At 38.5% G+C, this 115,343-nt stretch carries 105 protein-coding genes, 2 pseudogenes and 1 riboswitch (1 of these 108 cut by a window edge); of the genes and pseudogenes, 27 read left to right on the top strand and 80 right to left on the bottom strand.

Going from position 1 to position 115,343, the window contains the following annotated elements:
• A protein-coding gene (locus tag A5849_RS02305) for an AarF/ABC1/UbiB kinase family protein (protein WP_002313977.1) crosses the window boundary here: on the top strand, window positions 1–256 show its final stretch. 1,490 nt of this gene lie to the left of the window's left edge; only the last 256 of its 1,746 coding nucleotides appear in the window; the start codon falls outside the window, past its left edge; the stop codon is at window positions 254–256.
• Window positions 257–437: 181 nt separating this feature from the next.
• Here the strand turns inward: A5849_RS02305 and A5849_RS02300 are convergent, their stop codons facing one another.
• From A5849_RS02300 to A5849_RS02270, 7 genes are all read right to left on the bottom strand, one after another.
• Window positions 438–905: a YaiI/YqxD family protein gene (locus A5849_RS02300; RefSeq protein ID WP_002312437.1), complete on the bottom strand. Its 468-nt coding sequence runs from the start codon at window positions 903–905 to the stop codon at window positions 438–440.
• Window positions 889–2,262: a hypothetical protein gene (locus tag A5849_RS02295; RefSeq protein ID WP_002345469.1), complete on the bottom strand. Its 1,374-nt coding sequence runs from the start codon at window positions 2,260–2,262 to the stop codon at window positions 889–891. Before A5849_RS02295 ends, A5849_RS02300 begins: the two co-directional genes overlap by 17 nt.
• A gap of 325 nt (window positions 2,263–2,587) precedes the next feature.
• Window positions 2,588–3,076, bottom strand: a complete 489-nt coding sequence (locus tag A5849_RS02290; RefSeq protein ID WP_002293430.1) for an N-acetyltransferase — start codon at window positions 3,074–3,076, stop codon at window positions 2,588–2,590.
• Between the two features lie 21 nt (window positions 3,077–3,097).
• Window positions 3,098–3,700: a TVP38/TMEM64 family protein gene (locus tag A5849_RS02285; RefSeq protein ID WP_002335136.1), complete on the bottom strand. Its 603-nt coding sequence runs from the start codon at window positions 3,698–3,700 to the stop codon at window positions 3,098–3,100.
• Window positions 3,701–4,038: 338 nt separating this feature from the next.
• A complete protein-coding gene (gene udk, locus A5849_RS02280; protein WP_002289751.1) occupies window positions 4,039–4,668 on the bottom strand; it encodes a uridine kinase in 630 nt (209 codons plus the stop codon).
• A gap of 83 nt (window positions 4,669–4,751) precedes the next feature.
• On the bottom strand, window positions 4,752–5,447 hold the full coding sequence (locus A5849_RS02275; RefSeq protein WP_002309760.1) for a YjjG family noncanonical pyrimidine nucleotidase: 696 nt from the start codon (window positions 5,445–5,447) through the stop codon (window positions 4,752–4,754).
• Window positions 5,448–5,459: 12 nt separating this feature from the next.
• On the bottom strand, window positions 5,460–6,176 hold the full coding sequence (locus A5849_RS02270; protein ID WP_002312433.1) for a 16S rRNA pseudouridine(516) synthase: 717 nt from the start codon (window positions 6,174–6,176) through the stop codon (window positions 5,460–5,462).
• 328 nt (window positions 6,177–6,504) lie between these two features.
• Between A5849_RS02270 and A5849_RS02265 the strand changes: the two genes are divergently transcribed.
• The 3 genes from A5849_RS02265 (at window position 6,505) to A5849_RS02255 (ending at window position 9,314) form a co-directional block, all read left to right on the top strand.
• On the top strand, window positions 6,505–7,113 hold the full coding sequence (locus tag A5849_RS02265) for a 50S ribosomal protein L25/general stress protein Ctc (RefSeq protein ID WP_002345470.1): 609 nt from the start codon (window positions 6,505–6,507) through the stop codon (window positions 7,111–7,113).
• 325 nt (window positions 7,114–7,438) lie between these two features.
• Window positions 7,439–7,762: a DUF960 domain-containing protein gene (locus tag A5849_RS02260; protein ID WP_002289744.1), complete on the top strand. Its 324-nt coding sequence runs from the start codon at window positions 7,439–7,441 to the stop codon at window positions 7,760–7,762.
• 181 nt (window positions 7,763–7,943) lie between these two features.
• A complete protein-coding gene (locus A5849_RS02255; RefSeq protein ID WP_002293436.1) occupies window positions 7,944–9,314 on the top strand; it encodes an MATE family efflux transporter in 1,371 nt (456 codons plus the stop codon).
• Window positions 9,315–9,442: 128 nt separating this feature from the next.
• On the opposite strand, the gene A5849_RS02250 is transcribed toward A5849_RS02255, so the two are convergent.
• From A5849_RS02250 to rpsO, 5 genes are all read right to left on the bottom strand, one after another.
• On the bottom strand, window positions 9,443–10,744 hold the full coding sequence (locus A5849_RS02250) for a hemolysin family protein (protein WP_002309763.1): 1,302 nt from the start codon (window positions 10,742–10,744) through the stop codon (window positions 9,443–9,445).
• A 215-nt stretch (window positions 10,745–10,959) separates the two neighbouring features.
• Complete coding sequence (locus A5849_RS02245) at window positions 10,960–12,951, bottom strand: KUP/HAK/KT family potassium transporter (RefSeq protein ID WP_002309765.1); 1,992 nt, start codon at window positions 12,949–12,951, stop codon at window positions 10,960–10,962.
• Between the two features lie 143 nt (window positions 12,952–13,094).
• On the bottom strand, window positions 13,095–13,361 hold the full coding sequence (locus A5849_RS02240; protein ID WP_002293441.1) for a GlsB/YeaQ/YmgE family stress response membrane protein: 267 nt from the start codon (window positions 13,359–13,361) through the stop codon (window positions 13,095–13,097).
• Between the two features lie 193 nt (window positions 13,362–13,554).
• Window positions 13,555–15,681, bottom strand: a complete 2,127-nt coding sequence (pnp, locus tag A5849_RS02235) for a polyribonucleotide nucleotidyltransferase (RefSeq protein ID WP_025478893.1) — start codon at window positions 15,679–15,681, stop codon at window positions 13,555–13,557.
• 187 nt (window positions 15,682–15,868) lie between these two features.
• Entirely contained in the window at window positions 15,869–16,138 is a 270-nt protein-coding gene (gene rpsO, locus A5849_RS02230; protein WP_002289282.1) for a 30S ribosomal protein S15, read from the bottom strand.
• A 249-nt stretch (window positions 16,139–16,387) separates the two neighbouring features.
• On the opposite strand from rpsO, the gene def reads away from it, so the two are divergent.
• The gene (gene def, locus A5849_RS02225; protein ID WP_002309767.1) at window positions 16,388–16,951 is read left to right on the top strand and encodes a peptide deformylase; all 564 of its coding nucleotides are present in this window, start codon (window positions 16,388–16,390) and stop codon (window positions 16,949–16,951) included.
• 249 nt (window positions 16,952–17,200) lie between these two features.
• On the opposite strand, the gene A5849_RS02215 is transcribed toward def, so the two are convergent.
• From A5849_RS02215 to A5849_RS02195, 5 genes are all read right to left on the bottom strand, one after another.
• The gene (locus A5849_RS02215; RefSeq protein ID WP_086309925.1) at window positions 17,201–18,541 is read right to left on the bottom strand and encodes a hypothetical protein; all 1,341 of its coding nucleotides are present in this window, start codon (window positions 18,539–18,541) and stop codon (window positions 17,201–17,203) included.
• A gap of 216 nt (window positions 18,542–18,757) precedes the next feature.
• Window positions 18,758–21,448 carry a hypothetical protein gene (locus tag A5849_RS02210; RefSeq protein WP_002345473.1) on the bottom strand — a complete coding sequence of 897 codons (2,691 nt, stop codon included), beginning with the start codon at window positions 21,446–21,448 and terminating at the stop codon, window positions 18,758–18,760.
• 150 nt (window positions 21,449–21,598) lie between these two features.
• The gene (locus A5849_RS02205) at window positions 21,599–22,120 is read right to left on the bottom strand and encodes a transcription repressor NadR (RefSeq protein WP_002335133.1); all 522 of its coding nucleotides are present in this window, start codon (window positions 22,118–22,120) and stop codon (window positions 21,599–21,601) included.
• Between the two features lie 2 nt (window positions 22,121–22,122).
• Complete coding sequence (locus A5849_RS02200) at window positions 22,123–22,965, bottom strand: chorismate mutase (protein ID WP_002316586.1); 843 nt, start codon at window positions 22,963–22,965, stop codon at window positions 22,123–22,125.
• Entirely contained in the window at window positions 22,958–23,683 is a 726-nt protein-coding gene (locus A5849_RS02195; protein ID WP_002312419.1) for an NAD-dependent protein deacylase, read from the bottom strand. The genes A5849_RS02200 and A5849_RS02195 overlap by 8 nt, the downstream gene beginning before the upstream one ends.
• Before the next feature lie 175 nt (window positions 23,684–23,858).
• On the opposite strand from A5849_RS02195, the gene A5849_RS02190 reads away from it, so the two are divergent.
• The 4 genes from A5849_RS02190 (at window position 23,859) to A5849_RS02170 (ending at window position 28,585) form a co-directional block, all read left to right on the top strand.
• A complete protein-coding gene (locus A5849_RS02190; protein WP_002293448.1) occupies window positions 23,859–24,155 on the top strand; it encodes a hypothetical protein in 297 nt (98 codons plus the stop codon).
• Window positions 24,156–24,409: 254 nt separating this feature from the next.
• Window positions 24,410–24,584, top strand: a riboswitch (Lysine riboswitch).
• Between the two features lie 137 nt (window positions 24,585–24,721).
• Entirely contained in the window at window positions 24,722–26,314 is a 1,593-nt protein-coding gene (locus A5849_RS02180) for an ABC transporter permease subunit (protein ID WP_002293447.1), read from the top strand.
• Between the two features lie 12 nt (window positions 26,315–26,326).
• Window positions 26,327–27,067: an amino acid ABC transporter ATP-binding protein gene (locus A5849_RS02175; RefSeq protein WP_086309924.1), complete on the top strand. Its 741-nt coding sequence runs from the start codon at window positions 26,327–26,329 to the stop codon at window positions 27,065–27,067.
• Window positions 27,068–27,235: 168 nt separating this feature from the next.
• Window positions 27,236–28,585, top strand: a complete 1,350-nt coding sequence (locus A5849_RS02170) for an amino acid permease (protein ID WP_002293445.1) — start codon at window positions 27,236–27,238, stop codon at window positions 28,583–28,585.
• A gap of 165 nt (window positions 28,586–28,750) precedes the next feature.
• Here the strand turns inward: A5849_RS02170 and A5849_RS02165 are convergent, their stop codons facing one another.
• Window positions 28,751–29,341: a TMEM175 family protein gene (locus A5849_RS02165; RefSeq protein ID WP_002312417.1), complete on the bottom strand. Its 591-nt coding sequence runs from the start codon at window positions 29,339–29,341 to the stop codon at window positions 28,751–28,753.
• A 146-nt stretch (window positions 29,342–29,487) separates the two neighbouring features.
• Between A5849_RS02165 and brnQ the strand changes: the two genes are divergently transcribed.
• From brnQ to A5849_RS02110, 9 genes and pseudogenes are all read left to right on the top strand, one after another.
• Complete coding sequence (gene brnQ / locus A5849_RS02160) at window positions 29,488–30,840, top strand: branched-chain amino acid transport system II carrier protein (protein WP_002344727.1); 1,353 nt, start codon at window positions 29,488–29,490, stop codon at window positions 30,838–30,840.
• Between the two features lie 537 nt (window positions 30,841–31,377).
• Window positions 31,378–32,238, top strand: coding sequence for a hypothetical protein (locus tag A5849_RS02150; RefSeq protein ID WP_002345474.1), 861 nt, complete (start codon window positions 31,378–31,380; stop codon window positions 32,236–32,238).
• Window positions 32,239–32,342: 104 nt separating this feature from the next.
• Complete coding sequence (locus A5849_RS02145; RefSeq protein WP_002309778.1) at window positions 32,343–32,921, top strand: hypothetical protein; 579 nt, start codon at window positions 32,343–32,345, stop codon at window positions 32,919–32,921.
• Window positions 32,922–33,126: 205 nt separating this feature from the next.
• Window positions 33,127–34,392 carry a GHKL domain-containing protein gene (locus A5849_RS02140; protein WP_002309779.1) on the top strand — a complete coding sequence of 422 codons (1,266 nt, stop codon included), beginning with the start codon at window positions 33,127–33,129 and terminating at the stop codon, window positions 34,390–34,392.
• Between the two features lie 14 nt (window positions 34,393–34,406).
• Entirely contained in the window at window positions 34,407–35,159 is a 753-nt protein-coding gene (locus A5849_RS02135; RefSeq protein ID WP_002309780.1) for a LytTR family DNA-binding domain-containing protein, read from the top strand.
• Window positions 35,160–35,297: 138 nt separating this feature from the next.
• Window positions 35,298–35,849 carry an accessory gene regulator B family protein gene (locus A5849_RS02130; protein ID WP_229508151.1) on the top strand — a complete coding sequence of 184 codons (552 nt, stop codon included), beginning with the start codon at window positions 35,298–35,300 and terminating at the stop codon, window positions 35,847–35,849.
• On the top strand, window positions 35,821–35,973 hold the full coding sequence (locus A5849_RS02125) for a cyclic lactone autoinducer peptide (RefSeq protein ID WP_002335130.1): 153 nt from the start codon (window positions 35,821–35,823) through the stop codon (window positions 35,971–35,973). Before A5849_RS02130 ends, A5849_RS02125 begins: the two co-directional genes overlap by 29 nt.
• 205 nt (window positions 35,974–36,178) lie before the next feature.
• Window positions 36,179–36,745, top strand: coding sequence for a hypothetical protein (locus A5849_RS02120; RefSeq protein ID WP_002309782.1), 567 nt, complete (start codon window positions 36,179–36,181; stop codon window positions 36,743–36,745).
• 755 nt (window positions 36,746–37,500) lie between these two features.
• Window positions 37,501–37,956: pseudogene (locus A5849_RS02110) on the top strand (transposase); the annotation flags it as partial.
• A gap of 434 nt (window positions 37,957–38,390) precedes the next feature.
• Here the strand turns inward: A5849_RS02110 and A5849_RS02105 are convergent.
• The 8 genes from A5849_RS02105 to treR form a co-directional block, all read right to left on the bottom strand.
• Window positions 38,391–38,993, bottom strand: a complete 603-nt coding sequence (locus tag A5849_RS02105; RefSeq protein ID WP_002313962.1) for a hypothetical protein — start codon at window positions 38,991–38,993, stop codon at window positions 38,391–38,393.
• A gap of 697 nt (window positions 38,994–39,690) precedes the next feature.
• On the bottom strand, window positions 39,691–40,065 hold the full coding sequence (locus A5849_RS02100) for a hypothetical protein (RefSeq protein WP_002345475.1): 375 nt from the start codon (window positions 40,063–40,065) through the stop codon (window positions 39,691–39,693).
• A 116-nt stretch (window positions 40,066–40,181) separates the two neighbouring features.
• Window positions 40,182–40,664, bottom strand: a complete 483-nt coding sequence (locus A5849_RS02095) for a low molecular weight protein-tyrosine-phosphatase (RefSeq protein WP_002345476.1) — start codon at window positions 40,662–40,664, stop codon at window positions 40,182–40,184.
• Between the two features lie 52 nt (window positions 40,665–40,716).
• The gene (locus A5849_RS02090) at window positions 40,717–41,295 is read right to left on the bottom strand and encodes a TetR/AcrR family transcriptional regulator (RefSeq protein ID WP_002290530.1); all 579 of its coding nucleotides are present in this window, start codon (window positions 41,293–41,295) and stop codon (window positions 40,717–40,719) included.
• Between the two features lie 28 nt (window positions 41,296–41,323).
• The gene (gene ruvB / locus A5849_RS02085) at window positions 41,324–42,325 is read right to left on the bottom strand and encodes a Holliday junction branch migration DNA helicase RuvB (protein WP_002345477.1); all 1,002 of its coding nucleotides are present in this window, start codon (window positions 42,323–42,325) and stop codon (window positions 41,324–41,326) included.
• 12 nt (window positions 42,326–42,337) lie between these two features.
• A complete protein-coding gene (ruvA, locus tag A5849_RS02080) occupies window positions 42,338–42,940 on the bottom strand; it encodes a Holliday junction branch migration protein RuvA (RefSeq protein WP_002309787.1) in 603 nt (200 codons plus the stop codon).
• Between the two features lie 168 nt (window positions 42,941–43,108).
• A complete protein-coding gene (msrB, locus tag A5849_RS02075; protein WP_002309788.1) occupies window positions 43,109–43,555 on the bottom strand; it encodes a peptide-methionine (R)-S-oxide reductase MsrB in 447 nt (148 codons plus the stop codon).
• Between the two features lie 76 nt (window positions 43,556–43,631).
• Window positions 43,632–44,345 (bottom strand): trehalose operon repressor, encoded by a 714-nt coding sequence (gene treR, locus A5849_RS02070; protein WP_002309789.1) that lies wholly within the window; start codon window positions 44,343–44,345, stop codon window positions 43,632–43,634.
• 222 nt (window positions 44,346–44,567) lie between these two features.
• Between treR and treP the strand changes: the two genes are divergently transcribed.
• Window positions 44,568–46,556, top strand: coding sequence for a PTS system trehalose-specific EIIBC component (gene treP / locus A5849_RS02065; RefSeq protein ID WP_002329741.1), 1,989 nt, complete (start codon window positions 44,568–44,570; stop codon window positions 46,554–46,556).
• Window positions 46,557–46,640: 84 nt separating this feature from the next.
• On the opposite strand, the gene A5849_RS02060 is transcribed toward treP, so the two are convergent.
• From A5849_RS02060 to A5849_RS02020, 8 genes are all read right to left on the bottom strand, one after another.
• Entirely contained in the window at window positions 46,641–47,201 is a 561-nt protein-coding gene (locus tag A5849_RS02060; protein ID WP_002290524.1) for a nucleoside triphosphate pyrophosphatase, read from the bottom strand.
• A gap of 20 nt (window positions 47,202–47,221) precedes the next feature.
• Window positions 47,222–49,330, bottom strand: a complete 2,109-nt coding sequence (gene mutL, locus A5849_RS02055; protein WP_002309791.1) for a DNA mismatch repair endonuclease MutL — start codon at window positions 49,328–49,330, stop codon at window positions 47,222–47,224.
• A 17-nt stretch (window positions 49,331–49,347) separates the two neighbouring features.
• Window positions 49,348–51,993, bottom strand: coding sequence for a DNA mismatch repair protein MutS (gene mutS, locus A5849_RS02050; RefSeq protein ID WP_086309923.1), 2,646 nt, complete (start codon window positions 51,991–51,993; stop codon window positions 49,348–49,350).
• Window positions 51,977–52,393 carry a YlbF family regulator gene (locus A5849_RS02045; RefSeq protein WP_002348044.1) on the bottom strand — a complete coding sequence of 139 codons (417 nt, stop codon included), beginning with the start codon at window positions 52,391–52,393 and terminating at the stop codon, window positions 51,977–51,979. The genes mutS and A5849_RS02045 overlap by 17 nt, the downstream gene beginning before the upstream one ends.
• Window positions 52,368–53,165, bottom strand: a complete 798-nt coding sequence (locus A5849_RS02040) for a TIGR00282 family metallophosphoesterase (RefSeq protein WP_002290518.1) — start codon at window positions 53,163–53,165, stop codon at window positions 52,368–52,370. The genes A5849_RS02045 and A5849_RS02040 overlap by 26 nt, the downstream gene beginning before the upstream one ends.
• Before the next feature lie 413 nt (window positions 53,166–53,578).
• A complete protein-coding gene (locus A5849_RS02030; RefSeq protein ID WP_002345479.1) occupies window positions 53,579–54,352 on the bottom strand; it encodes a Cof-type HAD-IIB family hydrolase in 774 nt (257 codons plus the stop codon).
• Between the two features lie 19 nt (window positions 54,353–54,371).
• Complete coding sequence (locus A5849_RS02025; protein WP_002345480.1) at window positions 54,372–55,007, bottom strand: DNA alkylation repair protein; 636 nt, start codon at window positions 55,005–55,007, stop codon at window positions 54,372–54,374.
• A gap of 28 nt (window positions 55,008–55,035) precedes the next feature.
• The gene (locus tag A5849_RS02020; protein WP_172868007.1) at window positions 55,036–55,887 is read right to left on the bottom strand and encodes a formate/nitrite transporter family protein; all 852 of its coding nucleotides are present in this window, start codon (window positions 55,885–55,887) and stop codon (window positions 55,036–55,038) included.
• Window positions 55,888–56,148: 261 nt separating this feature from the next.
• Here A5849_RS02020 and rpsD point away from each other — a divergent pair, with 261 nt between their 5' ends.
• Complete coding sequence (rpsD, locus tag A5849_RS02015; RefSeq protein WP_002345482.1) at window positions 56,149–56,760, top strand: 30S ribosomal protein S4; 612 nt, start codon at window positions 56,149–56,151, stop codon at window positions 56,758–56,760.
• A 138-nt stretch (window positions 56,761–56,898) separates the two neighbouring features.
• The gene (locus A5849_RS02010) at window positions 56,899–57,438 is read left to right on the top strand and encodes a biotin transporter BioY (protein ID WP_002309798.1); all 540 of its coding nucleotides are present in this window, start codon (window positions 56,899–56,901) and stop codon (window positions 57,436–57,438) included.
• A gap of 74 nt (window positions 57,439–57,512) precedes the next feature.
• Here the strand turns inward: A5849_RS02010 and A5849_RS02005 are convergent, their stop codons facing one another.
• From A5849_RS02005 to A5849_RS01980, 6 genes and pseudogenes are all read right to left on the bottom strand, one after another.
• Window positions 57,513–58,022 carry a QueT transporter family protein gene (locus tag A5849_RS02005; RefSeq protein ID WP_002309800.1) on the bottom strand — a complete coding sequence of 170 codons (510 nt, stop codon included), beginning with the start codon at window positions 58,020–58,022 and terminating at the stop codon, window positions 57,513–57,515.
• A 333-nt stretch (window positions 58,023–58,355) separates the two neighbouring features.
• Complete coding sequence (locus A5849_RS02000; protein ID WP_002309801.1) at window positions 58,356–59,117, bottom strand: 3-oxoacyl-ACP reductase; 762 nt, start codon at window positions 59,115–59,117, stop codon at window positions 58,356–58,358.
• The gene (locus A5849_RS01995; protein ID WP_002290506.1) at window positions 59,114–59,335 is read right to left on the bottom strand and encodes a DUF2829 domain-containing protein; all 222 of its coding nucleotides are present in this window, start codon (window positions 59,333–59,335) and stop codon (window positions 59,114–59,116) included. The genes A5849_RS02000 and A5849_RS01995 overlap by 4 nt, the downstream gene beginning before the upstream one ends.
• A 19-nt stretch (window positions 59,336–59,354) precedes the next feature.
• Window positions 59,355–60,935, bottom strand: a pseudogene (locus A5849_RS01990) (helix-turn-helix domain-containing protein).
• Window positions 60,935–61,636, bottom strand: a complete 702-nt coding sequence (locus A5849_RS01985) for an LrgB family protein (RefSeq protein ID WP_002309803.1) — start codon at window positions 61,634–61,636, stop codon at window positions 60,935–60,937. The pseudogene A5849_RS01990 and the gene A5849_RS01985 overlap by 1 nt, the downstream one beginning before the upstream one ends.
• Window positions 61,629–62,039: a CidA/LrgA family protein gene (locus A5849_RS01980; protein WP_002309804.1), complete on the bottom strand. Its 411-nt coding sequence runs from the start codon at window positions 62,037–62,039 to the stop codon at window positions 61,629–61,631. The genes A5849_RS01985 and A5849_RS01980 overlap by 8 nt, the downstream gene beginning before the upstream one ends.
• Before the next feature lie 325 nt (window positions 62,040–62,364).
• Here A5849_RS01980 and A5849_RS01975 point away from each other — a divergent pair, with 325 nt between their 5' ends.
• Window positions 62,365–63,099 (top strand): MIP/aquaporin family protein, encoded by a 735-nt coding sequence (locus A5849_RS01975; protein WP_002290500.1) that lies wholly within the window; start codon window positions 62,365–62,367, stop codon window positions 63,097–63,099.
• Between the two features lie 92 nt (window positions 63,100–63,191).
• On the opposite strand, the gene A5849_RS01970 is transcribed toward A5849_RS01975, so the two are convergent.
• The 11 genes from A5849_RS01970 to A5849_RS01920 form a co-directional block, all read right to left on the bottom strand.
• Complete coding sequence (locus A5849_RS01970) at window positions 63,192–64,490, bottom strand: helix-turn-helix domain-containing protein (protein ID WP_256924052.1); 1,299 nt, start codon at window positions 64,488–64,490, stop codon at window positions 63,192–63,194.
• Window positions 64,491–64,920: 430 nt separating this feature from the next.
• Window positions 64,921–66,018, bottom strand: coding sequence for a DUF916 and DUF3324 domain-containing protein (locus A5849_RS01965; RefSeq protein WP_029680886.1), 1,098 nt, complete (start codon window positions 66,016–66,018; stop codon window positions 64,921–64,923).
• A gap of 120 nt (window positions 66,019–66,138) precedes the next feature.
• On the bottom strand, window positions 66,139–68,166 hold the full coding sequence (locus A5849_RS01960; RefSeq protein WP_086309922.1) for a MucBP domain-containing protein: 2,028 nt from the start codon (window positions 68,164–68,166) through the stop codon (window positions 66,139–66,141).
• Between the two features lie 146 nt (window positions 68,167–68,312).
• Complete coding sequence (locus tag A5849_RS01955; RefSeq protein ID WP_002320687.1) at window positions 68,313–69,041, bottom strand: WxL domain-containing protein; 729 nt, start codon at window positions 69,039–69,041, stop codon at window positions 68,313–68,315.
• Between the two features lie 536 nt (window positions 69,042–69,577).
• The gene (gene lacD, locus A5849_RS01950) at window positions 69,578–70,555 is read right to left on the bottom strand and encodes a tagatose-bisphosphate aldolase (RefSeq protein WP_002309810.1); all 978 of its coding nucleotides are present in this window, start codon (window positions 70,553–70,555) and stop codon (window positions 69,578–69,580) included.
• Between the two features lie 12 nt (window positions 70,556–70,567).
• On the bottom strand, window positions 70,568–71,494 hold the full coding sequence (gene lacC / locus A5849_RS01945; protein ID WP_002309811.1) for a tagatose-6-phosphate kinase: 927 nt from the start codon (window positions 71,492–71,494) through the stop codon (window positions 70,568–70,570).
• Window positions 71,491–72,021: a galactose-6-phosphate isomerase subunit LacB gene (gene lacB, locus A5849_RS01940; protein ID WP_002329748.1), complete on the bottom strand. Its 531-nt coding sequence runs from the start codon at window positions 72,019–72,021 to the stop codon at window positions 71,491–71,493. Before lacB ends, lacC begins: the two co-directional genes overlap by 4 nt.
• A gap of 13 nt (window positions 72,022–72,034) precedes the next feature.
• A complete protein-coding gene (gene lacA / locus A5849_RS01935; RefSeq protein ID WP_002312375.1) occupies window positions 72,035–72,463 on the bottom strand; it encodes a galactose-6-phosphate isomerase subunit LacA in 429 nt (142 codons plus the stop codon).
• 17 nt (window positions 72,464–72,480) lie between these two features.
• Window positions 72,481–73,884 (bottom strand): 6-phospho-beta-galactosidase, encoded by a 1,404-nt coding sequence (gene lacG, locus A5849_RS01930; protein ID WP_086309921.1) that lies wholly within the window; start codon window positions 73,882–73,884, stop codon window positions 72,481–72,483.
• A gap of 11 nt (window positions 73,885–73,895) precedes the next feature.
• Window positions 73,896–75,557, bottom strand: coding sequence for a PTS transporter subunit EIIC (locus A5849_RS01925; protein WP_002345488.1), 1,662 nt, complete (start codon window positions 75,555–75,557; stop codon window positions 73,896–73,898).
• Between the two features lie 15 nt (window positions 75,558–75,572).
• Window positions 75,573–75,884 carry a PTS lactose/cellobiose transporter subunit IIA gene (locus A5849_RS01920; RefSeq protein ID WP_002309816.1) on the bottom strand — a complete coding sequence of 104 codons (312 nt, stop codon included), beginning with the start codon at window positions 75,882–75,884 and terminating at the stop codon, window positions 75,573–75,575.
• Window positions 75,885–76,058: 174 nt separating this feature from the next.
• Here A5849_RS01920 and A5849_RS01915 point away from each other — a divergent pair, with 174 nt between their 5' ends.
• The gene (locus tag A5849_RS01915; protein ID WP_002329750.1) at window positions 76,059–76,844 is read left to right on the top strand and encodes a DeoR/GlpR family DNA-binding transcription regulator; all 786 of its coding nucleotides are present in this window, start codon (window positions 76,059–76,061) and stop codon (window positions 76,842–76,844) included.
• Between the two features lie 147 nt (window positions 76,845–76,991).
• Here the strand turns inward: A5849_RS01915 and A5849_RS01910 are convergent, their stop codons facing one another.
• From A5849_RS01910 to A5849_RS01900, 3 genes are all read right to left on the bottom strand, one after another.
• Window positions 76,992–77,891, bottom strand: coding sequence for a metallophosphoesterase (locus A5849_RS01910; protein ID WP_002313946.1), 900 nt, complete (start codon window positions 77,889–77,891; stop codon window positions 76,992–76,994).
• A gap of 9 nt (window positions 77,892–77,900) precedes the next feature.
• Window positions 77,901–78,257: an iron-sulfur cluster biosynthesis family protein gene (locus A5849_RS01905; protein WP_002287910.1), complete on the bottom strand. Its 357-nt coding sequence runs from the start codon at window positions 78,255–78,257 to the stop codon at window positions 77,901–77,903.
• A gap of 63 nt (window positions 78,258–78,320) precedes the next feature.
• Window positions 78,321–78,902, bottom strand: coding sequence for a GNAT family N-acetyltransferase (locus tag A5849_RS01900; protein WP_086309920.1), 582 nt, complete (start codon window positions 78,900–78,902; stop codon window positions 78,321–78,323).
• A 229-nt stretch (window positions 78,903–79,131) separates the two neighbouring features.
• Between A5849_RS01900 and A5849_RS01895 the strand changes: the two genes are divergently transcribed.
• The gene (locus tag A5849_RS01895; RefSeq protein ID WP_002290488.1) at window positions 79,132–79,428 is read left to right on the top strand and encodes a hypothetical protein; all 297 of its coding nucleotides are present in this window, start codon (window positions 79,132–79,134) and stop codon (window positions 79,426–79,428) included.
• Window positions 79,429–79,567: 139 nt separating this feature from the next.
• Here the strand turns inward: A5849_RS01895 and A5849_RS01890 are convergent, their stop codons facing one another.
• From A5849_RS01890 to A5849_RS01875, 4 genes are read right to left on the bottom strand one after another with little or no spacing between them, the layout of a single operon-like run.
• The gene (locus A5849_RS01890; protein ID WP_002309820.1) at window positions 79,568–80,521 is read right to left on the bottom strand and encodes a siderophore ABC transporter substrate-binding protein; all 954 of its coding nucleotides are present in this window, start codon (window positions 80,519–80,521) and stop codon (window positions 79,568–79,570) included.
• A 22-nt stretch (window positions 80,522–80,543) separates the two neighbouring features.
• Entirely contained in the window at window positions 80,544–81,299 is a 756-nt protein-coding gene (locus tag A5849_RS01885; RefSeq protein ID WP_002309821.1) for an ABC transporter ATP-binding protein, read from the bottom strand.
• Window positions 81,296–82,255, bottom strand: coding sequence for an iron chelate uptake ABC transporter family permease subunit (locus tag A5849_RS01880; protein WP_086309919.1), 960 nt, complete (start codon window positions 82,253–82,255; stop codon window positions 81,296–81,298). The genes A5849_RS01885 and A5849_RS01880 overlap by 4 nt, the downstream gene beginning before the upstream one ends.
• The gene (locus tag A5849_RS01875) at window positions 82,248–83,198 is read right to left on the bottom strand and encodes an ABC transporter permease (RefSeq protein WP_002309823.1); all 951 of its coding nucleotides are present in this window, start codon (window positions 83,196–83,198) and stop codon (window positions 82,248–82,250) included. Before A5849_RS01875 ends, A5849_RS01880 begins: the two co-directional genes overlap by 8 nt.
• A gap of 149 nt (window positions 83,199–83,347) precedes the next feature.
• On the opposite strand from A5849_RS01875, the gene A5849_RS01870 reads away from it, so the two are divergent.
• Window positions 83,348–83,800: a YueI family protein gene (locus A5849_RS01870; RefSeq protein WP_002316567.1), complete on the top strand. Its 453-nt coding sequence runs from the start codon at window positions 83,348–83,350 to the stop codon at window positions 83,798–83,800.
• Between the two features lie 87 nt (window positions 83,801–83,887).
• On the opposite strand, the gene gshAB is transcribed toward A5849_RS01870, so the two are convergent.
• From gshAB to A5849_RS01770, 18 genes are all read right to left on the bottom strand, one after another.
• Window positions 83,888–86,155, bottom strand: coding sequence for a bifunctional glutamate--cysteine ligase GshA/glutathione synthetase GshB (gene gshAB, locus A5849_RS01865; RefSeq protein WP_002313943.1), 2,268 nt, complete (start codon window positions 86,153–86,155; stop codon window positions 83,888–83,890).
• Window positions 86,156–86,341: 186 nt separating this feature from the next.
• Window positions 86,342–87,340, bottom strand: a complete 999-nt coding sequence (ftsY, locus tag A5849_RS01860) for a signal recognition particle-docking protein FtsY (RefSeq protein WP_002287900.1) — start codon at window positions 87,338–87,340, stop codon at window positions 86,342–86,344.
• Between the two features lie 11 nt (window positions 87,341–87,351).
• The gene (locus A5849_RS01855) at window positions 87,352–88,161 is read right to left on the bottom strand and encodes a Cof-type HAD-IIB family hydrolase (RefSeq protein WP_002313942.1); all 810 of its coding nucleotides are present in this window, start codon (window positions 88,159–88,161) and stop codon (window positions 87,352–87,354) included.
• A gap of 8 nt (window positions 88,162–88,169) precedes the next feature.
• Window positions 88,170–91,751, bottom strand: coding sequence for a chromosome segregation protein SMC (smc, locus tag A5849_RS01850; RefSeq protein ID WP_002312355.1), 3,582 nt, complete (start codon window positions 91,749–91,751; stop codon window positions 88,170–88,172).
• A 19-nt stretch (window positions 91,752–91,770) separates the two neighbouring features.
• A complete protein-coding gene (rnc, locus tag A5849_RS01845; protein ID WP_002287896.1) occupies window positions 91,771–92,457 on the bottom strand; it encodes a ribonuclease III in 687 nt (228 codons plus the stop codon).
• 534 nt (window positions 92,458–92,991) lie between these two features.
• Window positions 92,992–93,612 (bottom strand): ABC transporter ATP-binding protein, encoded by a 621-nt coding sequence (locus A5849_RS01830; protein ID WP_002309829.1) that lies wholly within the window; start codon window positions 93,610–93,612, stop codon window positions 92,992–92,994.
• Window positions 93,605–95,587, bottom strand: coding sequence for a DUF1430 domain-containing protein (locus tag A5849_RS01825; protein ID WP_002348063.1), 1,983 nt, complete (start codon window positions 95,585–95,587; stop codon window positions 93,605–93,607). Before A5849_RS01825 ends, A5849_RS01830 begins: the two co-directional genes overlap by 8 nt.
• Window positions 95,588–95,628: 41 nt before the next feature.
• Window positions 95,629–96,018 (bottom strand): hypothetical protein, encoded by a 390-nt coding sequence (locus A5849_RS01820; RefSeq protein ID WP_002313941.1) that lies wholly within the window; start codon window positions 96,016–96,018, stop codon window positions 95,629–95,631.
• Between the two features lie 389 nt (window positions 96,019–96,407).
• Window positions 96,408–98,189: an oligopeptide ABC transporter substrate-binding protein gene (locus A5849_RS01815; protein WP_002290476.1), complete on the bottom strand. Its 1,782-nt coding sequence runs from the start codon at window positions 98,187–98,189 to the stop codon at window positions 96,408–96,410.
• Between the two features lie 26 nt (window positions 98,190–98,215).
• Window positions 98,216–99,130, bottom strand: coding sequence for an ABC transporter permease (locus A5849_RS01810; protein ID WP_002290475.1), 915 nt, complete (start codon window positions 99,128–99,130; stop codon window positions 98,216–98,218).
• A gap of 26 nt (window positions 99,131–99,156) precedes the next feature.
• Window positions 99,157–100,119, bottom strand: a complete 963-nt coding sequence (gene opp4B / locus A5849_RS01805; RefSeq protein WP_002290474.1) for an oligopeptide ABC transporter permease — start codon at window positions 100,117–100,119, stop codon at window positions 99,157–99,159.
• Entirely contained in the window at window positions 100,119–101,063 is a 945-nt protein-coding gene (locus tag A5849_RS01800) for an ABC transporter ATP-binding protein (protein ID WP_002309831.1), read from the bottom strand. The genes opp4B and A5849_RS01800 overlap by 1 nt, the downstream gene beginning before the upstream one ends.
• Window positions 101,064–102,068 carry an ABC transporter ATP-binding protein gene (locus A5849_RS01795; protein WP_002309832.1) on the bottom strand — a complete coding sequence of 335 codons (1,005 nt, stop codon included), beginning with the start codon at window positions 102,066–102,068 and terminating at the stop codon, window positions 101,064–101,066. It abuts the gene before it with no gap.
• 267 nt (window positions 102,069–102,335) lie between these two features.
• Window positions 102,336–102,578 carry an acyl carrier protein gene (gene acpP / locus A5849_RS01790; protein WP_002290470.1) on the bottom strand — a complete coding sequence of 81 codons (243 nt, stop codon included), beginning with the start codon at window positions 102,576–102,578 and terminating at the stop codon, window positions 102,336–102,338.
• 120 nt (window positions 102,579–102,698) lie between these two features.
• Window positions 102,699–103,700, bottom strand: coding sequence for a phosphate acyltransferase PlsX (gene plsX, locus A5849_RS01785; protein WP_002290467.1), 1,002 nt, complete (start codon window positions 103,698–103,700; stop codon window positions 102,699–102,701).
• 48 nt (window positions 103,701–103,748) lie between these two features.
• A complete protein-coding gene (gene recG, locus A5849_RS01780; RefSeq protein WP_002336161.1) occupies window positions 103,749–105,785 on the bottom strand; it encodes an ATP-dependent DNA helicase RecG in 2,037 nt (678 codons plus the stop codon).
• A gap of 117 nt (window positions 105,786–105,902) precedes the next feature.
• On the bottom strand, window positions 105,903–107,585 hold the full coding sequence (locus A5849_RS01775; protein WP_002290465.1) for a DAK2 domain-containing protein: 1,683 nt from the start codon (window positions 107,583–107,585) through the stop codon (window positions 105,903–105,905).
• A 51-nt stretch (window positions 107,586–107,636) separates the two neighbouring features.
• Window positions 107,637–107,999 carry an Asp23/Gls24 family envelope stress response protein gene (locus tag A5849_RS01770; RefSeq protein ID WP_002290464.1) on the bottom strand — a complete coding sequence of 121 codons (363 nt, stop codon included), beginning with the start codon at window positions 107,997–107,999 and terminating at the stop codon, window positions 107,637–107,639.
• Window positions 108,000–108,268: 269 nt separating this feature from the next.
• Here A5849_RS01770 and rpmB point away from each other — a divergent pair, with 269 nt between their 5' ends.
• Window positions 108,269–108,457 carry a 50S ribosomal protein L28 gene (rpmB, locus tag A5849_RS01760; RefSeq protein ID WP_002290463.1) on the top strand — a complete coding sequence of 63 codons (189 nt, stop codon included), beginning with the start codon at window positions 108,269–108,271 and terminating at the stop codon, window positions 108,455–108,457.
• A 238-nt stretch (window positions 108,458–108,695) separates the two neighbouring features.
• Window positions 108,696–111,365: a YfhO family protein gene (locus tag A5849_RS01755; RefSeq protein WP_002313939.1), complete on the top strand. Its 2,670-nt coding sequence runs from the start codon at window positions 108,696–108,698 to the stop codon at window positions 111,363–111,365.
• 327 nt (window positions 111,366–111,692) lie between these two features.
• Here A5849_RS01755 and truA read toward each other — a convergent pair whose 3' ends face one another.
• From truA to A5849_RS01735, 4 genes are all read right to left on the bottom strand, one after another.
• Window positions 111,693–112,439 (bottom strand): tRNA pseudouridine(38-40) synthase TruA, encoded by a 747-nt coding sequence (gene truA, locus A5849_RS01750; RefSeq protein ID WP_002290460.1) that lies wholly within the window; start codon window positions 112,437–112,439, stop codon window positions 111,693–111,695.
• 203 nt (window positions 112,440–112,642) lie between these two features.
• On the bottom strand, window positions 112,643–113,440 hold the full coding sequence (locus A5849_RS01745) for an energy-coupling factor transporter transmembrane protein EcfT (protein ID WP_002309837.1): 798 nt from the start codon (window positions 113,438–113,440) through the stop codon (window positions 112,643–112,645).
• Window positions 113,430–114,299: an energy-coupling factor ABC transporter ATP-binding protein gene (locus A5849_RS01740; RefSeq protein ID WP_002290457.1), complete on the bottom strand. Its 870-nt coding sequence runs from the start codon at window positions 114,297–114,299 to the stop codon at window positions 113,430–113,432. Before A5849_RS01740 ends, A5849_RS01745 begins: the two co-directional genes overlap by 11 nt.
• On the bottom strand, window positions 114,275–115,114 hold the full coding sequence (locus A5849_RS01735; RefSeq protein WP_002290456.1) for an energy-coupling factor ABC transporter ATP-binding protein: 840 nt from the start codon (window positions 115,112–115,114) through the stop codon (window positions 114,275–114,277). Before A5849_RS01735 ends, A5849_RS01740 begins: the two co-directional genes overlap by 25 nt.
• Window positions 115,115–115,343: the final 229 nt, after the last annotated feature.

The raw sequence follows: 115,343 nt of genomic DNA, 5'->3' as shown, positions 1-115,343 counted from the left end.
AGGAAAAGTCAATTTGGAATTAAAAAAGCAAGACAAATTATTGAACAGGATCGAAAGTATGATCAATCGACTTGTTTTCGGTATGATTTTAGCTGCATTGATCGTAGGATCTTCCTTGCTTGTCCAAGCTGCACCTGTAGAAAACGCAGAGGTCGTTTCCTTATTAGGGATATTTACGTATGCTATTGCAGCATTTGTCATTATTTTTTTAGCAATCGATGCATTGATCCAAATGTATAAGAAGAGGAAAAAGTAGAAAAAAAGTTGGGAGAAAGCTGTTCTGTCTCAAGCAATAAGAATGACCAAATAAAAATAACTCCTCCTATTTTACCGTTTTTTGAGCTAGTACCGAACAACAAAAAAAGGAACAAGGAATCCATTTATCCTGTTTCCCTGTTCCTTTTTTGGTGTATTCGCGCACAAGTAAACTACCTTCGTTACCTACTATCTTCTGTACTTGGTAAACCTTGGTCAATTGCCTTTTTCAACGCTTGACGAAAAGCCGTATGATCTTTATCTGTAAAGGGTTTTGGACCCTTTGTCCTTATGCCAGCTTTTCTTAACTTCCCACTATGGTAACGTTGTTCGAGAAGCGTGCCGATATTCGCTTCATCAAATTCTTTTCCAGAGTGATGGAACACTCGCACACCCTTCGGCAATACAAGTGAAGCTAAACCATAATCTTGCGTGATCAAAAAGTCATTCTTCTTAACCATACCGACGATTTTATAATCTGCACTATCAGCTCCACGGTCTACGTAGACGATTTGGACATGATTAGCGTATTCTTTGGTCGTATAATGATCTACACTGGTTACGATAATCACGTCGAGACCATAGGATTCTCCTAACTTTATGACATCGTCTTTTACTGGAGAACCATCCCCATCAATGAATAGCCTCATTCTTTTTCGCCTTCTTCCATAAATGATATACAGTCACCAATCCGCTCATTAAGAGACCGACATTGATCCATTTGGCTAAAATAAGCAGTTGCGCACTTGCTATCGGCACTGCTCCATGGTTCAGCATGATCAGTAGTAGATGGATTGGCTCTCCCATTTCTTTTGATAAAATAAACAAAAGCGTCATCAATAAAAACTGGTGGATCACACTTCCTTTATTTTGAGTAGTGTACTTGGCAATAATCCGACGATCCATTGGAATAGCTACATCGGTTTGATAGTATTCCTTATTTAGCCAACTGCCTGTTACTACGTGCCAGAAACTAAGCAAAAAGACACCTATCGCAAAACCATTTGGAATCAAGAGGACCAACAAAGAAGAACTCAGTCCAAGCAATTGCGTAGCCAATGGAGACCATGATAAACGTTTCAAAATCAATGGTCCGACTATTTTTGCTGCAATCAAACCGGCAGCATAAGGAAAATACATATAAAACGGAAGTTTCTCTAATCCGTACAGTATGCCAACATAAAAACTGCTAAACAAAAAAAGAAAATTCCCTAACATTCCATTTAGAAAAGTAAACAGATTCAGCCAACTTGGCAACTTCCATTCCTTCTTCTGGTGGCCTAAGACGAACACGAACACAATGAACAACACCAAGAAACCATAAACAGCAAGATCAAAAAGCCTTTCATCGAATAACAATCGGGCATTTCTCAAAAGAAACAATAAGCCAAAGAACACCAAAAATAAAACAAGCTCCCGCGTAGCCACTAGATTTCTTTTCATATCTTTGAAATCCAGTTCGTAACGCGGATAATGACTGACCGTGTGGTAGGCCATGACGTAAAAAAGTGTATAAATCGTAAAGCTTGCTGCAATCTGAGTCGGTGCAGGCAGTCCGATTGCTTGATACAGGAGGAATAGCCAGATAGCTGCAAATAAGTACTTTTTCCCATCCATATTGATAAAGCCTTGCATCTTCTCATGGAAATTGACCGTGATATTAGCAGGTACAAGCCATGCTGCACTTAGCCCTAGAAGAACACTTGAAAAATAAAACAAAGGAAAATAAAATACGCCTAGTATTCCAAGTAATGAACCAGTACCACCCATCAGCAGAGCGATCATCAGCAACGTGTAACTATCTAGACCAAATCGTAGACTATTGACTAAAAACAGCCCAGTCATCCGAAAGGCATAAAACAGCGTAAATGGCAAAATCGTCAGCCAATTATGCGAATCTGTTATTCCCAAAAATAAAAGATAAGGAATCAAAATAACCGTATTGCTTAAAATAAAGGGCGTTGTTTGCGTAAAATTGCGCCCAAATCGTTTGAGTTTTTCGAACATGACAATGGCTCCCTTAAACAGTCTTATAACTAATCTGCTCTTCGATTTTAGCATTAAAGGGGAAATAAACCAATTTTACAGAATATATTCTTGTAAAAAAAAAAAATGCAGAAAGAAGCATAAGCTTCTTTCCGCATTTTTACGGTACTTGATTACTCAAGCAGACAAGCCCTTCTCCACAAAAGTCTTGCCCGACACCCCTGCATCCGGCAGGTGATAAAGATAGAAATCAATTATCCTGTGCCTCCAAAATCAATTAGGAGCTCTGTAAACCAGAGTCCTTCTCGACCCGTCGCATGAAGTTACTTTAACACAGTTCCTAAGATTATGCGAGAGCTTTTTTCATTTTATAATCGACCATTTGAAATCCTTGACCGATATCTGAAACAAGTTCTTCTGTAATCTCAAACCCTTCATGCTTATAAACCTCGATTGCTTGGTGATTTCCCTGGTTCACTCGTAAAAAAATCTCTTTTTCCTTTGTTTGCGCAGCAAGTTCTTCATACCAGCGAAAAACCGAAGAAGTCAATCCTTGGCCACGGGCTTTATTCAGCAAATATAATTTACTTAAATAGATTTTACCTTTTATCTCTTCATAAGCAGTGTAACCGACAGTCTTTCCTTCACTTTTTAATAAAAAATAAGAAACGCCTTCTGCCAGTTCTTTTTGGATCTGCTTTTTTGACTGATAAGTTTTCAGCATATAATCGACTTGTTTTTGACCAATAATTGGTACAAAAGCTTCCGGCCATACTTCTTGAATGACTGCCATCAGCTCATCCAGTTCATTTTCTGTTACTTTTATTTTTTCCATACACCCACGTCCTTTTTTACATTATAAATGACCTTGCGCTTGATGGAATAAAAAGAGCATGATCATACTGTACACACCTACCGACCACGGCTTCAAGAAAATCACGATCTGCATAAACTCTCTAAAAGATAATTTCGTCAAACCAGCTACTAGACAGATCAAGTCGTCTGGCGCAAAGGGAAGCAGCAAGGTAACGACTAATACTTTTTTGATATCTTTCGTTTTTCTTGTCAGCAATTCATCAAATTTTTGATACTTTTTTGGCGATAAAATAAGCTGGACAAAGGCTACACCATAGTAACGGACAAGCAAAAATCCGATTGCTTCCCCAATCACTAGACCAATACAACTATATAAAAGCCCAAATCCATTGCCAAACATCAGCATGCCAGCTACCGAAGAGATCCCTCCCGGCAAAATAGGAATGATCACTTGGACCACTTGCAGCAGAACAAATACTATCACTGCATACTTGCCGAATTCCTGGATAAACGCTTGCAAAGAGGTGCTTGAACGAAAAATCCCATGATGATAAGCATAGAGAATCAACACAAAGAAAAACAACAGACCGATGATTGGCATGATCTGAAGACATTTTTGTAAAACTGATGCTTTTTTAGACATCTTTCTTCCTCATATCTTTTTTCATTTGCTAAAACTGCCTCCTTAGGGGGTGATGCAAAAGTAGCTTCTTCGGAAAATTCCTTCTTATTTATTGAAGCTGACTACTTCTGTCACAACCTCTGATTCACGGTGCTCAATCAGCTGACCTTCGGTATTAGCTCAAAAAACGGTAAAATATAAGTAGCTATTTTTCCGTTTTTTCTCTCTAATACTCAAGTCAAGACGCTGATTTCACAACCTCTTGTTATAAATAAAAAAACAGTTGACTGGTGACTGTTCAAAAAGCAGGATCCTTGCTTTTCAAACGGTCGCAGTCCGTTCAACTGTTTCACTGCGCACTATTTATGGTTTAAGAAACTAGCCACTTTTGTTGTAATCAAATCAATAGCAACGTGGTTTTCTCCGCCTTCTGGAACAATGATATCCGCATAGCGCTTCGTTGGTTCGATAAATTGATGATACATCGGTTTAACAACTGTCAAATATTGCTCGATCACGGAGTCCAATGTGCGTCCCCGTTCTTCCATATCCCGTTTGATACGACGAATAATACGAATATCATCGTCTGTATCTACGTATACCTTGATATCCATCAAGTCACGCAGACGTTCATCTTCTAAGATCAGGATTCCTTCTAGAATGATCACTTCTTTTGGTTCCTGAATGATCGTTGCCTGACTTCTTGTATGCGCTACATAGTCATACACGGGTTTTTCAATGGCTTTATAGTTCAGTAAGTCGCCTACATGCTGAATCAGCAGATCATTATCAAAGGCAAAAGGGTGATCGTAATTTGTGTTCAATCGTTCTTCAAAACTCAAATGGCTCTGATCCTTATAATAAGAATCTTGTTCAAGCATCATGATGGAATGGTCCGGGAAGTTGTTGAAAATCGCACGGCTGACACTTGTCTTTCCGCTTCCTGACCCACCCGTCACACCAATGATAATTGGCTTGCTTTTTGTCATTGACTAAAACCTCTTTCGTATCCGTTTTTTCATTCTAATCTATTATAGCGAAAAAACACGAAAATGCTATATTTTTCTGAAAATTAATCCTTTTCAATTTCCAATAATGAGTAAAGTTCTTCTAAAGAATCGATTCGATAAGTGGGTTGGATCTCTTCGATTTCCGGCAATTTGTTTTTATTGAACCAAATCGTATCGATCCCTGCCATGTTCCCTCCTTTGATATCAGAAGTCAGTGAATCGCCAATGATCACCGTCTGCTTTTTATCAAGATCAGGAATGCGGGAAAATACATGATCAAAAAATTCTTTCATCGGCTTTTGCGCTCCGACAGCTTCTGAGACAAATATATCCTTAAAATAATCAAGCATTCCTGCATCTGTTAAACGCTGATATTGAGTATGCGACACACCGTTCGTTACAATATAAAGTTCGGCGTGAGGGTGGACCTTTTTCAGAAGTTCTAGACTCCCTGGAACAAGGTCATGTCCTTGGTTCAAGTAGTGACGATAGCGTTTCTCCATTTGGCGACTATCTACTGTTTTCCCAAATTGCTGGAAGAGTAATCCAAAACGACTGCCTGTTACTTCTTCTCGTGATAGTCTGCCCTTTTCAAATTCCTGCCATAAATGATGATTCAAAGCCTTATAGCTCGTTTTGATTTCTGGTGTCAACGTGATTCCTTGCTCTGCGAACAAAGTACTTAAAGCATTTGCTTCAGTTTGTTGAAAGTCTAGTAATGTATCATCAACATCAAACAATAAAGTGTTATATCTCATCTTTTTGATCTCCTATTTAAAATAAATACTTAACTTTTTCATCTCTGCTAGCGTCAACGATCGGTACTCGCCTACTGCCAACTGTTCATCTAATTCCAATGGTCCCATGCTTAACCGCTTCAATGCGATCACTTTCTTTCCTTGGGCTAAAAACATCTTTTTGACTTGATGGAATTTTCCTTCTTGGATCGTCAATAAAACAGTACTTTGGTGCTTGTCTGCTTTGAGTATTTTTAGATTAGCCGGCTGGCACTGGTACCCATCAGCGAATACGATTCCTTTTTCAAATGCTGCTACGTCTGCTGATGTCACCCTTTCGTTCACCACTGCTTGATAAGTCTTTGAGACCTTTTTTTCAGGAAGGAGCATTTCATATCCCAATTGGCCATTCGAAGTAATCAGCAATAGTCCTGTTGTATCTCTATCCAGTCTTCCCACCGGATAGAGCGGCTGAAAACGATCGGCACTTGCAATCAGATCGATTACCGTCGTCTTTTCTGGATCTGACACGGCAGTCACAGCTTTTTTAGGCTTGTTGAGAAGATAATAGGACTCATTTGTTTCTAAATGTTCACCTGCTACTTCAATCCGATGCAGCAAACTGTCTACATTTCGATTTTGTCGAAATTCGACTGTGCCATCGACCATCACTTGCTTCAAAGCAAACAGCCGCTTCATTTCCTTACGTGTCGTTTCTAATTTTTCTTCTATTAATTTATCTAAGCGCATACCGTTTCCTTTCTTATTACTAATAAGAATTATACCTTGAATATGTTTGCTTGCAAATAAATCAGCAGCGTTATTCCTTGACTTAACCAGTAGTTCGCGTTACGGTTAAAGAGTAAAGTGAATTGGATTTCTCATACACAGCGTAATGACCTGGTGGAGAAAAGTTGAATCCTGACTTTCTAAGGGGAGATGCGCACATCTCTCCTTTTGCGTTTTTTTAAGCGCCCTGCCTTCGATGATGTGCACGAGATTAGCCTTTAGAATTCACTTAAATAAAATCTGTCCGTTACCAAAGCAGACAGTCACATTTTAAGGAGGAATTTTGGTTATGTCAGTATCATTAGAAGTAAGTAAAAGAGAAGTACGTCCCCGTTCATTAAGAAATAAACTTCGTCACGAAGGGAAAGTTCCAGCTGTTGTTTATGGGTATAAAATAGAAAGTACCCCTATCTCATTCGATGGTTTGACACTAAGCAAATTGTTGCGTGAACATGGAGCAAACACAGTTATCACGATGGACATTGACGGACAAAAAGTCAATACATTGGTTCATAAGATTCAAACGAACACTTTTACTAATCATTTCGAACATGCAGAATTTCTATCTGTCAACATGTCGGAAGAAACAGAAGTCGAAACAGAAGTCGTTCTTGTTGGCGAATCAATTGGTGTTAAATCGGGTGGAGTGTTAGCTCAAAACTTGTATACAGTAGTCGTATCTGCTACACCAGACAAATTGCCTGAACGAATTGAAGTCGACGTGACAAACTTGGAATTAGGCGATTCTATTACAGTAGCTGATCTTCCAAAAAACGACGATTACAAGTTCGTGACCGACAGTGAAGAACAAATTGCTGCTGTAGTCGCTCAAAGTGAAGAAGAAGAAAGCACAAGTGAAGGCGGCGAACCAGAAGTAATCGGTTCAAAAGAAGAATAATACTGAAACAATCAGGTGGTGTTAGAAGTGGCGGGTCAGCAGCTTTTAACACGCCTTTTTTATTTCTAATCGTTTATTTTCATATGGGGCTTCCACTTTTGTAAATAGCTTTGCAAACGAAAAATCCTGATTTACCAAGCTTTCCCTCGCATATTTTTATCGTACCTTTATAAAAATTTATACTTTGAAAAAAAGTATTCAATTATTGTTGCATTTTTCCTGATTCTTTATTAGAATGAACCCTCGTTAAAGTAAGTATTTCTAGTTTATCCTATGATTGATTATAAAAATAAAAACATTCGTTGATTCGAAGGAGGTTAACCAGATGTTTGAAAGTTTTGATAGCAGCCGCAACCGTTACGCTTCAGTTGGTGTAGTATCAAGTTTGCCAGATGAATTGATTGACAGTATATGGTTTATTATTGACCTAGATCTTAAGGGAGTCATTCCATTAGAAAATATATTAACCTTTGATTTGATCGAAAATCGTGGAAAAGTGACGATGCATTTTTCTCAAGCAGGAAGCAATGTGGAAATGGATATTGATTTACCGTTTGCCTATTCGAACCAATTTCCTGCTCAAGTATACGCCTATGATGACGGTACGAGAGAAACGATCCTTTTACCAAGTGAGATCAGACAATATTAAGGTGATAGATAAACGTGGATGTCCCTTATTTTACAGACCAGGCCAAGTTGTTGATTCTTTGACTCAATTCTTGGCTTCTTTTTATGGAATTTCATCAATTATCATTGATTTCTAATTGGTATTCTCAGGATAAACGCTATATACTACTAACTAAATTTTAAAGATATAAGGAGTTTAAAAGATGCGCGATTTAACAAAAGGAAGCCCCGCTAAACTGATTTTGCTGTTCACTGTTCCTTTACTGATCGGAAACGTTTTTCAGCAGTTTTATAATATGATCGATATGATCATCGTGGGTCAGACGCTAGGTAAAAATGCGCTGGCAGCGGTTGGTGCAACTGGAAGCCTGACATTTTTGATCATTGGTTTTGCCCAAGGGTTAACAGCTGGTTTAGCCATTATTACTGCACAACGTTACGGTGCAAAAGATTATCGGGGTCTGAAGAAAAGTTTTGCTGCTAGTGTTGTTATTAGTCTTGTCGTCACTGTGATTTTAACCGTCCTGAGTCTCCTGTTTATTCGTCCGATGCTTCAGTTGATGCAAACTCCTCCTGAAATAATTGATCAAGCACAAACGTTTATTTCAATTATTTTGTTAGGAATCTTTGCATCCGTCAGTTTCAATTTGCTTTCTAATGTCATTCGCGCACTTGGTGACAGCCGCACACCATTATTCTTTCTGATCATTGCGGTTATCATCAACGTCGTACTTGATTTGATCTTTATTATCTATTTTGGTATGGGTGTGGAAGGTGCAGCTATTGCTACCGTAATCGCACAAGTTTCTTCTAGCGTACTGTGTCTTGTGTATATCAAGAAAAAAATGCCTTTGTTACAGTTACGCAAAAAAGATTTCAATTTTGATAAAGAAGAGTTTCGTGTACATCTAAATGCAGCTTTGCCAATGGCGTTCCAGTCTTCAATCATCGCTGTCGGTGCTATCGTATTACAAGCGGCACTAAATAGCTTAGGGACAGATGTTGTGGCTGCTCAAGCCGCTGCTGGTCGTATTGATCAATTTGCCAATCAACCGATGATGTCATTTGGTATCGCAATGGCGACTTTCACTGCACAAAACTATGGTGCAAAAGAATATGGTCGAATCTTGCAAGGTGTACGACAAACTTTATTGATGAGTGTCGGATTTAGTCTTTTAGCAGGTGCTATCGTCATTTTCTTTGGACATTTCTTTGTTCAACTGTTTGTTAGCCCATCAGAAACACATGTATTTGAATTAGCACAAACCTACTTCAATATCAATGGGTCTCTTTACTGGATCTTAGCAGTCCTGTTCATTTTACGCTACACGCTTCAAGGTCTTGGACAAAGCAAGATTCCTACGATCGCCGGTATGATGGAATTGCTTATGCGTTCTTTTGCAGCTATCGTTCTTACAGGAATGTGGGGGTATCCAGGAGCCGCAGCAGCTTCTCCTCTAGCTTGGATCGGCTCTGTTGCAGTGTTGCTTTACTCTTACATGCGTTCGATGAAACAATTGAAACATATGGGTGAAGAGGAACATTTCACGTTAGAACATGCCGAAGCAAGGTAACCTTGATTAAAAGAAATCGGTGCGGCTAAAAATGAAAACTTTTATTGAAAATATCTTCTTCGTTTACCGAAAACAGTTTTTTTAGATAACAAAATGCTGTGACATTTTTTGTCACAGCATTTTTTCTTTTATTCTGCATCTCTTTCCATGGTCTCTACTTTGAAATAATCGATATGCGCATGCTGGTATTCTAATACCGTGAAACGGAATGAGGCAATCTCAATGATCGTTCCTGCTTTTATTTCTTTATATCGGCTAGAAGCAAATCCCGCAAGTGTAGTAAAATTCGTTTCTTCAAACTCTGGAATCTCTACATGAAAATAACGTTGAAAATCATCTAATGTTAGTTTGCCGGAGATGATATAAGAGCCATCTGACTGTTCCGCTATCAACGCTTCGTCCAAATCTGTCTCATCCCGGATTTCCCCGACGATTTCTTCTAAAATATCTTCAATCGTTACTAAGCCGCTTGTCCCTCCATATTCATCTTTTAAGATAGCAATATGTTTTCCTTTTTTTCGCATGATCGTCAATAATTTTTTTATAGGGATTGTTTCAGTTGTTACGATTGGCTCTTCAATCAAATGTTCTACTGTCAGTTGGTCATCTTTATAAGATTGCTTGATCAAATCTGGTAAGGTAACATAACCTAGAACATTGTCTTTGGATTCTAAAATCACCGGATAGCGAGTATGTCCTTGCTCAATCGAAGCTTTTATCGCTTCTTTTACTGTTTCCGAAGCTTCGAATACTTGCATAGACGTACGATCTACTTGTATATCTTTTGCCAAGGTATCATCAAATTCAAACACGTTTTCCAAATAATGATATTCTTCTTTGGTTAACTCACCTTTTTCATAAGAATTCAATGCGACTAGTGTCAGCTCTTCTTGAGACAAGGTTTCTTCTCCTTCAGATACGAGGCGCACACCTAAAAGCTTTCCTAGACCCGCTGCTGAATGATTCAATACCCAAATAAAAGGAAACATTACTTTATAAAAATAATGAAGCGGTTTGACTACGAACAAGACGACCTTCTCCGTATTGACGATACTATAGCTCTTAGGAAGCAGTTCGCCAATAACCACATCGATATACGTCACTAAAATAAATCCTAGCGCCACAGAGATTGTACTGCTGATAGCCGAACTGAAAGGTAGTTTACCGATCACTGGTTCCAGTAGAGCCGCGACAGAGCCTTCACCGACCCACCCGATGATCAACCCGGTTAGCGTAATTCCTAATTGACTAGCTGATAAATAATTATCTAAATGGTGTGTAACATGAAGAGCTAGCTTGGCGTTCTTCACGTTTTCCTTTTCTAATTGTTCCAATTTTGATCGTCTGATTTTCACTAAAGCAAATTCACTTGCTACAAAAAATGAAGTAATTGCGATCATCAAAAATAAAATAATGAAATTGATAACCATATTCTCCCGCCTTTCTCTTTTTCTATTGTACCCTTTTTCTACAAAAAAATTGAAAATAATGCGTATTTATATTAGGAGTAAAAAAAGAGATGTGGCTGAAAAATGCCACATCTCCTTCCTATTAAAAGCATTGCGTTACTTGTTGCTAAACAGCTTTTTCATGATCTCTGATAAAAACGGTATTCAAAAGCTGAATTTAGATCAAAGCGCTACTTTCACAACCGCTCTTTCAACCATGTTTTCCGAGTATTTCCAATGATAAGCGGAACAGTTTCATGTTTTACTTCGCTGTACTCTAGCCCAAACCATGTTTCTGGCGAGGTAGCGATTTTTTTGATTGCCAGTTTTGCCTGCATGATTTGACGTTGCCATTTTCCTAGAGTTGTCACATTTGAGACTACTTCATCAATCAGAACAAATTGGAAATCGCCAACTTCCCGTCCTGGTGTCAAAGAGTATCTTTGTGGCTGTTTTGGCAAACGACCTTGTTTCATCAAATCATGGATGACTTGGCGAACATATACGTTAATTTCCTGTTGGACCCTGAAACCTAAGAACAGATTCACTTGGACAATAAAGTCGGTGCCCATCATATCTACTTGATATTCTTTCGTATATGGCTCATCCGTCACTTCCACATGAACAAACCAATAGACTCTTGCTCTTTTAGGTCGCTTATCTAAAATCGAATAGATGAACTGTCGTCCCACTTTATCTTCAGCCATATCAGGAACTAGGAAGACAACATTCGTCTGATAGATTGGTAAAGAAGCATCATCACGTAATTCTTTAAGCTGTGGGATATAATCCCTCAAAGACACATCCTCTGTTGACGATTCGCGGATAATGTTCCCTTGTTCCCAAATGAACATCACGACTAAGATGATCAAACCAATCAGAACGGCTACAAAACCGCCACGGAAGAATTTGACGACACTTGAGATAAAGAAAACGACTTCTATTGCACCAAAGAAAAAGGTAACTAAATATGCAAACCAACGAGAATGCCCATTTTGGATAAGATAAAAGTAAAGCAATGCCGTCGTCATCAACATGGTCACCGTGATCGACAGACCATAAGCAGCTTCCATATGATGGGAAGTTCGGAATGTGACGACCACTAGAGAACAGGCGATCCATAGAATCAGATTGACTGCTGGGATATACATTTGCCCGATACTGTTCCCAGGATACATGATCTTTAATCGAGGCAGCAGTTTCAACTTGATGGCTTCCGAAACCAGCGTAAACGAGCCTGTAATCAATGCTTGCGAAGCAATCACCGCAGCAACTGTTGCAAAAGCAACGCCAATCACGATCCAACTTTGAGGCATCATTTGGAAGAATGGATTCAAGTTCTTGATTTGCTGTGCTTCAGGGTTTTGATAAACATTCAATAACCATGCAGCCTGCCCAAAATAATTGATGACCAAACAAATTTTGACGTAAGGCCAGCTCAAACGAATATTTCGTTTGCCGACATGTCCAAGATCGGAATAAAGCGCCTCTGCACCTGTCGTAGCCAAGAAAATATTTCCAAGAATGAACAAGCCTAATTTGTTATCTGCACTAAAAAGCAGCTGGATTGCGTAATAAGGGTTCAATGCACGGATAACTGTCCAATCCTGGCTAAAATTCAGCAACCCCATTACTCCTAAAAAAGTAAACCAAGCGAACATGATTGGTCCGAATGCTTTTCCGACAATATCTGTACCAAAGCGTTGGACCATGAATAAGACAAAAATAATAACTAAAGTGATAATGACGATCACGTTCTGGTTATTACCGAACCGGTCAAAAAACTGCGGAATTCCCCGCAATCCTTCAATCGCAGTCGTTACCGTCACAGCAGGGGTCAATACCCCATCTGCTAGTAAGGCAGCTCCTCCGATCATTGCAGGAATAATCAAATATTTCCCACCTTTTCGGACAAGTGTGTAGAGTGAGAAAATTCCACCTTCCCCATGGTTATCTGCATTTAGTGCAATCACGACATATTTGATCGTTGTCAGTAGAGTCAATGTCCAAAAAATCAATGAGACTGATCCGATAACAAAATCAGGATTAATTCCTGTCAATCCGCCATTATCTTCAACAATCGATTTCATCACGTAAAGCGGACTTGTCCCGATGTCACCGTAGACGACTCCCATCGCTACAAGCAGGCCAGCCATTGATATTTTTTTGGTATTGTGCGTTGTTGCCACGTTTTCCCCTCATTTCTTGTTATATGGATATCCTTTAGGTAAGCTTGAATGATAGACGATATTCTTATCCATGACACCCACTTTCCTAAATTGCTTCTAATTATCCAAGTAACACACTGAAGTGTCAACTTATTTGAATAAAATTATTCTTTCTTTGGTCGTTCCCTGATACGTCTTGCCACAAATGAATAAAGCGCAAGGCAAAAAATTGCACCCAATAGTGCTGGGATCAAATAAAAACCGCCAAGTTCCGGTCCTAGCGGTCCTAGTAAAAATTCGCCAAGCCAGCTGCCTAAAAAGCCGATAATGATATTTCCAGATACACCACCTGGGACCTCCTTTCCCAAAATGGCACCAGCTATCAAACCTAACACACCGCCGATAAACAACGACCATAAAAAGTTCAGCATAGCCTTCCCCTCCTTCGTCCTTTTATCTCACTTTTATTTTACGCTTTATTTAGAAGGACTCCAAAAATATGCACCAAGAAACTTCAGTAAAAAAAGAGAGATGACAAAAATCGTCACCTCCCTTTTTTTCGAATAATTGTTGTTCTCCTGTCAACTTCTTGATCACAAAACACAATATTCATAAGAATTAAAATTATTTTGCTTCGTTTTTCGTTGAACCATCTTCATTCAACATTGCTTTTCTTGACAGATTTACGCGTCCTTGTTTATCGATTTCCGTTACTTTCACAAGGATCTCATCACCTAGTTTAACAACATCTTCGACTTTATTGACACGATCGTTTGCCAATTGAGAAATATGGACAAGTCCATCTTTTCCTTTGATCAAGTTGATGAATGCACCGAATTTTTCGATACGGACAACTTTCCCTAGATAAACTTCACCGACTTTGACTTCTTTTGTCAGATCTTCGATGATCTTGATGGCTTTTTTGATCATTTCTGCATCAGCAGAAGCAATACTTACTTTTCCATCTTGATCGATATCGATTTTTACACCCGTTTCATCGATGATTCCATTGATCGTGTCTCCGCCTTTACCGATGACATCTTTGATTTTAGCAGGTTCGATCTGGATCATTTCGATTTTTGGTGCATATTGGCTTAATTCTTCACGTGGAGCAGCAATCGTTGAAGTCAATTCTTCTAAGATTTCCATACGTGCTTGTTTTGCTTGAGTCAATGCTTCAGTTAGGATTTGTTCTGTGATTCCTTGGATCTTGATATCCATCTGCAAAGCAGTGATACCATCTTTTGTACCGGCAACCTTAAAGTCCATATCGCCAAGATGATCTTCCAGCCCTTGGATATCTGTTAAGATCGTATAGTTCTCACCATCAGAAACAAGTCCCATCGCAATACCGGCAACAGGTGCTTTGATTGGTACCCCTGCGTCCATCAATGCTAACGTGCCAGCACAGATACTTGCTTGGGAAGAAGAACCATTTGATTCCAATACTTCTGCTACCAAGCGGATCGTATAAGGAAATTCTTCTTCTGAAGGGATTACTTGTGCCAATGCTCGTTCTCCTAATGCGCCATGTCCGATTTCCCGACGTCCTGGAGATCCTGCACGTCCTGTAGAACCAACAGAAAACTGAGGGAAATTGTAGTGGTGGATGAATCGTTTGCTGACTTCAACCCCTAAACCGTCAATGATTTGGTGCTCTCCTAAAGGTGCGAGTGTACAAGCAGATAAAGCTTGTGTTTGTCCTCGTGTGAACAATCCTGATCCATGTACACGTGGCAATAAGCTGACTTCTGATGACAATGGACGGATTTCATCCAATTTACGCCCGTCAGGACGGATTTTATCGATGGTAATCAATTCACGTACGACATCTTTTTCTAAATCTTCCGTGATTTGTTTGACTTCTTTCAATAAGTGATCTTCATCTTCGTGACCTGCAAATTTCTCAGCGTAAGCTTCACGAATATCGAGTTTCACTTGGTCAATGTTCTCTTCGCGAGCAAGTTTTTCTTCGGTCATTACTGCTGCTTTCATCGTAGCGTAAGAAGCATCAAAAATTTCTTTTTTCAATACTTCATCAACTTGCAGTAAAGTGACTTCCATTTTTTCTTTTCCTACTGCTTGAACGATTTCTTCTTGGAAAGCAACTAATTCTTTGATAGCGTCAAAACCAAACAGCAATGCACCAAGCATGTCTTCTTCTGAAACTTCTTTCGCGCCACTTTCAACCATGTTGATCGCTTGTTTCGTACCAGCAACAGTTAATTCGATATCTGTTTGTTCTGCTTGCTCTACCGTTGGATTCAAGACATACTCACCATTTACACGACCAACTTCTACACCCGCGATTGGACCATCAAATGGGATATCTGAGATTGATAGTGCTAAAGAAGAACCTAACATCGCTGCCATAGCTGGTGAACAGTCAGTTTCTACACTCATCACGATGTTCGTTACTTGGACTTCATTACGGAAGCCTTCCGCAAACATCGGGCGGATCGGACGGTCGATCAAACGGGCAGTCAATGTTGCTTCTGTACTTGGACGACCCTCTCGTTTGATGAAACCTCCAGGGATTTTCCCTGCTGCATACATTTTTTCTTCATAATTGATCGTTAATGGGAAAAAGTCTGTATCTTTTGCTTCTTTAGAGGCCACAGCTGCACTTAAGACCACTGTATCTCCATAACGGACTAAAACGGCTCCGTTTGCTTGTTTTGCTAGCTGACCGACTTCGATTTGTAAGGGACGGCCGCCCCATGTCGTTTTGAATACTTGTTTTTCTGACATAACTTCTCCTTTTCCTTCTCGTGAAAGCAAGACGCTACTAAACAAATGAAAACTGCCGAAAGCCGTTTTTTGAGCAGCTTTCATTTGGTTAGTAGGAGTCCATCTAGCTTGATCACGGAATTTTGCTTAATTGATATACGAGTAAAAAAAGTGAGATTCATGTGAATCCCACTCTTTTTGACTAAAATTAACGACGCAAGCCTAAACGTTTGATCAATTCGCGGTAACGTTGAACGTCAGTTTTACGTAAGTAAGCTAACAAGTTACGACGGTGACCAACTTTTTTCATTAGGCCGCGGTATGAATGATGGTCTTTTTTGTGCACGCGTGCATGTTCATTCAAGTGGTTGATTTCTTCAGTTAATACAGCGATTTGTACTTCTGGAGAACCAGTATCCCCTTCATGGCGAGCATATTCGTTGATGATTTCATTCTTGCGTTCTTTTGAAATTGCCATTTCTTTCACCTCTTTCGATTATTCCCCTGCGACTGAGTAAAACGTTGGTGATTCGCTTAACCAAGTGGCAGGCCGTGCGCCTAGAGCACACAGCTATACTTTACCTGAAACCGGGCTGGAAATCAAGTGGTTAATCATTAAGAAAAAGTAGTTTTCAAACAATCTTACTACTACTTTTCCATTTTTGTGGTAAACTATAATGCGAAAATAGACTTGAATATAGTCTTCTAAGAAAGGGGTACATATTCCATGATTACAATGGATGATATCATTCGTGAAGGAAATCCGACCTTACGCGAAGTTGCAGAAGAAGTTTCTCTTCCATTAAGCGAAGAAGATCTCTCTTTAGGAAAAGAGATGCTTGAGTTCTTAAAAAACAGCCAAGATCCAATCAAAGCTGAAGAATTGCACTTACGAGGCGGTGTTGGCTTAGCTGCGCCTCAATTAGATATTTCTAAAAGAATCATTGCTGTTCACGTACCAAGTGCAGACCCAGAGGTAGATGAACCTTCTCTAAGTACTGTTATGTATAATCCTAAAATTTTGAGCCATTCTGTTCAAGATGCTTGTTTAGGGGAAGGCGAAGGCTGTTTATCTGTTGACCGAGAAGTACCAGGATATGTCGTTCGCCACGCCAAAATCACTGTGTCTTATTATGATATGAATGGTGAAAAACACAAGATTCGTTTGAAGAATTATGAATCGATCGTCGTTCAACATGAAATCGACCATATCAACGGTGTGATGTTCTATGACCACATCAACGATCAAAATCCATTTGCATTAAAAGAAGGCGTATTGGTGATCGAATAGAGATTTGGATTGATCCTTCGATTCTAATGGCATAAGAAAGCTTTATAAAGAGGTTGTGAAAAAGCTGTCCTGCATCAAGTAATAAGAACAGCCAAACAAAAATAGCTCTTCCTATTTTTCGTTTAGTTAGGCTTATTATCTCAGATGCAAGCTTTTGAACATATTCGGAATAAAGGGGCTGTGACACGTCGTTTGTCACAGCCCCTTTTTTATGTTTCGCTACTAAATTTAAAATGAAATTTCCTGAAATCAAAATTCAAGATGTGGCTGTGTCTTGGATAGAGATAAAGCTTTATTGGGAATTACCTGTTTTTTATCTCCAGAAGGATAACTTTTACGTGTCGTTACGTCTTCTAGAAGTTGCCCTAACCCCTGTTTTCTTGAATCTAATGTGGTTGCACTCGTCGTTTGGGAGGGAGTTTCCCACGTCTTTATTAACTGTCCCACTCGCTTCGATTCATTGCTGTCTGCCCAAGATTCTGCTTTTATCAACGATATTTCTTTTTGTGTATTTGTACTTACATTTTGCTTTGTTGGACTATCTTGTTTCCAGTTGTTTGATTGATTATTTTCTTTATGCTGTATATTAGCTGCTTGCATGATATCTGATAAGGATTGATGGTTATGTCGAGAAGCTAAATCCTTTAGTTGTGACGACTTACAATCAGAAGCAGAAGCATCAGGAGTGGAAGGAATATTTTTTTCCTCTCCTTCTCTAAGTTCATTTTCAAACACTGGATTTTTATCAGCAAATTCTTTTATATCTTTTTCTTCTCCACTGTTTTGCCTTACTGTACTGCTTTGCTGTAAATGATTGGCTGCATAGGCTGGATCCAACGTAAGATTCGTAATCCTACATTCTTCTTTCCATGTCACAGCAAGACCCTCATCTCTTTCCCAAGGCATTACATCAGTCAGCTTACCTTTTAAATCGTACATAACAACACTGTTATCATGCCCTTCTCCATATAAATACACCCTTCCTGCCAGTTCTTCTTTGTTATGATAAACATAACGGAGCGTGTGACTGGGATAACTCTCTTCATCTCCCCTAGCAACTTTAGCTTCTTCAAATGCTACATTAACACTCCAATTTGCTACTAAAGTCATTAAGTCACCAGCACCAATAGCACTACCCATCTCATCCCTTGCATTTGCATATTCAGGATCATAGTAAAGGTATAAATTGATTCTTGGATTCGTTTTTGCTACTTCTACGGCTATCTGTCCTCTCAAGTCGTACAAATAATCGTTGACTCTTTCCTTCTCAGAAAGCTGTGATGTACCATCAAAAGTTAGATTTAGATTATTATAGATATTCTCTAGTTTTAGTTCTTCAAACTTCCTGCTGACCTTCTGGAAATCGTCCCATAAAACCCATCCTTTGATCTCAGGGGAAAGATACTCCGTGAAGTTTTGAAAAAAGTGCTGCTGGAACTTCTTATCAGAAAGCTGTTTCGCATGGTCGAACATAGTATTTGTTATAGCAGTTAGATAATCAGTACAGTATACTCCTTCAAATCTCTTACGCCCAGATTCCTTATCAATACATAAGCCAATTCTTTGTTCTTCTTGTTTTTCAGGATTCATTTCATATCCGCCCCCATTATTTTGTTATAAAAAAGTATACATTACTTTCATACAGACAAAGCGAACACCTTTTTCTTGAAAACAAAAAAACTGGCGTTTAAATTTCGCCAGTTCTTCGGTGTTTTTTTATGGTGCTTGTCATTCTTCGTACAAGATAACTGCTTCAGCTAGTTTTTACTTGATTGTTTTTAGCATTTTTTTCAAGTCTATCTCTTTTTAACGTTCATAGAATCTTATTATTTCTCGTACACATGGCTTTTTATTAGCCGAAGTTTCTCTCTCTTCTTGCTGTCTGATTTGTGCCATTCTTTGTTGTCCAACTTGGGATGTGGAAGCACTTATTAGTTGATCGGTGCTTGTTGATGGCTGTTCATTCCTTATACCCACTGTTTTTAAAAGACTCGATAACTGCTGTGGCTGTTTTTTTATCAACTGTTCTGGACTCTTTCGATGTTTTACCTGAGTGTCTATTGATTGGTGTAAACTTGTTTCGCTTTCCTTCTTTTCATGAAGTTTATTTTCATTATCAATGCTAGGTGTAAGAACGACACTTTTGCATGCATTTCTCCACGCTTCTGCAATCTCTTCTTTTTCCCATGGTAATCTATCGGCAATTTGTTTATGACGATCAAACAGAACAATTCTTCCTTCTAACTCTGATTTATTGTGAAATGCATATCTGAGTATCCTACCAAGACATTTTTCATTCTCACTTTCCGTTCCTTTTGCAAATTCTTCTTCAATATCTAATATACCAGCTCTATCAGTACCACGCCGTTCTATCTTATCAGCATATTGATCGATATCTATGCTACGCCTGCTACTATCACTAGAATTGCTAGTATCACTATCATAATAATCAGAATAATCAGAATTAGTCCAACCGACAACATCGTATGCTGCATAAATTTGTATCGGATCATAAAAAAGTGTCAATTCAGTCATGGGATTTCTTTTTACTATTTCTACCGCTATCTCCCCTTTAATCTTATGCAAGTAGGATATGAGGGTTAATTCCTTAGACCACGTCATTGGTATTTCAAAATTGATATCTAATTTTATATATATGTTTTCTAATTTGAATTCCTCAAAGCTTCTACTGACTTTTTGGAAATCGTCCCATAGCTCCCAATGTTTTTTATCTGATGGGATATATTTTGTAAAATTCTCATAAAAATGTTGTCTGAAATCTGGATCATAAAATTTCCTTTGGTTTTTGAAGATTGCACCTATCGTAGCAGAAATATAGTCATCAATAGACTCTATCGTATGCTCTGCTTTTGTAGGGTTTTTCTGTCGAAAATTATCTTCATCTGCATATTTTCCAGTTTCTGACACAAATAAACTGATTTTCCGGTGCTCTTGCGGTTTAATTGAAGCAGATAAATCACTTTGTCCATCCATCTGTGGAAGTAGAAATGTCAAAGTCTCTTCTCTACTACTTCTTGACCAAACTGTACCAAGCTCTTTTGACTTGGCCCAAGGAGCTACATTAGTCAACACATTTTTTCTATCATAATAATAAATCCGACCACCTAATGAGCTCTCATTATGATATAAATGGTGTAACGTATCTGAAGTTTCAGCCAGATGCAATTTTTGAGCAATAGCATTCTCTGTCGATTCTACACGCTTTTTCCATTTTGTTTTTGAAATTGGCGTATAAAATTCTAAACTTTTTACGCTTTCCCAAGCTGGATCATAAAAAACACCGAGTTCTATTTTCGGGTTTTCTTTTGCTAGTTCTACTGACATTTTCCCAAACCATTGATTCAAGGAATGCTTAAATCCTTGTTCAGGATACGCTTTTTTCATGAACTCATCCCATCCTACTATATTCTCTAAATGGAATTCTTCAAACTTACGACTGACTCGTTGAAATTCTCCCCATAGTTGTCCTTGTCTTTTTGTAGAAGGGATATACTGGTCGAAATTTTCAAAAACATCTTGGTTTAGCTTTCCTTGTATCCCATTTTTCTCCTCTAACATTTCTGCAATTATTTCTATATACTTCTCACAGCTTTCCCATTTGTAATTCTTCTCTTCTAAATCATGAAAAGTAGCGTTGAATTCTTTTCCGTTTCCATAAGTCAATAAAATTTTTTCTTGTTCACTCTTATGGATCAGGCTTTCTTTTAATCCCACGAATTTTTCTTCACTTGGTGGAATCACACCGCTCCATAGATCAGTAAGTTCCTTGTTTCTAGCCCATGGTGCTAAAATTATGTGGTCGTTTTTATAAAAATTCACTCTATCTCTCACTGTTTTTTCAAGAGGATATATCAGCCGTATCATAGCTCCTATTTCCGTTTCATCTACTCCTTGAATGATATCCTTCTCAATATCTTTCGCTTTTTCATCTCGATGTTCATACCCATCTGCTAAAGCTTCTATCCGTTCTTCTTTTGTTTTATACTCGCCATTTTTCAGCTTCTTATTTAATAGCTTTCCTTGTTCAGCCTTAGGATCATAAGAGATATACAGTTCAACGTTTGGATTTCCCTTTAGTATCTCTACTATCAGTGCTTCTTTTTTTTCATTTAAAAGCTCTTCTGCTTGCTTATATATTACTGATAAGTCTTGCGAACCGAAGGAAGGTTTGTTAAATCCTACATCTCTAAAAATTGTTTCTAGATGGAGTGCTTCAGAAGAGCGAGTTGCTTTGTAAAGGTCATTCCATAATGGCCACTTTCGATTGTAAGTGTAAATATTCTCAGAAAAATTTTCAGAAAATTTTTTTAATCTTTCAGATACGTATTCAGAGTCCTCAAAGTTTCGGATGAATTTAATTAGGCTGTGCGCGAGCGTCTCTATGTATTGATCTAATTTTTCCTCACCAACCTCGTTATAATACAGCTTGATTTTTTGTGCTTCCAACGCTCCTTGATCTTGCTTATTTGGATCCATCTCATATCCGCCCCCATTATCTTGCTAGTTATGTTACAAAAAAAGCGTACAATACTTTGTGCAGACAAAGCGAACACCTTTTTCTTGAAAATAAAAAAACTGGCGTTTAAATTTCGCCAGTTCTTCGGTACTGTTTTTTTATGGAGCTAGTCATCCTTCGTACAAGATACCTGCTTCAGCTAGTTTTTGCTTGATTGTTTTCAGCATATGCTTTTCTGGGTATCGGATCGTATGCAGATGGATTCCTCCTGTGAGTTCGGATAATAAAGAAGCATTGCTCTTTTGATAACGTCTCATAAATGAATCGATGTCTTGTGGCGTTTTAATGTGCAACGTACCTGTTAATTCACCGTAAAGCGGATGTTCTACGATTACATCAATGATTTCGCCGCCATTTTCAACGATGAGTCTCAACTCTTCGTCTGTTTGATCTTTTCCGTGCTGGACCGCGATTTTACTGATATGTCCAGTATTGGTTTCTTCTGTTTCAAGGATATAACCTCTTGCTGTTGCCACGATACTTTTACCTGCCGCTCGTAGTAAAGCAATATCACCGACAATAATCTGACGGCTGACTCCAAAAGTTTTCGCAAACTTGCTAGCACTCACTGGTTTTTCTTTATTTGCCAAGGTTTGCATGATTTGTTTTCGTCGTGCCTCTCCTTCGATCACACTTATTCCTCCTTCATTTTGTTTTGGTATTCGCGCGAGTGTTTCATCAAATCAACATATGTGTTTGTTATTGTTTCCTTGTATCCCTTATTTTTCAGCAGTTTAGCAACTTTATCCAATACTTGCTGCTCTCTTTTTTCATCATAAACTGCTTGGTTTCCTTCTTTTTTTACTTGTCCTATTTTAGTTACTGTATCCATTCTTTTTTCTAATAAAGCAACTAATTCTCGATCGATCGTATCAATCTTTTGACGTAATGTTTCAAGAGACTCTTCTAACGGTTCTTCCTCTACTGTCTTGATGATACGAGCAGGATTTCCTGCAATCACTACATTGTCGGGGAAAGATTTGGTCACAACCGAACCTGCGCCGACCACTACATTGTTTCCTAGCGTGACACCCGGCGTGACGATCACGCCTCCGCCTAACCAAACATTATCACCGATTTTTATGGGTTTTGCGTACTCCAAACCACTGTTACGTTTCACTGGATGTAATGGATGTGTTGCCGTATACAGCTGGACATTGGGAGCAAACATGCAGTTATCACCGATTTCGATCGTGCTGACATCTAAAAATGTACAGTTGAAATTTGCATAAAAATTCTCACCGACAAATATATTATATCCGTAATCAAAATTGATAACTGGCTCCATATAGATTTTTTTCCCTGTACGACCAAATGTTTCTTTCAACAATTGGGATCGCAATTCCGCTGATTCGGCTTGGTTGATGATTTGGCTTTGACTTCTTGCAAACATACGGTCGGAAACCAACTCAGGGTCATTGGCAAAATAAAGCTCGCCTGCAATCATCTTTTCTTTTTCTGTTTTGAATTCAGTCATAGTCTACTCCTAATTCTTGTATTTTTTTGAAAACAACCGCTCCGTCTTCCTGAATAAACGTATAAGGTTCCGCTAAATAAACAGGCGTTTGATTGATTACTAAAATTTTGGCTGACGGTTGGCGAAATTGTACCAGATCACAAAATGGATGAACTTGAAAACTCGTTCCAACAATGACGACCAGCTCTGCTTGGCTGACGGCGTAAGCCGCCTGCTCAATGACTTCATCTTGAAATCCTTCACCATATAACACAATGTTTGGGCGTATTTGTCCGCCGCATGCTTGATGTTTGTCGCTGTGAAGATATTCTTTCCAGTCTACTGTTTGTTTACATTTTCGACAATGACATTGATACAAACTTCCATGAAAATTGACGAGTTGCGGGCTCTTAGCTTTTGCGTGCAATCCGTCGATATTTTGCGAAACGACCCAGATATTTTTTTCTTTCGCTAGATGTGCCATTTCTAAATGAATAATATTTGGTTTTGCTTCAGGATGATAGATCTTTTTGACAAATTGATAGAATTTATCCGGTTCATTCACCATTGCTTGATGACTCAGCAAGTATTCCGGCTGTTCCATTCCGTGGTAGATTCCTGTCAGTGATCGATAATCTGGCACTCCAGAAGGTGTGGATACCCCAGCACCGGTCAAAAACGTGATTTTCTGATGAGTCAATATCTCTTTTGCTGCTTCGTCTACTGTTCCTTGTTTCATGTTTTGTCACCTCACTTTCCATTATAGCCCATACTCAAACAAATTTATTGTTGAAAAGTGTGAAAAATAGGAATAAAAAAGTGTGAGGGACATTTGAACAATTTATCACAATCCTCACTGACAAAAGAATGAAAACGTGTTACAATACTGCTGTATAAAAGTGAGGTGAATCGATATGTTACCATTCTTTATTTACTGGGGCGTTATTCTGGCTTGCATCGCCTGGTTAGCGTTAAGTGTTTATTTCTCTGTTTTTTACCTTGTACGCAAAGAAAACGGAAATCTTTGGGCTTTTGCTTTATTCAACGTGATTGCCGCAATTGTTTTAGCCATTACATTAGCCGTTTATCGAACATGGGGCTGGGGAATCACCCAATACTCAAGTTTGATTTATCTAATATTAGCCATTTACGGTGTCGTTGTTCTTTTGCAAGCGATCCTAGGACGTGAGCCAAAGAAAGCGGCTGCTTAAATAATCGAGGTGGAACTGGATGCAGGAAATTTTCTGTTTCAGTTCTTTTTTTATTGTGTTACATACATTTTTGTGTATAATTATACTATCGTTTGCAATGGATAGATGATTCACATTTTGATTGTTTTTTCGGTAAAAGTAAAGATTTCTATATTTATCAGTATTTTTCAAAAAACAGCAGTTATAGATTGACAAAGCCTCTCGAGTATCGTAAACTTTTTTTGTATAAATAACTGAATACGAGATGCCTCAATCAATGAGGTAGAGGTCGCGAGAATCATTAACCCTGTGGAGTGAAGCAAACATGGAGAAGCAGGAATAGGGAGGATCGCCGAAATGTACACTTTTTTGCTTGAAGTGTATGTTGGGACGCAAGTTAAGAGCTTGCGGACTGTCTTAGCAGTGATGCTAAGTTGCGCTATGTTTTGTGAGAGGTTTATCACCTTATGGAATTTTAGCGGCCTTTTTATATCTATAAATCGGTCGCTTTTTATTTTTTCAGATAAAGCTTTACCGCATTTCATCTAGACCGCTCGTGTATCATATAATCAGAAAGGGAGAAAAAAATGAAAAAAAATATGGTTTCAGTTGCCGTACTATTTGCTTTTGTCTTCTCACTATTCAGTGTGGGATCTCTGGCAAATGCAGATGAAAAAACACCGAGCGATGAGTTTCGCGTAGGTATGGAGGCTGGGTATGCACCCTTCAACTGGTCTCAACAAACAGACGAGAATAACGCCTTGCCAATCCAAGGCCAAAATAGTTACGCCGGCGGTTATGATGTTCAAATCGCTAAAAAAGTAGCAGATGGTTTAGGGAAAAAATTAGTCATCGTCCAAACAAAATGGGATGGTCTGGCTCCTGCCCTTCAATCAGGCAAGATCGATGCGATCATCGCCGGAATGAGCCCTACTGCTGAACGACGAAAAGAAATTGATTTTACCGATCCATATTATGAATCACAATTAGTAGTAGTAGTCCAGAAAGATGGCAAATACGCAAAAGCAAAAAGTTTAGCAGATCTTTCTGGAGCAAAGATTACTGCTCAGTTAAATACCTTCCATTATACTGTGATCGATCAGATACCGGATGTGCAGAAACAACAAGCAATGGATAATTTCTCAGCCATGAGAACAGCGTTAGCTTCTGGAATGATCGATGGTTATGTCAGCGAACGTCCGGAAGGTGTAACGGCAACTAGTGTGAACAAAGACTTGGAAATGCTCGAATTCAGTGGTGCAGATGGCTTCCAGACAAACCCGGAAGATGTTCAGATTTCTGTTGGTATGCGTAAAGGCGACCCAGATATCCAAAAAGTAAACCAGATTCTTTCTGGCATCTCTAACGATGAACGAACAAAAATCATGGACCAAGCAGTCAAAGATCAGCCTGCTGCAACTGATAGTGAAGAAAAACCCGGCATCATTTCTGACTTCACTACGATTTGGAAACAATACGGCAATATGTTCTTACGAGGTGCTGGACTTACCTTGTTCATCGCATTGATCGGGACAGTTGTCGGTACCACACTTGGATTACTGATTGGTGTCTTCCGTTCGGTACCTGAATCAGGAAATGCACTGACTCGCTTCTTCCAAAAAATCGGAAATGCACTTCTATCTATCTATGTCGAAATATTCCGCGGAACACCGATGATGGTACAAGCAATGGTCATCTTCTACGGCCTGGCACTCGCTTTTGGTATTTCGTTGAATCGAACGATTGCCGCTTTGTTTATCGTCTCTCTCAATACTGGAGCTTACATGACAGAAATCGTCCGTGGGGGAATTTTTGCAGTAGATGAAGGACAGTTCGAAGCTGCGCAAGCCATTGGTATGACCCATGGCCAAACGATGAGAAAAGTTGTTATTCCACAAGTTTTACGGAATATTTTGCCGGCAACGGGGAATGAATTTGTTATCAATATCAAAGATACAGCCGTTTTAAGTGTAATCGGCGTAGCTGACTTGTTCTTCCAGGGGAACTCTGCTTCCGGTGCGAATTTCCAATTCTTCCAAACATTTACGATCGTCGGGATCATCTACTTAGTCATGACCTTTACGATCACCAGAATCCTGCGTGCGGTAGAAAAGAAAATCGATGGACCTTCTGCTTACACAAAGCTTGAAGAAATCGACAATTCAAATTTGCAGGAATAAGGAGGAAGAATCATGAGTGAAAAAATTATTGAAATCAACCATCTAAGAAAAAGCTTCGGTGAAAATGAAGTATTGAAAGATATCAGCGTGACAGTCAACAAAGGTGAAGTTGTGACGATCATCGGTTCTTCTGGTTCTGGTAAATCTACTTTCTTGCGCTGTATCAATTTGCTAGAAAAACCAACAGGCGGCGAGATCATTTATAATGGAGAAAATGTATTAGCTCCTAAATATAATTTACCTAAATATCGAACAAATCTAGGTATGGTTTTCCAATCCTTCAATCTCTTCAATAATATGAACGTCTTGGAAAACTGTATGTCTGGACAAACAACTGTCCTGAAACGAGATAAAGAAACTGCCAAAAAAGTAGCAATCGAAAATCTGGAAAAAGTTGGTATGGATCGTTATTTCGAAGCTAAACCAGCACAATTGTCTGGCGGGCAGAAGCAGCGTGTCGCAATTGCTCGGGCATTATCGATGAATCCAGATGTATTGTTATTCGATGAACCTACTTCGGCGTTAGACCCTGAAATGGTTGGTGAAGTGCTTAATACGATCAAAGACTTAGCACATACTGGCTTGACGATGCTTATCGTGACGCATGAGATGGAATTTGCAAAAGATGTATCTGACCGTGTCATTTTTATGGATAAAGGTGTGATTGCAGAAGAAGGTACACCAGAAGATATCTTTGTCCATCCGAAAGAAGAACGTACAAAAGAATTCCTTTCACGTATTTTAAATGCTTAGGATCAATCGCTGATTGGGACAGAGAGCTGCGGCGTTTACCGCAGTTCTTTTTTTGCGCCTACTCATAAATAGTAAATTTCTGAAAATTTTGGAATCTTAGTTGTGTTTTTCAGAAAACTCTCTTAATATGGAAGTAATATAAACTTTTTTAGTTAGGATGATTTAAAAATGAATGAAGAGCAAGAACTGCAGCGTGGACTGAAAAATAGACATGTCCAACTGATTTCTATTGGCGGAGCGATTGGAACGGGGCTGTTTTTAGGCTCCGGAAAGTCTATCCAGCTAGCTGGCCCTTCGATATTGCTCGCCTATCTCATCACTGGATGTATCTGTTTTTTCATTATGCGTGCGTTAGGCGAACTTCTGTTATCAAACACTAATAACCATTCTTTTCTGGATTTTGTTGCAGAATATCTTGGCAAAAAAGCGGCTTTCATCACTGGTTGGACGTATTGGTTCTGCTGGGTATCGATTGCAATGGCAGATTTAACAGCCATTGGGATGTATGTACGCTACTGGGCACCTGGTGTTCCTCAGTGGCTTCCTGAACTGATTGCATTAGGTCTTCTTCTTTGCTTGAATATGGTGGCTGTATCATTGTTTGGTGAGTTAGAGTTTTGGTTTGCCTTGATCAAGGTTGTAGCGATCATTGCCTTTATCCTCGTAGGTGCTTATATGATCCTCACCCACTATACGACAGATATTGGCACAGCCAGCATCACGAATCTATGGTCTCATGGCGGATTCTTTCCGACTGGTGCTAAAGGATTCATCTTGGCTTTCCAAATGGTGACCTTTGCTTTTGCTGGGATCGAATTAGTTGGATTAGTCGCTGGGGAAACAGAAAATCCTGAAAAAGTATTGCCGGAAGCTATCAATAATATTCCTATCCGGATCATCTTATTTTACTTAGGCTCTCTTTTTGTCATTATGGCCATCTATCCATGGAATAGCTTGAATCCAGATAATAGTCCATTTGTAGAGGTATTTTCGGAAATTGGGATCACGATTGCTGCATCCTTGATCAATCTAGTCGTATTAAGTGCAGCAGCTTCTGCCTGCAACAGCGCCATATACAGTACAGGACGTATGCTTCGTTCTTTAGCACAAGAAGGAAGTGCTCCTAAAAAATTCAAAAAGTTAACAACACATCATGTTCCAGGGAATGCTTTGACATTTTCTACGATCGTCATTTTCATTTCGGTTATCTTGAATTACGTGATGCCTAGTGAAGTATTCACACTCGTAAGCAGTATTGCCACTACTTGTTTCTTGTTTATTTGGAGTATGCTTGTCTACACGCATATGAAATATCGTAAAAGTATCATCGGCAAAAAAGCTCATTCATTTAAAATGCCGCTGTACCCATTGAGTAATTATTTGGTCTTTCTTTATATGGCCTTTGTGTGTGTCGTCTTGTTCCTAGGAAAAGATACGAGAATCGCTTTATTACTGACACCTGTGTGGTTCTTGCTTCTCTTACTGATCTATCATATGAAATATGAACGTAAGAAGTAAGAAAGAGGTTGTGAGCCTGCCGTTTCACTATGAGTCACAAGGATCAATTTCAAAAAAACAGCTTCTCATGTTTGTTGAATATTGTGACTTGTGACCGAGGAGGTGACAGGAGAACACCGTTTATTCGGAAAAAGGGCTGTGACAATATTTTTGTCACAGCTCTTTTTATTTCCCCGGAAACAACCGCTGATAATAGGCATCTGCTTTTTTATAGGAAAAAATCCAAATACCAGATACGAAAAAACGTCCGAATAACCCAATCATCGGTACAAAAAAGATACCGGCAATCAAACATAAGTTAATAAACATGGAGATAAAACTTCGATGGTCCTTTGACAAAACTCTCACGACATGGGAATCTGGTTTATTTGCTTTCATGATTTGCCTCATCAATATACCAAAAGAAAAACTCCACATCGTGTATACTAAGACATAAGCCATCTCAGGCCAAAAAGCTTCAGGGTTACGCCCGACCCAACTAGTAACGGAAGGACATAAAGTCAGCCAGAAGAGCCAAAAGATATTCGACCAGACCACTCGGTAATTGATGCGTTCTGCCATCTGGAATATACGATGATGGTTCACCCAGATTACCGCAACAAATATAAAACTGATTGCATAAGCTAATAATGTATTTCGGATGGCCCATAAAGAATGGATACCAGATGGATCAGGAATCTTGATGTCTAATACAAGAACTGTCAAAACGATGGCCACTACTCCATCAGTAAATGCTTCTAATCTCGACTTTGTCACGATGTTTCCTCCTCAGATGATTCAGCGCTTTTATTTTATCACTTGTGTTATTAAATAACCATCGTTTTATATAGGAAATTTTCTGAAAATTGTTGCATATTTTTCGAAATTTTGTTACTTTTAAAAAAACCGTAAAGGAGTTATGTATGACAAAAAAATTATCATTTAAAGACTATCTTTTTATAGGCTCCATGCTTTTCGGTCTATTTTTTGGTGCTGGAAATCTTATCTTTCCCGTTCATTTGGGTCAAGAAGCAGGTGCTGCTACCTTTTGGGCGAATCTAGGTTTCTTGGTTACCGGTATCGGTCTTCCCTTCTTAGGAGTGATTGCCATTGGTGTATCGAAAAGCTCAGGTGTATATGAATTAGCAAAACGGATAAATCAAACATATGCGATGGTTTTTACCATCTTGCTTTACTTAGTTATCGGACCGTTTTTTGCTTTACCTCGCCTTGCAACCACATCTTTCGAGATTGGTTTAGCACCATTTATCGATCCTAGCAGACAGACGCTATATCTAGCAATTTTCAGTATTGTATTTTTTGTGCTGGCTTGGTGGTTTTCAAGAAAACCGACAAAGATATTAGATTATGTTGGAAAATTCCTGAATCCTGCATTTTTGGCTTTATTAGGGGCATTGCTTCTCCTTGCTTTTTTGAATCCACTAGGCTCTGTCAATCAAGCGCCTATTCAGCCAAATTACCAAGACCATGCTTTTTTCACAGGATTTACTCAAGGATATAACACATTAGATGCGCTTGCTGCTTTAGCATTTGGAATCATCATCGTTACGACGATCCAAAACATGGGTGTAACAAAACCTGCTGAAATTGCTAAAGACACGATCAAATCTGGTGCGATCAGCATTATATTGATGGGAATCATTTATACTTTGCTCGCTTATTTAGGTGCTATGAGCTTAGGTAGCTTTGCTCTAAGTGAAAATGGCGGAATCACGCTGGCTCAGATTGCTGATCATTATTTAGGCACTTATGGTAGTATCTTATTAGCATTCATCGTTATATTAGCTTGTTTGAAGACTGGTATTGGTTTGATTACAGCTTTTGCAGAAACATTCACAGATTTGTTCCCGCAAAGAAATTACGCCTTTTTTGTTGCACTTGCCAGTATCCTTCCCTGTTTAGCGGCAAATGTTGGCTTGACGAATATCATTCAATTTTCATTGCCTGTTTTGATGTTCATCTATCCATTAGCAATGACATTGATTCTGTTAGTGTTGGTTGGTCCTTTGTTTAAGCAGCGTACAGCTGTTTATCGGATGACTACCTATTTTACGTTGATTGCTTCGATTTTTGATGGGTTGAATGCCTGCCCAGAATCTATCAAGCAAACCCCTATAGTTCAAAATCTTTTACATGTTGCGGAAAGCTACTTGCCGTTTTTCAAATTGGGGATGGGGTGGATCGTACCAGCAGTTATCGGTTTTGTTATCGGACTGATTTGGAGTTTCGCTAAGAAAGAAGAAGTAGCGGATTGATAAAAGAGATTGTCTCTTGAACACTTTTTAAGAAAGAGTTTGCGAAAAAGCTCTCACAAAAATTGCGACGAGTAATCGCAGGATCAATAAAAAGCAAAAGGTCTGTGACAAAAGTCTTGTCACAGACCTTTTTTTCCGAATAAACGGTGTTCCAGAAGTAGCTTCTTCGAAAAATAAGCCGATATTTTACAAAAATTTGAGAAGCAATTTTCGTCAATTCCTTCTTATTTCTTGAAGCTGACCACTTCAGTCACAACCTCTTTTTTATAAATAAAGTTATTTTTACATAATAAAAAAGCAAACATTAAATAACTTTAATTCCAAAACAAATAAATTCCTCCCTTCTTTTTCTTTATCAGTTACGCGAACGATTATGCATCCAAAACAAACGATTATTTGACATAACTACTATCTTCCATGAGAATACACGAAGGAAACACCAATAATATAAAAAACATTTTTTTAAATTGATTTTTTCTATTACGCCTTGTATTCTTTTGTTTTTTCAAGAATAATTAAATGTGTAAGCGAATACGAATGAACAGAGGTGCAAAAGACCCCCTTGTCGATCAGCCGCACGTGTTCTTGAAAAGAGAAAACATGAAAAAACTCACTCATTTGTTTTTTGTTGTGTTGACACTTCTGCCATTTGCTGCCACGCCTATCCAAACGCACGCCCAAGAAACGTATACGATTAAAGCAGAACAACATGCGACGACCGAAGTTGTTCCTGAACTCCCGTCTATCTCTCGTATCCCTGTCACTACCCTAGAACCAGATCCGCACAACGCAGCATTGGTTCCTTTAACCGGTGGCGTCAGTTTCTCCTCTTTCCTCTCTCCTTTTTCTGCTGTTGGTGCTACATTAAGTTCTGCATTGGTTTCCCTCCCTGCTTCTGCTACAGTAGTTTCTGCTATCCTAGGAGCAGGACTTGGTTATAGTTTTTACCAATTAGGTTCCTCCTTAGGCGTCGCCACTGCAGACTTACTCAAAACGAATGCGAGCTTGTATGAATTATCTTCCAATAATCCTGCCCTGCAACAAGAATTGGCCGCTTTTGCCACTTCGGGAATTGATTCTACTACTAGTACCTATAATTTCTCGCAAGGTCTGCAAAAAAGATACGCGCAAGATGTGACCAGTCATGCATTGATGCGGGAATATTTGACAGGAACAACGGATCATGGTGCTTATCGCTTTTCGATCAATGACCATCCGGCTTTTCGTAAACTGATCTCTTATGGTTCTCTTTCTACTGAAACGGCTCGGACTGGCGTAATCGGACGTGATGCCTCGGTAGCTGATCGAATGTTCATCGAAGATCAATTCTTCTTGCTGGAAATGGTTCGTGTCAAGGTTTGTCTACAGTCTGATGGCATGTTATGCATGCCTTTTTAGTCAGTTATAGAAGATATACTAAAAAAAGCAAGCGATAATGCGGTTTTATTTTTTAAGGTTCTGATCATATAATTTTTTAATGAAAAGACGGAGGATTAAATCAAATGAAAAATAAATGGACAGTGTTGATTTGTGCAACTATTTTATCAACTTGGACGATTCCTACACAAAATGCCCTCGCGGAAGAAGCAGGGAATAATGCAACTTATGACACTACGCAACAAACAGTAACTAGCAATAGTTCTAGCGAAGAGCAAACAGCAATTGTAAATGGAGAAGAAGTAAAATTAGAAGCGCCAGTGAAAGAAGGACAGTCTGAAGCTGAAGCGACTCAAGCACCAAAAGAAGAGTTACAACAAGATCAAATGAGTCGGTTTGCTCGTAGTGCAGTAAGAACAATACCTATGTATCGCATGTATAATCCAAATAGCGGAGAACACTTCTACACTCAAGATACTGGAGAACGAGATAATCTAAGAAGAATTGGTTGGAATTACGAAGGTATTGGTTGGCAAGCTCCAACAAGTGACGATCCAGTTTATCGTCTATACAATCGTTACAACGGCGAACATTTCTACACGCTGAATGCCGCTGAACGTGACAATATCACGAAATACGGATGGAAGTATGAAGGTATCGGTTGGTACTCTTATACAGGACCAAATGGTAAGTCTATTAGATAACAATATAATCCCTAAAAAAAACTACAGTGTATTTAATTTATGTCGCAATATAATTAAATATACTGTATTATTTGTAATGAAAACGAATATTTATAGAAAAAGTGAAGAAAAGAAATGCAATAGAGTTAAATAACATTATTATTTTTTGACTGTTTAAAGTGGTAGTAATAAATGGGTGCATATTTTATGTTAGGGAAGGTGGATCGTGTTGATAACTATTATCTTATTATCTGTCCAATATTTTTTGATGTGTAGTTTAAGTTTTAGAATACTTCGAGAAAAAAATAGAAAATTTATTGTTTTAAGTGTGATTAGTGCTGTAATTTTTTCACTTGTGTACTTACAGTTCGAATTATTTGCAACTGGTCTTTTGTGGGTCTATTTAATTGCAATGAACTTTTTTGTTGCCAAATCAACGGTACATAAATCTTTGATTTCAAGTAGTTCTGCAATTCTCATTGTTATATTTTCTGACTATCTAACTTTATTTATCAATCCTATGTTCAATGTAAATGTAGGAGAATATACCCGATTTTTTTATACGGTTATTGTAGCTTTATTACTTTCTTTTGCTTTTAGAAAGCTTGTAAATACGACTTCTTTGTTTGAGAATGATTTGTACATGCCGATGATTTCATTAATTGCAACAGGAACGTTTCTCATACACTTTATCGTAATTACGATGGAGCGCCATGTTACAAATCAACGAGAAATGGAAATGATCAATAGTTACTTCGTCATCGTGTATTCTCTTTTATCTCTTTTTTCTGCTTCAATTTTTGTTTTCAGTGCAAGAAAGTATTATAAAAATAAGGAAATTGAGAATTATTTACACTATCTTAAACAATATGCGACTGACATTGAAAAAAAGTATAGTGACCTTCGAGCATTTAAACACGATTATAAGAATATGTTAATTTCAATGGGAAATTATATCGAGCGAGGTAATCTTGAAGAACTTACGAAATACTTTAAACAGAATATTTTGGAAACATCAAAAACAATTTTTGATAATTCATTAGAACTATCGGAGTTAGGAAATCTAAAGGTAGTTTCTTTAAAGAGCATTTTTTTATCTAAACTCAATTCAGTGGATACAAAAAGAACTAAGGTATCAATTTTTGTTTTTAATGAAGTCGATTCTGTTGCTGTTGATGAATTAGTTTTAGTTCGCTCTCTTGGCATTATTTTAGATAATGCTGTAGAAGCAACCCGAATGGCGAAATCTGAAGGGTTTATTGAATGTGCCATTTTAAAAGATATGGGAAGTGTAAGTTTTATTATCTCAAACTCGGTATCTGAAAATTTACCACCTCTTCACCAGTTGAAGGTTTCAGGGTATTCAACAAAAGGATCGAATAGAGGTTTGGGTTTATCTAACCTTGATTCTATTGTTGCACACGAAGCCCATTTATCCCTAGAAACATCTATTCAGGACAATAAGTTTTGTCAAATTTTAACTGTTAATTAAGAAGGAGAATACAAATGCTAAAGATATTTATTTGCGAGGATAATAAGGATCAACGGCAATCAATTGAACGTATTGTAAAGAATTATTTGATGATGGTAGATTTAGATGCTCGATTAGAACTTTCTACTGATCTTCCAAACGATATTCTAAAGTGGAGAACGCAGGAACAACATGATTATTTATTTTTACTAGATATTGAACTAAATCATGAAATGAATGGGATAATCTTAGCATCTCAGTTAAGAGAAAGTTATCCGCATGCAAAAATTGTTTTCATCACCAGCCATACTGAGATGGCGTTTCTTTCTTTTTTGCATAAAGTTGAAGCTTTAGACTTCATTCAGAAAAAGAGTGAAGAGGAACTTAAACCAAAGATAATCGAAGTAATAAATACTACCGTTGATCGGATTAGTAAGTTTTCTCCTGATAAACGAGAATTTATCCTGATACGCAGTAATTACACAGACATCAAGCTTGTAATAGATGACATTTTATTTTTTGAAACAACACCTGTAGCTCATAAATTGAGTGTTCATTTGCTTAATCGGCAATTAGAATTTTATGCAAATATCAAGGACATTTCTGCTTACAACAGTGCATTTTATCGTTGTCACCAGTCTACTGTGGTTAATATTAACAATATTGAAGTAGTCAATACTAAAACAAAATTAATTCAAATGATTGATGGACAAAAATGTAATGTATCAGTACGTTATCTAAAAGGGTTACTATTTAAATTAAAAGAGAAGCAAAAAACATTATCTTAACACTTATGAAATGAAAACCGTTTCTTTTGAAAGTTTCGTTGTCGATTCAATTTCTGTATTATCATTGTTTTTGTAAGAGAGGAGCAATCCAATGGGAAATAGTATCGAAGAGAGATTATCTGATTTGCTTTTAAAAAAATGGTAAACTATTTTGAATTCTCTAGAGAAGATTCTCTCAAAATTAATTATGGATTGACAATTCTAATTGTTAATTTATCTAAAGCGCTCGCCATATATCTAAGTGCTATTATTTTCGGGGTGTTTTTGGAAACGCTTTTATCTCATGTTACTTTTTGCATTTTGAGACATAATAACTATGGATTTCATTTTGAAAACAGCTTGATATGTACTCTCTTTGGGATTTTTAGTTTCCCTATCTCAGCTGTTCTTTTAAACTGGATGAATTTTAGGTTCTCTTTATTGGGGTTGGTTATTGTGTCGATTACTTTCATCGCTGTGACATGGCGGTTTGCTCCTTCATATACTAAATACGTTGGTAAGGATGTAGGAAATCACAGTCGCATAAAACCTCTCTTAACAACTATCAATATTCTAATTCTTTGTGTTTTATCACCTTTTACAGACCTAACGGTATTCATGGTTTGGGGAGTTTTTATCAGTAACTTATTGGTATTACTTAATGAATTAAAGAGGAGGTATCGTGTTGGTAAAAGTTTTAAAGTTGAATAGAGTTCTTTTAGGATGTTTAGCAACTCTAGCACTAAGTATTTTCAGTCATTCAATTCAAAATTGCTGTTTTTTAGCGACTTATGAACCTGATATGCCTGACGAGTTAAAAGAGATAGTTAAATAGACATAGGTTAAACGACAATTTATCAGAAGCAAAGATAATCTGTTAAAAAACTAGGTTGTTTTCTGAGCTTGTGTTCTATTTTATTAAATATTTATTCTTTATCAAATACTATTTTTTAGGATAATACTGAGGTGAAAAGAGGAATGAAAAAGAAATTTCTAGTCCTGAGATTTAGTTAAAAATTATATAATGAAGAGGTGTACTTATGTTAAAAACTGTGTCGAAAATTGTTGTTGCTACACTGGGTGTTTCTATTATTGGATCGACAGTTGTTCCAACTGTAACTGCTTCAGCGGCAGAGGTTCCAACATCCACTGCTACGACTACAAATTCAACTACATTACCGGTAACATTGAACCAAACATTGGGAGCATCTTCTATTTTAGATCAAAATGATTTTCAAAATTTTGAAATTATAGGAATTGACGAGAATGGAAATGAACATATTCTTGATCCAAACAGTCCTAATCTTCGATATACTTCGTCAATTATCTATATTGGTGTTAAAATAAGATATACATCAACAGCAGATGGTAAAAATTTAATTGCAATGTTTAATAAAACTTATGGAATGGGAGCAATTGGAGATGCAATAGCAATCTTTTCAAGCGCTCTAGGTGGAATACCTGGTAGTATTGTTGGCGGTTTTGTAGGACTTGGCTTCAATGGCTTTAGAAGTCGTTGTAAAGAATCCATTACAGCTGTTCAGGCGCATCCTTCAGGTGGTGCAATTTATATGTATTTAGATCATGTAACTTGGAAAGCTTCCTAATTAATCGGTGCATTTAAAGAGAGGGTGTTTAGCGATGGCTAATAATAAGAAAAAGAGATATATAGGGTTGATTGGACTATATGTTCTTTTGGTAATAGCATCTTCTCTAATACAGCAAATTAAGTATTATGGTTTGATTGCGTGGATTCTAATTGTCGTAACTATCCTATTAGTGATTGTTTTGTGGACATATTTGCTACGCAAAAATATCGTAAATGTAACATGGAAAAGTATGACGTATGATCCGCAATCTCATAGGAGCGAACGAATATTTTTGTGCAGTCTTGTTACATTAGTTTCACCTATACTTAGATTTCATGATATAACTTCTTACGATGTTATACTTTCAGTTATAGCGCTATTAGTTGCTGTTATTGGGTTCACATTAAATGAGCGACATCTAAGTAAAAAAAATGATTTTAGATAGTTTTAAGAAGTAAGTAAAAGAAATAAATCAAAAGGGTCAGAAACTTAAAAGTTTTTGCCCCCTTTTTTATTTCTCATTTCACAGCTCTTTTAGTAGCACAATTAATTAGGTCAGAAAGTTACTTTTTTAAAGGTCAACGGAGCATGCCTTGTTGGGCTTTTTGATTCTCTACAAATATAGACTGTATTAAAGGTCAATTAGACTGTGCAAGATAGAGTCGCTTGAAAAATTTATTGGGTCAAAAACTTTTAAGTTTTTGATCTCTATTTTTTATTCATTATATTACTTAGCTAGAAATAAATTATCTACAGAGAAAAATAAACAATACATTCCTTCAGGAAAAGTGTATCTGTCACCTATAATCGACTGTTTTGACGGTGCGGTTATCAGTTGGACTATAAGTACAAAACCGAATGCTGAAATGGTCAATTCTATGTTAGACAACGCCGTGGCTACTTTGAGTCCAGGGAACTCTCCTATTGTTCATTCTGATCGTGGGGCAGCACATTATCGCTGGCCAGGATGGATTGAACGAATGAAACAAGGCAATTTAATTCGTTCAATGTCAAAGAAAGAATATTCTCCAGACAATTCAGCCTGTGAAGGATTTTTGGGTCGTCTTAAAAATGAATTTTTTTATGGTCATGATTGGAAATTGGTCTCTATTGATCAATTCATCGCTGAGTTAGACGAGTATATTCTTTGGTACAATCAGAAACAAATCAAATGCTCGCTGGTTGGACTTAGCTCGATAGATTATCGTAAACAGTTAGGTATTTTATAGAATAAAGGTGCAAGAAAACGTCCGCACCCCCTTTTCTACATTTTAACTTGGCCGTTTACAACATCTTCTCGTAGATAAGTTTAATTTATTTCTGTCTTTACGAAAAGATGTTTAAGATATGATACTAACATCACTAATATATTTCTATCAAGAAAATTTATCAGTATATTTGATGTAGTTTATTCTATTCCAATGGATATAGTTCCTCAAGTCGATTAGAAAGAATCATTGTATAATGAGGATTTAAGGGAGAAATCGGTTTGTAAGAAGCTTTTTTCTATCACTCTATTAACTAAATTTTATTAATAAATCAAATTAATCAGGGCACAATACTCGTAGTAAATTTAGAAAATGAGCTAACGATTGAACAGTTATTTGAAAATTACACTGACGAAAGAAATCACATGGTAATTCAAAAATTTATATGAAGTAATTCAATCCAATACCAGTGTAGCATCGAAAACAGTAAATCGCTTTCTTTTTTCGTCATACACTGACCACACATAAGCGCCATCCCAATAACGACCATTATTATAATAATTCGTAAATTCATTATTCCAAAGGTAAATGTGCAGATGATCTTTATCTGGGAAAAGACGATCATTCAACTGGTTAAATTCTTCTTCCGTTCCTGCCGCTCCTTGAGGTGCATTAAGAAAAGAAGTCCGATAGATACCATCCTCAGCCCATAATGCTTTAGGGGTGACTCTTTTCGCCTTCATCATTTCTTTATTCACATAAATAGGGTACTCTTTCATCTTGTCAAAAAATCGGATATCCGTATAGTTGATTTTTTCTTCGTTAAGCTCATGAAATTTACGAGCATATGCTTCATGATCTATTTTCATAGGATTTCTATCACTCCACATCAGACGCAGACACTCTCGAAACCTGTTTGAGCAATTAAGAAATTCTAAAACTGCTTCCTGATGACTGTTTATCCCACTATACTTTTCCTCTTTTAAAAAAACATAATGGAATGGAGTCCAATCATGTCTTAAGTATAAACTAACAGTTTCTTTTTCTAATAATTCCATCTTCTCTCTCCTTTTGTTCTTCTAACGGCACTCCTGATACACTAACAAATCTGACCCTTTCATCTGCTACGTCAATACATGTTTCTCTCGAATTTTATCTATCCATTTTTATTTTATCGCAACTATCAAGGCTTCTATTCCTATTATTTCTTTTTGAAGAAAAGATAGTTCTTGACTCATGGGAATCGCTTGATTTGTAAAAAAAGGTTGTGAAATCAGCGCCTTGGCTTAAGTATTAGAAAAGCAAAACAGCAAAATATAAGGAGCTATTTTACCGTTTTTTGCACTAATACCAAAGGGTAGCTGATTGCACAACGTATCTTTTTATAGTATAAAATTTTAGACAAATACATGATATAAAAATAAATTTCGCAAAAAAACTTAACAACTTTCGAAAACTTTCGTCACAAAATATTCACAACTAATGACTATTATATAAGCATACCAACAAACAACCCTAACAACACTTTTTCATTTTTAACTCCTTATCCTGCTAGCTCCCCGGCTAGCAGGACCTTTTTTTATCAAAAAAACTTGTCCCATACAATCGATTCAACTAATCAACCGAATGCTGTCATGCTGTGATACTCATCGTAAAACGTTTCGTTTTATCGATATCCGCTTAAAGCATTCGGTTATTTTTGATTAGTAATGATTGATGGTACAAGCTCATACGTGCTTTTCTATCTGGTATAAATTATTTTGATAACCGTTCCTGTTCTCCTGCTGGCGAAAGAATTGTTATTTTTTCCATTTGTTCTACGGGAACCATGCGGATCTGCTGCTCTTCGTTTTGTAGGCGGATCATTACTCGGTTTTTTTCGACCGTTTTTGTCGCCACCCAACCTGAGATCGTTTCATACTTGCTACTCAAACGATTCGCTCTTACTTGTAAGATAACTAAACTATGTTCAGTCGCAGCTTTTTGCAGCTCAAGAATAAACTTTCCTTGCAATCGTACATTCTTAGCATGTTCTTCAGTGTCATTTACAAAAGAATCAAAAAGTTGATACGAGGTATGAGTAACTAACTTCGTAAGCTTCTTCATTGGTGATACTGTCTCTTCGTTCATCGAATGCACTCCTCCTTTAGCTAAGAAAGTGTTACTTAATTAATCTTATTTTACCTAACATTTTACAAAAAAACAAGGAAATGCTCTAACGTCTCTAAAAAAAGAAAGCGCTAATCTTATAAACTGTTTGTTATTTTATTTTCATCCATCCAAATGTTCCACCAATGATCTAACCCTTCTGTGATCAATTGATATGTCTCATCAAAGTTATTGGTATAGTATGGATCGGGAACATTTTCTTTTTCTTTTCCAGGGATGCTACTTAAAAACAAATGGATTTTTTCCTGTGCTGAGCGTGGTGCTCTTCTTTTCAGTTCTTCTACATTTTCTTGATCCATGCCAATGATCCAATCAAAAGTTTCAAAATCGTGGGGTGTGATTTGACGAGCAACCATATTCGTCATATCTACATTTTCTTGGTTTAATATTTTTTTCGTTCCAGGGTGCGGTGTCTTTCCAACTTCATACGTACTTGTAGCAGCAGAATCCACAAAAAACTCTGCTTCCTTTCCTTCTGATGCTACTCGTTTCTTCAACAAGCCTTCTGCCATTGGTGAACGGCAAATATTTCCCAAACAAACAAATAAAATTTTTGTCATTTTCCCATCTCCTTTTAACGATCATGGCTTTTTCAACGAAAGATTATTTCTATTACTGTTCTTCCAACTCTTCTTTTGCATAAAGACGATAAGAGTATAACTCCGTATCCTTAGCTAAACGGAAAAGCTGCATAGCGATTTCCATCGGTGTTTCTTCATATTCATTCGTGATCCAATTGACTAACACGCCGCTGCAACCGTAAGAAAAAAAACGAGCATAAAATAGTTTATCTTTTGCAGAAAGCTGTCTTTCTTCATCCATTTGCTCAAAAATCTTGATAAAAGATTTTTGGATTAGTTGAGAGAATTCTTTTTGTAAAATTTCTTGGTCAGAAAGCACAGTATTTGCGTAAAACTCTTTCTTTTCAGCAATTGCTTTCAGCATTTTCAATGCTTGCTCTTCCCAATTATCAAGAGTAAGACATTGCGGGTCTAAATAATGCAAGGCATCCTCACAATAGACCCAACGAAGCAAATCGTATTTATCTGTAAAATGATAATAAAATGTTTGACGATTGATTTTTGCTTCATTTGCGATTTTTTGGACGCTGATTTTTCGAAAAGATTGTGTTTGGCACAAATCAATCAATACGTTTTTGATCAATTGTTTCGTACGTGTTGTATCACTCATTCATTTTCCTCCAATCTAAAAGCAAAAATCACATATGATAGTCGTATCCGAAATGTTCATAAGCATAAGCCGTAGCCATTCGCCCTCTAGGTGTACGCTTTAAAAATCCTTTTTGGATCAAGTACGGTTCATACATATCTTCGACTGTTTCTCGTTCTTCTCCTATATTTACGGAAAGCGTGCTTAATCCTACGGGTCCGCCGCCATATAATTCGATCATCGTCCGTAACAATTTCTGGTCAACATAATCCAAACCAGCTTGATCGACTTGTAGCAAAGTAAGAGCCTGATCTGCTATAGGACGATCGATTTTCCCGTCTCCTTGAACTTGCGCAAAATCACGAACCCGTTTGAGTAAGCGATTCGCGATTCTAGGCGTTCCTCGCGATCGGCGAGCAATTTCCAATGCCCCTTCTTGAATGATCTCTGTTTGAAAAATATCCGAAGAACGTAAAACGATCTCCTGCAGATCCTGTTCGTCATAATATTCCATATGTGAAATGATGCCAAATCGATCGCGTAAAGGTGCAGAAAGCATACCTGCTCGCGTCGTCGCCCCAATCAAAGTAAAGGGAGGAAGAGGAAAATGGACCGGATGTGCGGTTGGTCCTTGTCCTACCATGATGTCTACATAAAAATCTTCCATGGCCGAATAAAGCATCTCTTCTACTACTCTAGGCAATCGATGGATCTCATCGATAAATAGGACATCCCCTGCTTCCAGTTCATTTAAGATCGCTACTAAATCACCCGGACGTTCGATAGCGGGGCCGCTTGTCGTACGAATGTTCACGTTCATCTCATTAGCAATGACCATAGCCATCGTCGTTTTCCCTAATCCAGGAGGCCCATACAACAGAACATGATCTAATGGTTCTTCCCGATTTCTGGCAGCTTCGATGTAGATCTGAAGCTCTTGTTTGACTTTTCTCTGCCCGATATACTGAGAAAGCAACTGCGGACGAAGAGATTTTTCCAAACTCAGTTCATTTTCGCCAGTTTCTGGTGATAACAAGTATTCATCTGTCATTTGGTCTCCTCCTTATTTTTTCATCATCAGCTTGAGTGCTTGGCGTAAATACTCATCCGTTGTCTGATTATCGACTTCTTTTAATTGTTTTTCTACACGTTTGATTTCTCTATCACTGTAACCAAGAGCTGAGAGAGCCTCCATTGCTTCAGATAGAGCGGTAGCGTCTTTTGTAGTTGCTTCATCGAATAGACTGAAGGGCGTATCGATACTCAGCTCACCAAATTTTCCTTTTAGATCCAAGATCATTTGTTGCGCCGTCTTCTTCCCTACCCCTGGAAATTTTGTCAAATAAGTGACATCACTGGATTCCACTGCTTGGATCAAACCGGAGTGGTCTTCACTTGCCATGATCGCAAGAGCACTTTTTGGACCGATTCCTGAAACACTGACTAATCGCAAAAACAGTTGTTTTTCTTCTAAAGAATCAAATCCATACAAAAGATGTGCATCTTCGCGGATCACCTGATGGACATAAATTTTTATTTTTTGATTTAGTTTGCTGCTGTAGCGGTAAGGATTTCCTAGTGCGATCTGGTAGCCGATACCATTGGTTTCTACTACTATGTAATAGGGGTTGATAAAGGTAACCACACCTGTCAGATATTCATACATATTCTAGTCCTCTTTCTTTTGCACACATACGTTCCCTTTATTGTAGCACATTTCACCTTGTGAAAAAAGGAGTCTGGGGAGCGTTTCTTTCAAATAGCAATCGCTTGAATAAAAAAGAGCGGACGATCGAGTGAATCCCCGTATTGTACCGCTCTTTTTGTATTTTCATTATTCTACCAGTGATTTGTATTCGCCATAACCGAGTTCATCCATCTTTTCATAGGGAATGAATTTTAGTGAGGCAGAATTGATGCAGTAACGCAGACCGCCTTTATCTACTGGGCCATCGGTAAATACATGTCCGAGATGAGAGTTTGCTTCTTTGCTTCGGACTTCTATTCGATGCATGCCATGAGAAAAATCGGCTTTTTCACGTACTTGTCTTTTCGCTATTGGTTTGCTGAATGATGGCCAGCCACAACCAGCGTCATATTTTTCCGCAGAGCTAAATAACGGTTCGCCGCTGACGATATCGACGTAGATCCCTTTTTCGTAAAAATCATCGTATTTTCCGGTAAATGGACGTTCTGTTGCATTTTCTTGTGTGACTGCATAAGCCATCGGTGATAATTTTTCTTTCAGTTCTTCTTTTTCTGGTCTTGTTGGTTTATCCATTAAAAATGCCCCCTTTGTGTTCCTATCATAGCGCCAAAGCAGACAGATGCCAACAATTTGCTTTCTTTCGAATCATTTACACTTTTCGGCGCCGGGCAAACTCAACGAAACGGAATTTATCTAATCGGTGTACCGACTCAGAATACTCAAAACAGCGGGTATCTTCCAAATGAACAAGACTTCTGACGACTACTGCGTAAGTGTCATCGTGAAGATCCATCGTTGTTTTCATGATATCTGTTACTTCTTCTACTGTGATTTCCTTTTGTGCGTAAGCAATCGTTAAAGAAAGCTCATTTTCAAAATATTCATAGATCGACCCTTGTGCTTGTACTGGGGTTAAATGAGGAACAATCTCCTTTAATAGATAATCAGTATCTAATATAACCACTTCACCATCGATTTTTCTTTCGCGTATCAAATGCCAGACAGGTGCACCAATCTCCCAGCCAGTAATCTCATTCAGTGATTTTGTTACTTCTGTTTCTTCTAACGTATGAACGATCGTTTCACTTGGAATACGTTGGGTTTCCTGTAGCTCTTTATAGCTTGTCAGCCCAGAAATAGGAAAATCAAAGCGGTTTCGATCTAGTACGATCGATCCTTTTCCTTGTTTTTTTTGAATATATCCTTCCGTCGTCAAAAGATTCAGTGCTTTTCTAATTGTTTCTCGTGAAACACCGTAGATTTTGATCAATTGGTTCTCACTAGGCAAAAGCGAATGCGGAGGATATTCTTTCGCTAAAATTTTCTGTTCCAAATCTAAAAAAATTTCATTGAACTTGTTCATGTTTTTTCCCTCACTCGTTCTTCCATCATTTCTTCACTATACTACAGCTCTTTTTGTATTTCAATGTTCCTCTTTTTAAGAAAAGCTTATTTTATGCTTTTTAAAACGATATCATTTTTCTGGACGTTTTTGAATAAAACGCTTGCAATTCTTCCCGAAAAAAAGTATAGTAAACAAAGAAGCAACTTGCATAGACAAGTTAAAAGAAAGGGGTTTATTGATATGGCAAAGTATCAAGCAGATGCCGAGAAACTGCTACATGATATCGGCGGAAAAGAAAATATTGCTGCAGTTAGTCATTGTGCAACTCGTATGCGTTTTGTCCTAAATGATCTTGGAAAAGCAGATCAAAAAGCAATCGAAGATATTCCTAGCGTGAAAGGGATGTTCACGAATGCTGGGCAGTTCCAAGTCATCATAGGAAATGATGTTTCTACTTTTTATAACGACTTCGTTGCAGTATCCGGAGTTGAAGGGGTTTCTAAAGAACAAGGAAAAGCAGCAGCAAAACAAAACCTTCATCCCGTACAACGCGCCATTGCCGTCTTGGCAGAAATCTTTACACCACTGATTCCTGCAATTATCGTCGGCGGATTGATCCTTGGTTTCAGAAATGTACTTGAGGGTATCCAGTTTGAAAGTCTTGGTGGAACGATCGTTGAACACTCGCAATTTTGGAATGGCGTCAATGCCTTTTTATGGCTGCCAGGTGAAGCAATTTTCCATTTTCTTCCAGTAGGTATCACTTGGAGTATTGCGAAAAAGATGGGTACTACACAAATATTAGGAATCGTTTTAGGAATTACATTAGTTTCTCCGCAATTATTAAATGCTTATAGTGTAGCTTCCACAGCTGCAGCAGATATTCCATTTTGGGATTTTGGTTTTGCTCAAGTCCAAATGATCGGTTATCAAGCACAAGTTATTCCAGCTATGCTGGCAGGGTTTATGTTAGCGTATCTAGAGATCTTCTTCCGCAAATATATCCCTCAGTCGATTTCAATGATCTTTGTTCCATTGTTTTCATTGTTACCAACTGTTTTAGCTGCTCACGTTATTTTAGGTCCTATCGGTTGGACAGTCGGAAGCTGGATTTCAACTATCGTAAATACCGGGTTGACGTCTTCTATCAGCTGGTTGTTTAGTGCTGTATTCGGGTTCCTGTATGCACCTTTAGTAATTACTGGTCTCCACCATATGACCAATGCGATTGATATGCAGCTGATTGCAGATTTCGGATCAACGAATTTATGGCCGATGATTGCTTTATCAAATATCGCCCAAGGCTCTGCAGTCTTAGCCATCGTCTTCTTGCATCGTGGAAACAAAAAAGAAGAACAAATCTCGATTCCAGCAATGATTTCTTGTTACTTAGGCGTAACTGAACCTGCTATGTTCGGGATCAATTTGAAATACGTCTATCCTTTCGTCGCAGCAATGGTCGGTTCTGGATTAGCTGGCATGTTTGCCAACTTGATGGATGTTCGAGCAAACGCGATCGGAGTAGGTGGGTTACCAGGAATACTAGCTATCCAAGCAGAAACATGGGTACCTTTCATCATCGCAATGATCATCGCTATCATCATTCCATTTGGCTTGACGATCGTCTTTAGACGCCAGGGAATCTTGAATAAGATTGATCCTGCTGTTCCTGAAAATGCTGCTGATGTACAGCTTCAAACAGCGAATGGTGCAACAGCAATGCCACAGTCTTTTGAACCTGTTTCAGCAACTGGTACGGCAGTTGCAACAAAAGAAACATTATTCGCAGTGGCTGCTGGGAACATCAAGGAAATTACTGAAGTAAATGACCCAGTTTTCTCACAAAAAATGATGGGTGACGGTTATGCTGTCGAACCGTCAAATGGCAAAGTCTATGCACCAGTAAATGGTAAAGTGACGAGTGTTTTTGAAACAAAACATGCCATTGGTATTCTTTCTGATGAGGGGCTGGAAGTACTCGTTCACATGGGATTAGATACCGTTGAACTAAAAGGCGTTCCTTTCACTGTATTCGTGAAAGAAGGAGATCTTGTCACACCAGAAACTCTGATTGCTGAAATGGAATTGCCAGAAATAGAACAAGCTGGTAAGAAAACTGACATTATTGTTGCTTTAACTAATAACGAAAAAGTTGCTGGTCTATCCCTTGACCAATCAGGACTTGTTCGCCCAGGCGAAGCAGTCGGTAACGCTGAAGTAAAATCTTAGTCAGAGTAGATAAGTAATCTTTTCAATAAAAAAGACGGGCTATCATGGATTTCAATCGAAAATCAGATAGTCCGCTTTTTTTGTTTAATTGAATGTTTTCAGTGCCTGATTGACAGCACCAATCGGAAACCCTACGATACTGTAGTAATCTCCAGAAATTTCTTTGACGAATACACTGGCAGCATTTTGGATGCCGTATGCCCCTGCTTTATCCGCATAGTCTCCCGTCTCCAAGTAACGATTGATTTCTTCATCTGTCAGTGGATAAAAAGTGACATGTGCTTCTGCTAGTATTCGTTCTTCTCGCTCCTTTGTTTTTAAAACAACTGCTGTGTATACAGTATGTGTTTCCCCGCTTAATTTTTTCAACATGACTTCAGCCTCAGCCATATCTTCTGGTTTACCCATGATCTCCTGGTTGAGAACAACAGTCGTGTCGCTAGCAATCACTAAGCTGTCTTTCTTTTCTTTTTGTTCCCAAACAGTTCGTGCTTTTTCTTCAGCCATTCTGCGTACATAATCGACTGGCAGTTCGTCTGGAAATGGCGTTTCATCAATATCAGCAGGTTCGATCTCGAATTCTGAAACGATGTGAGCCAATAACTCTTTTCTTCTTGGTGATTGGGACGCTAGTATAATCTTCATGTTTCCCTCTTCTCTCTGACTTAATGCGGATCTTGGATCCGTTTGAACATTCTTTCCATATCCGAGTTGGTAAAGTGAATCAATACTGGGCGGCCATGGGGGCAATTGAATGGATTTTCGCATTGTGCTAAATCTTTCAGCAGCACACGTGCTTGTGCTTCATTCAAATAATGGTTGGCTTTGATCGATCGTTTACAGCTCATCATGATTGCTGTTGCTTCACGGAATTTTTTTACGCTCACACTTCCTGTCGTCAATAGCATGTCGATCATCTCGCGAATAATCGATTCTTCTTCACCATTGGGATACCAAGTAGGATGGGCCCGTACAATAAAGCTGTTTTGACCAAATTCTTCTAAATAAATCCCTGCATCTTCTAGCAAATGCTTTTGCTCTTTTAGTTTCAAAGCATCACTGTTTGGATAGTCCAACACAAATGGAACAAGTAATTCTTGTAGATCATCAGATACTTCCCCAATTTTTTCCCGGAAATATTCATATTTGATACGCTCTTGAGCAGCATGCTGATCGATGATGTACAATCCGTCGCTACTTTGGGCAAAAAGATACGTTCCGTGCATCTGTCCAAAATATTCCAATTGAGGAAAACGTTGAACTGGTGTTTCCGTTTCTAGTTTCTTGATCGCTTGTTCTAATGTTTTGTCGTTTCCGTGAGTGAAATCAAATTCAGGATGCAGTGTCAATTCTTCCTCGTAAATCTGTTCATTCTCTTCTAAGGATATATCTATCTGTTCTTTATTTGTTTCTTTCGTGTTATCCACAGTAGGAATTTCTTTCTTTTCAGATTTTTCCACTGTTTTTTCTACAAAGTTATCAACATTTTCACCAAACTTATCCACCGTTTTCGCTGTTTTTTCTGGATAACTAGTGTTTCCTTCAGAAAAGCCAGAAAAGTTTTCAACATTTTCCACAGACTTATCAACAGATCTGTCAACAAATGTGCTCTTTGGTTCTTCTACAAAAAAGGTTCCTGTCTCTCGGTCAAAATTCAAACTACTTGGCTTTTTAGGTTTTTCTTCTTCAAAAGCATAGGACAAATCGATTTCGATTTGTTCCGTTTTAGGCTGATCTGGTACTTTTTTCTTGAACCGTAGATTATCCGCGGCACTTGGAATCAGGTTTTCTTGTGACAATGCTTTTTGAATAGCGTTACTAATTAGCTCTGTTAGTTCTTTTTCCTTCGACAACCGGACTTCCTGCTTCGTCGGATGGACATTTACATCGACTAAAAGCGGGTCCATCTTGATTTCCAATATAGCAATAGGAAAACGGCCGACCATTAATTTTGATCCATAACCTGCAACGATTGCTTTATTTAAGGAAAAATTCTTGATAAAACGTCCATTGATGATCGTCGATAAGTAATTCCGACTGGCACGAGTCACCTCTGGCAATGAAACATAACCAAATAACTCAAAATCTAGATCTTTTCCTTCGATTTTCAACATTTTTTTAGCGGTAGATAATCCGTAGATTCCCGCAATCGTTTGTTTCAGATCGCCATTTCCAGCAGTTGCCAACATTTTGTTTCCATCATGTACTAAACGAAAAGCAATTGTTGGATGACTTAATGCCAGACGATTGACGATGTCCCCGATGTTCGCTAATTCTGTATGCAGTGTTTTCACGTATTTCAAGCGGGCTGGCGTATTGAAGAACAGGTTGCTGACGGTAATCTTCGTTCCTTGACGCAGAGGTGCTGGCCGATGCTCCATGACCTCGCCACCTTTGAGCAAAAGATAAGTACCTTGTTTTTCTTCCTGATTCGCCGTTTCCAGAATCATCTCAGAAACAGAGGCAATACTTGGCAAAGCTTCCCCTCGAAAGCCCAGCGTTCGTATGCGAAAAAGATCGTCACGATTATGGATCTTACTTGTCGCGTGCCGCTTGAAGGCATTCTCTACGTCGTCTGCCAAAATGCCTTCTCCGTTATCAATCACTTGGATCGTCCGCAGTCCCGCTTCTTCAACTAAGATATCAATCTGAGTACTACCGGCGTCAATTGCATTTTCCACTAATTCTTTCACGACAGAAGCTGGTCGTTCCACTACTTCTCCCGCAGCGATCTGATTAGCTAAACGTTCAGATAATTCTTGGATTTTGGCCATCGATATCCGCCTTCTTCCTACAGTTGTTTTTGTAATTCATATAATGTGTTTAGTGCATCCATTGGCGTCATTTCTAGTAAATTTATTTGCTTCAGTGATTCAATGACTTCTGTTTCATTTTCGGATAATTTACCGAATAAAGAAAGTTGTTGGGTTTCTTCTTTGACACTGTCTTGTATAGGGTCTTGGTTTACTTTTTCTGCAGGTGGTTTTATTTGCTCCTGTTTGGCTGTTTTAGTCTTCTCTCCTATTTCAGCTGGAACAGTATGGTGTCCGTTATCGCCATTTTCTAGCGTATGCAGGATATCTGCTGCTCGCTCAAGTAGATTGGCAGGCAATCCTGCGATTTTTGCCACATGTATACCATAGCTTCTATCCGCAGGTCCATCCATCATTTTATGCAAGAAGACAACTTCTCCGTCTTTTTCAACAGCTCCAACATGGACATTTTTAAGCTGCGGAAGTTCTTTTTCAAGTACCGTCAGTTCATGATAATGGGTAGAAAAGAGTGTTTTTGCTTGTACATGACGATGGATATATTCGATGATTGCTTGGGCCAACGCCATTCCGTCATAGGTTGCTGTTCCTCGCCCGAGTTCGTCAAACAAAATTAAACTGTTTGGCGTCGCATAACGTAGGGCTTGATTGGCTTCCATCATCTCTACCATAAAAGTACTTTGTCCAGCAATTAAGTCGTCACTTGCACCAATTCGGGTAAAAATCCGATCAAAAATAGGTAAAACTGCTTGTTTTGCCGGAACGAAACAGCCCATTTGCGCCATCAGAACAGTTAATGCCAACTGGCGCATATACGTACTTTTACCAGACATATTCGGTCCTGTGATCAGCAAAATCATTTCGTCTTCTGCCATTTCTACGCTGTTAGGGATATATTCCTGATGTCCTAATACTTTTTCTACTACAGGATGTCGTCCGTCTTTGATCAGAAGCTGATGCTTGTCACTGACAAGTTCTGGCCGAACATACTGATAGCGTTCGCTGATTGTTGCAAAACTTTGTAGCACATCTACTGCGCTGATTGCTTTTGCAAGTACTTGTAGCGGTTGGATAGCCTTTTTGACTTCTTCTCTCACAGCTAAAAACAACTGATATTCTAAATCAACAGATGTTTCTTCTGCTTCGAGGATTTGTGTCTCCAATTCTTTTAGTTCTGGTGTGATGAAACGCTCTGCATTTGCTAAGGTTTGTTTTCGTTCATACTTCTCCAGTTCTGCATTCCCAAGATTTGCTTTTGTGATTTCTATATAATAACCGAAAACGCGGTTAAATCCGATTTTTAAGTTCTTGATTCCTGTTTCTTGACGCTCTTTTGCTTCAAGTTCTGCTAGCCACTTCTTTCCGTTTCTCATAGCAGAACGGTACGTATCGAGCTGCTCATTGAATCCATCTTTGATGATGTTTCCTTCCGTTATTTGTAACGGCGGATCATCTTGGATAGCTTGGTCAATCAATTGGACGAGATGGTCCATCGGTTGCATTTCTGAAAGCAGACTTTGCCATTGACCTTGATCAATTCCTTCAATCAACCCTCTGATCATTGGCACTTGTTCTAAAGAAGTTTTCAACTGGATCAAGTCTCGCCCATTGACATTACCGAAAGCTACTCGACCTGCTAGGCGTTCCAGATCATAGACTTTCGTTAATGCTGACTGCAAATCGATACGTTCAAAATAACTGTCTAGCAAAGAAGCGACCATTTCTTGTCTTGCTTTAATTTGTTTTGCCTGGATAAGCGGACGGTCTAGCCATTGTTTTAGTAAGCGGCCACCCATTGCTGTTTTTGTTTCATCTAATAACCATAGAAGGGTGCCGTGCTTTTTCCCAGTCCGAATAGATTGGCTTAATTCTAGGTTGAATTTTGAATAATAATCCATTTTCAAAAAATGATTTGGTTGGTATTCTACTGCTTTTTGGATATGAGCTAAACTCCGCTTTTGTGTCACCGCTAAATAAGTCAATAGTTTACCAGTTGCTTCTTTTTCCAGCGGATCGACTAGTTCACTTGTCAAAAAGCTAAATTCGGCATTTTCTTCCATTTCATTTTGTTGAGAAAAGACTAGCCCTAAACGCTCGCTTAGCTGTTCACGAAGGGTATCAGTGATCTCACTACCTAATACGAGTTCTTTTGTCTGCAATGCAGAGGCTTCATTTAAAACAGCTTCTTCATCATGCAACCGAGCCGTCTTCAATTCTCCCGTACTTAGATCGGCATAAGCAAAGCCAAATTCATTTCCTTGACTAACTACAGCTGTTAAAAAATTGTTGTCTTTTGCCGACAATCCTTTGCTGTCCATGACTGTACCAGGAGTGACTAGCTGAATCACTTCGCGCTTGACCATCCCTTTAGTCGTCTTTGGATCTTCTACCTGCTCGCAAATTGCTACTTTATAGCCTTTTTCAATCAAGGTATCGATATATCCTTGTGCTGCATGGTGAGGTACACCGCACATAGGAATAGGTTCTTCTGCATTTCGATTTCTGCTCGTCAACGTTAATTCCAAAAGCTGTGATGCCTTGATCGCATCTTCATAAAATAATTCATAAAAGTCTCCTAAACGATAGAACAAAAAAGCATCTTGGTATTGTGCCTTGATGCTTAGATATTGTTCCATCATAGGAGTGTTTTTAGTTTTTTGAGGCATGTTTTTCCTCCTCTATTTGTCCATTGATTTCTTCTTGTATCATCGTTGTTAAATGATGAAGCAGATCATCTGCTTCCAACAGCTGTTTTCTATAAGCTATAACAAGCGGATGCTGATCAAATTCTTTCATGAATTGATCCGCTCGCTTGATTGCTTCTTGTTCTGCTGCTGGTTTGTCATAGTGGGCAAAATGAACAGCTTCTTTTTGCGCTTGTTTGATTTTCTCTCTCAACTCAGCTAAATACTGGTTTTGCTGGATCTTTTCTTCAAGTGCTTTGTAGCGAATGATCGTTTCATTTTCTCTTAAAAGTTTTGTCAGTTTCCTTACTTCTTTTTGAATTTCCGGCTCCTGCTGCAAAAAACTGCCTCTCTTTCTACTCCATGAACGGTCGATCCTCATTGATTTGAATCAGCTGGATTTCTTTTGCATGACCTGTCGTATCATCCAATTCTAAGATACAGCCGCTTAAAATCGATCGGCCTTGTTCGACAACTTCAAAACGTTTTGGTAATGCGGTCAGAAACTTTTCGATCACAGGTTCTCTGCGCATACCCAAAATACCATCGTAGGGTCCTGTCATCCCAACGTCTGTCAGATACGCTGTACCTTTTGGCAAAATTCGCGCATCATTTGTCTGGACATGTGTATGTGTACCGACCACTGCTGAAACTTTCCCATCTAAAAACCAGCCCATCGCTTGTTTTTCACTTGTTGTTTCTCCATGAAAATCTACAAAAATGATTGGCGTACGTTTCCTAGCTTCTTCTACTAGTTCCTTCATTTTACGAAAAGGATCATCCAAGTCCACCATGAAAGAACGAGCTTGCATGTTGATTACTGCCAATTCGATCTGATTCACTTTGACAAAGACCATCCCTTGTCCAGGCGTCCCTTCCGGAAAATTTGCCGGCCGAACCATCTTTTTGGCTTCATTTACAAACTCAAAAATCCCGCGGTTGTCCCACGTATGATTTCCCATCGTCACGACATCTACACCGTCTTGCAAAAATTTTTTATAGATTTTTTCTGTGATTCCACGTCCAGAAGCGGCATTCTCACCATTTACGATCGTTACTTGCGGACGATACTTCTTCTTCAACCTAGGAAGATATTCAGTAATCATCTCTCGTCCCATTGAACCTACTACATCACCAATAAACAATACCCGCACACTAAATTCCTCTTCTCTTTTAACATCACTCTATATTATAGTTGTTTTCAATAAGAAAGAAAAGGTCAAACAAAAGGAACACTTTCCTGATATTTCTTAGATTTGAAAAATAAAATAAATAAATGGGACTGTGGCAAAAATCTTGTCACAGTCCCATTTCCCGAATAAACGTTGTTCCATCTGCTGCTTCTTCAGAAATAAGCCGAAATTTTTCAAAAATTTGAGAAACAATTTTCATAAATCTCTTCTTATTACTTGAAACTGACCACTTCTGTAACGCCATCTTTCTTAAACGGTGTTCAAAAGCTTGCATCTGCGGTGGTAATAAGCCCAGCCAAACGAAAAATAGGAGGAGCTATTTTTGTTTGGCTGGGCTTATTACTTGATGCAGGACAGCTTTTTCACAACCTCTTTTAAATCACACTTAACTCTTTCAATGCCTTCCAGATGCCATCTTGATCATTTGTATCAGTGACCATCTTGGCTTCTGCTTGTACTTCTGGCACAGCATTCCCCATAGCTATTCCGATTCCTGACATACGCAACATTTCACGGTCATTTTGTCCGTCACCAAAGCTGATAATATCTTCATGCGGGATACCTACTTGTTCTGCTAAGTGTAGGATCGTCGCCGCTTTAGAACCGTTTTGGGGAACGACATCTACACTGTTCTCATGCCAACGGACAAATCGAATCTTATCATATGAAGAGAATTTTCCATCATAGGTTTGATCGAAAAATGCTAACGCTTGATAGATTTCTTGTTCCTCTGCAAAAAAATGATCTAGTTCAGGCAAGACAGCGCCGAAAGAATGCATCGCCTCTTCCATCACCGTTACATCATTGGAAGAAGAACGTTTGATATTGTCTAAGCTGACAAAAGCTGTGTCGATCTGTTCATGATGCGCTTCCTGGACGAATGCATCTAACTGTTCGCGATCTAGTAAATTCTTATATACCTGTTCATGGTCTAAAAAACCGGCCGCTCCATTACATAAAATGTAGTTCGTAAAATCCAGATCTCGAATGACTTCTTGCGCATGGAATCGACTCCGCCCTGTAGCAATCGTGACCAGATGACCGGCTTTGCGTAATTTTTCCAATGCTTCTCTCGTGCTATCTAAAGCTTGTTTATTTGAATCTAACAACGTTCCATCAATATCAAAAGCAAATAATTTGCGTCTCATCTCTTGTCGTCTCGCTTTCTTATAAATACTTGCTTGCCTCTCGAACAGCTAACTTGCTCAAATCTGTTGTCAGCTGACTTTTTACCCAAGCGGCATCGGTCTTACTATAATCACGCAATGCCCAACCGATTGCTTTTTGGATAAAGAATTCCTTTGTTTGACGGTCTTCGTCTATTGCTTGAATCAATAGTGCTGTGTCTGTTTGCTGTTTATAACCTAATTGCAACGTGATTGCTATTCGACGCAACCAGAAATCTTCCTTTTTTTCGAACAACTGAAAGACTTCTTTACGTTGCTCTGGATGGACTTTACACCATGTACTGTATACTTTTCTCCAAGAATCGATGCTGTCCCACCATTCTTTTTTCTGGACTAGTGGTAACAATGTAACTAGCTCTTCAAAGGTAAACCGTTTGATGTTTTTTTGGACTAAATCGATCGCCACATACTGATATTCTCTTTCGATTTGTTCATAATAGTAATGAACAAAAGCTAAAACTTCAGAAACAGATAAATGTTTGCTTTCATCCAATAACGGCTGTTGCAAAAGAGCGCGTTCCGGCTTAGGTACTCCAGCAAAAGGAAAGAGATTTTTCATGTACTTTTCCATTTGTAACGCTTTTTCTTCATTTTTTGGAAAAACTAACACTTCCATAGTATTTCCTCCCTTAATGAACGACTTTTTAGTCCACATAGGATGATTTTGATTGATTCAGCCAAGCATAACCCAGTCCCATCACTAAACCGCCACCAATATAATTCCCTGCCAAAGCAAAAAACAAATTATGTAACACATTACTGGCTGTCATTCCATCCATCTGACCATGAGAAGCAAAGTAAGCAAGCGTAAAGGCAGGAAAATTCGCTATCACGTGTTCATATCCTAAAAAAGCAAAAATGAAAATAATGAATACGACCGTGATTACTTTCCCAGCATCTTCTTTCATCCGCATGCTAATCAGTACAGCGGTATTGACAACGATATTCGCAAACATCCCTTCCACCAAAATCGTTGTTGCAGGTTTTGCTAGTTTTACTGCTATTGATTCTAACATAAAGTTGTCCAACGTTAAATCTTGAAATGGCGTAGTCATAGAAATAAGAAATTCACATAACATACCGCCAATCATATTGAAAAAAATACAAGCAAATAGAATCTTGGCTGCCTTACTTAAAGCAAGTCTCTGCCGAAAAACACCCACGGTCATATAAAGCATATTCGATGTTCCTAATTCGGCGTTCATGTATAGAATCATGACCAGCCCCCAGCTGAACATAAATGCGTATAAAATCTTTCCTAGACCGTGCGCGATATCTTCCCCCTTCATCGCAATTGCAAATGCCACAGCCGTTCCTAAAGTCAAAAACAAACAGGCAAGAACCGCTCGAACAGCGTAACGTGAAAAGCTGTTTTCAAAAAGGTTCGCCTTCTTTTCAATTGAAGCATCGATTTTCTCAAATAATGGTGATACCGGATTCATTGATTTTCTCCTTAAACTTCCTTCACTTTTTTCCATTTGCACATACCTTCTCATTTTATAAAGAGAGCCTAGGTTTGTAAAGCGTTTTTACATACTAATTATCTTGACATTCATGGATGATCTATCATATACTGTAGTTTGTGTAAAATAATGCAGCAGAAAAATAATAACTCATCCCTAGTTTGTTGCCCCGTCTCGGGTTCGATTGTGTAACCGCGGCTGCAAAGGTGAAGATTGAAGAACAAACTATATGATTATGAATTTTTCAACGGATTATTTTACTCCAAAAACTTATATTCATTGGAGGAAATTTTAATGTCTCGTTATACAGGACCATCATGGAAAATTTCTCGTCGCTTAGGCATCTCATTGTCAGGCACAGGAAAAGAATTAGCACGTCGCCCTTACGCACCAGGTCAACACGGACCTAACAGCCGTGGCAAACAATCAGAATACGGCATGCAATTAACTGAAAAACAAAAACTTCGTCACATGTACGGAATGAACGAACGTCAATTCCGTAACTTGTTCGTAAAAGCTAGCAAAATCAAAGAAGGTAAACACGGTGTTAACTTCATGGTCTTACTAGAACAACGTTTAGACAATGTTGTTTACCGTTTAGGACTTGCAACGACTCGTCGTCAAGCACGTCAATTAGTTAACCATGGTCACATTTTAGTTGATGGCAAACGCGTTGATATCCCTTCATACCACGTAGAAGTGGGTCAAGTGATCTCAGTTCGTGAAAAATCACAAAACATCGTAACAGTAAAAGAAGCTGTAGAAGCAACTGTTGGACGTCCAGCATTCGTAAGCTTTGACGCTGAAAAATTGGAAGGTTCATTAACTCGTTTACCAGAACGTGACGAACTATATCCAGAAATCGACGAAGCTCTTGTCGTTGAATACTACAACCAAAGCTTATAATTTCAAAAGCTTTCTTGAAAAAGGCCGCTATCTATTGGATAGCTGGTCTTTTTTTTATTTTCTATTTACAAAGCAATCACTTTGTTTTACAATTTCGTTAACCAAGAAAAAATATTAAGTTAACGAAAAGAGGGTATTATGAACCGAACATTGAAAGAATTGATACTTGCTGCGGAATTTGCCGCGATTATTTCTGTCCTTTCTCAGATGACCATTCCTTTTGGTTTGGTTCCTTTGACAGGGCAAACATTTGCTATTGGACTGACAGCCACTTTTCTCGGAAGAAAACTGGGATTGATATCTGTTACGGTTTATCTTTTACTGGGTTTGATCGGTCTTCCTGTATTTTCAGGGATGACTGGCGGCATAGCTGTTTTATTTGGTCCAACTGGCGGATATTTGATTGGATTTCTCTTTCAAACATGGCTAACTGGCTGGATGATCGAAAAAACAGACGCTCATTACTTGTACGCAATCTTTGCCAATCTAATGGGTTCTCTTGCCGCATTAGTCTGTGGGACGATCTGGCTGAAGATAAGTGGCGACCTTACTTTTACAACTGCATTTGCCAGTGGGCTGCTGCCTTTTTTACTGCCGGAAGCAATCAAAGCAACTGGAGCAGCCTATATCGGTGTCTTGTTGAAGAAACGGCTAAATCGATTTCTTCGAACGAATTGAACAAAAAAGCAGCATGGAAGAAGACTCAACATCCGGTCTCTTCCACGCTGCCATATTTTAATTTAAACAGATCTTTATTTTGTCAAATCTACTTTTTTACTGATCCAATAAATAATTATCCCACCGACAATCATTGATGCCAATTCTCCTAAAGCAATCACCCACCAATTCAAGAAAAAAGGTAGTTGATATAAAATCGTTAGCTGACCAGCTACTGTAAACATGGAAAAAGCGAATACGCATGCTGTCACAGCCATTTTGATTTTCATGTTTTTGATGCGACTAGTGATTTTATAGTTGATAAGCAATACAATCAGCGTGCTGACGCTTCCTACTACAACATCTATCAGTCCAAGAGGAGAAGCAATATTAGCCAAAGCTACTCCTGCTGTTACCGCAACGATGTATCTTTTGTTATACAAGGACAGATAGTTGAACATCTCCGAGAGACGAATCTGAATCACTCCAAAGCTAAAAACAGACAAAACCAGCGTCACTGCCACATATAAACCAGTGACTAGCGCCATCCAAGTCACATCTGTCGTTGTCCAGCGTTTGGCTGAACGGGTATTATTTTTTTCCATGTTCTATTTCTCCTTTGCAAGATAATTTTATCTTGGTAATGACTGCGACCAAAGGATGGGAAGAAAATTCCAACTGAAGTGCCGCAGAAGGTTGTGAAAAAGCTGCCCTGCAACAAGTAATAAGAACAGTCAAATAAAAATAGCTCCTCCTATTTTCCATTTGGTTGGACTTATTACCGCAGTTGCAAGCTTTTGAACACTGTTTATATTAGAAGGTTGTGAAAAAGCTGTCTGACATCAAATGCCGGGAACAATCATCGACTTTCTTTTATCATCAACCATTTGGTTCTCTCTTTATTTCTTATCATACAGAAGCTTGAAAAAAACACAAGGTTATTTTAGCAACCAGCCACCATCGATTGGAATAATCGTTCCTTGTATATAGCTTGCTTGAGGAGAGGCAAGAAATAATGTCAGCTCCGCTACTTCTTCCGGCTGTGCCCATCGCTTGACTGGTGTTTCATTTGCCACCCACTCTGCCATCTCACCTTTCCCTTCAAAATCAGCCGCATTCATCGGTGTTTGGATGGCTCCTGGAGCAATTCCTTTTACTCGGATCCCCTGCTCTGCGTAATCCAGAGCGAGTTGTTTGGTAAAACCGACGATTGCATGTTTCGCACTTGTATAAGCAATCCCACCTCCGCCAGCAACCAAACCCGCAATCGAAGCCATGTTGATGATTGTTCCGCTTTTTCGGCGGATCATATCAGGAAGGATGATGTTTGTTAGATGATACATGCTTTTCACATTCGTTTCATAAATCAGATCCCACAGCGATTCGTCAGTTTCCATCAAGGATTTGTATGCATCTAGTACCCCCGCAGTATTCAATAAAATCGTAACTTCACCAAAATGATTCTGGCATTTCGATGCCGCTTGTTGGAGTTCCTTCCTCTGTCGGACATCCCCTAGTGCGTAGGCAAAAGTTTCAGGAAATCGAAAAGAAAGTTCTTCCATTTTTCCAAATTTTTGATCTAATCCAAAAACAAAGGCATCTTGTTCCAGAAAAGCTTGGGCTTGCGCGGCACCAATACCAGAAGCAGCTCCTGTAATAAATACGACCTGTTTGGCTAAATCTGGATAACGGTTTTTCATTCTACGATCGCCCAATCATCTGCTAAAATATCGCAAACTGTAGGAGCAAAGCTAGAAAAACCTTCATCACTTGTTTTGATCAATAAGTAAGGCGTCACCGGACAGCCATCAAATTCATCATCGGATACGAGAACAACATAAAGCTCAAATCCACTCCATCCTTTACGAATAATCTTTGCACCTTTTTTCAATTCTGGTAAAATTTCTTCAAATGTCATCTTTATTCTCCTTTTTTTGTTATTGTTTTGATTGTTTTTGAATCATTTCAAATTTTTGAGATAGCTGAATGTAATCTATCAATTTTAATTCTTCGGTCACAATAAAATAGTCAAGATCCGCCCACGGTTTTCGATGAACTTTACTTGTTGAAATCAGAAGATCTACTTCTCTTCCCCGATAATCCGTTGGTAGAAAAATCAGCTGATAATCATTACGGAAAAACGTCCGTAACCCCTCCTCTAACAGTTGCTCTTCAAATAATGGAAAATCTGTCATCAAGAGGATCGTGATCTTTGGAAGCTGTGGAGTAAAGGCTCCTAATGTTTTAAACACAGTCAGATACCGTCCCATCAAAAACGCATGATTTTTAAACGCCAGATGATTAGGCTGTTTGTGTCTGCTTTCAAAAAAGCGTACTAACCATTGTTTTAATTCCTTGTTTTCAATGACTAAATGATTAATGAAGTCACTACTGTTTCCATCAATCGTTTCTTTTGCGTTAGGAAAAAGATAGGCGAAAAAATGACTACTGAACAAATAGTTTTCTGCCTCAAAGGTCAGATCTTCCGCTGGTAGCTCCTGCTCTTCTTGATAAAGAGAAAGAGCTGCTTTTGCTTCAGAAAGAGCTGCAAAAGGCGGTGTTTCTGCTTGTTGATGGAAATCAAAAATTTTCTTCCGTATCTTAGGATCACTATAATATTCTTCACGCGTCATCAGAACAAGAAATAATGCGCCTAATTCGTCTTCTACTTGAAAATAATTAGGAAATACCGGCTCCATAACTTGACAGAATCGCTGGAACAACAGATTGTCTGCGATCAGCCGTCTTTTTTTCTCATTCAATACCACATAATGCTTCTGTGATTTTCTTAAAAAAAAGGCACCTAGCATGTATTCCAAACGTCTTTTTTTGATTTCATTCAAACGAACGTTGAAAAAAGCCATGATATGTTCTGCCATATTCTTTACGTCCATTTGAGAAATCGTTTCAAACGGCCAGATTTTCCCTCGAAACAACTGCCAGAATGTCATATGCAAGTAAAGTCGAATGATTTCTTCTTCGCCTTGCGCGATATATGTACCTCGTTGCAGACGAATGCCATAAGTTTGCAGTTGCTGTTTCCATTCATTGATTTTTCGATGAGCAGTGGATTCACTAATGTAATGCTTTTGCGCAAATTGGTACATCGTGTGGAATTCTTCAAAAAAAATGTCGTGCAGCAGCTGGAATTTCAGCGTACTTTGCACGAGATAGATCAAAAAACGCTCATGTTCAATCGAATCGAGCGCATCATAAAAGTTATAACCAGAACGGTGATTTTTTGTAAACAAAGGGTGCGTCTTACCGCTAAACTGCTGATAGTTTTTAGACAGCTCGTTTAGGTATTTCGACACACTGCGGGCATCCAGCTGAACAACTTGCGCTAATTGTGCAGCAGTATGCCAAGCTTGATCCTCAAAACTTTCTAGGAGGAGAATCTTATAATATAGATCTTTATCAAATTGTTTAAGATACTCGGAAGACAAATACACGTCTTTCCCTCCTTTTTTATGCTAGAACGTTTTGGTTATTGTAGCATAAAATAGTGGTTTTCGCATCAAAACAAGCCAGCAAAAGGCTGAAAGAATAACGGTAGCAACAAAACGGTCAATATCCCATTTACGCATATCGCAAGCCCTGAAATGATCCCTTCTACTTCGCCAATCTCGATTGCTTTTGCTGTACCGATAGCATGAGAAGTACTTCCTAACGCCACACCGCGAGCAACGGGACTTTCAATCTTGAATAAGCGGAAAATATGAGTAGCGATCAGCGAGCCAAAAATACCTGTAGAGACAACAATTGCAAGAGTCACGGCATTCACCCCGCCCATCGTATGAGACAAATCGACAGAAATAGCCGTCGTTACAGATTTCGGTAGTAATGAGATGACCATCTCTTTATGAAGAGAGAAAAAATAACCGATCCCTACACTAACCAAGCAATTTGCGACTATTCCTGCTAAAATCGCAGCCATTACAGGATAAAAATTTTCTTTCAGCAAACGGAAGTTTTTATAAAGCGGGATGGCAAGTGCCACTGTCGCAGGAGTAATCAGCATAGTCAAAAAATTGCCGCCGATATTATACTCTTTATAGCTGATGCCAGAAAAATGCAAAAATAAGATAATAACAACAATCGATAATACGAGAGGATTCAAAACAGGCAGTTTATATTTCCGCAAAAATTTGTCAGATAATACGTACACTCCTAAAGTCAAACTTAAGCCAAATAATGGATTCACAAAAAACTCAGTCAATTTGATTCTCCTCCATTTCGTTTACAGATATCCTGCTTGCTTTTTTCTTACGGACATAGCCTAGCAAAGCTTCTACCCCTTCTGCCGTTTTTCCCGCTGCGACCATCGTGACGATGGAACACACGACGACTGCCCCCAGTAAAATAGGCCATATCGAAGCGATATCATCGAAATATTCCAATAAACCTACACCAGCTGGAACAAATAAAATAGCTAGATTATTCAATAAAAAATCACCAGTTGCTCCGATTTTTTCAGGATCAACAAGATGCATTTCAAATGCTAAAAATAAAAAAAGAATACCTAAGATACTCCCAGGAATAGGTAAATGAGCAAAAATTCGGATACCTTCTCCTAATACAGAAAAGAAAATAATAATGAAAAACTCTTGAAAAAATTTCATCAAACAACACTCCTTACGTATAGCTTTCATTTTACTAACAAACCTTTTCTGAAAGTTTCAAAACATGCTGTTTCTAAGATACAATTTTTGAGAAAAAAAACGTTTTTTTTTTGGTATATTTATAGTTAAGCTTGGTGATTTGTGGAGAACTTTTAAAAAGAGTTGGAGTTTTGCTGTTGGTCTGGTTTCTTATACGTAATGGAAATCATTTTTTTATTCACATTTGTTAAGACTGCAGAAATCCTTCCGACACGAAACACTGCACCGAGGCTTTTCGTGTTGATGTTTCTTTTTTTTTGCATTTTTATAACATTTGGAGGTATTTATGGATTACTCACTAATGACCCGTCTTGCGGCGGAAATGATTGGTACAGCATTACTAATCGTGCTAGGTAACGGTGCTGTAGCAAACGTAGATTTAAAAGGTACAAAAGGATATGGCAGCGACTGGATGCTGATTGCTGTCGGATATGGATTTGGGGTTATGATGCCGGCAATGATCTTTGGCGGAATCAGCGGTAACCACATCAACCCAGCATTTACGATCGCCTTAGCGTCTAACGGATTGTTCCCTTGGGCTGAAGTTGTTCCTTATATCATTGCACAATTGATTGGTGCAGCGATCGGACAATTGATCGTAGTGGCTTGTTACAAACCTTACTACGACCAAACAGAAGATGTAAACCATGTGTTAGGTACATTCTCAACAATCAACAGTGTTGGTTCTAAATTCAATGGTTTCGTCAATGAATTCTTTGGTTCATTCGTTTTATTCTTTGGAGCTTTAGGTATTACAAAAGCACCATTCTTCCAAGATAACCTTGGTACAGCTCACTTAGCACTTGGTTTCCTTGTATGGACATTAGTTGCTTCACTTGGTGGTCCTACAGGTCCTGGCCTGAACCCAGCTCGTGACTTTGCACCACGTCTTGTACACGCACTACTTCCATTGAAACATAAAGGTTCTTCTCAATGGGGATATGCATGGGTACCCGTTGTTGCACCTATCTGTGCTGGTGTCGTAGCAGTATTCTTATATAAATTATTATTTATGGCTTAATTAAAAGCTAAATAAAAAAACTTGGTACAGCGATTGCGTACCAAGTTTTTTTATTTTTAGAAAAAGCAGACGGACTTTCTAAAAGAAATTCACTATTCGATCCTGTCGATGATTTCTTCAGGAAAATCGTCTATTTGCTTGTCAATTTTGCTGTCTTTGTATTTCTCTTCTTGGATAGTCAACAAAATCTTTGTAAGGTTCCCCCAGTCTACTGCTCTTGGCGGATCAAGCCAAACCACTACTTGGGACACACTTTCTTCATATAAATTGTTTCTATTCGTGATTATAACATCCGGAAAATCAGACTTTCCAGCCTCTATCACTTCCGTATTCAGATTAATATACAAACTTAAATTTTTCTTGATAAATCGATTATAGGCAGCACCATAAGAAAAATCGATAATGATTTTTACTGGCTCAGAAACCAGTTGAACGGGTATGTGATTGATCAATAACAATAAATAACTGAAAAAAAGAAAAAATTTATCTTGAAGCAACTCTTTGTGTTTTGACATTAGATCATTCATATACTCTAACAGATAGCAATAAAATGTAGGATAGTTTTGATTAAAAAAAGAAATATCTAGTGGAAATTCATCCGATTTATTAAGGGTATAATGCAAAAGTTTAAAATGTATTTTGGTTAACTCATTTTGGATCGATTTTCTCGTTTCTTTCGGTAACCGTTTGAACCGTTTTTCAAAACTTTCAATGATCCGCTCATTCAACCATTCGATTGTTTCATCTTCTTTTTTCCTCAAATACTTTTGATCTAACTTATCATGGAGATAAAGCCACGAGAGTGTCTTACAGATAAAAACAACTGATTCTGTCTCCAGTACTCCTTTTAGATAGAAAAATCCTATATCTGAGAAAAACAGCGGCTGATTGTTGGCAATATCTAAAGAATCTTCTTGTTCAGACAATAGATTGATTGCTAAAAAGTGGAATAATTTCTTTTTTTCATAAGCGGAAAGAGGATAATACCGATTTAAATTTTTTACCATTTTTTCTGTTTTTATAATTATAGGTAACGCATACAACTTTTCAACACTTATTTCTGTTGAGTTAAAAAGATTATATAAAAAAAGGCGGATGTTTTTAGGATTTCCTGTCAACTTTCTCTTCTCAAAAAAAATTTGATACTTTTTTAGATTTCTTTTCAGCCCTTGCAATACTTTATAAGCCACAGAATAACTCACATGATGCTGTTCAGCAAAATTTTCTATTGAGATATATTTTTCCTGAAAGAAAGCCAATACCATTTTCATGGATAAAGAATCTGTTATATAGCGAGATAATAGGGCATTACTAGAACTTTTACCATTGATTTCCAAACATATCACCAATTCACTAACAGTTAGACGAAAGTTTTTCTCTAAATCGAACATTTGTAAATCATGTTTTAGCTTATCGATAGTTTTTTTCAAGAGAAATGTCGATAACGATAGTTTCTCTTGAATATCCGAGATTGATTCTGATAAATTTGAGCTTGCTTCTAAATATTTAAGTAATGAATAACTTCTATAATCTTCCTTGCTTAAAAAAAACTCATAATTCATTAGCGATCAGCTCTTTCTACGTATATTGCTGTTTCCATTCCTTCACTGCTACTATCCCTTCTTATTCGTATTTCCTACATCGTCCCAACTGTACGCTACACAAACTGGAGGATCCGTTTATTGACCATTCTTGCTGTTAGACCTATTATAATGATTATATCATTTACTTATAGGCATCTACGCTAATACAAAAGCGTTTTATACTATCGAAAAAGAACGTAAATATCACGCAATAAGGAAAATATTTATTATTTTGATCTTACTTTTCTTTCTCTTCTTTCTTTCTCAAAATAAACCAAAGGATAAGTATTAAAACGAACAACAAGAAAATCAGCGCTTCTAAGATGTAGATCCAATTATTGGCCTTTTTAATCGTCACATCCTTCGTATTCAATTCCTTGGCTTCTTTCTCGTCTATCATAAACGCTTTTTCAAATATCCATTGGTCGGTATAGTTGATGATGGTATTTTCTTTTTTTCTTGAGAATTTTCCGTTTTCATTTTCATTTCCTAGAATGGTCATTGTGAGATGATATTCGCCTGGAGTTAGTGGCTGACCATTCAAAGCTGTTGGAAAAGAAAAGTTTGTATTCGGCGCAATCTGCAATCCTTCTTTTTCCTCCTGATATAAAACTTCAGAATGCCCTTTTTTTGTAATTTTTGTTTCAATAACTACCTGATTGATATAGGTTTTTTGATCATTTTGAACGTTTGCTAAAATGACATTTCTTGCATTGATTTGATCAGGTTTAACTTCATGGAGAACTAAGTTAGGAGCAACTTCATTCAGTGTCTGTCGCATTAACAAGGCAACAGTATAGGCGTATTCATTCTCAATCGATAAGCTTTGATCCTTGTTTTCTGTTTGATCCTTTTCCGTCACAATTTCTTTGAATGTGATCCCACCGGCCAATACACCATCGAATCGATCTTTTGGCATCTTAGCATGAAAAACCACGGTTTGAACGCTTTTAGGTTCCAGTGTCACTGTCTCTGGATAACTCACATAGTCGATCAGATCAAAGATTAGACTTTCGTCTTTTTCAATCTCATTTTTTCCATATTCAACCATCACGTTTGAATTAGTCGTTGCGCTATTCACAGAAATGTCGATTTTCACTTCTTTTTCCGTATCATTTCTCAATTCTGCTTTTAATTCTACTTCCTGATCTGGAACAAGTTGGAGATCGAAATAAGTTTTTCTTTTATCGATTTGATTCTCCGAAGTTATTGGCGTCACCGAAAAATTGAATGCACTAGCTGTCACTGGTAAATGGTTAAAAAGTGTCCCTATAATAACTAGGAGTGTTACAAATAATTGCTGTTTTGGTTTCAAGTAAATCGCTCCTTTCATCATATGTAAGAAAAGATGGGAACAAAAGCGTGTCTCTGCCATTTTAAGCTGTGCAGGAAATAAGTATTTATGGTTCCTGTTGTCCTTGGTGCACCATGCTTTTGTCCTCATCTTCTCTTTTTATTAATTTTCTGGAACATCTGCAAGAATCCAGGATAGTTTCCCCTCAAATGTTCCAATCCTTTGATTTTCTACAGGAATATCTATTCTGATTCCATGTTGAGATGTAGAATCTAAAATAGCAGACAAATCACTTTCGCCTTTTTGGTCACTTTCAAAAATCGTAACAGCAGATGACCCTATAACCGTTGTCTCTTCAGAAGTAACAAACGAAAGAGCTTCCGGGAGTTCAAACGTTCCATTTGTAAGAACTTTTTCTTGTTTCAGTTGTAATGTCCAACCTCCAGAAGCCCGTTCATCCATGATTTTCAATCCACCTGAGAACTGCCCAAATACACTTAATGGTTTATTGGATATTTTGTGTTGCCCAAAATCAACATACTGAGGAGCCGCTGAAAGATAAAGCTTTCCTTTTCTGTAATAAAAATAGATATCCACTGTATTTTCGGAAAAGACACCTTCTGTATTCGCTGAATCAGAGTCAAAAACATATCCCTCAATATCAATAGGAAATTCTTTATAATTCTCTCCGATTTTTCCAGTGATTGTTTTCATTTCTGCGAGATCATTTTGACTCTCTTTCTCTTTATAGTAAACATGGACATCTATTTCCTTCAGCTTCGCAATCGTCAGATTTATATCATTTGACTGCTCAATTAACTTTGCATCCTCAAGATATTCAAAGTGCATAGTGAGTACCTTTTCGGGAATGGCTTCTCGCAAATCTGTTTCCAACTCAATAATCAATGTATCTCCAAGAACAAAATAATCTCCTAGATTGAGTGTGACTCGGTTTCCTGTTATCAGGATATCTTTGGTATCAACTTGATTTCCGTTGATCAAGATACGCTCAGGAATATTTAATTCTTGTGCTAGGTCTATACTAGTCTCCAATTTCTTATCTTCAAGAAAATTCCCAGTAACTTTCAATGTATTTCTGATAGTTATCTTATCGTTTCTTTCAACTTCAGCGATGGCCCCATAATCACTATCATTGACTTTTACATCAGCTGTTGATGACACATTAGATGGAAGTTGCGTCATAGCAATAGCGTTTTCTTGAAAAAATGTACCTGTTGAAGAAGTAAATCCCCAATTTACTTGTGTAGAACCGAATTGACTGATGAGATCAGGTACAATGTGAGAAGAGCGTCCGACACCTTCCAGATCATAGGTGAGACTTCTTTGAGACGCGTCCCATTGAATGATTAATGTACGCCATGTACCATCAGAGAGAAAGGTAGGTGCTACTGTTACGCCAGTATGCTCTCCGGAATAATTGTTGTTATTTGGTTTAGGAGTGACAAAGGCGACATGCCCATGTCCCTTATTATCGGCAGTTATTTCACGATCCATTCGATCAGAAGAACCACTATTTTTATATGTGTCGAACTCAATCGAGAGTGCATTTGCGACATAAGGCTGTCCTGATCGAGTCGAATAAGAACCAATTCCCATACCTGGGGAACCGATAACTTGACTGGGATCATTAGCCATTCTAGAATCACCAGTCAATGTAAAAGTCATACCATCTCCTGCTTTATCTCGTTGATTTCCTAAATATAAATAACATTTAAATGTAAAATCTGAGCGTAAATCGATTTTATTGTTTGACCAAATAGCTCCTCTTTGAGACCTCTCTGCTGGATTCAGTTGCAATAGCTTCCCGTTTTCCAATATGGACGTGCTGGTACCGATAGGTTGTTGAAAAATCTTATCAATAGAAATAATATTGGGATCATCAGGCAGCCCCACTCGATAAGTCGGGACATTCTCCAATGGCTGTTTGATTAACTCTTCAGATTCTTCTTTGTCAGTGGTCTCTTTACTGTCAGTAGTACTTGAATTCTCACTGCTTTCTTGGATCTGGCTGGATTCTGTTAAACGATCGAGTGTCGAAGTCTCTTTGCTTTCTTCGACTCTTCTATTATCACTGACCAACTGATTCGATTCCAAAGAATACCCTATAATCGGAAAGATATTAGTCGCTAATAGACTGCTTAAAATGAGCACGATCCTTCTCTTTTTCACTATATCTTTTCCTCCTGATTGTTGAATTCCCAGATGAACTGTTCCTGTCCAAACTAATATAGCTTGGCCTTTACCAACCTTTGTTTAGATTGTCTTCACAAAACCGTTTGACTGCATGCTTATTTTCAACTGTTCTTGTAAGTAAACTAGTTATTGGGTGTATCTTCTAATGTCCAAATTAATTTAGTAGAATATTGTTGCGCTAACTTGACAGATGTACCAGGTACCGAAAGCTGTACCGCATCTTTATTTTCATTTTCATTCGCACCAAATCGATAGACCCAAGTCCCCACACCTGTTCCTGATTTAGCATTGATTGCTAACGTATTATTTCCTCCTGGTGTCAGCGTTAATTCAGAATTGACCGTTTCAGGTGTATATGTTGGATCAACCAAAGAAACAGCTTGCCCTTTCGTAAACTTCAGCTGTGCTCCAACTAGTTCGTCCCCACTGGCAGTTTTAAATTGTTCTGGTTGGGCTACACTTAATTTCCACCCAGATAGTGTTCCTCTTTTATCTGTCACTTGGACATATGTCGGTTTTTTAGAACCATCAGTCATTTCATCAGCAGATGCATAATACGTTTTATCTGCAGTAGATATTTTTTGAGTCCCAAATTTGAATTTTGATCCATAGTCAATCGATAATGCTCCTCCTGTTCCAGGACTTGGAGGGTCTACTGGATCGACAGGGACGTTGGGATCAGGATCTTCCGGATCAACTGGAGGAGTTATTCCCTCATCTCCTGCTTCAAATGTGATTGTTCCGTCTGTGTTATATTCCTTTGGGTATACTTCAGCTGCAGAGACGAAAGTCGTACTTACTGCCATACTGAATAACATCGTTGCCACTAATATAGTTTCTTTTTTCATCATTGCCATTCCTCTTTCTTTTTTTAATAAATATACAATCGATCCATAGCACATGTTTGCTTTACGGAACTTATGAGAGAGAAGAATATCGTTCCGTATCTGCTCATATATGTCGATTAGTTGTTAGATGATTATCAGTCCGTTTTGATTCTTATTTTTCTATTGCCGCTTGATGCAATTAAAATTAGAACTGTAGCTGTCATAGTCTTTAAAATCATTTGTACATCTCACACCCCCATCCATCAAATATGACTTGACTGTCAAGACTGCAATCAATAGTTATTATAAGTAAATAAAAAATACATATTATATTATTTTTTGACAGTATCAGATAAAAAAAGAATAAACGCTTGCATCTAGTACTCCCTATGTTATGAATCGATCGATCAAATAAACATTCGCTGACTATTCTTCACAGCAAAAAAGCAGCATATCCACAATAAATGGATCTACTGCTCTTACTTATCCTTATAATTAACAGGGATTTTCTTTGTCGTTGATGATATTCCATCACTCCCGTAATAATAACAAAAAAAATATTAGAACCTATTAAAATCAATAGGTGTCGCGGTTTCCTTCAATACGGTATTTAAGCTTTCGATATTTGCTCGTCCTTGTGTATTCATCCATTCAATTGCTGCCTCTTTTCCATCAAGGACATAATGTTTGATTCCATCAGCCCAAGTGGCACGACCACAAAGAACACCGTTGAAAGTAGAACCGGCATGTTTTGCAAAATGTAAGGTTTCTTGGAACAATCCAGAGGTTACACCAGCACTCAAAAAAACGTAAGGCAGAGGAGTAGATTCAGCTTGTTCTTTGAAAAAAGCTGCTGCTTCTGATTTTGTATAAATAGCTTCATCTATCCCATACCCTTCGACATATTTCATATTGACTGGCACTTCTACTTTTAGTGCATCCACCCCGTAACGTGTTTTAGAGAATTCTTTCATCATTTCAATCACTTTATGGGGTTTTTCGCGTGCATATTTTTTCGATGTTGAATCAGGAATGGTTGCATCATAAGACAGCAATTCTAGAAAGAATGGTAACTTCTCTGCTTGGCACTCCAAACCAATTCGTTCAATAAAGGCGTGCTTTTGATGATTGATTTCTTCAGATTCATCAATATCATAATATAGCAGGGTTTTACATGCATCCGCACCAGCTTCTTTCAAGCGCTTGACTGACCAAGAAGCTAACAAATCTGGGAGGCGTCCAGGAGTGGAGGTATCATAGCCGGTTTTCTCATAAGCTAACAATAATCCTGAATTTTCGTTCTTTACATCAGCAGCAGGTAGCCCGTAGTCTGGATCTAATAAAATAGATGATGCATATTCCGTTAATTCAGAGGCAACGATTTTCTTAAATTCTACAATCTCTGTGTCTTCTGCTTCACTTCCCTTGAATTGAGCAATCATTTTCTTCAATGCACCACGTTGGTCGATTGCTAAAGCACCAATTATCCCCTCGCTACTACATAAGCGATTGATAAATCGTCGTTTTTCTTCATTCAAATTGATATCCTCCTAGACTTCTTTTATTTGTATCTGCTTAATTAATGTATGATAATTTACTAACTCAATATAACCCGTGGTTTCTTCTTGTGCATTTAGTATTCCCAGAGCATTTCCTTGCTTCAGCACCACATCAACTGATTTTTCTTTTTCAATAGCAACCGCTAAACCAGCTAACATTGCATCACCAGAACCTACAGGGTTTACGGCTTTGATTGAAGGAATCATCACATGATAGAATCGATTCGAATGTTTAGCAAATGCACCTTTTCTACCCATCGAGACTACAACCCAGTCAATACCAGCAAATAACGGATCCGATAAAGCTACTTTCAGTTGCTTCACATCTGTAGTGATAGGCTGATCTAATAACTCCGCTAGTTCTTGTATGTTTGGCTTAATCAAATACGGTTTAGACTCTCCTTTAAGTACTGTCATCAATGCTTCGCCAGAACAATCTAACATGACCGGCTTGGGTCTGCAGACTTGTATCATTTGCTGGTAAAAATCTATCGGAAGTCCTTGAGGCAAACTACCAGAAAAACAAATAACATCAGCTTTTACTGCCAATTTTCCTAAATGATTGAGAAAGTCAGAAGCCTCTTGTGTAGAAACAATTGGTCCACTTTCTAAGATTTCCGTCTGCTGACCTTCATGTAAAATAGCGATGCAATTTCGTGTTTCGCTTTTGATGGACAAAAATTCATGAAGGATATTATCTTGTGTTAACCTCTCTTTGATTTCTTCCCCTAAAACCCCACCAATTAATCCACTCGCCATCACTTCTGCATCTAATTGTTTCAAAATGCGTGTGACATTCAATCCTTTCCCACCGACTGTTTTTTTCACATTTTTCACACGATTGACTGCATCTAAACTAAATTCTGTTAATGGATAAGAAACATCGATTGAAGGATTCATCGTAATCGTTAGAATCATTGATTAGCCTCACAATCTTGGTATTCATCGCGATTCCATTTTTCGATAAATTCATCAAAAAAATTCGGATCAATTTGATACTCATTAGCTTTTTCGATTTGTTTGATTTTAGCAATCAGTTGCTGGTTCTCATCCGTTTCTTGATATTTTGCCTGAATGAAAGCATCAAGAATATCACAAATCAAAAATTCTCCAGTAATCCGAGCGCCAAACCCGATCACATTTGCATCCAATTGTTCTTTTGCATAGATAGCTGTTGTCATATCACGCACTAATGCGCTCCGAATACCTGGAACTTTGTTTACTGCATTATTGATTCCTACCCCGGTCCCACATAAACAGACCCCTAGATCTGCTTTTCCCATCACTACTGCTTCTCCTACTTTTTTTCCATAAATAGGATAATGAGTCCGTGTGAAATCATAGGTTCCTATGTCTAATACTTCATGTCCTTTTGCTTTCAAAAAATCTGATAGAGCCATTTTAGTATCTGTGACGATGTGGTCACAACCAATTGCGATTTTCATACTTTCTCCTTTTTTATGCCATTTTATTCAACATATCTACACGAACTTGATGTCTACCACCTGCGTAAGTTGCTTGTAAAAATTCCTTTACGATTGATAACGCTAACTCTTCTCCTACGATCTTCGACCCAAGAGCAATCATGCGAGAATTATTGTGCTCTCTAGTCATATAAGCGCTACGTTCGTCTGAAACTACTGCTGCAATCATCCCTTTGACTTTTGTTGCTGAGATGAAGCTTCCTACTCCGTAACCGTCTACTGTAATACCTAAACTTCCTTCATTATTCATTAGATCATTCGCGACGGCTAAAGCAGATGCTACAAAATCTTCAGAAGGTGTCTCACTTTTATCTGCTATCATAAATCCTTTTTCGATTAGATCTTTCTTGATCACTTCTTTCAGTTGCATTCCATCTTTATCCGAACCGATTACTATACGCATCTTCTTACCTCTCTTCCTTATTCAAGCAATTTGCTGTTGCTGATTTTCTTATACCAATAGGCACTTTTTTTCGCATATCGATTTTGATTTTTAAAATCGACATAAAATAAACCATAGCGTTTCTTATAGCCATTTGTCCATGAAAACACGTCCATCAATGACCATACAAAGTAACCTTCTACATTTACCCCGCGCTCAATAGCTTTTAAAATGGCTTTCAAATGTACGAAAATATAAGCGATTCGAGAATCATCTTGCACTTGCTTGTCACATAACACATCTTTTTCGCCCATTCCATTTTCTGTTACATAGATTTTTTTATAGTTTGGATACCGTTCCTTGATAAAGACCAACATATCCTCTAGCCCTTGCGGATAAATTGGCCAATCCCAGTCTGTTGTTGGAACTTCAGGGTTATTGACTCTTTCTCCAACCCCTTTCAATGCAAAACGACTACTTCCTTTTTCTCCCGTACCGTTGTGATGGATAGTAGATTCACCAATATAAGCTTTTACGAAATGGCTAGCATAATAATTGACTCCAATAAAATCAATTTGATCAGCTGCATAAGCTAACATCTCAAATTCTTCACGTGTAGTCTTCAACACTCCTTTATTTTCGCGAAGAATTTCTTCAATGTTCTCCAAAGTATCTTCAGCGTAATGTCCCCTATAAGTAGCATCTAATAAAAATTGATTTGCTAAAATATGTTCTTTTCTTGCAGAACGTGTATCTTCAAGATGATTAGTGATACCATATTTTGATTCCAAGATGTGGACAATACCGATTTCTCCTAGGTACTCCGCCTTTTTATACTTTTCAACTACTTTTGCATGAGCAACCATCATGTTATGCATAGCTTGGATTGCTTTTGGAAGATCGTATTTTATATTCGGTGGAAAATGACCAATAATGTATTGACCAGCTTCTACAGACCAAGGCTCATTGAACGTGACCCAATAATTTACTTTGTTCCCATATTCTTTGAAACAAAACTCCGCAAAATCAACATAAGCAATAATCGTTTTTTGAGAAAGCCAATCGCCCTTTTCGAACAAAGATAAAGGGGTGTCAAAGTGATGCAAGGTAACAAAGGTTTCCACTCCATTAGCTATACATTCATCAATCAATTTGTGATAAAACTGGACACCGGATGGATCAAATTTTCCGACACCTGAAGGAAATATCCGTGACCAAGCAATAGAAATACGAAGACCATTGATACCGAATGTACGGCATAATTCTAGATCTTCTGGGTATTTATGATAAAAATCACTTGCTAGACTTGGATCAAACATACCTTGCTCTTTTAAATAATCATCCCAATAATTCTTCCCTCGATTTCCTTCTAATAGTGCACCTTCTGCTTGAAAAGCAGCTGTCGCAGCACCAAAAACAAAATGTTCCGGAAACTTATTCATTCTTTACCTCCTTAAATTAAATTCTTAAAAACAAAATCTACTGCTTGATTCGGCGCTTTCGCTAAAGCCACATACTCCGCTCCACTAGTAGAAACAGCTTTTGTTTTGTAATTTTTTACATCTTCTTCCAATTCTTTAAACATTGAAGCCATTTGTGGAGCTAAAACGATCAAATCAAATTCATTGATTAAATCTTTGTGTTGCCCATAAGCCATTGCTGTAGATTCAATATCGATAGCTCGAGCTTTAGCACCTTTTTTGATTGCATTAGCCAACATAGAACTTGTTGCACCATTTGCACATAGAACCAATACATTTTTTTGACCACCTTCTTCCATTAACCCTGTAGTCACTTGTTCAGCTATAGGAGGTTCTTCTGTAAAAATCGGTTCAGCCTTTACTTCCTCAAGGGTTTCTTTTGCCACTAATTCATTGTCATATGCTTTGAAAAATGGAAAATATATTAAAAAATCAACGATCAGTAATAGTATGACTAATAAAACTGCTAATCCAGCAAATCCTGTTCCTAAAATCAAACCAATTGGTCCAGGCGTTGTCCATGGCAAATTATAAATAAATCCATCCATCCCTAAAGTATCAACGAAAAACTTAAAAATCCACACATTTAAGATTGGCGCAGTCACAAAAGGAATAAAGAAAATCGGGTTCAAAACAACTGGTGCACCAAACAGGATCGGTTCATTCACACCAAATAACACAGGGATAGCAGAAGCACGACCAATCGTTTTCATTTGCTTCGACTTTGCCAAAAAAGCAAACATGAATGTTAGGATAAGCGTAGCCCCTGTACCACCTAAAGTAGCGACAAAATATTGGATCCCTTGAGAAAGAATCCGTGGTGCATGTTCACCACTTTGATAGAGCTGAAGATTCGCTTCAACATTTGTAATATAGATTGCCGCAACTGCAGGTTCTACGATAGAAGGTCCGTGGATACCGACAAACCAGAAAAAAGCCATTGCCCCAAAAATCAATGCCAGTCCTAAATATCCATCTGCAGCACTAAAAATTGGCTGGAACAATTCAATAATCTTTTCTGAGAATCCTGTTCCTGCTAAATGCCTGAACCCTAAGTCGAATAACCAAAAAAAAACAGTTGCTAACGTGATTGGGATAAGATCTTTGAATGTCTGCGAAATATTCCCTGGAACTTCTTCAGGCATTTTTACAGTGATATTGTTTTTGACACAGAAACGATAGATGTTTGGGACAATAAATCCGACTACAAAAGCTGTCAACAATCCTTTTGTTCCCATAAAATCAGAAGAGAAACCGCCTTCAATCGCATCCACGCCAATAATCACAAATCCAATAAATGCTGCGATTATCGTTGAAGTAGGATTGATTTGATTGGTTTTAGGTAGTTTATTATTAAAAGTCTCCGTCAAACTTTTTGTCACAGTAGCTGCCATAAGCAAACCTAGAATACCCATTGATCCGTTGTAAGCCTTCATTAGAATCGTTTCGATTGATGTATCCCAATGGAAACCGAAAGCATTTGGAACATAAGCAGCTAACAAAAAGAAACTTGAAAAAAGAATCACTGGTATAAGGCTGATAAAGCCATCTCTAATCGCTCTCAAGTAAGGATTATTCGAAATCTTTTCAAAATGAGGTTTCATCTTTTCGATTGTTTGTATCAGCTGTTTCATACTGCTTCTGCCCCCTTACGCTTTTTTGTAGATATTGAATAAATGTCTGATCGTATCTTTCAATAACATCGTCGTCATCAAGTGATCTTGTGCATGGACCATGATAAAACCGATTTCGACTGATTCACCGTTTGCTTCAGCTGCTAACATTTGTGTTTGAGATTTATGTGCCTGCATCAAACTGGTATGAGCTTCTTCTACTAGCCGCTCTGCTTGCTCAAAATTTTTCTTTTCTGCTTCTTCAAGCGCTTCCATTAATTTGGATCGTGCTTCTCCTGCAAATGCAACTACTTCAAATCCAATCATTGCTGCTTCTTCTTTATTCATCGACTTCTCCTTTTTGTTTATTTTTGTTTGTTTTTGTTTCTTCCAAACACATCATAAAAGAAGAATCCATTCCTGTCAATAGCAGATTTACTGTTTAAAATTGACTTTATTTTCAAAATATAATATGTTTAATTCGGACATAAAAGAAGGACTTGAACGAGGGGCAAGAAAAAAATGATAAAAGAAGAACGTCAAAAGTATTTGATGGATTTATTGAGCCAATATAAATTCTTAAAAGTAAGAGACATCGTCAATGAACTTAAAATAACTGACATGACTGTTCGCAGAGACTTTCAAGAATTAGAAGATAAAGGACTGATCATTCGTGTACATGGCGGTGCAAGAATTATTGAAGACAATAAGAACGATATACTTACTGAGCTAAGCCATCGAGAAAAACAACATATCCATCTCAATGAAAAATTGGAGATTGCAAAGATCATTGCTGAGAATATATTCGAAGACGAGACTGTTTTTTTGGGTGCAGGTACAACCATCGAACTGGTCTATGAGTTTTTAACCGTGAACCATGCCAAGATTATCACGAATTCCATACATGTATTCGACAAATTCAAACATGATTCAAGATTTGAATTGATTTTGATTGGCGGTTCTTATCGGAGTAAAACTGGTGCATTTGTGGGGACGATTGCAAATGATTTTATTTCAGGAATCCATGTGATGAAAAGCTTTATCGGAGTAAATGGATTAGATACATCTGCTATCTATACTTCAAATGAAGACGAAGGATTAACTCAAAAATGTGCGTTGAATATTGCTGAACAGAGATTTATTGTTGCTGATCACCACAAAATAAATAAAAAAGATTTTTACAGTTTTTATTCTTTAAAAGACGCTGACTACCTAATCACTGACTCAATGATTACTGCGGAAGATCAAGAAATATTTGGAAAGAAGATCCCTATATTATCTTCTAAGGTACGACTTGATTTATCTTGAATAGAATGAGTTTTCCACTATTGCTTTCTCTCATGATGCCATAGATATAGAAAAACAAAAAAACTTGGTACAACATTCGTGTACCAAGTTTTTTTGTTTTTCTAGAATGGTTTATCGATCAATCATACACAGGTGTAACTGTTTCTTTCAATACGAAATGATCGTCATCGCTTGTTCAAATTCTTCTTGCAAATGTTGTGTTTGATAGGCATGAAAAGCTGGGTGATGGGCACGCAAGAGTACACGTAATTTCATAGGATCATAGCTGTCTAACAACTGTTCTTTCAAAACAAAATCACGAGTCAGTTGCCATTCATAATAATAACCGAATGGTCGACAACTATAAATTGCTCCATGGATCAACTGATCTTCGAACCGCCGATGCGTATGACCAAAAACTACTTGTTTGATATTTGAGTAATGGTCTAGTAATTTTCCGAATGATTCTGATCCTAAAAACGCATTTAATTTGTTCCAACGCTCATAAGGAGCAGATTGATACACGATAAATGCTCGTTTAGGAACGAAATGAGTGGATAGAATGACCTCAAGTTTTTTTGCTTCCAACTGGTCTAGCAAATTTTTTGCAGCTGCAAGCATTTCTGCATTGACCTCGAGATCTGTTTTCCCACGCTGGATGAATCGATCATACCAATACAAACGTTTCATTCGTACGATTGCATCGTAATCTTTCAATTCAGAAAACTGATAGTCGTACCAGCCATTCATCCCTAAAAGAACGGTCTGCTCATTTAAAGCAATATACCGTTCATTTAAAAAATGTGGGTCTGGAAAATGGTCCATCATCTGTTCATTGGGCACATCTGCCAACTCGTGATTGCCGAAATGAAAGGTCGTAGATAATCCTTTATTGACGAAAAATTCGACAACAGCTAGGCAACGATCTACTTTATTGGCCGTATCTCCGGCTAGATGAAGCCGAGTGATCTTGTGCTTTTGCAAAACTTGCCAAAGCTGCCTCAGCTCTGATTCGCCGAATTTATTGATGTCCACATGTAAGTCGCTGATGATCGCCAATTTTCCCATTTTATCCCTCTAGTCTTTTCGAACAACTTGCAAGTTGCCTTTTCTCAAGCCGCTGGGTCCTTTTAATTGTAAACTATTATAAGTTGGTTCTAAAGCAAGTGTTGATGGATCATCCATGTAAAGTATTGCACTGTCTTTGATTTTGATTGGTCCAACTGGTGTATCAGCCACTACAGAATAAAGACTTAGATCTGTTTGTGTATCTTTTTTGACAATGATCAATCGAAATGCCGTGTCTAATTGGCAACTGACTTGGCTTTCTGCAAATGGACCGTCGCCGTTTTCGATATCTAATAACAGTTGATCATCTGCTTCTAATTTATTTTTCAATACTTCTTGTGCTTCTTTTGTCACTTCTAATTTCATCTGTATCACCTCACGTCATAGAATAATCACTTTATTCATCAGATGCAACTAATTTGTCTGGTTTTAGCTGTTTTCTGTTTGTTGGAGAGCCAACCATTCGGATCTTGTGATTCCTCTTATCACTAAAGAAACCACTTCACCATTTCTTCGCTCAGCATCTGAGATCAATCCTTCTTTTTTCATATGTAACTTCTCCATTACCCGTCCCGAATTGGAATTTCTCACGTCATGGGTAGAAAAGATCCTTACAAGATCTAATTGTTCGAAACCTAGTTTCAGCAAAGCAGCGGTAGCTTCAGGCATATAGCCATTACCCCAATAGGCAGAATTTAGCGCATAACCAATTTCGGCAGTCCCGTTATGGTCATTCACACGGATATCTGTCGTTCCGATCAGTTTACCTGATTTTTTTAGTTCTATACCATATTTTCCTAAAGGGTCCTTTATAAAGGATGTAGCAATATTTGCTCTTGTTTCAGCTAATGATTGGTTTGCGGGAAAGAGGATCCGTGTCGTTACCTCATCACTTGCATATTCATATACATCCTCTGTATCTGCTAAAGTGACGGGTCGTAAAATAAGTCGTTCTGTTTCTATCCATTGATTTTCTGCCAGTACAAGGTCTGTTTTAATTTCTTCTCCCATCTAAATCCGCTTCTTTCGTTATTTTTTCTCTACTATAGCGAAGCAGGCCCCAAAAAGCAACCTGTTATTTGTCCAACCTTATCCATTCCTTAAATAACAAAATATATTCTAAAAAATAAACATCCCTTAATAACTATTGGAAAAAGAATAACTTTTTGTTCACGGATTATTAGCAACTCTTCGGTAAAGTAAACTTATCAAATAAAAAGACTTCTTTGGAGGAATCACTATGAAAGAATATATAAAAAGTATCTATTTTATCGAAGAAACACAAAACATCGAGGGTTCTTATATTGAAGTAAAAACACTTTTTGTCAATGAAGATAAAACAAAAGCATTGGATATCTATAAAAAATTAGCTGCAAAACAAACGAATAGTTTTGGATTGATATTAAGCGAGTATAAGATCAAAGCAGAAGAAAGTTATTTCTATCAATTATTAAAACGTTGGAGTAAGCTTCCCGCCGATTTTTATCGAAAAATGCAGATCATCAACTATCAACCGCTTGCTGAGACACATGCGTGAATAGAGGTTATGAAATCAGCGCTCTGACCTTAGTATTAAAGAAAAAAGATTGCCCAAACACATAAAAATCGACCTCTAAAAATTAGCTGGAAAATCTAACTTTTAGAGGTCGGTTCAATTTTTTCGATTATTATTGATTCTACTTAAATGCTTGATCCACATCTTCAATCATCAGTTTCATTGATTCTAAACCGCCCCCGCTTAAATACCAGACATCTGGTTCAAGGGAGATGATCTGCTGATTTTTACCAGCATTCGTTTGTGCTACCAGTTCATTGGCAGAAATATCATCTTTGCTATCGTCTCCACCGATAGCTTTTGTTCGGTCTACCACAAATAAGATATCCGGATTTTTTTCTAGCACATATTCATAAGAAACACTTTGACCGTGAGTGGATGCTTCGATTTGATCATCTGCTTGTTCAAAGCCAAATAAATCATGGATGAAACCAAATCTAGAACCTGATCCATAGGCTGATAATTGCCCTTCATTCACAAGTGTGACTAGTGCTTTTTTGTCAGACGCTTCTGCTTTCTTTTTCGTCTGATCGATTGCATTGGATAATTCCTCTAATTGAGTTTTGGCTTCTTCTTGCTTGCCAAAGATCTCCCCTAAAGTAGTGACATTTTGCTGGAAAGATTCCCATGGCTTTTTCGCATCTAAAGAAAGGAAAATGGTCGGAGCGATTTGACTTAGATCTTTTTGAAAATCTCTTTGCCGACCAGAAATGATGATCAGATCTGGCTGAAGTTGATTGATTTTTTCTAAGTCTGGTTCTTTGATCCCACCTGCTGATTCCACTTTTTTATAGGAGGAAAGATACTCAGGAAGGCTGCTCGTAGCTGCTCCAACTACCTTATCTCCAACACCAAGAGCATCCATCGTATCTAAAGAACCATTATCGAATACGACGACTTTTTCAGAATTCTTTGGCACCTCGATTTGATCACCATTACTGTCTTTTATCGTTAATGCCGTTTCAGCTTGCGTACTGCTTTTCTTTGTGTCTGCCTGACTGGTGTTGTTACTATTTCCACATGCTGCTAAACCAAATGATGCTAGAATCAAGATACCTACTACTAATTTTTTCATCTCTTCTCTCCTAATGTTAGTTTTAGAAATAAAGACAGAATCTGCGGCCTTCAATCTCACAAATCCGTATGTCCATTTCGTACAATTCATCCAATACATCTTTTTTTATCATTTCTTGGGTCGTTCCTTGCGTGAATAACTTCCCATCTTTCATTGCAATAATTTCGTCTGCATAACTTGCAGCAAAGTTGATATCATGAAGAACAATAACAATCGTTTTTCCGATTTTTTGTACTAAATTTTTTAAAATCTGCATGATTTGAACCGCAAAATTCATATCTAGATTGTTCAAAGGTTCATCCAGTAAAATATAATCCGTGTCTTGCGCTAGCACCATTGCAATATACGCACGTTGGAGTTGACCTCCTGAAAGAGTGTCAATCGATTGATCTGCTATTTCTTCTAGCCCGAGGTGTTCCAGTGATTCCTGAACGATTTTCTGATCTTTTGTCGTCAATTTTCCTTTCGTATAAGGAAATCGTCCAAATTCTACTAATTCTTTCACGGTGATTTGGACATTTATTTCATTCGATTGTCGCAGGATCGACAATTTTTTGGCTAATTCATTGGATCTCCAAGCCTTTACTTCGTTATGGTCTAAATAGATTTCACCTGTATCTTTTGGTATCAAACGACTGATCATCGACAACACTGTTGACTTTCCAGCACCATTTGGACCGATAAAAGCAGTCAACTTCTTTTCAGGAATCGTTAACTGTACATCTTTGACCACTGATTTTCCATGGTACAGTTTATTGACCTTTTGTAAATCGATCATAGGATACTCTTCCTTTCGCGAATCAATTTTGTGACAAAATAAATTCCTCCGACAAATTCAACAACGACACTCACTGTTGTATTCCAGCCGAAAATCTGCTCTACTGCGAGCTGTCCGCCTGTCAGAAACAGCATAGCTATTAGAAAGCTTCCGATAAATAGCAGACCATGACGATAAGTAGAAAATATACGGTAACTGACATTTGCGACAATAAACCCTAAAAAAGTAACTGGACCTACAAGAGCCGTTGCTGTTCCTGTCAAAAGACTGACACAACATAAAATAAAAAATTCAAATCGATCTGTGTCTATCCCAAGGTTTACAGCTTGTTCATTCCCAAGATGGAAAACGTCTAGCACATGTCGATATCGAAATAACAGGAACCAGCAGCCGATAATGATCAAAGAAGCAGGCAAAAGATACTGGCTTTGGATATTGCCAAAACTTGCAAATAATCTCCCTTGAAGCAAATCATATTCATTTGGATCCATGATGACTTGTAAAAAGGTACTGACACTACCAAAAAGCGTGCCTAAAATCATCCCTGACATCAGTAACAAAAAAAGATTTGCTTTCATTTTTTTCAAAAGAAAGAAAAATAACAACAGACTCAACCCGACCATCAGCCCAACGTTCAATAAGAAAAAACCTGTACCTGTCTGCTGAAGCATCGTCACTCCTCCGATAAAGAAGAAAAGGACCGTTTGGACAAGGACGTATAACGACTCAAGTCCCAATACGGAAGGAGTCAAAAACTGGTTATGCGTAATTGTCTGAAAGCTGATCGTAGCACTGCTGACAGCTAGCGAGACAAGGATAAATGTAAAAATTTTCTTGCTCCTCAATACCCACGCAAAATGCCAGTTTCCATATGTATGGATCATCAAGTACACTCCTGTAACAAATAGAACAAGAACAAGCATACCAATAAAAATAGACGGCTTTTTTTTAAGCATATCGTCGCCCCCTTATCAGAAGACAAAGGAAGATAGCCCCACCGATGATTCCAACGATCACACTGACTGGTATTTCATAAGGAAAAATCAACACACGAGCGACAAGATCGCAAAATACTAAGAACAAACTACCTGCTAAAGCAGTTACGCCAATGGTTTTGTGCACTTGATCTCCATATATTCTAGAGACAAGATTCGGAATAATCACTCCGATAAAAGGAATGCTTCCCACCATGATCAACATGACTGCACTAGCCAATGAAACCAAGCCAATGCCTAAAAACTGCATCTTCTGGTAATCTATTCCCAAATTTACTGCAAACGATTCGCCCAGACCAATAATCGTAAATTGGTAAGCAAATAGCCAAACCAAGAGCAGCAATGGAACAACAGCATACAGTAACTCATAATTTCCTCGTATCACAGTCGCAAAATTCCCTTGAAGCCACGAAGTCATATTTTGTACCAACTGGAATTGATAAGCAAAAAAAGTAGCAACTGAACCAATGATATTCCCTAACATGACCCCAATCAACGGAAGCATCAATTGATTTTTCTGGGGGAACAATCGCGTAAGGGATAAAAAAAGCAATGTTCCTGCAAAAGCAAAGCAAAATGCAGTCAAGGATCGGACGATCAAGGATGCACCAGGTAGGAAAATCATGGCCACTAAAATACCTAAACGCGCACTATCCATCGTGCCCGCAGTCGTTGGTGAAACAAATTTATTTTGGGTCAAATGTTGCATAATCAACCCACAAATACTACTAGTCGCTCCCACAAGGATCAAACAAATCGTTCGCGGCAAACGAGTCGCTAGCAAAATTTGTAAACTTTGCCCATTTAACTGGAGCAATTCTGACAATTGTACATTTGATACTCCAATGAACAATGAAATACTACTTAAAATAACTAATAATGCTACTAGTCGTCCGTAGCGCATCCAATCCACCTTTCTAATTGAGAATGATTTTCATTCTTATTTTAAGTGAATCGTTGAACAAAAGCAACCGCTTTTTCATATGTTTTAGGTATTATTGGGAATATGCTATAATCGTAAGAAAGACAAAGAGAAGAAGGAGGGTATTTTTTATGGCACAAGATGATGTAAAAAGCCATTTGGATAAGGGACTTTATGGTACACCTTTAGTGAACCCTGAAGAACAGCATAAATATTTAGGGACATTCAGGGAACGTTGCTATCTTAGTATGACTGTTGCTGAAATGATCCACCCGAAAAACAAAGAAAACTTTTTAAAAGAACTCAAAAAACATCCAGATGCTTCCATACTCTTGAATGGGGCTCTACCCCTTTCTGTCCAAAACCAATATATCCAGCTAGCAACGAAAAACAATAGCCGATTTACTGTAGTCAACGATTACGTCACTGCAAATCCTGAGGAATTCGGATTGCTCTTAACAGCAAAAGAAGCAGTAAATGAACCTGTGATCGATATCGAAAAAAAATACCCAGAAGAAAACTCTTCGCCATCTGAAAAAGAAAAACCAAAAAAGAAAAAAAGTTTCTGGGATCGTTTATTTTAAAACGAAAAAACACATAAATTTTTACATGCAAAAAAGCTTTTGAACAGATCGACATCAAATAGGACAATCTGTCAAAAGCTTTTTCGTTTAAAATATTTCAGGATATAACAATTTCAATACATTCATCGTCAATCTTCTGCCTTTTCCTGCAAAAGGATAAACATGCATATGCATCGCTGGATTGAAATTTGCTTCGATGATCCCGTATGCTTTTTTATCGGTTGTAGGATCGATTTCTTTATCTGGTATGATCAAATCAATACCACTGATTTTAGCTCCTAGTGCTTCTACCGCAGAAACGGCGATTTTTTTGTAAGCTTCAGAAAATTCATCAGTCATATCGATCGAATCACCGCCCGTACTGATATTTGAGTTCTCCCTTAGATAAACAATTTGATTGGCTTGGGGAACTGATTCGATCGTTAACCCTTGTTCTTTCAACATCAATTGTTCTAATTCGCCTAATTGGATCAATTCCAACGGTGCACGATGATTCGTTCCACGCAAAGGGTCACTATTTTTTTCTTCAACAAGTTCTTTCACTGTTCGGATACCGTCACCAATAACATTAGCAGGGACTCGCAACATGATGGCTTGGACTTCTCCACCGATTACAAAGAAACGATATTCCGTTCCCGGCATAAATTCTTCTACTAAAACCGAGCTGTCTTCACGAAAAGCAATCGCCAATCCTGCTTGATAATCCTCCAGATCAGCCCCTTCCTTGAAAATCGTGATACCTAATCCGTAATTTGTGGACTTAGGTTTGATCACAAATGCCTGATCGGCAAATCTTGGATAAGCTTTTACGGCTTCTTCCATGGATGAAAATTCTGCGCCTCCTGGTACTCGGAACCCAGCTTCTTTTAAAACTTTTTTCGTTACTGTTTTGTTTTCCATGATAAGTGGAACGATATAGCTGTCCTTACTTGTCATGTTTGCATTTTTCACATATTCTACATGGTCTTGGAATTGCAGACGCAAAAATTGATCCGACTCATCTAATACTTTGACTTGGACGCCTTTTTGGATGGCATCGAACATAAATATCTGAGTAGAAAGTTCCATTTCGCGAAAACCGGCCAACTGATAGGGACGTTCATGACTTTCTTTATAATATTGATGCCCCAATGCCACAGCAACTTCTTGCTGACTCGATAGCTGTGCTTCTTGATAGAGTTTCGCTGCTAACGTTTGTTCTGGATAATCCATTTGAGTCAATGCTTCCTCTACTAAATAAAGAGAATCCAACCAATCCAATTCAACCAGCATTTGCTTCATCCCTTCAAGAATTTCTCTACCTTCTTGATGAAATTCTGTTTGATCTGATGGTTGTTCTAGTGCTACTTTGTTATTTCGAGTCGTACCTTCTGCCACCCATTGGTCACTGTCTTCTTTTTCTTCTGTCCATAGCATATACATCAGGAATAATTGTAAGAAACGAACTTGTTCTGGATTGATTCCCAGCCTTGCATAAGGATTCAGATCGATATTCCGCAATTCAATATAACGAACGCCTGTTGTTGCTAAATCTGCGACTTTCTTTCCACCTCGGAAACGAAGCGGTGTATAAAATTCTTTCTCCTCTGAAAGTTTCCCTTCTTCGATCATTCGCTCAATATCTGCTAAATACTGTTTCATAGAAGCATAGGAAACTTTCACATTTGGATGATTCGTATACCCCAGCGCACTGTTGCGAATACTGCGAACAGGTTCTTGCGGATGTGATTCATTTATAAAATAGTTCTTCTCACTCATCGGTGAAGCACCGAATAAATAAGTGATCATCCAGCGATAGCGCATAAAGTTTCTCGCTGTTTTCAAATAAAGTTCTGTTTTGAATTCAGAAAAATCTTGAAATTCTTCCTGATGGCTGAACAATGTTCTTAGCAACTCATCGCCAAATTCAAAATTGAAATGGATACCGCTCACCATTTGTTTTCGCTTCCCGTATTCTTTTGCTAAGTAACGTCGATACAAAACATCTTCGAAATTTTTTAATTTTGCAATAATGATTTCTTCGTCTTTTTCCGGTAAGGCAGGTGGCATACTTAATGGCCAGATCATCTCTTCTTTCGGTATAGAACGAGCAGTCACATCATAAACAGCAGCCAGATACTGAAATAATTCGGGAATAGAATCGGTAACAGGGGTGATCATTTCTGTTTGTGTTTCGCTAAAATCTGTTTGGATATAGGGGTGATAGGATCGATCGCCAAAGATTGCTGGATGATCGGTTTTTGCTAGATTTCCTGCAAGATCAACCCGCTGTCCTTCCCGTTCTATACCAAATCGAGCTTGGTCGATAAAAGGGCGCGCATTGACATGCAATAATAATTGCTTAAAATTCATCATTAAGTGACCTCCAATTCATATGAATCTAATTATAATCAAAAAGTCTAAGAAAAAGAACGAAATTGTTTGAGAACCGCTTACAAATAAGTATAAAAATGAAGGCATCAAAAACACAGCTATGTTAAAAACAATCATTCAAACAAGGAGCTGCAACTTTTGTTACAGCTCCTGCTTTTTAGACATGGGTTATTCTTCTTTTAGTAATCCTTTGAATAATCCAACGACAAAATCGTTTGGATCAAACGGCTCCAAGTCATCGATGCCTTCACCCAACCCGACCAATTTCACTGGTAAATGCAGTTCATTACGGATAGCAAGTACGATACCGCCCTTTGCTGTACCATCTAATTTTGTCAAAACAAGACCGGTCACATCTGTTGTTTCTTTGAATTGTTTTGCTTGAACCATCGCGTTTTGACCAGTTGTTGCATCTAATACAAGTAGTGTTTCTTGGGGTGCTTCTGGTAATTCCCGCTGGATTACTCGTTTTATTTTTTCTAATTCGTTCATCAAGTTCACTTTATTTTGCAGTCGGCCTGCAGTATCAACTAATAAAACATCTGCCTGCTCTGTCTTTGCTCTTTCCAAAGCATCGAATACGACAGCTGCTGGATCGCCGCCTGCATTGCCACGAACAACTTCAACACCAGCGCGTTCGCCCCAGACAACTAATTGGTCGATTGCTCCAGCACGGAAGGTATCTGCTGCTGCCATCAATACTTTTTTACCTTCGTTTTTGAACTGATGAGCAAGTTTACCAATACTTGTTGTTTTCCCTACACCATTGACGCCGACAAACAAAATAACTGTTAGTCCGTCTTCTTGGATATTTAGTTCATTTACTTCATTGATTCCTTCCGCTTCATAGAGATCCACAAGTTTCTCGATGATCGCATTTTGAACTTCTGCCGATTTTTTCGCATTTCTGAGTTTCACTTCTTGACGTAACGCTTCGGTGATTCGTATCGCTGTTTCAAAACCTACATCTGCCCCGATAAGTGTTTCTTCTAATTCTTCAAAAAAGTCTTCATCGACTGTTCGAAAATTGGCAAACAGCTCATTCATCCGTTCACCAAATGTTTTACGCGTCTTTTCTAAACCCTTGTCGTACTTCTCCTGTACTTCAACTTCTTCCGTTTTCTCTTCGCCAGTAAAAGCACGCTTGATTTTATCAAAAAATCCCATTTGACTCCCCCCTAATCTAATACAAATTTTTGGATCACTTTGGCTACGCCATTTTCTTCATTGCTGACTGTCACAAAATCTGCTGCTTCTTTGACGAAAGGCACAGCATTCTCCATCGCTACGCCTAGACCAGCGTATTGGATCATCGGTAAATCATTTTCTTCATCACCGATTGCCATGATTTCTTCTTGTTTCAAACCAAGATCTTTTGCCAATAAAGAAATACCATAAGCTTTTGTGACACCTTTTGGCATAAATTCCAAAAGCATACTTCTCGTTTTGATGATCTCATACATTTCATGGAATTCTACTGGTATTTCTTTGATTTTAGGATCTAATTCTTCTTGGTCATAAGCGATTACTGCCTTATTAAGCACAAATTCATCTGTAATATCGCTTATATCCGCTGGTTGGAATTGCAGCAGCTTATTCAACACATTGTACAAGGATTGCTTTCTTGGGGCACTAGGCAGCTGTAAAACCACATTGTCAGACAAAACATCTAGTGGCAGATCCAATTGCTGAGCCAATTTGTATAAGCGTTGGATATCTGATACTTCCATCACTTTCTTTTCCATGATTTCACCAGTATCGTTTTTTTGTACTAAACCGCCGTTGAAAGTGATGCTGTAATCACCCTCATCTACCAGCCCTAATTCTTGCAGATAATGCGCCATCGCCGCTAAGGGGCGTCCTGTACATAGAACGATCTTGACCCCTTGCTGTTTTGCTTGTGCTAATGCTTGTTTATTCTCATCTGAAATCAGCTTTTGTTCATTTAATAATGTACCATCCAAATCGATTGCTACTAATTTGATCATTTTCGTTCCTACACTTTCGTTTCGTTGATTTTCGCCTCTTCATTGATATCTTCCATCCGTACAGAAACGATTTTTGATACACCGGATTCTTGCATCGTCACTCCGTACAGTACATCTGCTGCGACCATCGTTCCTTTGCGGTGTGTGACTACGATAAATTGTGTGTCATCTTGGAAGTCGCTTAAGTAACGACCAAAACGTTTTACATTTGCTTCATCTAACGCTGCTTCTACCTCATCTAAGATACAAAACGGAACAGGACAGACACGGATAATAGAAAAGAGCAGCGCAATGGCTGTAAGTGCTCGTTCTCCTCCGGAAAGCAAACTTAAACTTTGCAGTTTCTTGCCAGGAGGTTGTACTTCAATCTCAATACCTGTTTTCAGCAGATCAGTTGGTTCTGTCAGTACTAATTCAGCTTTACCGCCGCCAAACATATTGGGAAAGACAATTTTGAATTCTTGACGGATAGCTTCAAATACTTCTTTGAATCTTGTCCGCACTTCATCATCCATCTCATCCATCGTTTCAAACAACTGGTTTTTCGCTGCTAACAGATCATCTCGCTGTGTCGCTAAGAAGGTATGTCTTTCACTGACTTGTTCGTATTGTTCGATTGAATTTAAGTTTACTGGCCCCAGTTTTTCAATTTGTTCTTTTAAGGAGGCAACCTTTATTCTGCTGTCTTCAATATTGGTTGTTTCTTGATAGTCGTGGGAAGCTTTCTCAAATGTCAGCTGATATTCTGACTGCAGATAGGTCAAATGATTATCTAAAATCATTTCAGCTCGGTCTTTTTGGACTTCTAATTTGGATTGTTCCGACAGTCGTGCTTTTTGCTCACGATTACGCTCTGCCAAGACTGCTTCAAGCTCATCGATCTCCCTTTGCCTTCTATCTCGCTGCTCTTTGGCTTTTGCCAACTCGGCTTTTAATGTTTCTCGCTGAGCAGATAATTCGTTAATTTGTTTTTCCAAACTTTCTTCTGTGACTTCATGATCAGAAAAGTCTGCTGTCAATGTCGCCAACTGTTTTTCTATCGCTTCTTGGCGTTCGATTGCCTCTGCTTTTTGGACTCGGGCACCGCGGAGCTGGATCTGCAGATGATTAAACTGCTCTTTCAAGACAGCAAGATCTGCTTGTTCTTGTGCTTTTTGACTTTGCACTTGTGCTCTTCTGGCTTCCATCTGGTCACTTTCTTGACTTAAAGATTTGATTTCTTCGTCGATTTGTTGACGTTGCGTTTCAAGATCTGTTTGTTTGTCTTTCAACTCGTTCGTTTGTTTTTCGTAATCTTCGATAAACTGCTGTAGCTCACGTGTCTCAAAAGTTGAGATTTGCTTTTCTTTTTCAAAACGTTCAAGTTCGTTTATGATGTTTTGCAGCTGATTTGTCGCTTCTTGTTCTTCAAAACGTAATTGTTCGCCTCGTGTACGCAAAACTTCTTGTTCTTCGGCTAAACGAGCTGTTTCTTGTTGCAGCTCCTGAACTTTCTTTTCTTGCACTTGAAGTTGTTTATCTGCTTCTTCGAATTCACTAGTCAACTGTTTCAATTCTTGGTTTTGTACAAACAAACTGCCTTGGTTTCCTCGTTTGTTCGCTCCACCTGTCATGGATCCTCCGGCATTCATCACGTCACCTTCTAAGGAAACCACTCGGTATTGATAGCGGATCGTTTGTGCGATCGCATTGGCACTAGTTAAGTCTTTTGCTAAAAGGATCGTTCCTAACAGGTTTTGAACCACTGTTTGGATTTGATCAGGATAAGCAACTTGTTCACTGGCAATCCCTATAAACCCTTCTATAGCTGCCGCTTGTGTCAATATATGAGCTGGTAACTGTCTTGGTTTGATTGTCGTCAGCGGAAGGAATGTTGCTCTTCCTCCTCTTTGCTGTTTCAAATACGTGATGGCTTGCCGAGCATCTTTTTCATTTTCAACGATAACATGTTGAGCTGCTCCACCTAAAGCTGTTTCGATGGCTAACGTGAAATCTGCAGGGACGTCGATCAGTTCAGCTACTGCTCCGACAATACCGGAAAGCTGCTGTTTATGCTGCAAGACCAATCGAACGCCTTGGTAAAAACCAAAATAGTTTTCTTGGATCTCTTGAAGGCTTTTCTGACGAGCACGCAGCTGCTGGACTTGATTCATCAATTGATACATTTTAGGCTGTTCTTTTGCTAATGCTTCTTGGAACTTTTTCCCGTTTCGTTGGATCATTTCTAACTTCTCTTTTGTTTCAGTTAAAGATGATTTTAGCTGCGCCTGCTTTTGTATCAATTCTTCTTTCTGTAAGATCAATCGGTCTACTGATGCTTCTACTTCCGATTGCTTGGCTAACGTCTGCTTGCTTTTTGCTGTTTCTTGTACATATTGACGTTCCAGATACTTCAGTTCGTTTCCTACAGCTGCTTGTTCTTGCATTAAATCAACATATTGATCTCTTAATTCTGCCAATAATTCTTTCGTTGATTTTTGGTATTTTTCTAATTCTTGCTGTGTTTTTATGAGATTTGCTTCAGCTTTTTGGATCTCTGTTTCTTTTTCTGCTGCTTCTTTCATCAAGCTTTCTTGAAGCTTTTCAAAATGTTTAACCTTTTTTTGTGCTTCTGCTAATGAAGTTTGATATTCTTGCGAGCTTTTTTGTGTATGCTTTGTCCGCTCCTGCAAAACATCTTTTTGTCCTTCTGTCTGCTTCAGTTTTTCCGAAAGATCTAATAATACTTGCTGATTTTTTTCGATCAGACGGTCGGCTTGCGCATTTTCTTTACGCTGCTTCGCCAAAATGGATTCTTGTTCTTGGATCGACTCAGATAGTTTACCTAATTCTAGATTGAATTTCGCAAGCTGTGCTTGTTTGTTGTCCCAATCTTTTTTTGCTGTCTTGATTTCAGCAACCATCAAAGAAACATCGGTTTGAGTCAGTGTTTCTTTTAGCTGTAAAAACTCCTTTGCTGCCTCACTCTGGGCGGCCAAAGGAGTTAACTGTTCTTCCAATTCATGGATGATGTCTTGGACGCGGCTGAGGTTGTCTTCTGTTTCAAAAAGCTTTTGTTCTGCTTTCTTTTTCCGCTGCTTGTATTTCAACACACCAGCTGCTTCTTCAAAGATCCCACGACGGTCTTCCGGTTTACTACTGAAAATCGCTTCTACTTTTCCTTGAGAAATGATTGAGAATGATTCTTTTCCTAATCCAGAATCTAAGAACAATTCTTGGATATCTTTTAATCTGCAGCTTTGTTTATTGATGAAAAACTCGCTTTCCCCAGTCCGTCGATAACGGCGGGTTACACTGATCTCATTGTACTCCAATGGCAGATAATGATCACTATTGTCTAAAATCACTGTGACTTCTGCAATATTCAGCTGCTTTCGGGTATCGGAACCGGCAAAGATGATATCCGGCATTTTTCCGCCTCGCAAACTTTTAGCAGATTGTTCTCCTAATACCCAGCGGATAGCTTCTGTAATATTGCTTTTTCCGCTGCCATTTGGTCCAACCACTGCTGTGACGCTGTTTTCAAAATCAATGACTGTCTTGTCTGCAAATGATTTAAAACCGGCTATTTCAATTCGTTTCAAATACAAAGCTTTCCCTCACTTACTTTTACAGTGCTGCTAATGCATTTTCCGCCGCAGCTTGTTCTGCTAATTTTTTCGATTTTCCTTGTCCAGTGCCAATCAATTGATCATCTACATAAACTTCGATCCAAAATACTCGTTCATGAGCTGGACCTTCTTCATTGATCAATCGGTATTCGATCGATACATCACCTGATTTTTGCAAGACTTCTTGCAATTTTGTTTTATGATCCATCTCATGTGAAAAAGCACCTGCTTTGACTTTAGGAAAAATCACTTTTTCGATGAACGCATGGGTCGTGTCGAATCCTTGGTCAAGATATAACGCGCCTAAAAAAGCTTCGAATAGGTCGCAAAGCAATGCTGGTCGCGTACGTCCTCCTGAATTCTCTTCTCCCTTGCCCAACAGAACATATTGATCAAAGTGACATTCTTTGGCAAATTTCGATAAGCTGTCTTCGCGAACGATCGCTGCTCGTGTTTTTGTCAATTTTCCTTCTGGCAAATGAGGATATAAACGGAATAAATACTGAGAAACCATCAATTCTAAAACGGCATCTCCCAAAAATTCAAGTCGTTCATTATCCGATAATTGCAGATTGCGATGCTCATTCACATAGGATGAATGGGTAAAAGCTTGTTCAAGCAAATTTAGATCGTGAAAAACGATGTTATAATTTTCTTTTAGTTCTTTTGTCAGCTGGTTGTCCATTTTCCACATTCCTTTTATGGATATTTTTTCGATACTTCCTTATTATACTGGTTTTTTGTTAAATTTGAAATGGTTCGGGTAAAAGGTAAGTAAAGCTTTAATAATCCTAGTGATTGACGAGAGGTTGTGAAAAAGCCGTTTAGTTCGGAGTATTAGAGAAATAAACAAAAAGACAGCTTCTCATATTTTGCCGTTTCTTGAACGAATACCGTGGAATAGCTGATTGAACACTGTTCATACAAAAAAAGGATGTGACACGACTATTGTCACATTCCTTTTTTTGTACAATCCCTTATTCTCGTATGTCTTCAATGACTTCTTGGACGGGTCCTAGCTGAACCTCTGAAACATGAATGCTCAATAGAAGAAACACCGTTAGTAACACTTGAAAAAGGAGCGAAATGAACACACACCATTTTATCCATCGTGGGTGAATCTTTGGCTGATGACTTTTCAATAAAACGATTGAAAAAAACAGTCCAATCACTGGTAAACTATCAGACAAAACCAACAGAATGAACACATAAATAAGGTTTATTGGATTGATTTCTTCCATTCATTCATGTCCAACACATGATCGAATTCTGCTGCCAATGTTGGATCATGGGTGACCACAAGGACCGTAGCTCCTTTTGCATTCAGTTCTTGTAATGCTTGAAGGACGATTCCTTTGTTCTTTTGATCAAGAGAGGCTGTTGGCTCATCTGCAAAGATGATCTTTGGTTCTTTCAAAAATAAACGAGCAAGAGCAACTCGCTGCTGTTCTCCTCCGCTTAAGAGAAATATTTTTTTGTCTATCAAATGGTCTACCTGAAATTTTTCGAGGGATTCTTTGATTTTCTGCTCCTCTTTTGAGACCAAGGTCAAGTTTTGCTTCACTGTTTCGTTGTCGATCAGTGCATAGTTTTGAAATAAAAAACCAGCTTGTTCCCGAAAAAATGTTTTTCTGTTTTTTCGGCTGATTTTTTGGCCATTGATCAAGATTTCCCCTTCATTTATCGTTTCCAGCTGGCCTAAACAATTCAATAAAGTTGTTTTACCTATCCCACTTTCTCCTGTGATAGCAAGCATAGAACCCGCGGGCACAGAAAAAGAAAGGTGTTCAAAGATTGTTTTCTCTTTGTATTTTTTTGTGATTTTTCTAACATCAATCATTTTTGATCACCTCCAGCCGTTGCTTTTTCTCAGATAGATAAGTCGTTGGGAGTAGCAAAAACAGCTCAAAGCTGAATACAGCCAGTGCAATCGGCCATAAGTCCTTCTGCCATATGAGTAAGATCCCTAAAACACCTGAAGATATCCCCGCCGTCATGAAATAGTAAGTTTTGTGACGCTGGAACAGCGGTTTACCAGTAATGTACGCTAAAAATGATTTTTTCTTATTTACTTCTGCATAAATCATGCTCGCATATAGTTCAATAGCAACAAAACTGATAAGAATCAGTAAGAACACGCCTAGTGCTGTGTAAAATTCTGAACGCGCTTTCGTAATTACTTCGCTAATTCTGTCTTTCACAGATGTTAGGCCGTAAAAATCATCTTCAATGCCATTCTCTTCAATAAACACTTGAACTTCTCGACCATTTCGAAACAAATAGGAGCCGTTCGATACCTCACTTATCCATATCTCTATATTAGGTTGGATCAAAGGCAAAGAAATGGAGACAATGATCGGATTGAAAGAAAAGATATTCTCAAGTAAATCAAAATTATAATTAAAGATGATTTGATTCGATTGGGTATAGATCACCTTTAATTCCCCCTGATACTCGCCTTGTTCATACTCGAAGGAATTCTGGTAAAAAGTGATTTCATCTTCTGCCATTTTAACGATCAGATCCGTGTATTGCTTTTTATTTTCTGGGATCAACACATAGAAGAAGGTATCTTCTAATGGATAGATTGGTTTTCCATGTATATCTTTGACTTTCAATTCGTGTACGGCATTATGGTTGACTAACCAATAAGCATCATTTTGAATGTAGGTAAGAACGTCACTCGTATGGCCAAATTCATTATCTCTCAAAAGGATCCCACCTGATTGTTCTGCTCGTTCTAATAAAGGAAGCATGTCCTGATTGATCCTTTTCGCTTCTTTTTTTCTTTCTTCTCTCGTAAAATTTCTAGAATTATCTGGTAATTTGGTCGTGATATTACTAAATCTCAAGTGATAATAATCAGGAATGTCATTCCAATAAGCTAATTGCTGTTCTAGCTGTTTGTTCTCATCCATACTAGACAAGATCATATTCCCGCTTACTACGATAAATACAAGCAAGGCGGCCTTGATAAGGTGATTCGTGTAGAACAGCCATCTATACGGTTTATGTCCTTTTATTTTATCGGCGATCGATCCCCATGAATAAATCACCCAGCTGCTTGATATGCGCATGATGATGATTCCAATGATCCCCCATAACAGGATCTGGGGATAAAGAAAGTGCAGATAGGGATAAAACCATGCAAAGCCAGCTAAAATAACCGTGAAGATGGCCGCATCTATCAAACTATCTTTACACACTAGTTTTGCTTTGCTTCGTCCAAGTGTTTCGAGAATCCCGACTTTCTTTCTCATAGAGGACTTATAGAATAATAGAGCTAAGAATAAGCACAAGAAAAGCATACAGAACAATTGACCGATACTTAATAGCAAACCTGAAGCTAGATAAAGCGGCCATTGTGCCCTTTCAATCGTTATTTCCATCCCCATATCATAAAATTCTTCGATCATATTGGCAGGCGGTTCCTCTGTGATCATATAACCGCCAAGTACTTCTTCAGTAGATAGTTTCGAAGAATCATAAAAATTGATAGGATAATCGGATGCTATAGGGGAAAAGCTATAGGTCGAATACCCTTCTTTACCAAACGTATAGATATCTTTATACGTTTCCCCATCTTTGCCGATTCGAAAGAGGATCTTATGGAGATCCAATTGCTTTTCTCTAGCATATTTCGCAATCGTCTGGTACATTTCCTGCTGATTTTCTTCACCACTCGCTGCTTCGATGATGATCGATGAATGGATTTCTGGAATCGCTGATTTGATCATTTCGGTTCCAGCAAAAGAAATAGCATATAAAAAACTGGTGACTGTGAATAGAAAAAAGAAGCGATAGATTTTTTTCATCGTTTAGAAGAAAGAAGCGGCTGGATCAGCCGCACTTCTTTCTATGCCCACCACCAGCCAGATGTATTTCCAGAAAATGCTCTAGGGGCGGTTACCCGAACGGTTGTTCCTGGATTACCCGTTCTTGTGTTTCTTTCTTTTCCATATGCATAAACAGTCACTCTTCTTTGTGTTGGATAAAATTCTCCCCAAACTGTTCCAAAGCCCGGTATTCCTGTTACACCTCCATAAAAAGTGTTCACAGTTATTCTTCCTTGTTTTAGTGGTACATCTGTTTGCACCACATCCATATTGAAAATCTCTGGTGTAGTAGAAATGACTAATGGTTCAGGTATTTCAGCCGCACTAACGGCATTGATTGGTGCGATCCAGCTGCTCAAGGCAATAAGTGTACATGAACTTGCTATCATCTTTTTCACATTTCTCTTCATTTGTATCCGCTCCCTTTTTTGAGTGCCTAAAGTGTCTCACGAGTGACTATTGAAACATACTTGAACAAGCAAAGGCGACAGTCGTTCGGTCCCCCTTTTTTTATTTTAAAAAGAGATAAGTGTGAACCTTCTCTTTTATTAACTACGCGAAAAATTCCCATCAATTTAAAATAACAATAATTTTTATTCAATTTAAATTAAATAACACACATTTTATACATTTTCCTTCTTTAAAATCTATTTAAATTATATATAATAACACATTTATGTTCAACGTGTTTTTAAAATAAAGTTTTAAAAAACTACATTTATTTTTATTTGCTATCAAAAATAACGATAATTAAAAAAACCGAAAAAGGACATCGCCCTTTTTCGGTCATTTTTATTGATTATGAACGTGAATCTGCTGTAACAGAAACATTTGCCCATGGGTTTGGTACATCATAAGACCAATCCCAGTCTTTGACGCGGTCGTTCACTGGCAATACTTCGTTACGGAACAACGTTGGAATCGCAAATGCTTCTTCAAACGCATACTGTTGCCATTTTTGATAGGCTTCTTTCAAATAGTCTTCATCAAATGCTTGGCTTGAACTGATATCGTTGATCAATTTTGTATTTTCTTCTGATTCATAACGAGTGTAGTTGAATGCTGCATTCGGTCCCCATAGTCCACTTGGATTTGGATCAGTTCCTGTATTCCAAGCAGCTTGGTAAACATCGATTTCAGGATCATCGTTTTCTAATTTATCGTAGAAAGAGTTGAATTCAATCAGACGACCTGTTGTGTATTGGACATCCAAACCGATTTCTTTCCATTGTTGGATATAGTAATCTGCCAATGGTTGCGCTGTTTCTCCACCAGACATCGAAGCAAAGTTGATGGTTAATTTGTTTCCATCTTTGTCTTCTCTTAACCCATCGTCGTCCACATCTTTGTAGCCGGCATCATCCAATAGTTTTTTCGCTTTGTCTAAATCTTGCGTGAATCCTTTCAACTCATCATCATGATAAGATTGGAATACTGGAGGGATCAATGAAGTGGCATTGCTTCTTAATCCTGCATAGAAACGTTCGCCTACTGCATCATTGTCTAAAGCATAGCCCATTGCTTGACGTAATGATTTATCTGCCATTTTTGAATCCGGGTTGTATTCTACACTCTTTGTTTCCGCGTTCCATTTACCTAGTTTAAATCCTAGATAAGTATAAGATGTTTGTTCACGACCTAAATTTGTATAGCCGGAAATTTCTTTATACGTATCATATGTGTCTGTTGGCATTTGGAAAATCATATCGTATAATTTAGAGTTCAATGCTTCAGTTGCACTGGCTGTTGGTACAGATTTCATCGTGATTTTTTTCAGTTTAGGCGTACCATTCCAGTAATGCTCATTTGGCAAGTATTCCACAGATTCTCCAGCTACGATGTTGCTCATGTAGTACGGTCCGAAAGTTACTGGGTTTTTACGTACTTGATCGCTAGATTCCATATCTTTGATTGCTATACCTTCCAATGTATGTTTCGGTGCTGCATAAGACCAAATCCCGCCACCAGCTTGCAGCATGCTTGGGTTTACATCTTTATATTCGATCTCAACTGTTTTGTCATCCACTTTTTTGATACCAGAGATCGTATCGGCACTTCCATCATGATACTCTTCCATCCCTACGATATTACGGAACGTATCGTCGTATCGGATACCAGTGTAATCTTTATGACCGATGATCTCATATGGGAAAATCACGTCATCAGCTGTTACGTCTTCACCATCTGACCATTTGACATTGTCTTTTATTTTGATTGTTGCTTTCTTCGTATCTTGATCTAGGTCAAGCGTAGCTGCTCCATCATCGGTGATTCGGAAATCATCGTTACTTGCAAATAACGCTTCATGAGAAGGAGCCATGAAAGCTGCATCAAAAGAATCTTGATAAAACTCCCACTGGAACAATCCTTTGAACTGACTGTCCGTTGCGACCGCAGCTTCTAATTCACCGTCTTCGATTGCATCATCATTGTTTTTTGTTGCGATTGGAAAAGTTAATTCCTCTTTGTTATTGCTGTTGCCTCCAGAGTTATTTCCAGAAGTATCTGTACCTCCGCCCCCGCATGCTGCAAGAACAACAGCAGACATCAGCGTTGCAAATCCAAAAATCGTTTTCTTCATTCCTATTTCCCCCTTCGCTTCTATAACTAGCCTAACCGTTGGCGTGCATCTGCAGAACGCTTGAATGCCTGTCCAACATAATTGATACTCAACATCAAAACTAAAATGAGGATTGATGCGGGTAACCAGATCCATTGCCGATTCACTAAGACTTCTCCATTACTTGCATAACCGATCAGTGTACCTAAACTAGGTACATTTGCCGGCAAACCGAAACCTAAGAAAGTCAAAGTTGTCTCGATACCGATGTTTGCCGCAAAGTTCATTGTCAAGTTCGTAATGATCAATGAACTTAGATTCGGCATAATTTCGCGGAACATGATTTTAAAATCACTTGTTCCCATTGTTTTTGAGGCACTGACATAATCTCTTCTTGCTTCAGATAATGTCTTGCTTCGGAATAATCGGGCTTTAGCTACCCAATAAAATGCACTCATGATGAAAATAAAGGACCAGACATTGTATCTGGAAATAATCGAAACGAAGACGATGATGATCAACATAATCGGTAGAATCATGATAAAATCAACAATTCGCATCAAGATGTTGTCAATGATCCCTCCGTAGTAGCCAGAGATGATCCCTAATCCAACCCCGATGATCGAAGTAAGGATCGTGATCGCAAATCCGATCGTGACAGAGTTTCTAGCACCTATGATCAATTGACCTAATACATCACGTCCGCCTTCATCTGCTCCCAGAATGAACTTTTGTCCTTGTGTCGAAACTGCTCCTGGGGCAGCATATTTGTCAAAAATACTAACATACATCACTTTATCTTGATCGGTCAGCATCGCACCGATAAAAATCACTAATAATAAAACCACTAGCAAACCTAATGAAAAAATAGCGATTTTATCTTTTTTAAATTCTCGAGCAATCATTCGTATCCCCATAGGAGGGATACTTTCTTGAACTGCTGTATTGTTTTTTTCACTCATCGATCCATTCTCCTTTCTGATTGGTTTTATTGAATCCGAATACGCGGGTCAACGATACTCATAATAATATCTGACAGTAACGTCCCCACTAGCGTCGCGATTCCTAAAATCAATACTAAGGATGTGATCACGGTGTAGTCTCGTTGACCAATAGAGTCAATAAATAGTTTCCCGACTCCTGGATAGCCAAAAATCTTTTCGATAACTACAGAACCAGCAATCAACGAAGTGATTTCATACCCCATTTGCGAAGCCATCGGCAACGCTGCATTCCGGAAGATATGTCTACTGAATACTTTATTCGTCGGTACCCCTTTGGAACGGGCTGTTCTGACAAAATCAAGCGACTTCGAATCGATTACTTCGCTTCGCAGATATTGGATCGTAACGGCAGTCGCCAGAAATGCTTGGGTAATCGATGGTAGCAGAATATATTTCAAGCGATCTATCCACTGAGTGATAAATCCCCCTTGCAAACCTAGTGTTTGAGAACCGCTTGTTGGGAACCAGCCTAAACGATAACCAAAAACAAACAGCATGATCAAGCCGAAGATGAATAACGGAACAGCAAAACTAAAGAAGTTATAAATCACGACGATCTTATCCAAGATCGAATTTTGATACCGGCCTGCTAGCATCCCTAGAGGCACAGCAATCAAATAAGTAAGGACAACTGTCAAGATCGATAGATATAACGTGTTGATGATCCGTTCACCGATTAGGTCAGCAACAGAGCGTTTGTATAAGAAACTTTGACCAAAATCGCCTTGCAAAGCATTTCCGATCCAACGGAAGTACTGGACATACCATGGGTCATTCAATCCAGCTGATTGTCGCATTTGTTCGATCACTGCCGGATCTTGGTTTGGGTTGATCAAACCAGTAAATGGATCCCCTGGCATCGCTTGGGCTAATAAGAAGATCAGAACACTTAAAATAATAACTTGCGGGATCATCAATAAAACACGTCGCAGAATCGTTTTCCACATTAGCTCGCACCTCCATCTTTCAACGCCACTTTATGTGTAGTTGTGATCGTACGCAAATCGTAGACTCGGCCAGTCGCATCATAGTATTCTCTTTGGTTTTGGATATACTCTTGTTCTACTTTTCGGCGATTTTCTTTGTGGCTTTCCCGATTTTCTACATCGATTTGCGGAATTGCTGAAAGCAGACGTTTCGTATAGATGTGGCGCGGGTCATTATAAATGTCCTCTCTTGTACCGATTTCTACAAATCGACCTTTGTACATAATTGCGATATTGTCGCACATATGTTTTACTACACCTAAATCATGAGAAATAAATAAATAGCTGAGACCGTATTCTTGCTGGATCCGTTTCATGAAATTCAATACTTGTGCTTGAACAGATAGATCTAGAGCAGATACCGGTTCATCGGCCACGATTAATTTTGGATTAGTAGCAACAGCGCGGGCTACTCCTAGACGTTGGCGTTGTCCCCCTGAAAATTCATGAGGATATTTGTAAAGTGCATCTTCCGGCATCCCAACGATATCTAGCAATCCTTTTACCTTCTTCTTTTCTTCTTGATCGCTTAACCGTTCAAAATTTCGGATAGGTTCTGCAATGATATCCAATACTCGTTTTTTAGGATTCAAACTAGACATTGAATCTTGGAAAATCATTTGTACGTCTTTGTTATAACCCATTTTTTTTCGGTTGCTTCGCTTCGTTACATCTTTTCCTTCATACATGATTTGTCCAGCTGTCGTCTTTTCTAAACCAACGACTGCTTTTCCTGTAGTGGATTTTCCGGAACCGGACTCTCCCACCAAACCATACGTCTTTCCTTTTTCGATAATAAAATCCACACCATCTACAGCATATACATGATCCGTTACTCGATTGAAGAATCCACTGCGAATAGGGTAATGAACTTTCAGGTCTTTGATCGTGATTAATTCTGTCATCTACACCTCTCCTTTTTCGTCTCTAAAGTGGAAATGCTTGTAGCAAGAGCAACGTACCAAATGGTTCGGAGCGACTTCATGAAGGATAGGATCTTCTTCGTGGTCACTTGCTGGTATCCACGGAATACGTGGAGCAAATCGGCACCCTTTACGAGGCATGTTTTTCAGAGAAGGAACCACACCTTCGATCACATGGAGTTCTGCATCATGATTTCCTTCTTGAGGTATAGAGTTCAATAAAGAGCGCGTATAAGGATGTTTCGGATGATCAAACAGTTCTTTTACACCCGCTACTTCAACAAACTGTCCGCCATACATCACTGCCACTCGATCAGCCATTTCTGCTACGACTCCTAAGTCATGAGTGATCAGGATGATTCCTGTTTTTGTTTCTTCCTGAAGATCTTTCAGTAAATCAAGAATCTGTGCTTGGATGGTTACATCTAGGGCTGTCGTCGGTTCATCTGCAATGACGATTGGAGGTTTGCAGGCGATTGCGATCGCGATGATGACACGTTGTCTCATACCGCCTGATAATTCATGGGGATATTGACGTCCAACTCTTGCTGGATTAGGAATCCCTACTTGTTCTAGTAATTCCAGTGCGCGAGCTTGACGCTGTTCTGCATTCATCTTTGTGTGATAGGAAAGTCCTTCTTTGATCTGGTCTTCGATTCTCATGAGAGGATTTAATGCAGACAACGGATCTTGGAAAATCATTCCGATATCATTTCCGCGGATTTTATTATAAAGCGTTTCGTTCAGTTCGATTAAATTCAGATCGTTATATAAAATTTCACCTGTAATTTTTGTGTTATTAGGATCAAGTAATCCCATAATCGTAGTAGCTAATGTACTTTTCCCGCACCCAGATTCCCCAACGATTGCTAAGATCTCGTTTTTGTCTAAAGTAAATGAAACATCATCTACTGCATCATAATAGTCATCTTTGAGTCGGAAGCCTGTATGTAGGTTCTGAACTTCTAATAATTGATTATCTGACAATCGAATACCCCTCTCTGCTTCCTAAACGGAAGTTTTTCTTAGTAAAGAAAGAACATTACACATAATAAAGCGTTTTATAACAAAGGTTATTCTTATCTTTGTGTAATGAATTATTAATAATTATATAGAAAACCGCTTTACTTTGCAACATAATTTCTAATTATCGCCAGAATTATCAGAAAAATGTCTTTTCCGTGTCAGAAAGATTAAAAAAAGAAGGATAAAAAGTTGCATATAACTTTTTATCCTTCTTTGCTTTTATTGAAATTATTTGAGATGGCTGCTGATATAATCTACTGCACCGCCAACTGTTTCAATTTGTTCAGCGTCTTCATCTGAAATTTCTGTACCGAATTCATCTTCAAGTTCTAAAACGAACTCCATAATACTAATTGAATCAGCTTTTAAATCATCTTTGATGTTCAATTCATCCGACACTTTATCGGTATCTATCTCAAAATGATTTGAAATAATTTTCGCTACTTTGTTAAATACTTCTTCGCGAGTCAACTTTTTCACCTCCAAGAATCATACACTTGTCAATTACCTACACCATGGCTAATTTTACTGACATTTTTCAGGATTGTCCACCTTTTTTTAACGAACCGGATTGCCTCAGCTATCTGAATATTATTCTTCGCTTTTTTCAAATTGTTCGACTAACTGCCCTACTACATTTGTTTCAAGCATCGTGTGGATTTGGCGGATCGTATAGCGGACAGCATCAGGACCTGTTGCTCCGTGGGTTTTAATGACTGGTGCTTTCAAGCCAAACAAAACAGCTCCGCCATGTTTGGAATAATCCATTTCAGATTTTAAAGAACGCAAGCCGTCTTTTAAAAGCATGGCGCCCATTTTCCCTTTGATCCCTTCGTTTAGAATAGCGGATTTTAATAGATCCATCATATTCATTGCCGTTCCTTCAATGGATTTCAAAACAGCATTGCCTGTAAATCCATCTGTGACTACTACGTCAGCCACCCCATTGAGCAACTCGCGCGCTTCTACATTTCCAATGAAATTCAAACTGGTTTCATTCTGAAGAAGTTCATAGGCTTTTTTCGTCACTTCACTACCTTTTGTGGCTTCTGTTCCGTTGTTTAAAAGAGCAACGCGGGGACGTCCGATCCCTCGGACTTTACGTGCATAGAAAGAACCTAAAATACCGTATTGCAACAAATGTTCTGGTTTATTTTCTGCGTTAGCGCCAAGATCCAGCATATCGAAACCGGCACCTTCTTTTCCTACTACTGGCAAGGTAGACATCAAGCCAGGGCGTTCGATATTTTTGATACGTCCTACGATGAACAAACCCGCTGCTAGCAGCGCACCTGTATTCCCTGCTGAAAATATAGCATCCGCTTCGCCGTTTTTCACTGCTTGTGCAGCAAGGACCATTGAAGCAGTCTTTTTCCGTCGGATCGCTTTTACTGGCTCATCATCACTATTGATTTTTTCGTCTGTATGGATAATCGTGATGTTTTTTTCATTTGTTAAGTATTTCTTGATTTCTGCTTCTTTTCCGTAAAGTAAGAATTCTACTTCTGGAAAATCTTGCTGAGCTAAAGCCACGCCTTCTACAATTGCTTGAGGTGCGTGATCTCCGCCCATTGCATCTACGGCAATTTTCATTGTTCCCACTCCTTTTTCCATCATCATTATAAAGTATAGCATAGTCTGCTAATCGAAATAACGATTATCCTGATTTTCTATCTGGAGGCTTTGTGCTAGAGGCTGATACTCAGGCAGCATCTGCCAATTCTTTATCTGCCAAAGAGCTGCAGCCTCTTCTCTGGCTACCTCCAAAACATTTCCATCCGTCACCAAGTCAGCAATCGCAAATTGAGGTAAACCAGATTGTCGGAAGCCGAATACTTCACCGGGACCGCGTAATTCCAGATCTTTTTCACTTAGTACAAAACCATTGGTGGTCTCTGTCATGATTTTCATCCGTTCCACGCCTAGTTCATTTTTGGGATTAGCAACTAAGATACAGTAGGAAGCATCACTTCCGCGTCCAACACGTCCACGAAGCTGATGCAGCTGTGCCAAACCAAATCGATCCGCATCCATAATCAGCATGACGGTTGCGTTTGGCACGTTTACCCCTACTTCTATTACCGTAGTAGAAACTAATATCTGCATCTGGTTATCTTTGAAAGCTTCCATGATCACTTCTTTTTCCTGATTCTTCATTTTACCATGTAACAAGCCAACTTCATATTTTGGCGCAAATAGTTCACGAAGTTTTTCATAGATTTCCACTGCGTTTTTTACGTCTAATGCTTCTGATTCTTCGATCAGTGGACAGATGACATACATTTGATGTCCTCTTGCCAGTTCTTTCCTTGTCCAATCCAGTACACTGTCTAATTGAGGTGTTCTTACCCAGCGTGTTTCAATAGGGATACGCCCAGCTGGAAGTTCATCAATGATCGATACATCCATTTCACCGTACGCTGTGATAGCTAGCGTTCTAGGGATCGGAGTGGCTGTCATAAACAAGACATCAGGTCGCCAGCCTTTTTCACGAAGGACTTTCCGCTGATTCACACCAAAACGGTGCTGTTCATCCGTAATAACTAGACCTAAATTCTGAAATTCAACTCCATCTTGGATCAATGCATGTGTACCGATCACGACGTTGATTTCTCCTCGTTCTAGTTTTTCAAGGAGTTCACGTCGTTCTTTTGTTTTCGTTGACCCTGTAAGCAATGCGACCGTTACTTCATTGGGATCAAACAGCTGTTGCAAACTTTCCATGTGCTGTTGTGCCAAGATTTCGGTAGGCACCATCAACGCACCTTGGAAACCCGCTGTAACGGTGGCATATAATGCAATTGCGGCAACCACTGTTTTTCCGCTACCTACATCTCCCTGCAAAAGTCGCTGCATATGTTGAGGACTGCGAAGATCCCGACAGATTTCATTCGTTACTCGTTTTTGGGCATTTGTCAGTTCAAAAGGTAGCTTTTGAGTAAATTCTTTTAATTTTTGGACATCATAAAGGATCTCCAAGCCATTTGTTTCTGCTTTTTCTGCTTTTTTCAATCCTTGAAGACGCATTTGAAATAAAAAGAATTCTTCAAAAACGACACGTCGTTTGGCTTGGTGATTTTCTTCGTGGTTTTTCGGAAAGTGCATACTTCTTACAGCGGAAGCTCGGTCAAGTAGTCGATATTTCTCCACAAGGTTGTTCGGCAGGTTTTCTTCGATCAATGTGCCGTATTCTTGGAACCCTTTTTTGATTAGATCAACTAATGTCGTTTGACGAATCGATTTATTGACGTGATATATCGGCGAAAAGTCATCCATTGTTTGAGAACCTAAAATCTTCATCCCGTTCAAGGCTTTACGCTTTGCATCCCATTTACCGTATACGGCGATTTCCTCCGATAAAATGACTTTTTCTTTTAGATAAGGTTGATTAAAAAAAGAAACGTTGAACACATCATGTTCTTGCATCATACGAAATTGCAATCGGCTTTTTTTATAACCAAATCGATTCATCACAGGAGGAGAGACTACGATTCCTTTCAAAGTAACCTTTTCTTGATCTTGGATCTCGTTTAGATTTCTTTCCTGAATATCTTCGTAGCGAAAAGGATAATAAGTCAGTAAGTCTTCAATCGTTTGGATACCCAAGCTGGCAAGACTAGCTGCTCTTTTTTCTCCGACTCCTGCCAGCATAGTGATTGGATCATCTAAAGAACGCATATATTTTTTCCTCCCTCCTTTAACAAAAAAAGGACTTGGTCAGTGATCATACCTGATCACTAACCGAAGGCCTTTTATGAATGAATACTGTGTTAGAAAGATATTCTGTCACAGGAATTATTCAGCAGAAAATAGATAAGGATAGACAGGCTGATCTCCTTGGTGGATCTCGATTTCCAAATCAGGATGTTTTTCTGTTAGTTTCTCAGCAAATTCATTTGCTTGTTCAACTGTTCCTTCATCACCTGCTAAGATCGTTACGATCTCTGTGTCCTCATTGATCATTTGTTCTAGTGTACTTAACGCTGTTGCTGTGATATCTGGGTTAGAGATCATGATTTTTCCATCAATCATGCCTAAAAAGTCGCCTTCTTTGATCTCTACACCGTCGATTGAGGTATCTCTGATTGCGTGAGTGACTTGACCACTTACGACGCTAGACAACATTTCTGTCATCGTTTCTTTGTTTTCTTCTAAAGAAGCTTGATCATTGAATGAAAGCATAGCCGTCAATCCTTGAGAAATCGTTCTTGAAGGAACGACTGCTACTGGGATATCTGCTACTTCTGCCGCTTGATCAGCTGCCATGAAGATGTTTTTGTTGTTCGGTAAGACAATCACTTTATCTGCGTTCACTTCTTGGATCGCTTTAACGATGTCTTCCGTACTTGGGTTCATTGTTTGCCCACCACTGATAACATAATTAGCGCCTAAACTTTCAAACAGCTCTTGGACGCCTTTACCAGCAGCGATTGCTACGATACCATACGGGATACGTGGTGTTTCTTTTTTCGCAAACTCGTTCACTTCTTCATCATGTTCCAAAATCGTCTCATGCTGCAAGCGCATGTTGTCGACTTTGATTTTGACTAATGAACCGAATTTTTGTCCATAGTTCAAGACTTCTCCTGGGTTTTCTGTATGCACGTGAACTTTGATGATCTCGTCATCATTGACCACAAGTAAAGAATCTCCAATACCATCTAAATAATTACGGAATTCTTCGTAGTCGAACGTGCTATCAACAGTAGGTCCTTCACCGATTTTCACCATGATTTCTGTACAATAACCAAAATGGATATCTTCTGTCGCCATTTGTCCTTGGACACTGCGATGGTGCTCTGCATTGACCATATCATCCATTTCTGCTGGAGAAGGTTCATATGTTTCATCCGCTTGGAATTCTCCATTCAATGCGCTTAAAAAGCCCTCATAAACAAACAGCAATCCTTGTCCTCCACTGTCTACAACACCGACTTCTTTTAGGACTGGAAGCAAGTCTGGGGTTTTAGCTAAAGCACGTTTTGCTCCTTTTACAACAGCTGTCATCACTTCAACGACATCGTCTGTACTCTTAGCTTTCTTTTCTCCAGCTTTTGCTGCTTCTCTAGCTACTGTCAAAATCGTTCCTTCTACTGGTTTCATTACTGCTTTATACGCAGTTTCAACACCATGAGTGAATGCTGCAGCAAGATCAGAAGCATTTAATGAGACAACATCTGGAATTTGCTTAGAAAATCCTCGGAACAATTGAGACAAAATAACGCCGGAATTTCCGCGCGCACCCATCAACAATCCTTTTGAAAGCATTGCTGCTAATTCTCCTACTTTTTCTGAGGTTGAATCTACTACTGCCTTCGCTCCACTAGTCATAGATAGATTCATATTTGTTCCCGTATCACCATCTGGCACAGGGAATACATTTAATGAATTGACGTATTCTGCATTTACTTGCAGACGATTCGCACCAGCCTGCACCATTTCCTGGAACTGGCTTGCACTTATTTCTGTTACACTCACCTAGATAATCCTCCTTCAGATCGACTGCTGAGTTATCAGCCAGTCTCCTGCCTAGTCTGGCAGTACACGAACACCTTGTACAAAGACATTAACCGAATTGGCAGCTACACCTAATAATGCCTCTAGATTGTATTTCACTTTTTCTTGGACGTTGCGAGAAACTTCAGAGATTTTCGTACCATAGCTGATAATCGTATAAACATCTACAGCAATACCATTATCTTCTTGGCGGACAACTACTCCTCTTGAGTAATTTTCTTTACGCAAAATCTCAGTAATATTATCTTTAATTTGATTTTTGCTGGCCATTCCTACAACACCGAACACATCTGTCGCGGCGCCACCAACAACTGTTGCAATTACATCATTGGTAATTTCAATGGTTCCAGCTGACGTTTGAATTTTTACAGCCATGAATGAGCCTCCTTAACGGGTAAAATACTCCCATTTTTCTTCTATCATATTTTATCATAGCGCAACTTGAAATAAAAGGCAGTTACCCAAAGTACTCAAAAACCTTGCAAAATTTCAGGTATAACCCTGTTTAATTTACAATTATTCTTCACAAATGTCAATTGTATCCATGAAAATGTACTTGCAAATTTCCAATCTATATGATATGTTAGTCTGGTATGAGCTGAATTATTCTATTGCTCCAAATCAAGGCAAAGGAGGAAATTACCATGGCAAAAGTTTGTTACTTTACAGGTCGCAAGACAAAAAGTGGAAACAACCGTTCACACGCTATGAACTCAACAAAACGTACTGTTAAACCTAACTTACAAAAAGTTCGCGTTATGGTCGACGGAAAACCTAAAAAAGTTTGGGTGTCAACTCGTGCTTTGAAATCAGGAAAAGTTGAACGCGTTTAATTGAATGATACTTGGACCGTTCAGATAGTGAACGGTTTTTTATTTAATAAAAATTTTGGCGGGTGGAATTTTTGATTCCTCCCCTTTTTTTGTGTTTATTTTTGTTATACGAACAAATTGTGAAGTTATTTATTCCCAAATTTTATTTTTTTATGAAAACTAGACTCTTTTTAAGCAGAGAAAAACAAGGATATGATAAACTAAATACAACTTCATAGAAATTTGGTGGAAAATAAATATGAAAAAAAACTTAAAGTCATTCTTTAGAGAAAACGGACGCTACGCAGCAGCTAGTTTCCTGATTCCGTTTTTGATTTTAGCACTTGTTTATTTAAGTATCGGGATCTATCCTGGGAGCAGCAGAAGTATTTTGGCAAGTGATGCCTTTTCACAATTTTCTAATTTTCATGCAAGCTTCCGAAATGTCCTTCTTGGAAAGCAAAGTATTTTCTATACATGGAATGCTTCTCTGGGCTTGAATTATCTATCTTTGATTTCTTATTATCTCGGCGGGATCTTCACGCCACTGGTTTTCTTCTTTCCAAACCAGATGATGCCAGATGCACTTTATGTTCTGACTTTACTTAAAGTCGGCTGTGCCGGATTAGCTTTTTGGTTTCTTGCACGCACGTTCAAGATTCCTCGCTGGGGGCATGTTGCACTTAGCGTCAGTTACGCATTGATCTCATTCATTACTGCACATTCGGAGATCATCATGTGGCTGGATGCATTTGTTTATCTTCCATTAGTGATTTTGGGGATTCATCGTGTCATGGATCTGAAACGGCCGAAACTTTTATTCATCAGCTATTTGCTCTTGTTTCTATCCAGTTTTTATATGGGCTTCATGATTGGTGTCTTTTCTTTCTTATATTTTATTGCCCGTCTATTGACAAACTGGTCAGAATACAAAAAATCGATTGTTCCTTATGGGATCACTTCTTTACTGGCAGGCGGCGCTTCAATGATCATTGTATTGCCAGCAGTACTGGATCTTCGCTCAAATGGCGAAGCATTGAGTCAAATCACTACGTTGAAAACAGAAGCGACTTCTTATCTGGATCTGATCATGAAAAACATGATTGGTGTTTATGACACCACAAAATACGGTTCGATTCCGTTCATTTACGCAGGTCTACTTCCGTTGGTCCTTTGCTTGTTTTATTTTGCCAGTCGGAAAGTACCGTTGAAAAATAAGTTTTTGTACGGTGGTCTTTTCGCCATACTTATCGCAAGTTTTTATCTTGTCCCATTGAATTTGTTCTGGCATGGTATGCATGCACCGAATATGTTTTTATTCCGTTATGCCTATCTGTTCTCTTTCTTAGTTCTCCTGCTTGCAGGAAAAGGATGGGAAAAGATAGAACAAGACGATCGTGGGCTGTTGTTAGGAATCATTTTGGTCGTAGCTGCTCTCTTTGCGGTGGCATGGGGCATCAAACCTGAAGGAAGCTACACCTATGTGACGATGACTTCCTTTGTATTGACAGTTGTTTTCTTAGGGATCTATGCTTTTGCTGTGGGATTTTATCAGCATAAAAAACTTTCCTTCAATCATCTAAGTATATTGTTGTTATTGATCATGTCTGCTGAGGCTCTAGTCAATACGAACAGCATGATCCATGGTATCCTTGATGATTGGAATTATGCTTCCCGCAGTTTGTATACGGATCCTTCTCCTGACTTGAAAGCTCTTGTAAATGAAACAAAAGAAGATTCTGACTCGTTTTACCGCTTAGAAAATCTGGATCCGGTATCGCCAAACGATTCGATCAACTACGGTTACAGTGGCATCAGCTTGTTTTCTTCTATAAGAAATCGTAATTCTTCCTCTTATCTGGATACATTAGGGTTTCGTTCAAGAGGGACAAATTTGAATATCCGTTACAATAATAATACTTTGCTGATGGATGGCTTTACAGGGATCAAATACAACATTTCTAAGAACGAAAGCACGTTCAGCAAATATGGCTTCCGCCAAGCTGGTCAAAGCGGCGACTATACACTGTATCAGAATGTCAATGCATTGCCACTGGCATTTACCGCACCGTTATCCGTTAATGATATTGAGCAGCCCGTAACAGATAATTTAACTAGTCAGACAAACTTGATCAATACATTATCTGGTCTAAATGAACAGTATTTTACATTCTATACGCCTACTTTGAAGAATCAGTTAAATACGACAATCACAAAAACAACGACTGGTGTGACTTATTCAGAGACGGCAGACAATCAACCGAAAGAGCTCACATGGGAAGTCCATGTACCTGCAAATACACAAGCTTACTTAAGTTTGTTCCCAACCAATTTTGCACAATTAGAAAGTTCTAGTGCAACGATTACTGTCAATGGTACATCGAGGAAAACGCAAATCAATATTTCTGGACAATACTATGATCTTGGCTATTATCCCCAAGAGACAACGGTGACATTTACTGCAAGTTTTTATGGGACGAAAGAAGTAAGTTTCATGGAGCCGAAAGTCGTTGGTCTAGATGTTGTAGCCTATCAAGCCGCAATGAATCAGATCAAAGAAAAAGGTGTCGAAATGGAAGCCTCTGGCAGAAAAGCTTCTGGAACTGTAGATACCGCAGAAGATTCTATGTTGGTGACAACTATTCCTTACGACAAAGGATGGAAAGCCGAAATCGATGGGAAGCCAGTCAAAGTCAGCAACTTCAAAAACGCATTCTTGATGCTAAAAGTTCCAGCAGGTAAACACACGGTTACTTTCAGCTACTTGCCTGAAGGATTTATAATAGGTGCAATCCTTTTTGTACTATGCATTGCATTGTTTATTCTCTATGTCTGGTACCTTGACCGCAATCAACCCTTCTATGGCACGATTGATCCAACAATAGAAGAAAAACCGCGAAATACACACAGAAGAAGACGAAGAAAATAAAGAAACGATGGAACCTGTTCAGACTGTCTGCCAAGGGCAATCAAAACAACGTTCCATCGTTTTTAGTTACAAAAAAGTAGTGTGGCAAAAAGAAGGTTCACTTATCCATGCTTCGTTCACAAGTTGTGATATTCATCAAACGTGAGAAGCTGTTTTTTGAAATTGTTTCTTGTGACTCAGAGCTAAATGGCAGGCTCACAACCTCTTCCTTAAACAGTGTTCAATCAACTGTCCTTCGGTATTAGCTCAACAAATGGCAAAATATGAGAAACTATTTTGGTTTGGCTGTTCTTATTACTTGATGCAGAACCGCTTTTTCACAACCTCTTATTCATATTTCACTTCATACAAATAAAGTCCTTCAGGGTGTGCTGTAGGTCCTGCTGCATTACGATCTTTTTTCGCAATAATATCTGGGATACTATCTTCAGGCAATCGGCCATTGCCAATTTTCAAAAGCGTTCCTACTAAGATCCGTATCATCTTATACAAGAAGCCATTTCCCCTAAAAGTAAACAACAATTCGTCTTTTGTTTCATTAACCTCCATCTTAGCCTCGTAGATCGTACGTACTTTATCCTCTATCGAGCTTCCTGATGCACAAAAAGAGGTGAAATCGTGGGTCCCTAATAAATCAGGAAGTGCCCGCTGAATTTTTTCCAAATCAAGGGGGTAAGGAAAATAACTTGCATAATGGCGTCGAAAAGGACTGCGTGGTTTCCCTATATCTACTCGAAATTGATAAGTTTTTTCTTTGACCAAATATCTTGCATGGAATTCTTCTGAAACGATTTCTACTTGTCTTACAGCGATATCCTCTGGTGACTGGGTATCTAACGCAAAACGCATTCGTTCTAACGGGCGTTCTTCTGGATAATCAAAATGGATCACTTGCCCGATTGCATGTACTCCGGCATCTGTCCTTCCCGAACCAAAGACCGTGATTTCTTTCCCATTTGCCATTTTTTGTAATGTTTTTTCTACTTCTTCTTGAACAGTACGTCCATTTGGCTGTTTCTGGAACCCATTGAAATTTGTTCCGTCGTATGCAATGATTGCTTTGTAACGTACCATGGTTTTCTCTCCTTTGTTTCTAAAAAGTTGTCTAGAAATAGTGGTTTTTCCAGATAATGTTGTTTGTTCTTTTTTTCAAATAAAAGAAAGAGGCCTGTGACATTAGTCTGCCACAGACCCTAATGTTTCTTGTCATACACTGCTCGCATACTTTCTTGCAAATAGATTAGCAAGAAAAGGATAGATAGCGGTCCACTGAACGTTTATCCTCTTAAAAAGATCAGCAGCACGGTTAATAATATAAAAGCAATGATAACCATCGTGTCTCTATTATGCCAATGCAAGACACGATATTTCGTTCTTCCTTCCCCGCCCTTGTAGCCCCTTGCTTCCATAGCGGTCGCAAGATCTTCCGCTCGGTTGAAACTGCTGACAAATAAAGGAATCAGCAAAGGAATGACTGCTTTCATTTTCTGAACTAGATTGCCTTCACCAAAGTCAACACCACGCGCGCGCTGAGCGTTCATGATCTTTTCTGTTTCATCCATCAATGTAGGCACAAAACGAAGAGCAATCGACAGCATCAAAGAAATTTCGTGGACTGGGAACCGTACGGCTTTCAATGGACGAAGCAAGTACTCAATCGCATCAGATAATTCCAAAGGCGGTGTAGTAAGCGTGAGTAGCGTCGACATAAAAATAATCAACACGAATCGGCAGAAAATAAAGAGACCGTTCATCACACCAAATTCAGTGATATGGAAAACACCCCAACTCCAATAAGTTTCTCCTCCGCTGGTGAACAAGATTTGCAAAGCTACAGTAAAGAGGATCAGCCAAATCAATGGGCGAATACCTCGGATAAAAAATTTCAAGTCTACTTTTGATAAGAAGACAGAAAATAATGTGAAAACTGCCAATACAAGATATGTTTCCCAATTATTTGCTAAAAAAATGATACCAATAAAATAAAAACTGGCTAATAATTTGGCTCGGGGATCCAATTGATGGATCAAGGAATCTCCTGGCATATAACGACCAAATATCAATTTATTCATCATGGGCATTTCCTCCAGCAGAATGGACGATGGCGTCTGCTAATTCTTCAGCTGTCAAAGGTAAGGTAGTGAAGTCCATCCCTTTAGCCATTAATTCTTCTGCAAATTCTGTGGCAGTAGGTACGCCTAACTGTTTTTCTTTTAGCCATTTGATGTTTTGAAAAACCTCTTGAGGCTGCCCGCTATTAACGATTCGCCCCTTCTCCAGTACATAGACATAGTCTGCAAAATTGGCTACATCATCCATTAAATGCGTCACTAAAACAATAGTAATCTGTTGTTCCTTATGAAGACGCCAAAACATCTCCATCATTTCTTTTCTGCCCTGAGGATCAAGCCCTGCCGTTGGTTCGTCCAATACAAGTACTTCAGGCTTCATGGCAAGCACACCAGCGATTGCTACTCTACGCATTTGCCCTCCTGAAAGTTCAAATGGTGAACGGTCCAAATAGCTTTCATCCAGTCCAACTTGTTCTAACGTTTCTTTTGCTAGTATCAGCGCTTCTTCTTCACTGACACCAAAGTTTTTAGGACCGAAGGCAATATCTTTTGCCACCGTTTCTTCGAATAGCTGTGCTTCTGGAAACTGAAAGACGATGCCGACTTTTTTTCGGATCGGCTTTAGATTTTTATTATCCGTATCTGGCTGAATGTCGCGTTCTCCAATATGGACGGTACCGCTTGTTGGCTTAACAAGCGCATTCAAATGTTGGAGTAAAGTTGATTTCCCGCTTCCGGTATGCCCTACTAATGCTGTATAACTGTTTTCTTTGATCGTCATATTGATGTCAAATAAGGCTCGTTGTTCAAAGGGTGTATTCGGCTGATAAGTGAAGTCTACTTGTTCAAAACGGATGTCCATAACCAATCCACCATCCTTTCTTCTGTCATATATTCACTTGGCACATCTACCCCGCGTTCTTTCAGTGCACGCTTCAGTTTTTCAGGAAATGGTAGATCTAGACCTAAATCAATCAGTTCGGGTCCCGCAGAAAAGATTTCTTTTGGTGTACCTTCACGGACAAGTTCTCCTTGCCTCATCACTAATATCCGATTGGCATTAGCTGCTTCATCAATATCGTGAGTGATAGATATAACGGTCAATTGACTTTCTTCTTTGATCTTCTTGATCGTAGAAATCACTTCTTCACGACCTTCTGGATCTAGCATACTTGTTGCTTCATCTAAAATAATGATATCAGGTCGTAAGGCAACCACGCCGGCAATAGCAACACGTTGTTTTTGTCCTCCTGATAAACGAGCAGGCTCGCGTGTAGCAAACTCAGCCATTCTAACTTTCTCAAGTGCATCTTTCACACGTATCAGCATTTCTTCTCTGGGAATCCCTTGATTTTCAAGACCAAACGCAACGTCATCTTCTACTGTCGAACCAACGAACTGATTGTCTGGATTTTGAAAAACCATTCCAACCATTTGCCGGATCGTCCAAATGTTTTCTTCATCCAATACTTGATTTCCGACTTTCACGACCCCTGATTCTGGCAGAAGTAGCCCATTGATTGTTTTGGCAAGTGTCGATTTTCCTGAACCATTGTGTCCAATAATAGCGATCCACTCACCTTTATCAATTGTAAAGGAGACATCTTTCAATGCGGGGCGAAGATCATCTGGCTGGTATTTATAATTTATTTTCTCTAATTCAATAATTGGCTCCATGATTACTCCTTCTTCATCCTAAAGTTCCTACTAACACTATCAAAAAAAGACAAAATTTTCAATTATTTCTCGCTTAAAATGTTTTTTTATGCCTTCAAGCAGAGATGTCATGACAGTTAATTGAAGGTATAAAAAAACACTTTATGATGAGTGCTTACTCCCCAAGCGATATTCGCTTGAGGAGCAGCGCTGAGCTAGACTCGGAAAAATATCTTCCAACATCATAACA

Origin of the sequence: Enterococcus sp. 10F3_DIV0382 (genome assembly GCF_002140245.1) — a bacterium.
GTDB lineage: Bacteria > Bacillota > Bacilli > Lactobacillales > Enterococcaceae > Enterococcus_B > Enterococcus_B lactis.
Note: the sequence above shows the minus strand (reverse complement) of the source record. Positions and strands in the feature narration are given on the sequence as shown.

Excerpts from the sequence above, each read along its gene's own strand:
- A5849_RS02300 (WP_002312437.1), bottom strand. The coding sequence starts at position 905 with ATGAGGCTATTCATTGATGGGGATGGTTCTCCAGTAAAAGACGATGTC.
- A5849_RS02295 (WP_002345469.1), bottom strand. The coding sequence starts at position 2,262 with ATGTTCGAAAAACTCAAACGATTTGGGCGCAATTTTACGCAAACAACG.
- A5849_RS02290 (WP_002293430.1), bottom strand. The coding sequence starts at position 3,076 with ATGGAAAAAATAAAAGTAACAGAAAATGAACTGGATGAGCTGATGGCA.
- A5849_RS02285 (WP_002335136.1), bottom strand. The coding sequence starts at position 3,700 with ATGTCTAAAAAAGCATCAGTTTTACAAAAATGTCTTCAGATCATGCCA.
- udk (WP_002289751.1), bottom strand. The coding sequence starts at position 4,668 with ATGACAAAAAGCAAGCCAATTATCATTGGTGTGACGGGTGGGTCAGGA.
- A5849_RS02275 (WP_002309760.1), bottom strand. The coding sequence starts at position 5,447 with ATGAGATATAACACTTTATTGTTTGATGTTGATGATACATTACTAGAC.
- A5849_RS02270 (WP_002312433.1), bottom strand. The coding sequence starts at position 6,176 with ATGCGCTTAGATAAATTAATAGAAGAAAAATTAGAAACGACACGTAAG.
- A5849_RS02265 (WP_002345470.1), top strand. The coding sequence starts at position 6,505 with ATGTCAGTATCATTAGAAGTAAGTAAAAGAGAAGTACGTCCCCGTTCA.
- A5849_RS02260 (WP_002289744.1), top strand. The coding sequence starts at position 7,439 with ATGTTTGAAAGTTTTGATAGCAGCCGCAACCGTTACGCTTCAGTTGGT.
- A5849_RS02255 (WP_002293436.1), top strand. The coding sequence starts at position 7,944 with ATGCGCGATTTAACAAAAGGAAGCCCCGCTAAACTGATTTTGCTGTTC.
- A5849_RS02250 (WP_002309763.1), bottom strand. The coding sequence starts at position 10,744 with ATGGTTATCAATTTCATTATTTTATTTTTGATGATCGCAATTACTTCA.
- A5849_RS02240 (WP_002293441.1), bottom strand. The coding sequence starts at position 13,361 with ATGCTGAACTTTTTATGGTCGTTGTTTATCGGCGGTGTGTTAGGTTTG.
- pnp (WP_025478893.1), bottom strand. The coding sequence starts at position 15,681 with ATGTCAGAAAAACAAGTATTCAAAACGACATGGGGCGGCCGTCCCTTA.
- rpsO (WP_002289282.1), bottom strand. The coding sequence starts at position 16,138 with ATGGCAATTTCAAAAGAACGCAAGAATGAAATCATCAACGAATATGCT.
- def (WP_002309767.1), top strand. The coding sequence starts at position 16,388 with ATGATTACAATGGATGATATCATTCGTGAAGGAAATCCGACCTTACGC.
- A5849_RS02215 (WP_086309925.1), bottom strand. The coding sequence starts at position 18,541 with ATGAATCCTGAAAAACAAGAAGAACAAAGAATTGGCTTATGTATTGAT.
- A5849_RS02210 (WP_002345473.1), bottom strand. The coding sequence starts at position 21,448 with ATGGATCCAAATAAGCAAGATCAAGGAGCGTTGGAAGCACAAAAAATC.
- A5849_RS02200 (WP_002316586.1), bottom strand. The coding sequence starts at position 22,965 with ATGACTGAATTCAAAACAGAAAAAGAAAAGATGATTGCAGGCGAGCTT.
- A5849_RS02195 (WP_002312419.1), bottom strand. The coding sequence starts at position 23,683 with ATGAAACAAGGAACAGTAGACGAAGCAGCAAAAGAGATATTGACTCAT.
- A5849_RS02190 (WP_002293448.1), top strand. The coding sequence starts at position 23,859 with ATGTTACCATTCTTTATTTACTGGGGCGTTATTCTGGCTTGCATCGCC.
- A5849_RS02180 (WP_002293447.1), top strand. The coding sequence starts at position 24,722 with ATGAAAAAAAATATGGTTTCAGTTGCCGTACTATTTGCTTTTGTCTTC.
- A5849_RS02175 (WP_086309924.1), top strand. The coding sequence starts at position 26,327 with ATGAGTGAAAAAATTATTGAAATCAACCATCTAAGAAAAAGCTTCGGT.
- A5849_RS02170 (WP_002293445.1), top strand. The coding sequence starts at position 27,236 with ATGAATGAAGAGCAAGAACTGCAGCGTGGACTGAAAAATAGACATGTC.
- brnQ (WP_002344727.1), top strand. The coding sequence starts at position 29,488 with ATGACAAAAAAATTATCATTTAAAGACTATCTTTTTATAGGCTCCATG.
- A5849_RS02150 (WP_002345474.1), top strand. The coding sequence starts at position 31,378 with ATGAACAGAGGTGCAAAAGACCCCCTTGTCGATCAGCCGCACGTGTTC.
- A5849_RS02145 (WP_002309778.1), top strand. The coding sequence starts at position 32,343 with ATGAAAAATAAATGGACAGTGTTGATTTGTGCAACTATTTTATCAACT.
- A5849_RS02135 (WP_002309780.1), top strand. The coding sequence starts at position 34,407 with ATGCTAAAGATATTTATTTGCGAGGATAATAAGGATCAACGGCAATCA.
- A5849_RS02130 (WP_229508151.1), top strand. The coding sequence starts at position 35,298 with ATGGTAAACTATTTTGAATTCTCTAGAGAAGATTCTCTCAAAATTAAT.
- A5849_RS02120 (WP_002309782.1), top strand. The coding sequence starts at position 36,179 with ATGTTAAAAACTGTGTCGAAAATTGTTGTTGCTACACTGGGTGTTTCT.
- A5849_RS02105 (WP_002313962.1), bottom strand. The coding sequence starts at position 38,993 with ATGGAATTATTAGAAAAAGAAACTGTTAGTTTATACTTAAGACATGAT.
- A5849_RS02100 (WP_002345475.1), bottom strand. The coding sequence starts at position 40,065 with ATGAACGAAGAGACAGTATCACCAATGAAGAAGCTTACGAAGTTAGTT.
- A5849_RS02095 (WP_002345476.1), bottom strand. The coding sequence starts at position 40,664 with ATGACAAAAATTTTATTTGTTTGTTTGGGAAATATTTGCCGTTCACCA.
- A5849_RS02090 (WP_002290530.1), bottom strand. The coding sequence starts at position 41,295 with ATGAGTGATACAACACGTACGAAACAATTGATCAAAAACGTATTGATT.
- ruvB (WP_002345477.1), bottom strand. The coding sequence starts at position 42,325 with ATGACAGATGAATACTTGTTATCACCAGAAACTGGCGAAAATGAACTG.
- ruvA (WP_002309787.1), bottom strand. The coding sequence starts at position 42,940 with ATGTATGAATATCTGACAGGTGTGGTTACCTTTATCAACCCCTATTAC.
- msrB (WP_002309788.1), bottom strand. The coding sequence starts at position 43,555 with ATGGATAAACCAACAAGACCAGAAAAAGAAGAACTGAAAGAAAAATTA.
- treR (WP_002309789.1), bottom strand. The coding sequence starts at position 44,345 with ATGAACAAGTTCAATGAAATTTTTTTAGATTTGGAACAGAAAATTTTA.
- treP (WP_002329741.1), top strand. The coding sequence starts at position 44,568 with ATGGCAAAGTATCAAGCAGATGCCGAGAAACTGCTACATGATATCGGC.
- A5849_RS02060 (WP_002290524.1), bottom strand. The coding sequence starts at position 47,201 with ATGAAGATTATACTAGCGTCCCAATCACCAAGAAGAAAAGAGTTATTG.
- mutL (WP_002309791.1), bottom strand. The coding sequence starts at position 49,330 with ATGGCCAAAATCCAAGAATTATCTGAACGTTTAGCTAATCAGATCGCT.
- mutS (WP_086309923.1), bottom strand. The coding sequence starts at position 51,993 with ATGCCTCAAAAAACTAAAAACACTCCTATGATGGAACAATATCTAAGC.
- A5849_RS02045 (WP_002348044.1), bottom strand. The coding sequence starts at position 52,393 with ATGAGGATCGACCGTTCATGGAGTAGAAAGAGAGGCAGTTTTTTGCAG.
- A5849_RS02030 (WP_002345479.1), bottom strand. The coding sequence starts at position 54,352 with ATGAGACGCAAATTATTTGCTTTTGATATTGATGGAACGTTGTTAGAT.
- A5849_RS02025 (WP_002345480.1), bottom strand. The coding sequence starts at position 55,007 with ATGGAAGTGTTAGTTTTTCCAAAAAATGAAGAAAAAGCGTTACAAATG.
- A5849_RS02020 (WP_172868007.1), bottom strand. The coding sequence starts at position 55,887 with ATGAGAAGGTATGTGCAAATGGAAAAAAGTGAAGGAAGTTTAAGGAGA.
- rpsD (WP_002345482.1), top strand. The coding sequence starts at position 56,149 with ATGTCTCGTTATACAGGACCATCATGGAAAATTTCTCGTCGCTTAGGC.
- A5849_RS02010 (WP_002309798.1), top strand. The coding sequence starts at position 56,899 with ATGAACCGAACATTGAAAGAATTGATACTTGCTGCGGAATTTGCCGCG.
- A5849_RS02005 (WP_002309800.1), bottom strand. The coding sequence starts at position 58,022 with ATGGAAAAAAATAATACCCGTTCAGCCAAACGCTGGACAACGACAGAT.
- A5849_RS02000 (WP_002309801.1), bottom strand. The coding sequence starts at position 59,117 with ATGAAAAACCGTTATCCAGATTTAGCCAAACAGGTCGTATTTATTACA.
- A5849_RS01995 (WP_002290506.1), bottom strand. The coding sequence starts at position 59,335 with ATGACATTTGAAGAAATTTTACCAGAATTGAAAAAAGGTGCAAAGATT.
- A5849_RS01980 (WP_002309804.1), bottom strand. The coding sequence starts at position 62,039 with ATGAAATTTTTTCAAGAGTTTTTCATTATTATTTTCTTTTCTGTATTA.
- A5849_RS01975 (WP_002290500.1), top strand. The coding sequence starts at position 62,365 with ATGGATTACTCACTAATGACCCGTCTTGCGGCGGAAATGATTGGTACA.
- A5849_RS01970 (WP_256924052.1), bottom strand. The coding sequence starts at position 64,490 with ATGTTCGATTTAGAGAAAAACTTTCGTCTAACTGTTAGTGAATTGGTG.
- A5849_RS01965 (WP_029680886.1), bottom strand. The coding sequence starts at position 66,018 with ATGATGAAAGGAGCGATTTACTTGAAACCAAAACAGCAATTATTTGTA.
- A5849_RS01955 (WP_002320687.1), bottom strand. The coding sequence starts at position 69,041 with ATGATGAAAAAAGAAACTATATTAGTGGCAACGATGTTATTCAGTATG.
- lacC (WP_002309811.1), bottom strand. The coding sequence starts at position 71,494 with ATGATTCTAACGATTACGATGAATCCTTCAATCGATGTTTCTTATCCA.
- lacB (WP_002329748.1), bottom strand. The coding sequence starts at position 72,021 with ATGAAAATCGCAATTGGTTGTGACCACATCGTCACAGATACTAAAATG.
- lacA (WP_002312375.1), bottom strand. The coding sequence starts at position 72,463 with ATGCGTATAGTAATCGGTTCGGATAAAGATGGAATGCAACTGAAAGAA.
- lacG (WP_086309921.1), bottom strand. The coding sequence starts at position 73,884 with ATGAATAAGTTTCCGGAACATTTTGTTTTTGGTGCTGCGACAGCTGCT.
- A5849_RS01925 (WP_002345488.1), bottom strand. The coding sequence starts at position 75,557 with ATGAAACAGCTGATACAAACAATCGAAAAGATGAAACCTCATTTTGAA.
- A5849_RS01920 (WP_002309816.1), bottom strand. The coding sequence starts at position 75,884 with ATGAATAAAGAAGAAGCAGCAATGATTGGATTTGAAGTAGTTGCATTT.
- A5849_RS01915 (WP_002329750.1), top strand. The coding sequence starts at position 76,059 with ATGATAAAAGAAGAACGTCAAAAGTATTTGATGGATTTATTGAGCCAA.
- A5849_RS01910 (WP_002313946.1), bottom strand. The coding sequence starts at position 77,891 with ATGGGAAAATTGGCGATCATCAGCGACTTACATGTGGACATCAATAAA.
- A5849_RS01905 (WP_002287910.1), bottom strand. The coding sequence starts at position 78,257 with ATGAAATTAGAAGTGACAAAAGAAGCACAAGAAGTATTGAAAAATAAA.
- A5849_RS01900 (WP_086309920.1), bottom strand. The coding sequence starts at position 78,902 with ATGGGAGAAGAAATTAAAACAGACCTTGTACTGGCAGAAAATCAATGG.
- A5849_RS01895 (WP_002290488.1), top strand. The coding sequence starts at position 79,132 with ATGAAAGAATATATAAAAAGTATCTATTTTATCGAAGAAACACAAAAC.
- A5849_RS01890 (WP_002309820.1), bottom strand. The coding sequence starts at position 80,521 with ATGAAAAAATTAGTAGTAGGTATCTTGATTCTAGCATCATTTGGTTTA.
- A5849_RS01885 (WP_002309821.1), bottom strand. The coding sequence starts at position 81,299 with ATGATCGATTTACAAAAGGTCAATAAACTGTACCATGGAAAATCAGTG.
- A5849_RS01880 (WP_086309919.1), bottom strand. The coding sequence starts at position 82,255 with ATGCTTAAAAAAAAGCCGTCTATTTTTATTGGTATGCTTGTTCTTGTT.
- A5849_RS01875 (WP_002309823.1), bottom strand. The coding sequence starts at position 83,198 with ATGCGCTACGGACGACTAGTAGCATTATTAGTTATTTTAAGTAGTATT.
- A5849_RS01870 (WP_002316567.1), top strand. The coding sequence starts at position 83,348 with ATGGCACAAGATGATGTAAAAAGCCATTTGGATAAGGGACTTTATGGT.
- gshAB (WP_002313943.1), bottom strand. The coding sequence starts at position 86,155 with ATGATGAATTTTAAGCAATTATTATTGCATGTCAATGCGCGCCCTTTT.
- ftsY (WP_002287900.1), bottom strand. The coding sequence starts at position 87,340 with ATGGGATTTTTTGATAAAATCAAGCGTGCTTTTACTGGCGAAGAGAAA.
- A5849_RS01855 (WP_002313942.1), bottom strand. The coding sequence starts at position 88,161 with ATGATCAAATTAGTAGCAATCGATTTGGATGGTACATTATTAAATGAA.
- rnc (WP_002287896.1), bottom strand. The coding sequence starts at position 92,457 with ATGGACAACCAGCTGACAAAAGAACTAAAAGAAAATTATAACATCGTT.
- A5849_RS01830 (WP_002309829.1), bottom strand. The coding sequence starts at position 93,612 with ATGATTGATGTTAGAAAAATCACAAAAAAATACAAAGAGAAAACAATC.
- A5849_RS01825 (WP_002348063.1), bottom strand. The coding sequence starts at position 95,587 with ATGAAAAAAATCTATCGCTTCTTTTTTCTATTCACAGTCACCAGTTTT.
- A5849_RS01820 (WP_002313941.1), bottom strand. The coding sequence starts at position 96,018 with ATGAAGAGAAATGTGAAAAAGATGATAGCAAGTTCATGTACACTTATT.
- A5849_RS01815 (WP_002290476.1), bottom strand. The coding sequence starts at position 98,189 with ATGAAGAAAACGATTTTTGGATTTGCAACGCTGATGTCTGCTGTTGTT.
- A5849_RS01810 (WP_002290475.1), bottom strand. The coding sequence starts at position 99,130 with ATGAGTGAAAAAAACAATACAGCAGTTCAAGAAAGTATCCCTCCTATG.
- opp4B (WP_002290474.1), bottom strand. The coding sequence starts at position 100,119 with ATGTGGAAAACGATTCTGCGACGTGTTTTATTGATGATCCCGCAAGTT.
- A5849_RS01800 (WP_002309831.1), bottom strand. The coding sequence starts at position 101,063 with ATGACAGAATTAATCACGATCAAAGACCTGAAAGTTCATTACCCTATT.
- plsX (WP_002290467.1), bottom strand. The coding sequence starts at position 103,700 with ATGAAAATTGCCGTAGATGCAATGGGCGGAGATCACGCACCTCAAGCA.
- recG (WP_002336161.1), bottom strand. The coding sequence starts at position 105,785 with ATGCGTTCTTTAGATGATCCAATCACTATGCTGGCAGGAGTCGGAGAA.
- A5849_RS01770 (WP_002290464.1), bottom strand. The coding sequence starts at position 107,999 with ATGGCTGTAAAAATTCAAACGTCAGCTGGAACCATTGAAATTACCAAT.
- rpmB (WP_002290463.1), top strand. The coding sequence starts at position 108,269 with ATGGCAAAAGTTTGTTACTTTACAGGTCGCAAGACAAAAAGTGGAAAC.
- A5849_RS01755 (WP_002313939.1), top strand. The coding sequence starts at position 108,696 with ATGAAAAAAAACTTAAAGTCATTCTTTAGAGAAAACGGACGCTACGCA.
- truA (WP_002290460.1), bottom strand. The coding sequence starts at position 112,439 with ATGGTACGTTACAAAGCAATCATTGCATACGACGGAACAAATTTCAAT.
- A5849_RS01745 (WP_002309837.1), bottom strand. The coding sequence starts at position 113,440 with ATGATGAATAAATTGATATTTGGTCGTTATATGCCAGGAGATTCCTTG.
- A5849_RS01740 (WP_002290457.1), bottom strand. The coding sequence starts at position 114,299 with ATGGACATCCGTTTTGAACAAGTAGACTTCACTTATCAGCCGAATACA.
- A5849_RS01735 (WP_002290456.1), bottom strand. The coding sequence starts at position 115,114 with ATGGAGCCAATTATTGAATTAGAGAAAATAAATTATAAATACCAGCCA.